Raw genomic sequence first — 115,343 nt, forward strand, 5'->3', positions numbered from 1 at the left:
CCCGCACTCAACGCGAGCAGGGAGGTAAGACGTGATCGGTCTGGACGACTTGCGAGAACCGCTTGACCTGGCGATCCACAGCTCGGCGGGACGGCTGTGGCCGGGCGCGGGGGTGGAGATGGGCGAGCTGGCCCCGAGCGTGACGAGTTACGTGCGGCCCGTCCGGGTGACGGGGTTGGCGCCGATGTACGCGAAGGTGTCGGTGCTGGGTTCGTCCCTCGTGTCGGTGCTGCGGGGCGTGCATGGCGACGCGGTGCGGGTGGCGGCCGCTCTCCCGGTGTATCTGGCGGAAGCGGACTGTCTGGTGGCGCGGGAGGCGGCCCAGTTGCGGGCGCTGGCGCGTGTCGGCGTGCCGGTGTGCGAGGTCGCGGGCCAGGCGGGCGGCGTCCTGTTCACTCGCGCGGTCGACGGCCCTACCCTGGCCGACCTGGTCGAGGTGTCCCCGGACGCGGCGGGGGATCGCCTGCTGGCCGTGACGGCCGAGCTGTCCAGGCTTCCCCGCGTGGCCTCCGCGCTGGGGCCGGTGGCGATCCCGGAGCGGGACATCGTCGCGATCTTCGCGCGGAAGTTCGATCGGGGCGGGGCGCGGGAGTATCTGGCGGCGACCGGGCACGGGGCGGTGCTGGAGCCGGTAGTGGCGCAACTCGTCGCCCTGCGCGGGGTCCTGTACGAGGAGCCTCGGGTGCTGCAGTACGGCGACCTCAAGCCGGAGCACGTGTTCTTCCCGCACGGTTTCGCCGCGCGGCCGGTGTTCGTCGACCCGGGAGTGATGGCGGCGCACCCGTGGAGCGACCTCGCGCGGCTGACCTCGCGGATCGGTCTCCTGGCGATGGCCGGACGGGCGCCGGCCCGGGTGCGGGGTGTGATGGTGGACGAGCTCGTCGCGCACCTGCACAGCTTCGGGCCCAGCGACAGCGACGGGGTGCGGGACCTGGTGCTGCTGTGGCTGATGGACACGGTCAACATCCTCACCACCTACTGCACCGCCCCCGAGGGCCTGCCCGTCGGGCGGCACGCCGTCGAGGTGCGCGCGGCCGCGGAGGTGGTGTGCGGCTTCCTGGCCGAGGCGACCGCTGAGCTGCCGGTGCGGCAGCAGTCACGCGTCCTGTTCGCGCGGGTGGTCGCGGCGCTTGCCGGGGCGGCGCGGTGACCGGGGCGCGGGTGGGCATCATCGGCGCGGGCGCCGTCGGGCAAACGGTCGCGGCGCTGCTGGCTGCCGCCGACTGGTGCGAGCGGTTGCAGATCGCTTCGGGATCGGCGGCATCGGCGGGGGCGCTCGTCGCGGACGTGGAGGACATGCTGTTCCAGACGGGCAACCCCACCCTGGTCCAGGCCGTGCCGGTCGAGGAGATGCGGGCGGCCGACGCCGTCGTGGTCTGCCCGCGCGCGCCGTTCGCGAACGGCGCGACGGTCGACGTGCGGATGGCGGGCATCCACGCGAACGCGCCGGTGATCGTCGCGCTGGGCCGCGCCCTGGCCGACTACAGCGGTGTCGTCGTCGTCGTGACGAATCCCGTCGATGTGATGGCGGCGCTGTTCGCGCGGGCGTCCGGCGCGCCGACCGTGTTCGGGGTCGGCGCGGCCACCGACACCGCGCGTTACCGTGGGGCGCTCGCGCGGCACCTGGGCGTGTCCGTGCCCGAGGTGAGCGGGCGTGTGATCGGTGAGCACGGGGACGGCGCCGTGGTCTGCGCCCACGCCACCCGCGTCCGCGGGCAGCCGGTGCAGGTGCCGGTCGAGGAGATCCGGGCCGAGTTGCGCGCGCGGCCGGGCCGGATCAGCGCCGGGATCGGCCGGACCCGCATCGGCCCCGCCGGAGCCGTCCTGCTGGCCCTGCGCGCCGCGCTCGGCCTCCACGACACCGTCATCGAGCTGTCGGTGCCCGCCGAAGGGGTCGGCGTGCCCGTCAAGTTCAGCGGCGGCGTCCCGACCGTCCTCCCGGTGGATCTCGCGCCGGAAGAAATACGCGCGCTCGCCATCTCGCGGGCGCGCCAGCGCCGCCTCGTCGGCGAACTGTCCCATCTCCTGGAAGGAACCCCATGACCCACACCGCCCACATCAGCGCCGCCGGGTACAGCGTCACGGTCTCCGCCACGACCTCGGCCGTCACGCAGTGGTGCCTGCGGTACTTCGGCGACTGGTGGACGGCGACCTCCGGCGCCCACACCATCGAACGGCTGATCAACGCGAACGTGAACGCCTCCCTCGCCCAGGGCGCGGTCGACTACGTCCAGGCCATCGCGACGGACGAGGTGGAGTACGCCGCCGCGCCGATGGTCTACGCCCGCGACCCCGAAGGCGTGGTACACGCGGCCCAGGGCGGCACCGCCTACCGGTACGTGCCGGCCAGCGGCGGCCTGCGACTCATCGGCGCGGACGCCGTCGAGGTCGCGACGGCCACCGCGCGGCTCGCGCGCGAGATGCTGCGCGGGCGACTCGTGGACGACGGGTGGCTGATCCTGCACGCCTCGGCCGCGGTCGGCCCCGGCGGGCAGACCGTGCTGGCGCTCGGCGACAAAGGCGCCGGGAAGACCACGACCGCGCTCCTGCTCGCCTCCCTGCCCGGATGGTCGCTCCTGGCGAACGACCGCGTGTTCGTCCGCCTCGACGGCGAAGGGGGGGTGGACGTGCTGCCGTGGCCGTCAGCGGCCGCGATCGGGTTCGGGCTCCTGGAGGCGTGCGGCTGGTACGAACCGGTCCGCGCGAGGCTGCGGGACGGCCTGGAGATGCACCCGACACAGAAGCGGCAGGTGACCGACGCGCTCCTGGCCGGGGACCGGACGCCCCTGCGCAAGCCCAACGGGCACGAGCTCAAGCCGCAGTTCTGGCCCGACCAGCTCCGCGACTGGCTCGGCCTGCCACTGGCCCGCCACGGCACCGCCACCCACGTCCTGTTCCCCCAGATCCAGCCGGACGCCTCCCCCGGCGGGCTCAGCGCCCCCCGCGACATCACCGCGGCGGACATGTTCACACCCGCCCAGGACGACCGCTACCCCGACATCTTCGGGATCGCCCCGGTCACCCCCGATCCCACCGACGCCGTGCTGGCGCACCTCAAGAAACTGCCCCGCTTCGGAGTCCTACTCGAGCGCGAGGTGGACGCCAACCGGGCGTTCCTGTCGCACCTGACCCTCTGACGGCACGCCCCTTCGACCGGCGCGGCGGCCCGCTCCATCGGGCCGCCGCGCCACCCCGAAGATCAGGGCGGACCGTGCGGTGACGGTGCTGCGGGTGGTCACGGCGGGGGATCCGGTGTTCACCCGCCCGGTCGGGCCTGAGGCGGTGCAGGGCGTCCAGGTCGGCGCACCACGGCCCAGGTCGTCACGCGTCCCGGAGCCGGTCGAGGGCGGCGCGGCGGAGCGCGGGCCTGTCCACGCCGCCCGTCGCGGTGCGCGGCAGCTCGGCGACCCGCCAGACGGTGCGCGGCGCCTGGAAGGCCGCCAGGCGGGCGGCGGCGCGGGCGACGAGCCGGTCCACCGGGCCGCCGCCGACGACGAACGCCGCCGGGACCGCGCCGAGCCGCTCGTGCGGGATGCCGACGACGGCCGCCTCAGCCGCGCCCGCGACGGCGGTGAGGACGTGCTCTACCTCCGCCGGGTAGACGTTGAGGCCGCCGACGACGATGACGTCCGCGAGCCGGTCCACAACGCGGAGCCTTCCGGCGGCGTCCAGTTCGCCGACGTCGCCGGTGCGCAGCCAGCCGCCGGTGAACGCGGCGGCCGTCGCTTCCGGATCGTCGAGGTAGCCCGCCATCACGCCGGGGCCGCGCAGCAGGACCTCACCGGGGCCGTCGGGCGCGTCCACCCTTACCGCGACGCCCGGCAGGGGCCGTCCCGACGTCTCGGCGGCGGCCGAGGGGGGATCGTCCGAGCGGGTCATCGTGCAGACGCCGCCCGCCTCCGTCAGGCCGTAGGCGGTGAGGACGTGGCGGACGCCGAGCCTGTCGCGCAGCGCCGTCACGAGGTCGCGCGGCACCACGGCCGCGCCGGTCACCGCGACCCGGACGGTGCCGCGCGGCATCGCGGGCTCGGCGAGCAGCGCCCGGAACAGCGCGGGCGGCCCGTGCAGCACGGTCGCGCTCCGGGCCGCGACGGCGGCGGCCAGCGCCGCCGGATCGGGCGACGGCACCGGCAGCACCGTCGCGCCCGCCACCGCGCTCGCGAGCAGGCCGCTCTTGTGCCCGCCCAGGTGCGCGAAGGGCGCGACGACCGGGTACACGTCACCGGCGCGCAGTCCCGTGACGCGCACCCACGAGCGGGTCGTCGCGACCAGGCCGCCGTGCCGGAGCAGCGCCCCCTTGGGACGTCCGGTGGTGCCGGAGGTGAACTGGACGTGGCTGACGTCGTCGGGGCCGAGCGCCGCCAGCCTGCGTGTCACCTCGGTGTCGCCGCGCGCGCCCTCGGCCAGCTCCACGGGCGTGACGACCGTCGGGGCGCCTGCCCCGGCGGGGCGCTCGGGCCCCCGCGTCACCTCGGCGTGGCCGTCGGCGACGAGGGCGGCGGCCTCGGCCGCGCGGGCGGCGAGCGGGGCGCCGTCAGGGGCCGTGCCCCCGGCGACGAGGACGCGGGTGTGGGAGCGCAGGAGGAGGTCCGCGGCTTCGGTGGGACGGTAGCCGGTGTGCAGGGGAACGATCCGCGCGCCCGCGCAGAGGGCGCCGTAGGCGGCGACGGCCCAGTCGGCGCCGTTCGGCAGCCAGACGCCGACGCTCTCGCCCGGCGCGACGCCCAGCGCGACGAGCCGCGCGGCCGCCGTCAGCGCCGCCTCCCACAGCTCCGGATAGGTGAGCCGCACGCCGTCGCCGCGCAGCGCCGGACGCGTCGGATGCTCCCGCGCCGTCCGCTCCAGAACACCGGGGAGCGTGTCGCTATGCGCGCGGGTACCTGTCACAGCCGCACCCTAACCCGCCCCCGCACCCCCACGCGGACACTTGATCGTGCTGTGCCAAGCGCCCGGCCCCCCGGGCCAAATCCAACACAGCCCGGGGGGTCGGGCGCTCCCGGGGTTGCCCCGTAGGCCCCCAAGGCCGGAGGGGCAGCGCCGGGCCCGCAAAGCGCCCGGCCCCCTGGGCCAATCAAACACAGTGGCGTACGGTGGCGCGGGGAGGACCGAGGGCGGTTCGGCGCGCCCCGTTGTGCCGTCGCAGGGAGGACGAGGACATCGTGAGCGAGCTGCTGGGTGTGGGCGATGACGGGGCCGTGAGGGTGTTGACCTTTCGGCGTCCCGAGGTGCGGAACGCGTTCAACGAGGAGTTGTACCGGGCGTTGGCGGCCGCGCTCGACGCGGCGGCGGCCGATCCGTCCGTCAGTGTTGTGGTGGTGACCGGTGAGGGCACCGTGTTCAGTGCGGGCACCGACCTGAACGAGATGGCCGAGATCGCGCGGGCGCACGCGGCGGGCGAGACGACCGAGGAGACCGGCAAGGGCTTCCCGCTCCTCATGGACGCGCTCGTCGCGTTCCCCAAGCCGCTGCTCGCCGCGGTGAACGGGAGCGGCGTCGGGCTCGGCCTGACCATGCTGGCGCACTGTGACCTCGTGCTCGTCGCCGAGGGCGCGAAGCTGCGCGCGCCGTTCACCACGATGGGCGTCGCGCCGGAGGCGGCGAGCAGCTACCTGCTGCCGCTGCGGCTCGGCCCGCAACTCGCCAACCTCGTGCTGCTCGCGGGTCATCCGCTGACCGCCGGGCAGGCCGTCGCGCACGGGCTCGCGCTGCGGGCCTGCCCGGCCGAGACGGTGCTCGCCGAGACGCTGGAGCTGGCGCGGGAGCTGGCCGCCAAGCCGCTCGCCTCGCTCGTCGCGACGAAACGGCTCGTCACCGAGCCGCACCGCGCGGCGGTGCTGCGGGCCCGCGCGGGCGAGGACGCCGCCTTCGCCGAACTCCTGTCCGGGTTCGGCGCCTCGTGACCGGGCCCATCACCTTCCGGCGGGTCCGGGAGGACGACTTCCCGCTGCTCGGCACGTGGCTCGCGCACCACCACGTCGCGCGCTGGTGGAACCACGAGACGTCGCCGGAGGCCGTCGCGCGGGACTTCGGCCCGACCGCGCGCGGCGAGGAGCCCTCCGAGGACTTCCTCGCGCTGCGCGACGGGCTGCCGTTCGGGCTCGTCCAGCGGTGCCGGGTCGCGGACTACCCGGAGGAGCTCGCGCCGCTCGCCGAACTCGTGGACGTGCCGGACGGGGCGGCGCAGCTCGACTACTTCGTCGGCGCGCCCGACGACACCGGGCGCGGCCTGGGCACCGCGATGATCGCGGCGGCGGTGGCGCGGGTGTGGCGGGACCTGCCGGACGCGCCGTGCGTCATCGTCTCGGTGGTGGCGGCGAACCGGCCGTCGTGGCGGGCGCTGGAGCGCGCCGGGTTCCACCGGATCGGCGCCGGGGACCTGGAGCCCGACAACCCGGTGGACCAGCCGCTCCACTACGTCTACCGGCTCGACCGGCCCTGACGGCGAGGGTTCCTCAGCCCGCGCCCGCGAGGCCGAACCCATACCGGGTGTCACCGGATGAACACGTTATGCCGGACAGCATCAAGATCGAGTGCTATATACATTATTAAGTTTTCAACGAACGATGCAGGCCCTTCCGCGCGGGGCCCGTCACCCCAACCCCCCGTGGAGACACAGCATGACATCGGACACCTACCGAGCGTTGCCACTTCTCATCGACGGGTCACTGTCGTACGCCGCCGAGGGCGGCGTCTTCGAGAACATCGACCCCGCGACCGAGGAGGTCCTCGGCACAACGGCCGACGCCGGGCCCCGCGACATGGACCGCGCGATCGCCGCCGCCCGCCGCGCCTTCGACGAGACGCCCTGGCCGACCGACCTCGCCTTCCGCGTGCACTGCCTGCGCCAGCTCCGCGCGGGCCTGGAGCGGCACGCCGACGAGCTGCGCCGCACCATCGTCGCCGAGGCGGGCAGCCCGGTGACGCTCACCCACGGCCCGCAGCTCGACGCGCCCGTCGCCGGGCTCGGCTGGTGCGCCGACCTCGCCGAGTCCTACGCCTGGGAGACCGACCTGGGCGTCGCCGCCCCGCTCGGCGTCCCCACCCGGCGTGTCCTGCGGCGCGAGCCCTACGGGGTGGTCGGCGCGATCACCCCGTGGAACTTCCCCATGCAGATCACCCTGGCCAAGGTCGGGCCCGCGCTCGCGGCGGGCAACACCGTGGTGCTCAAGCCCGCCCCCGACACCCCGTGGACGGCGGCGATCCTCGGCCGGATCGCGGCGGAGGAGACCGACCTGCCGCCCGGCGTCCTCAACGTCGTCGTCGGCTCCGCGCACGGGCTCGGCGCGCAGCTCGCCGCCGACCCGCGGGTGGACCTCGTGTCGTTCACCGGCTCGACCGCGACGGGCCGGGCCGTCATGCGGTCGGGCGCCGACACCCTCAAGAAGGTGTTCCTGGAGCTCGGCGGCAAGTCGGCGCTGCTCGCCCTGGACGACGCCGACCTGGCCACCGTCGTCGGGAACGCCGCCTTCCAGATCACCACGCACGCCGGGCAGGGCTGCTCGCTGCTCACCCGGCTCGTGCTGCCGCGCGCCCGCTACGACGAGGGCGTCGAGCTGCTCGTGGAGACGCTGCGGAACTGGCCGTACGGCGACCCGGCCGACCCCGGCACGCTCATGGGGCCGCTCATCAGCGAGCGGCAGCGGCGGCGCGTCCTCGGGTACGTCGCGCGGGGTCTCGCGGAGGGCGCGACGGTGGCGCTCGGCGGCGGGATCCCCGCGCACCTGCCGCGCGGCTACTTCGTCGAGCCGACCGTGCTCACCGGCGTCACGCCGGCGGCGACCGTGGCGCGGGAGGAGATCTTCGGGCCCGTCCTCACGGTGCTCGCGCACGACGGCGACGACGACGCCGTCCGGATCGCCAACGACTCCGTCTACGGGCTGTCCGGGATGGTGGTGAGCGCGTCGGAGGAGCGGGCGCGGGCCGTCGCCGAGCGGGTCAGGACCGGCACCATCTCCATCAACGGCGGCCTCTACTACGGCGCCGACGTGCCGTTCGGCGGGTACCGGCAGAGCGGCGTCGGCAGGGAGAGCGGCAGGGCCGGGTTCGAGGAGTACCTGGAGATCAAGGCGATGGCGTACGCGCACTGACCCGTCCGGGGGCGGGTCCGCGCGCGGGCCCGCCCCCTCTCTGACGGTCGCCGCGCTTCAGTGCCGTGGTGAGAACACTGTTCTCTCCAGGCGAACGTGAGAGTCTTTCCATGAACCGTTGGGTGACACGTTTCACAGAAGCAGGCGTCTCATCTGAGTGCACTAGGGTTCTCGCATGGCGCAGAAGACGGACCCGCCCGTGGACAACCCGAGCGAAGAGCCCGCCTGGAAGCGGCGCGCCGTCGAGCGCTCGACCAGGGCCGTCAAGCTGCGCGCCGAGCAGCGGGTGGAGGGCTTCCTCGACGCCGCACGGGCCATCATCCTCGAGAAGGGCACGACGGACCTCACGGTGCAGGAGGTCGTGGACCGTTCCCGGCAGTCACTGCGCAGCTTCTACCAGCACTTCGACGGCAAGCACGAACTGCTGCTCGCCCTGTTCGAGGACGCGCTGCGCCGCACCGCCGAGCAGATCCGCGCCGCCGCGTCCGGCGAACCCGACCCGCTCGGCAGGCTGAAGGTCGCGGTGGTGCTGCTGTTCGAGCTGTGCCGCCCCGACCCGGCGGCACGCCGTCCCCTGTTCACCGACCTCGCGCCACAGTTGATCATCTCGCACCCCGCCGAGGTGAGGATCGCGCACGCGCCTCTGTTCGTCCTGTTCACCGAACTCCTGGCCGCGGCGGCCGAGCGCGGCGCGCTGCGCACCGCCACGACGCCCCGCCGCGCGGCGTCGCTGACCGTCCAGACCGTCATGTTCACCGCCCAGTCCTCCGGCCGCGACGAGGCACACCCCCTCACCGCCGAGGAGGTCTGGGACTTCTGCGCCGGGGGCCTCGTCGGGCGGTAAGACCGGAAGGCCCCGGCCGCTTCACCCCCGCTCGGGCGTGAGGAGCTTGGCGAGGAGCCCGGTGAGCTGGGCGCGCTCGGCCGGGGTGAGGACGCCGAACGCGTCGTCGAGGAGGGCGGGCACCGCGGTCTCGGCGGTGGCGAGGCGGTGGCGTCCCGCGTCGGTGAGGGTGACGGCGTAGGAGCGGCGGTCGTGCGGGTTGCGGTCGCGGCGGACGAGGCCCGCGCGCTCCAGGTCGTCGCAGACGCCGACCATGACGCTGCGGTCGATGCGCAGTTCCGCGCTCAGCGTCTGCTGCGAGCAGGAGCCGACCGCGGCGAGCATCTTCAGCACGAGGTGCTGGCCGACGCCGAGCCCCTGCGCGGCGGCGCTCGCCTCGGCCGCGCGCGCGACGAGCGCCGACGCCCGGCACAGCGCGATATCAGGACGCTCCGCCACAAGCCGGGGGAAGTACGTCGGCTTGGCGGCGGCCCGGTCGGCGGTCGGCATCGCTCTCCTCCGGATAGGTCGGCCCCCACCCTACCAACGCGATCTGCCCACCGATTGTTTGACGACAGATGATTATCCAGTCTACGGTTGCCACACAGATCATCTGTTGAAAGATGAATCAGCGCCCCGAACCCCGCGACGCCACACCGCGCCGCCCTCGCCGCCATCCGCCCAGGAGACACCCGTGACCCTCGACCTCACCCCCGACGAGCTGCTCTCCACCACCCGCGCGGTGCGCAAGCGGCTCGACCTGACCAGGCCCGTCCCGCGTGAGCTGATCGCCGAGTGCGTGGACCTCGCCGCGCAGGCGCCGACCGGACGTAACCGGCAGCGCTGGCACTTCCTCGTCGTCACCGACGAGGCCCGGCGCCGCAAGGTCGCCGACCTCTTCCGGCGCGCCCTCACCTCGGGCGGCGGCGCACCCCTGAACGAACGCGACCTTCGGCGCATGTACACCCATCCCGGCTCGATGGAGCGCATCTCCGAGGGCGTCGAGCACCTGTACGCGAACATCCACCGGGTCCCGGCGTTCGTCATCCCCGCCGTCGAGGGGCGCACCGACGGCGCGTCCGTGCTCGACCAGTCGATGACGTGGGGGTCGATCCTGCCCGCCGTGTGGAGCTTCATGCTCGCCGCCCGCGCCCGCGGCCTCGGCACCGTCTGGACGACCGCCCAGGCCCCCTACGAGCGGGAACTCGCGAAACTGCTGGGCGTCCCACACCGCGACGTGATGCTCGCCGCCTTCCTGCCCCTCGCGTACACGATCGGCACCGACTTCAAGCCCGCCCGCCGCATCCCCCGCGACCAGATCCTCCACTGGGACACCTGGTAACCCCACGGCTTGTGTTCGAAGTCGGCCTAGCGGCGCTCGACAGCGGCGGCTAGAGCGTCGCGGTACTCCTGCGTCCACTCGGCGGCCCGCTGGTCCGGCGGGAGTGTCTCCAGCCCACGCGACAGGTGCTCGTCCGCTGCGGCATGTTCGTCGAGCGCGAGCAGGGCGAGGCCGATGTTCAGGTTGTGGAAATCCGGGGTGAGCCAGTAAGCGGTGTCGGGCGGCAGCTCGCGGGTCGCCTCTCCGGTGAGAGCGATGCCCTCGTTGAGGAGGCGACGTGCGGCGGTGGCGTCGCCGAGTAGCGCGTATCCCTGCGCGGCCTGGACGGCGTCACCGAGCCTCTGCGCGGGATGGGCACCGGGGGTGTGGTAGGCAGTCAAGAAATGCCGCGTGACACCGCGCGGGTTGCCCTGCCGCCTGGCGAGGTAGCCCTTGAAGTTCGCGGCCTGCGCCGCGAGCACGCCACTACCGGCCTCGTCGGCCAGGCATTCGGCCTCAGTGAGCCGATGCGTCGCGCGGCGGGCGTCCCCCATCTCGGCGTGAAGCCACCCTTCGAACTGGACGTACTCAGCGACGACGGGGGCCAGCACTGCCCGGACAGTGCCGCGCGCTTCGCGTAGCAGCGTCTCGGCGGTGGCGGCCTGTACGCGTGCCGCGGGCAGGATGGCGGCGGGCCCCAAGGTGTCATCAAGGCGGCGTTGCGCGGCGAGTATCTGGGCGAAGGATTCCACGACGGCGGTGTCTACGCGTGCGGGCTTGGCGACCGCGAGGGTGAGGCGTTCGCGCTGGTCGCCGTCGAGTTCGACGGGTGGGTCGGCGAACGCGCGTCTGAGTAGCCCGGTGTAGAGGCGGCCGGGGACGTGGGTGCCCGTCTCCCACTGTTTGATCATCTGGACGAGGGATGTCATCTCGGGGAGGGCTTCGGTGGCGACGGCGCGCAGCCGTCGGGCGAGGTCGGGGCGGGACCAGTCCCGACCTTCACGTCGGGCACGGAGACGCGCGCCGAAGGGCTTTTCGGTCATCGGCGCACACCCTTCGCCTGTCCGGGGTAGGGGCCTACCCCGCTCCTGCCCTCAGTCTCCCCTGCCCTGGGCGGTTCCGCTCGCGTTTCACTGGCAGCGACGAATCCGTTACCACAGGAGGGCGTGATGGTGTACGCGCAGACGGAGCGGGAGGCCGCCGAGCTGGCGGAACTGCGGGAGGAGTACCCCGCGTGGAACGTGTGGCGGGCGTCGGGTGGGGCGTGGATGGCGTCCCGCCGCGCGGACCTGAACCTGCGTCAGACGCGGGCGGGGTGCTCGCCGACGTTGATGGAGGACACGCGCCGTCGGCTGCGCCGTCAGTTGGAGGCGGAGTCGACGGCGGATCGGCACACGGCGGACGGCTACCTGTGCAGCGTGGACGCGGCGTGGTGGCACCTGCTGGACGGGCGGGCGTGCTGCGCGGCGACCGGCGGGGCGGTGGAGGCGGTGGAGCGGCTGTGACGGACCTGATCGTGGCCGGGATCATCGGTGTGCTGCTGTGGGTGCTGGCCGTGGTCGCCCTGGTCGTGTGGGCTAGGGCGGGCCGGTGAGGCGCGGCGTGGCTCGTGCGGAATCGTGTGTCTTTCGGGGGGTTCGCGGTTAGGGTCGGGGCGTGACGACGCGGAACTCGCACTGCTCCTTCTGTGGATCGCGCTTTGGTGAGGGGGCGGCCTGGCCCCGGACGTGCGGCGCCTGCGGCAACACGAGCTACCTGAACCCGGTGCCCGTCGCGGTCCTGCTGGTGCCGGTGGACGGCGGTCTGCTGACCGTGCGCCGGGCGGTGCCGCCACGCGTCGGGGTGCTCGCGCTGCCCGGTGGTTTCATCGACCACGGTGAGTCCTGGCAGGAGGCGGCTAGCCGGGAGCTGCTGGAGGAGGCGGGTGTCACCGTCGATCCCGCGACCATCGGCCTCTTCGCCGCGCACAGCGCTCCGGACGGCACCCTCCTGGTGTTCGGCGCCGCCCCCGACCTCGCCTCGTCCGACCTGCCGCCGTTCACGCCCACCGCCGAGGCCAGCGAACGCGTCGTGATCACCGGCCCGCGCGACCTCGCCTTTCCCCTGCACACGCGGGCCGCCCAGCAGTTCTTCCTGCGCCGCCGCTGACCCGTCAGAAGGCGTGCGGGCCGAAGCGGCCCCAGGCGACGAAGACGGAGGCGATGAGGAGAAGCGCGTTGACGGGGAGCGGCTGGGTCTCCTTGCGGCGGACGTGGATCACGAGGGCGCCGACCATGGTGACGGCGAGCCCGGCGGCGGCCAGCGGGACGAGGATCGTCGCGACGTCCACGAGCGCGGGCAGGATCAGGCCGACCGCGCCGAGCACCTCGACGACGCCGATCGCGGTGACCGACCAGGCGGGCCAGTCCTCGACCCAGGCGAGGCCCGACGCGGCAAGCTTCTCCTTCGGCTGGACCGCCTTCATCAGGCCCGCCGCGGCGAACAGGGCGGCGAGGATCCCGGCGACGATCCACAGGGCGACGTTCATGGGGGTTCCGATCCGAGGGGGAAAGTTGAAGCTTCAAGCTATTCCCCCCGCGCTTGAAGCGTCAAGCTTCCCGGTCGACCCCCGGCCGCTCCGCCGGACGGGCCTCGCGGCGGGCCGAGCGGCGGGAGACCCAGACGCCCGCCAGGCACAGCGTGCCGCCGACGAGGGCGGCGGCCGTGGGCAGCTCGTCAAGGAGGACCCAGGACATGAGGACAACGAGGGCGGGCACCGCGTACGTCGTCGCGCCCATCCGGCCCGCCGTCGTCCGGGCCAGCGCGTAGGCCCACGTGGTGAACGCCAACGCCGTGGGGAAGACACCCAGGTAGACCATGTTCAGGGTCGCCGACGTGGGCGCGTCAGCCGCCTCCCGGACCAGGACGCCCGCGAAGGGCAGGCAGAGGACGGCGCCCACGAGGCAGCCGAAGAACGTCACCTGAAGCGCCGTCGCGTGCTTCAGCGCGGGCTTCTGGATGACGACGCCCGCCGCGTAGGTGAGCGCCGCGACGAGGCAGAGCACCACGCCGAGCGGTGACGCGTCGCCGTCGCCCTGGACGGCGAGGCCGACGACCACGGCGCCCGCGAAGGAGACGCCGAGCCCGAGGAACAGCGAGCGCGGCAGCCCCTCGCCGAGGAAGCGCCCGCCGAGCAGCGCGATGAGGATCGGCCCGATGTTCACCAGCATCGCCGCCGTGCCCGCGTCCACCTCGCGCTCGCCCCAGTTCAGCGCGACGGTGTAGAGCCCGAACCACAGCGCCCCCGACCACAGGATGCCCGGCCACGCGGCGCGGCCCGGCAGCTTCGCGCCGCTCGCCGCCCACAGCGCGCCGAGGACGAGCGCGCCCGTCGCCAGCCTGCCGAGCGCCAGCGCGCCCGGCGAGTAGTGCTCCCCCGCGCTCCTGATCGAGACGAAGGCCGAGGCCCAGAAGAAGACGGTGACCCCCGCCGCGGCCAACGCCGCCCGGTTCCCGCCGCGTACCATGTCCACCCGTTCGTTCATGATCAGAGACCCTAGGTCCGGCTTATGACGGCGACCACCGAAATATCACGGCGCCCCCTCCGTCACAGCACGCCGAAACCCCGCCCGCCCACGCCCGTCCTGACACACCTTCGGAGCCCGGAACCTGCCGCACCGCCCTATCGGTACCGCCGCGCGGCTATTTTCCGCCCGCCGGATTTTGGCACCTCTCGAACCGTAATCCCCACCTAGGGTGCTCGGCGCATACAAAAGGTGATCGGGCACATACGGCAGGTGAGGAAAGGTGTTCCATCTGACGGGACGGGGAGGGGGCGGAGTGCGGCGGGAGGCGGGTAGGTTGCGGCTCATGCACGCCAGGACGCGGGGGGAGCTCGGCCAGGGGGCGCGGATCGCCGCGATCCTCACCGCGTTCGGGGACCGGGACGAGCTGATCGGCCCGTCGGAGCTGGCGCGGCGCACCGGCCTGGCCCGCTCGACCGCGCACCGGCTCGCGCACGACCTCGCCGACGCCGGGCTGCTGGAGCGGGTGAACGGACGGATGCGGCCCGGACCGCTGCTGCTCACCCTCGCCCGGCGTGTCGTGGTGCCGCAGGCGCTGCGCGACGCGGCGGCCCCGCTCATGGCCGACCTGCGCGAGGCGGTCGGGCTCGGTGTCGCCCTCGCCGTGCTGGACGGCGCCGACGTCGTCTGTGTGGAGAGCCTCCAGGTCGCGGGCGCCCCGGCCACGCCGCGCCGGGGCGACCGGCGGCCCGCGCTCGACACCGCAGCGGGCCGCGCCATCCTCGCGTTCTCGCCGCGCGAGCGGGCCGCCGCCGCGCTCGCCGCCGGAGTCCCCGGCGGGCTGCCGCGCCCGATGCTCGCCCGCCACCTGGACCGGGTCCGCAAGGACGGCGTCGCCTACGACGTGCGCGAGCCGGGGCGCGGCACCGTCCGGGTCGCCGCGCCCGTGCTCGGCCCCGACGGCCGTGCCGTCGCCGCCCTGTCCGTCCCGTGCCGGGGCGGCCGCGACCGCGCCGAACGCGCCGCCTCCGCCGTCCGCGCCACCTCCCTCACCCTCTCCCGGGTCCTCCGCCCCGCCTGACCGGGCGGGGAGTACGGTTTGCGGGGAAAGGGGTGGGAAGCGTGCGGCAGGAGACGGTGGCGGGCGTGGTGTTCCGGGAGGCCGGGGCCACGGACGTGACGGCGGTGGTGGCGCTGGTGGAGTCGGCCTACCGGGGCGAGAGCAGCCGGGCCGGGTGGACGACCGAGGCGGATCTCCTGGACGGGCGGCGCACCGACGAGTCGGCCGTCGCGGAACTGGTCGGCGGCGGGCCGGACCACCGGGTGCTGCTCGCCGAGAGCGACGGTGACCTCGTCGCCTGCTGCCATCTGGAACGCAGGGGGCACGGCGCCTACTTCGGCATGTTCGCGGTGCGGCCCACCCTCCAGGGCGGCGGCCTGGGACGCCTCATGCTCGCCGAGGCCGAACGCGTCGCCCACACCGCGTGGCACGCCCGCGAGCTGCGCATGACCGTCATCTCCGTCCGCGCCGAACTCCTCGCCTGGTACCAACGCCGTGGCTACCACCCCACCGGCGAAACCCTCCCCTTCCCGCACAACGAAGAACGCTTCGGCCTCCCCCGCCGCCCCGACCTCACCTTCACCGTCCTCACCAAACCCCTCCCCTAGCCAACGGCCAGCCCACCGACCGACCACCGGCCACAGTGTGACATTCGCCTCCGACAGAACTCGCGATGTCCGGAGGAAGGGGCTTGAGGTGAAGTGCGTCCTGTCCTGGAACGTCGACGGCCCCGGGCTCCGTGCCCGCGACGTCCGCTGACCTCCGGCGGTTCCCTTGGCGCGCGGCGCGCTCGGTCGTCCTGGGGAACCAGGGTCCCCGTGCTCCGGGAGGCGCCGTCTCCCGGAGCACGGGGACGTTCAGGCGTCGGCGCGGGTGAGCGCCGGGATCGCCGCGAAGAGCTCCCGTGAGTACGGGTGGCTCGGTGCGGCGAGCAGGCTCGTCGCCTCGCCGGTCTCGACGACCTCGCCGTCCTTCATCACCGCGACCCTGTCGCTGATGTGGTGGATGACGCCGAGGTCGTGCGAGATGAACAGCAGGGACAGCGCGAGCGCCGACCGCAGCTCGGTGAGCAGGTCGAGGATCTGCGCCTGCACCGACGCGTCCAGGGCCGAGACGGGCTCGTCGCAGACGAGCAGCTCGGGTTCGGGCGCGAGGGCGCGGGCGATCGCGATCCGCTGCCGCTGCCCGCCCGACAGCTCGGCCGGACGCCGTCCCGCGACGGACGCGGGCAGCTCCACCCGTTCCAACAGTTCCAACGCGCGGGCCCGGCGTTCCCGGCGCGGCACCCCGGCGAACGCCAGCGCCTCGCCCAGCAGCGTCCCGGTGTCGTGCCGGGGGTCGAACGAGCCGAGCGGGTCCTGGACGATCGTCTGGATGCGGCGGCGCAGCGGCCTGCGGCGCCGCTCCGGCAGCGCGCTCCACGGCTCCCCCGCGAACGTCACCGACCCGGAGTCGGGCTTGGCCAGCCCGAGCACGATCCGCGCGACCGTGGTCTTGCCCGAGCCGGACTCACCGACGATCCCGAGCGCCTCCCCCCGGTCCACCCGCAGCGAGACCCCCCGGACGACCTCCCGGCCGCCGTATCGCTTGGTGACGTCGGTGACGGTCAACAGCGTGTCCCCGATCCCGGACAGCGACACCCCGTGCCCCACGGCCCGGGGGTCGGGCGCTCCCGGGGTCGTCCCGTAGGCCCCCCGGGCCGGAGGGACGGCGCCGGGCTCGTCAAGCGCCCGGCCCCCGGGCCCAATGAACACGCCCTCGGGCCCAATGAACACAGCGCGTGCGACTGGGCCGGATTCCGGGTGGTGGCAGCGGAGTGGGGCGGGGGGTGGCGGGGTGTCCCGGCAGACGTCGTCGGCGTGCGCGCAGCGTTCGGCGAACGGGCAGCCGTCGGGGCCGGCGGGCGGGCCGCTGTGCCGGACGGGCGCGAGCCGGGTGCCGCGCGCGGCGGCGGACGGGACGGCGGCGGCGAGCGCCCGCGTGTAGGGGTGCCGTGGCCCGTCGAGGACCTCGCGGGTCGGGCCCTCCTCCACGAGCAGGCCGCCGTACATGACGGCGACGCGGTCGGCGAGCCGGGACACGACGGCGAGGTCGTGGCTGATGAGGAGCAGCGCCGTCCCCTCCGCCTTGAGCCGGTCGAGGAGTTCAAGGATGCGGGCCTGGACGGTGACGTCGAGGGCGGTGGTGGGCTCGTCGGCGATGAGCAGCTCGGGCCGTCCGGCGAGGGCGGAGGCGATGAGCGCGCGCTGGCGCAGCCCGCCGGAAAGCTGGTGCGGGTACTGCCCGGCCCGCACCTCGGGCTCGGGCACGCCCACCCGCGTCAGCAGCTCGACGACCTCGTCGTGGACGGCGGCGCGCGGCACGTCCCGGTGGACGCGCAGCGCCTCGGTGATCTCCGCGCCCACGGTGCGCAGCGGGTCGAGCGAGACGAGCGCGTCCTGGAGGACGAGCCCGATCCTGCCGCCCCGGATCCGCCGCCATCCGCGTTCGTCCAGGCCGGTCAGGTCGGTGCCGTCGAAGTCCAGCGTGGTCGCCTTCACCGAGGCGCGGTCGCCCGCGAGGCCGACGAGGGACCGCGCGGTGACGCTCTTGCCGGACCCGGACTCCCCCACGATGGCCAGGCACTCGCCCCGGTCGAGGGTGAAGGACGCGCCTCGGACGGCCTGGACGCCGGGGAAGGCGACGGTCAGCCCTTCGACGGTCAGCAGCGGGCTCATCCTGCGGTCCTCCGGGTGAAGCGTGCCTGCGCGGCCCGTCCCGCGACGGTGACGGCGACGACGGTCAGGGTGATGGCGGCGCCGGGGAAGACCCCGAGCCACCAGGCGGTCTGGAGCAGGCCGCGCCCCTCGGAGAGCATCACGCCCCACTCGGGTGTGGGCGGCCGGGCGCCGAACCCGAGGAAGCTCAGCGCGGACACCGAGATGAGCGACATGCCGAACCCGGTGGAGGCGAGCACGAGCAGCGGCCCGAGCGCGTTCGGCAGCACGTGCCGGAACGCTCGTGTGAAGGGCCCCTGGCCGAGCGTTACGGCGGTCTCGACATAGCCGGAGTTGCGCACGACGAGCGCCTCGGCCCGGACGAGCCTGGCGTAGCCGGGCAGGAACGCGAGCGCGATCGCGACCATGACGTTGAGCTGGCCGGAGCCGAGAATGGCGAGCGCGAGCAGCGCGAGCAGCAGTTGCGGCAGCGCGAGCACGATGTCGTTGATGCCCATGAGGACCCGGTCGGCGGTCCTGCCGAGCAGCGCGGAGGCGAGCCCGTACAGCGCGCCCGCGACGACGGCGAAGGCGATCGAGCCGAGCCCGACGAGCAGCGACGGCCGGGCCCCGTGCACGACCCTGGCGAACTGGTCGCGGCCGAGCTGGTCGGTGCCGAACCAGTGGCCGGGTCCGGGGCCGCGCAGCGCGGTCGCGGCGTCGATCTCGATGGGCGACTTGCCGGTGAACAGGCCGGGGAACGCGGCGGCGAGGACGAGCAGCACGAGCACCGTCCAGGCCAGCGCGACCGAGGGACGGGGCAGGGCGCGGGGCCGCAGGACTGGGAGACGTTTCACGTGCGCACCCTCGGATCGACGAGCAGTTGGAAGGCGTCGATCAGCGCCGAGATCACCACGAAGGTGAGGGCGGAGACCAGGACGATGCCGATGAGGACGGGCATGTCCTTGTTGGTCGCCGACTGGAGGGCGAGGGCACCGAGGCCGGGCCGACCGAACACCGCCTCGACGATGACGGCGCCGCCCAGCAGCGTCCCGGCGAGCCAGCCGCTGAGGGTGGCCAGCGGCACCGCGGCGTGCCGGAGCGCGTGCCGCACCCGGACCTGGCGGCGGCTGAGGCCGCGGGCCCGCGCGGTGACGGCGAACGGCTGGGCCAGCGCGGCCTCCAGCCCCTCCCGGAGCACCTGGGCGAGCACGCCGATGATCGGCAGCGCGAGGGTGAGCGCGGGCAGCACGAGCGCGGAGGGGCCGCCCACCCCGACGACCGGGAAGATCGGAAGCTGGAAGGAGAACGCCGTCAGCAGCAGGATGCCGAGCCAGTGCGGCGGCAGCGACACCGCGACGAGTTCCCAGGACGTCACGAAGCCGCGGAGCCTGCCCTCACGGCCCGCGGTGAGCACCGCGGACACGATCGCCAGGACGATCGCGATGACGACGGCGGCGAGCGCCAGTTCGACGGTCGGGCCGAGCGCCTCGCCGATGACCGCCGCGACCGACTTCTGGAGCTGGTAGGACTCGCCCATGTCGCCCTGCGCGAGCCGGCCGAGGTAGGCGAGGTAACGCTCGAACAGCGGCTTGTCCAGGCCGTTGTCCGCGGCGATCTGGTCGCGGATCGACTGGGGTGCCGTGGTGAACGGGCCCAGCATGATCGTGACGGGGTCGCCCGGGATGAGGGCGAGCGCGAAGAACGCCAGCGTGGCCGCGCCCCACAGGACCGCGACCGCGCCGGCGGCCCGCGCCGCCACCGCGCGCAGGGCGCGGTGGCGGGCGGGCCTGGTGTTGATCTTCATCACTTGGCGAGCCAGGCACCCTGGAAGACGGGCCAGGCGTTGCCGTCGTAGGCGAGGCCGTTGACGGCCTTGGCGCGGCCGGTCACCGCGGTCGGCGTGTAGATCGGCACCACGATGGCGAGGTCGATCGCCCGCTGCTGGGCCTTGCCGTACACGTCGTTGCGGACGGCCTCGTCCAGCGTGGAGCGGCCGGTGTTGGTCCACTCGGTGAGCTGCGGGTCGTTGAGGAACGTCGCGTTCTGGCCGCCCTTGCGGGGGTCGCTCGCGCCGTTCAGCAGCAGCCACAGCACGTCGGGTTCGGCCCGGCCCCAGCTGTAGTCGGCGATGTCGGCCTTGCCGCCGTAGACGTTGGCGATGTAGGTGCCGATGTCGTCCTGCGGGCGGTCGGCCTCGATGCCGATCTTCTTCAGGTCGGCCTGGAAGCCCTGGCCGAGGATGTCGCGCTTGTCGCGGACGAACTGGGCGGGCAGCAGCGGCCAGTTGACGGTGAGGCGCTTGCCGTCCTTGGTGCGGTAGCCCTCGCCGTCGCGGCTGGTCCAGCCCGCCTCGTCGAGCAGCTTGTTCGCGGCGGCCTCGTCGTACGGCCAGGTGTTCTCCAGCGCCTTGTTGTAGCCGGCGGTGCTGGGCGAAAGCAGCGTCCAGGCCCGCTTGTACTGGCCGAAGTACAGGTTCTTCACACCGGCGTCGATGTTGATGCCGATCTGGATGGCCTTGCGGACCTTCTCGTCGTTCAGCGGCGCCTTGGACGTGTTGAGGAACAGCGAGAAGTTGCTCCCCGGGCTGTCCTTGGCGTCCAGCGTGAGCGAGGCGTTGCCGCTGATGGTCTGCGCGTCCTGCGGCGGGACGGCCGCGGCGACCTGGATCTGGCCGCTGGTGAGCGAGCCGACGCGGACCGACGCCTCGGGCAGGAAGCGGATGGTCAGCTTGTCCAGGTAGGCGGCGCCGGAGTTGGCGGCGTCCTTGGGGGCCCAGGCGTAGTCGGGGTTCTTGGTGAACTCCGCGCTCTGGCCCTTGGTGTAGCCGCTGAAGACGAACGGGCCGGTGCTGACGCCGGTGGCGCCGCCCGCGGCGAGCTTGTCGCCGTTCTCCTTGATCGTCTTGGGCGAGTAGAAGCCCAGGTAAGCGGTGCTCGCGGCCTGGAGGAAGGGCGCGAAGGACTCCTTGAACGTCACCTTGGCGGTGTGCGCGTCGACGACCTCGGTGCCCGCGTAGGGGCCGAGCAGCGTGGCGGCGAGCTGCGACTTGGTGGCGGGGTCCGCGATCCGGTCGAAGTTGACCTTGACGGCCTCGGCGTCGAACGGGGTGCCGTCGGTGAACTTCACGTCCTTGCGGAGCTTGAACGTGTAGCTCTTCAGGTCGTCGGCCACCTCCCAGGACTCGGCGAGCCACGGGTGGAACTTGCCTTCGCCGTCCTGGTGGACCAGGGAGTCGAAGAGGTTCCGGAGGATGGTGCCGGTGATGTCCTGCTGGCTGACGTGGACGTCGAAGGAGACCGGCTCGGTGTCGACGGCGAAGACGACCTCGCCGCCCTGGACGGGCGTGCCGCCGGAGGGGCCCGCGGCCGGGTCGTCACCCGACGAGCAGCCGCCGAGCAGGAGGGCGGCGACGAGCACGGCTGCCGTCGCGACGGGTCTGGAGAAGATCATTGCTGTTGAGCTCCGGGGATGCGGCAAGGGGCCGGAACCCGAGTTCCGGCCCCTTCCTATAGGAAAAGAAGGGATTAGGGTGAAGCTAGCCCGCCGCCTTCGGCGCGGGCCAGGGGTGCGAACCCCTAGCGACCCTTATCCGTGCGCCTGCCGGTGCGCGGGCGCGGTCACAGCTCGGCCCGCGCGTCGGCGCGGCCCTCGTGCACGGGCAGCCAAGGCGTGATGTAGCCCTCGGGCAGCGGCACGAGCGGCTCGCCCAGGGGGTACCTGGGCACCGCCGTCCGGTGCTCGATGCGCCAGCCGCGCGCGGTGAGCACCAGCACGTCCAGGAAGTCGCCGTTGTGCACGGCGCCGTCCGGGAGCAGCGCGATGTAGCGGCTGCGCGCGCGGACCCGTCCGGGGCCGTCCGGCAGCAGCACGGTGTCGAGCGTGTGGTGGTCGGGCGCGTGCCCGCGCAGCGACTGCGCGAACGCCGCGATGGCCTGGATGCCGACGACCGAGCGGCCCGTGCGGCGCAGCTCGATCACCGCGTCCGGGGTGAACACCAGCGGCAGGTCCACCACGTCGGCGTTGTCGAAGGCGTGCGTGAACAGCGCGAGGACCTGGGTGATCTCCAGCCGGTCCGCGTAGCGGAGGGCCGTCACCCGAGGCCGCCGAGCTGCTGGAGGATGCCGAGGCGATCCGGCAGCACGGCGTAGCGGACGATCTTGCCGTCGCGGAAGGTGAGGGTGCTGACGCTGTACCCGCTGAACGGCTTTCCGGTCGGCGGCAGCCCGAACAGCTCGCCGGTGTGGGTGCCCTCGATCCGCCAGAACGCGACGACCCTGTCGCCGTCGGCCACCGCGTCGGTGACGGTTGCCGTCACCTTCCCGGCCGACCCGGCGATCCACGCGAGGTGCCCGCGGAAGTCCTCGATGCCGTTCACGCCCGCGGTCGTCTCGTCCACCGCGTCGGGCGCGACGAACTCCTCCAGCAGGTCGGGATTGGGGCCGGTGACCAGTTCGGCGTAGAACCTGCGGGTCAGCTCCTTGTTGCGCTCGGCCGTCGCCAGCACCGCCTCGGCGTCGGTGCCGTCGTGCTTCGCCTGCGTGCTCATGTGTGCTCCTTCTCGGATGGGGTGGGGGTCTCTAGTGGGGGGCGTCGCCGGGGAACGCGGGCGGCAGCAGTATCCCGCCGTTGGCGCTCAGGCCGCCGTCCACGGGCAGTGTCACGCCGGTGATGTAGGAGGCGGCGGGCGAGGTGAGGAAGAAGGCTGCCTCCGCCTGCTCGCGCGGCTCCGCCCAGCGCTGGAGCGGGATCCGCCGGGTGACGGCCGGGCCCAGCTCGGGGTGGGCGATGACGCCCTGGGTCAGCGCGGTCGCGGTCCCGCCGGGCGCGATCGCGTTGATCCTGATGTTCTCCACCGCGTAGTCGATCGCGAGGCCCCGCACCAGGTTGACGACGCCCGCCTTCGCCGCGTTGTAGGCCCAGGTGCCCGGATCGCCCGCCAGGCCCGACACCGACGACGTCGCGACGACGGCGCCGCCGCCCGCCGCGCGGAACGCCGGGAGCGCCGCCTTGACGCCCAGGACGACGCCGCGCAGGTTGACCGCGACGATCCGGTCGAACCTGTCGATCGCGCCGGGCGACTCCAGCGGCCCCGCCCCGCCGAACCCGGCGTTCAGCACGACCGCGTCCAGACGGCCGAACCGCTCCAGGGCGACCGAGACGAACTCCTCGTTCGTCTTCTCCTCCGCGACGTCGCCGCGCAGCGCGACGACGTTGCCGATCTTCTCCAGTTCGGCGAGCCCGCCGGGGTTGACGTCCACCGCGACGACGCCGTATCCGCGTTCGGCGTACAGGCGGACGGCGGCGAGGCCGATCCCGGAGCCCGCTCCGGTCACGACCGCCACTGCGCTCACGCTCATGTGTTCCTCCTCGTGTCGGGACGGACCGGCCCCCGGACGGAGCCGGTCCCTCAGGTCAGTGCCGGATCACGGCCGGACCCCGGTGAGGGCGCCGAGCCACTCCCGGACGGCCTCCACCGTGGTCTCCGCGTGATCCTCCAGGACGGTGAAGTGGTCGCCCGGCACGTCGCGCGTGTCGTGCGGCAGCGGCCAGAACGCGCGCCAGTCGTGCGGGCCGTCCACGATGGTGTGGGCGAGCGGCTCGGCGGCGCGGATCAGCAGCGTGGGCGCGGCGACGGGCTGCGGGTCCCAGGCGGCGAGCACCCGGCCGTAGGCGCCCATGGTGGTGAGGCTCGCGTCGCTCCACACCATGTCGTAGCGCTCGATCCGCTCGATCATGCCGGTGAGCATCGCGGCCAGCCACCAGTCCTCGAAGCCGGGCCGCAGCGGGCTGTCGATCGGGTAGGTGTCGATGAGCGCGAGGCCGCTCGGCCCGTGCCCGCGCCGCGCCAGCTCCTCGGCGACCGAGTGCGCGATGCAGCCGCCCATGGAGCGGCCCAGGATCGCGTAGGGGCGGCCCTCGACCAGTTTCGCGACGGTGTCGGCCTGCATCGTGATGTAGGTCCGCTCGCTGTCGGGCAGCGCGTCGGTCTCGGCGTAGCCGGGCGACGGGATGACGAACACGTCGCGTTCGCCGCGCATCGCGTGCCCGAACCTGGCGTACTCGTGCGGTCCGGAGATCGCCGAGACGGCCGGGAACAGGACGAGCGCGATCTCCTCGGGGCCTTCGGCGAGCGTCAGCGCGGGCTTGGCGTGGTCGGCGCGCTCGTCGAGGGTGAAGGACGACCGCAGGTGCGAGGCGACGCCGATGAGCTGGGCGGCCGCCGGGAACTCGCCCTGTGCGGCGAGCCTCCGGTACAGCGTGGACAGCGGGCCGTACCCGTCGCCGTCGGCCGTCGTGGCGGGCCCGTCGTGGGCGGGCGCGTCGTCGGGGTCGCCGAGCAGGGTGAGCAGGTGCGCGGCGAGCGAGCGGGCGTCGGGGTGGTCGAACGTGACGGTGGCGGCCAGCCGCAGCCCGCTGAGCGCGCCGAGCCGGTTGCGCAGCTCGACCGACGCCAGGGAGTCGAGGCCGACCTCCTGGAACGGCCGGTCCGGGTCGATCCGGTCCGGTGTGGTGCCGAGCACCGAGGCGGCCTCCGCTCGGAGGATCTCCAGCAGGGCGTCCTGCCTGCCGTCCTCCGGCACGGACGCGAGGCGCCGCGCGAGGGACGGGCCGCCCGCCGCGCCCGAGGCCGTCCGGCGGACGGCGGGCACGAGGGCGCGCAGGATCGCGGGCAGGTCCTCGCCCCGCGCGCGCAGCGCGGCCGGGTCGAGCGGCGCGGGCGCCAGCAGCGGACGGCCGAGGCCGAGCGCCGCGTCGAGCAGGGCGAGTCCCGCGTCGGTCTCCAGGGGGCGGATGCCGGAGCGGGCGGCGCGGCTGCGGTCCACGTCGGTGAGGTGCGCGGTGACGCCGGACGGCTCCGACCACATGCCCCAGGCGAGCGACGTGCCGGGCAGGCCGCGCACGGACCGGTGCGCGGCGAGCGCGTCCAGGAAGGCGTTCGCGGCGGCGTAGGAGCCCTGTCCGGGGCCGCCGATGAGGCCCGCGACGGACGAGTACAGCACGAACGCGTCCAGGTCGAGGCCCTCGGTCAGCTCGTGCAGGAACCACGCGCCCTGTGCCTTGGCCGCGAGGACGTTCTCCAGCCGTTCGGCGGTGAGCGTCTCCACGAGGCCGTCGTCGACGACCCCGGCGGTGTGCACGACGGCGGTCAGCGGGTGCGCGTCGGGGATGGCGCCCAGGACGGCGGCGAGAGCCTCGCGGTCGGCGACGTCCACGGCGAGGACCCGCACGCTCGCGTCGGGGCCCGCCTGCTCGACGAGCTCGTCCACGAGGGCCTTCGCGCCGGGGGCGTCGGGGCCGCCGCGGCTGAGCAGCAGCAGGTGCCGGACGCCGTGCCGGGTCACCAGGTGCCGGGCCAGCGCCGCGCCCAGGACACCGGTGCCGCCGGTGATGAGCACGGTGCCTTCGGGGTTCCAGGTGTGGGCCTGCTCGTCGTCCTCCGGCGGCGCGGCCCGGACGAGGCGGGGCGCGAGGACCCGTCCGTCGCGGACGGCGAGCTGCGGTTCGCCGTAGCCGAACGGGTCGGCGGGGGCGCGCTCGCCCTCGGCGACGTCCACCAGCACGATCCGGCCGGGGTGTTCGGCCTGCGCGGCGCGGACCAGGCCCCAGACGGGCGCGGCCACCACAACCGGGCAGTCGGACTCGGCGGCGGCCACCGCGTCACGGGTGAGCACCAGGATCGGACGGTCTCCGGCGAGGGCGCCTTGCAGCGCCGCCAGCGCGGCCGTGGCGTCGGCCGCCTCGATGACCTCGGGGTCGACGCCGGAGCGGCCCGCGACGGCCTCGGCCCAGCGGACCTCGTACAGGTCGGCGGGCCCGGCCGCGCGGAGCTGCCGGGCGGAGACCAGCCGGGCGCGCAGCGCGCCGACCGTCACCACCGGCGCGCCGGACTCGTCGGACGCCTCAAGGCCCAGCTCGTCGTCACTGCGCAGGGTGAGCTTCACCCGCAGGACGGACGCGCCCGAGGCGTGCAGCTTCACGCCCGCGTAGGCGAACGGGAGCCGGTTGCTTCCCTCGGGGCTGGTGGACAGGCCGTGGTGGGCGGCGATGTGCAGGGCGGCGTCCAGGAGCGCCGGGTGGAGGCCGAACTCCTCGGGCCCCGTCCCCTCGGGCAGCGCCACTTCGGCGTAGAACCCTTCGGGAGACCGCCACGCGGCGCGCAGGCCACGGAAGGCCGGGCCGTAGTAGAGGCCCGCGTCCGACAGCTCGGGGTAGACCTCCGCGATGTCGATCGGCTCGGCGCCCGGCGGCGGCCATGCCGTCTCGGCGGGGACGTCGGCGGCGGGCGTGTCGGGCGCGAGGACGCCGATGGCGTGCCGGGTCCACGGGCCGGTGTCGCCCTCGGCCCTGGAGTGCACGGTGACCTGGCGGGTGCCGTCGGCGGCGGGCTCGCCCACCGCCACCTGGAGGGCGACGCCGCCCTTGGCGGGCACCAGGAGCGGCGCCTCGATGACGAGTTCGGCCAGCACCGGCAGGCCCGTCTCGTCGCCCGCCCGGACGGCCAGCTCGACCAGCGACGTGCCGGGCGCGATGACCGTGCCCAGGACGACGTGGTCGGCGAGCCACGGGTGGGTGCGCAGCGACAGCCGTCCGGTGAGGACGGTGCCGGGCGCGTCCGCGAGGGTGAGCGAGGCGCCCAGCAGCGGGTGTTCCGGACGGCCCAGCCCGAGCCCGGCCGCGTCGGCGGCCTTGCGCGGCTCCAGCCAGAACCTGTCGCGCTGGAACGGGTACGTCGGCAGCGGCACCCGCGCCGCGCCGGGGAAGAACGGCTTCCAGTCGATCTCGCGGCCGCTCGCGTGCGCGGCGCCCAGCCCGAGCAGGGCGGTGACGGCCTCGGGACGGCCCGGACGGAGCGCGGGCACCGCCGTGACGGGGCCGGTGAGGTTGCGGGCCGCGAGGGCGCTCAGCACCGCGTCGGGGCCCAGCTCGACGAAGGTCGAGACGCCCTCGGCGGCGAGCCGGTTCAGCCCGTCGGCGAACCGCACGGCCTCCCGCACGTGCCGCACCCAGTACTCCGGCTCGGGGGCCTCGGTCAGCGGCTCGCCGGTCAGGTTCGACAGCACCGGGATCGTCGGCTTGCGGTGCTCGATGGCCGCCGCGACCTCGCGGAACTCCGCGAGCATGCCGTCCATGTGCGCGGAGTGGAACGCGTGCGAGACCCGCAGGTCGCGGGTGCGGCGGCCGAGCCCGGCGAAGTGCGCGGCGATCTTGCCGACGGCCTCCGGGTCGCCCGACACCACGACCGACGACGGCCCGTTGACGGCGGCGAGGTCGGCGCCCTCCCCGAGGAACGGCGCCACCTCCTCCTCGGTCGCCTCCACGGCGGCCATGACGCCGCCGCCCGGCAGCGCCTGCATGAGCCGGGCGCGGGCCGCGACGAGCGCGGCGGCGTCCGGCAGGCTCCAGATCCCCGCGACGTGCGCGGCGGCCAGCTCGCCGATGGAGTGCCCGGCGACGAAGTCGGGCCGCACCCCCCACGACTCGTACAGGCGGTAGAGCGCCACCTCGACGGCGAACAGGCCGGTCTGCGTGTACAGCGTCCGGTCGAGTTCGGGGCCGCCGTCCAGGATCGCGTCCGCGACGGACAGCTCGGCGTGCCCGGCGAGCTGCCGGTCGAGCTCGAACACGACGGCGCGGAACGCCTCGGCGAACACCGGCTCGTGCTCCAGCAGTTCGGCGCCCATCCGCTCGCGCTGGCTGCCCTGGCCGGTGAACAGGAACGCGAGCCGGCCGGGCCTGCCCGTCACCACGTCCGGCGACGGCTCGCCGCGCTCCAGCGCGGTCAGGGCGCGGCTGAGCCCGTCCGCGTCCTCGACGACGGCGACGGCGCGGTACGGGTGCGCCGTCCGCGTGGTGGCGAGGGAGTACCCGAGGTCGGCGATCGGCTGGCCGTCCGGGATCCGCGCGGCGTGCGCGCGCACCGCCTCCCACGACCGTCCGGAGAGCAGCACCGGCCACGGCCCCCGGGCGCCCGCGCCGGTCGTCGGCTGGGCGGAGACACCGGGGTCGGTGCCCGCGCCGGCACCGGCCCCGGTCGCGGTGGGGGCGGGCTGCTCGGCGGAGGGCTGCTCGATGATGACGTGGGCGTTGGTGCCGGACACGCCGAAGGCGGAGATGCCGAAGCGGCGCGGACGGCCCGTCTCCGGCCACGGGCGGGGCTCGGTGAGCAGCTCGACCGAGCCCGCCGTCCAGTCCACGAGCGGCGTGGGCTCGGTGACGTGCAGGGTCGCCGGGAGGTGGTCGTTGCGGAGCGCCTGGACCATCTTGATGATCCCGGCCGCGCCCGCCGCCGCCTGGGTGTGCCCGATGTTGGACTTGAGGGAGCCGAGCAGAAGCGGACGTTCCCGGCCGCGCCCGTAGGCGGCGATCAGCGCGGACGCCTCGATCGGGTCGCCCAGTGACGTGCCGGTGCCGTGCGCCTCGACCACGTCGACGTCGCCCGGCTGGAGGCCCGCCGCCGTCAGCGCGTCCCTGATGACGCGGCGCTGGGCCGGGCCGCTGGGCGCGCTCAGGCCGTTGGACGCGCCGTCCTGGTTGACCGCGCTGCCCCGCACCACGGCGAGGACCTCGTGGCCGTTGCGCCGGGCGTCCGAGAGCCGTTCCACCACGAGCACGGCGACGCCCTCGGCCCAGCCGGTGCCGTCGGCGGTCGCGTCGAACGCCTTGCACCTGCCGTCCGGGGACAGGCCGCGCTGCCGGGAGAACTCCACGAACCCGAACGGCGACGCCATGATCGACGCGCCGCCGACGAGCGCCAGGTCGGCGTCCCCGGCGCGCAGCGTGCGGGCCGCCAGGTGCAGCGCGACGAGCGACGACGAGCACGCGGTGTCCACGGTGACGGCGGGGCCCTCAAGCCCGAGGGTGTAGGCGATCCGGCCGGACGCGACGCTGCGCAGCGTGCCCGTCCCGATGTAGCCCTCCAGCTCCTCGGGGAAGTCGTCGGGCGCGTAGTCCTCGCCCGCGATGCCCGCGAAGACGGCGGTGCGGCTTCCGCGCAGCGCGGCGGGGTCGAGGCCCGCCCGCTCCAGCGCCTCCCAGGACACCTCAAGCAGGAGGCGCTGTTGGGGGTCGATCGCCAGTGCCTCGCGGGGCGAGATGCCGAAGAACTCGGCGTCGAACCCGGCGACGTCGTCGATGAAGCCGCCGTGCCGGGTGTAGGAGGTGCCGGGCCGGTCGGGGTCGGGGTCGTAGAGCGCGTCGAGGTCCCAGCCCCGGTCGGCCGGGAACGGGCCGACCGCGTCGCGGCCCTCGCTGACGAGGGTCCACAGCTCGTCGGGGGAGGTGACGCCGCCGGGCAGGCGGCACGCCGTCCCGATGATCGCGATCGGCTCGTCCAGTTGCCGCTTGAGCCGCTGGACGTCGGCGAGGGCGCGCTTCAGGTAGTCGCGGAGTTTGTCGTCGGTGGCCATCGCGTTCCTCACAGGTTGTCCATGAGCTCGAAGAGCTCCTCGTCGGTGGCCGAGTCCAGGTCCAGGTCGCCGTCGTCGCCGCCGGTGCGGCGGAGCCCGTCGAGCAGGGCGCGGAGCCGGGCGACGGCGTCAGCGCGGGTCGGGTCCGCGGCGTCCAGCGCCCCGAACGCCTCCTCCAGGTAGGTCACCGAGGCGTCGAGCGACGGGAAGCGGACGGGCCCGCCGTCGCGTCCGTCGAGTTCGGCCCTCAGGTAGGCGGTGATGTCGCGCGGCGTCGGGTGGTCGAACACCAGCGTGGTCGGGAGCCGCAGGCCGGTCGCGGCGCCGAGCCGGTTGCGCAGGTCCACCGCGGCGAGCGAGTCGAGGCCGACGTCGCGGTAGGCGCGGCCGTCCTCGACCTCGGCGGGCCCGGCGAGGCCCAGCACGGCGGCGGACTCGGCCCGCACCAGGCGGGTGATCGCCTCGTCCAGCTCCGCTCCGGACAGCCCGTCGAAGGCGTTCGGCGAGGTCTGCGGGGCGGGCTCGGAGGGCAGGTCGGCCCTGACGGTGCCGCCGCCTCCGGTGTGGTCCTGCTCCAGCCAGTAGCGCGCGCGCTGGAAGGCGTAGGTGGGCAGCGGGAGGTCACGGCCGCCGGGCAGGGCGGGCAGCCAGTCCACCGGGACGCCCCGCACGTACAGTTCGGCGGCCGAGCGCAGGAACCTGGGCAGGCCGCCTTCGCCGCGCCGCAGGGTGCCCGCCGCGACGGCCTCGGGACGGCCCGCCGCCTCCAGCGTCTCCTGGAGCGCGGAGACGGTGACGGGGTGCGGGCTGATCTCGACGAAGACGTCGTGTCCGGCCGCCGCGAGCGCCTCCACCGCGTCCTTGAAGCGGACCTCGGAGCGGAGGTTGCGGAACCAGTAGGCGGCGTCCAGGCCGGTGGTGTCGAGCCAGTCGGCGGTGACGGTGGACAGCAGCGGCACCGTCGCCGGGCGCGGCCTGACGTCGGCGAGGGCGGCGAGCACGTCTGCCTCGATCGGCGCGACGTGCGGCGAGTGCGAGGCGTAGTCCACGTCGATGAGCCGGGCCCGGCGGCCCGCCGCGACGGCGTCGGCGACCACGGCCTCCAGGTCCGCCCGGTTCCCCGCGAGGACCGTCGCGCGCGGCGCGTTGACGGCGGCGACGGACACGTCACGGCCCTCAAGCCAGGCGGCGACCTCGTCGCGGCTCGCCTCGACGGCGGCCATCCCGCCCGTCCCGGCCAACGCCCGCAAAGCCCGGCTGCGCAGCGCGACGACCCGCGCCCCGTCCTCCAGGGTGAGCGCGCCCGCGACGACGGCAGCGGCGATCTCGCCCTGGCTGTGCCCGACGACGGCCGCCGGGACGACGCCGTGGGCGCGCCACACCTCGGCGAGGGCGACGTTCACCGCCCACAGCGTCGGCTGGACCACGTCCACCCGGTCCAGGTCGCCGCCGCCGCGCAGCACCTCGACGAGGTCCCAGTCGATGTGCGGGGCGAGCGCGCGGGCCGCCTCGGCGATCCGCGCCGCGAACACCGGGGAGGCGTCCAGCAGCGCGGCGCCCATGCCTACCCACTGCGGGCCCTGGCCGGGGAAGACGAACACGGTGCGGCCGGTGAGGTCGGCGCGGCCCCGCACGACGTGCTCGGAGTTCTCGCCACGGGCGAGCGCGGCGAGCGCCTCCCGGTGCTCGGCGAGCACCACGGCGCGCTCGGTGAACGCGGCGCGGCCGCGCACGAGCGACGCGCCGACGTCCACGGCCCTCGCCTCGTGGTCGATCTCGGCGAGCCGTCCGGCCTGGGCGGCGAGCGCGCCCGGCGTGCGGGCGGACACCGGCCACGGCGCGTCCGGGGCGTCCGGGCCCTGGGCGGGCTCGGGCCGCGCGGGCGGCTGCTCCAGGATGACGTGCGCGTTGGTGCCGGAGACGCCGAACGCGGAGACGGCGGCGCGGCGCGGCCGTCCCGTCTCCGGCCACGGCGTCGCCTCGGTGAGCAGCTCGACCGCGCCCTCGGACCAGTCGACCTGGCTGGTCGGCTTGTCCACGTGCAGCGTCCTGGGCAGCACCCCGTGCCGCAGCGCGTTGACGATCTTGATGACGCCCGCCGCGCCCGCCGCCGCCTGGGTGTGCCCGACGTTCGACTTCAGGGACCCGAGGTAGAGGGGCCGGTCGCGGTCGGCGCCGTAGGTGGCGAGCAGCGCCTGGGCCTCGATGGGGTCGCCCAGGCGGGTGCCGGTGCCGTGGCCCTCGACCGCGTCCACGTCGGCCGGGCCGAGCCCGGCGGCGGCCAGCGCGCGGCGGATGACCCGCTGCTGCGCGGGCCCGTTGGGCGCGGTGAGGCCGTTGGACGCGCCGTCCTGGTTCACCGCCGTGCCGCGCACGACGGCGAGGACGGGGTGGCCGTTGCGGACCGCGTCGGAGAGCCGCTCCACCAGGAGGACGGCGACGCCCTCGGCCCAGCCGGTGCCGTCGGCCGCGTCCGCGTACGCCTTGCACCTGCCGTCCGGGGAAAGGCCGCGCTGGCGGGAGAACTCCACAAAGACGGCGGGCGAGGACATGATCGCGACACCGCCCGCGAGCGCCAGGTCGGACTCGCCCGACCGCAGCGACTGCGCGGCGAGGTGCAGCGCCACGAGCGAGGAGGAGCACGCGGTGTCCACGGTGACGGCCGGGCCCTCGAACCCGAACGAGTAGGAGATCCGGCCGGACGCGACGCTACCGGCCGACCCGTTGGCGAGGTATCCCTCAAGCGCGGCGGGCGCCTCACCGATCCGGGGCGTGTAGTCGTGGTACATCACGCCCGCGAAGACGCCGGTGCGGCTTCCGCGCAGCCCGGTCGGGTCGATACCGGCCCGCTCGAACGCCTCCCAGGACGTCTCCAGGAGGAGGCGCTGTTGGGGGTCGGTGGCCAGTGCCTCGCGCGGGGAGATCCCGAAGAAGGGGGCGTCGAACTCGCCAGCCTCGTGCAGGAAGCCGCCGTGCCGGACGGTGGACTTGCCGGGGACGTCGGGGTCCGGGTCGTACAGGCCCTCCAGGTCCCAGCCACGGTTCTCGGGGAACCCGGTGACGGCGTCCCTGCCCTCCGCCACGAGCTCCCAGAGCTCCTCGGGGGAGGTGACGCCGCCGGGCAGGCGGCAGGCCATCCCGATGATGGCGATGGGCTCGTCCGGGTCTGCCTTGCGTACCTCTTCTTCGGCCGGGCCGCTCCGCTCGTCCAGGGCGGCGGCGAGGGAGGCCGGGGTCGGGTGGTCGAAGGTGAGGGTGGCCGGGAGCCTGCGGCCCAGCGCCGCCGACAGCCGGTCGCGCAGCTCCACCGAGGTGAGGGAGTCGAGCCCGAGGTCGGTGAAGGCGCGGTCGGCGGGGACGGTGCCGGACGGGTCGCCCAGCACGCCCGCGACCTGGGCGCGGACGAGGTCCAGCAGCGCCTCGCCGGTCACGGCGGCCGCCGTCTCGGGCCGCACGGCGCGGCGGCGGGGCCTGGCCAGGCCGCGCAGCAGCGGCGGCGGGTCCTCCGCGCCCAGGTCGAGCAGCGCGGGCACGAGGGCCGCAGCGCCGTCGAGCCGTGCCGCGTCGAGCAGCCCGAGGCCCTCGGCGACGGGCAGCGGCCGGACGCCGCGCCGGGCCGCGCGGGCCAGGTCGGCGCCGGTGAGGTGCGCGGTGATGCCGCTGTCGCCCTCCCACAGGCCCCACGCGAGGGACTGGGCGGGCAGGCCGCCCGCGACCCGGAGCGCGGCGAGCGCGTCCAGGAAGCCGTTCGCGGCCGCGTAGCCGCCCTGGCCCGCGCTGCCGAAGACACCGGCGATGGACGAGAACAGGACAAAGGCGGCGAGATCGTGGCCGCGCGTCAGCTCGTGCAGGTGCCAGGCGGCGTCGGCCTTCGGACCGAGCACACCGGAGACCCGCTCGGGCGTCAGCGCGGACAGCACGCCGTCGTCCACGGCTCCGGCCAGGTGGTAGACGGCGGTGAGGCTGCGGCCGTCCAGGAGGGCGGCCAGGGCGGCGCGGTCGGCGGCGTCCACCGCGACCACCTCGGCCTCGGCGCCCAGCGCGGCGAGCTCCGCGACCAGCCCGGCCGCGCCGGGCGCGGCCGGGCCGCGCCGCCCGGCCAGCAGCAGCCGCCGGACGCCGTGCTCGGCGACCAGGTGCCTCGCCACGGCGGCGCCGAGCCCGCCGGTGCCGCCCGTGACGAGAACGGTGCCCTCGGGGTCGAGCGGGCGCGGCGGCTCGGGCGGCGGCGCGGACGCCCGGACCAGGCGCGGCGCGAGCGGCCCTTCCGGCGACGCGACGAGCTGGGACTCGCCCGCCGAGAACGCGCGGAGCAGGTCCTCGGTGAGCTCGGGCGCGGCGGCCAGCAGGAAGCGGCCCGGCCGCTCGGTCTGGGCGGTGCGCACGAGGCCCCAGACCGCGCCCGCCGCCGGGTGCTCGCGCGGGTCGTCGGTGAGGACGGCGAGCGGGGGGCCGTCCTCGGGGTGCGCGTTCAGCGCGGTCAGCACGGACGCGGTGAGCGCGTGCGCCGCCTCGATCTGCCCGGCGCCGTCCGGGACGAACGCCGGGAGGGTGAGCACGTCCGGGAGCGGCTGGTCGGCGGGCGCCACGGGCGTCCAGGCCACCCGGTACAGGCTGCGCGGCGCGGAGCCGAGCCCGCCCAGCGGGATGGGCCGCGCGCGCAGGGATTCGACCGTAAGGACGGGCTCCCCGGACGCGTCGGAGGCGTGCACCGAGAAGGCGTGCTCGCCCTGCGGCGCCAGCCTGACCCGCAGGTCGGCCGCGCCGGAGGCGTGCAGGCGGATGCCCTCCCACGCGTACGGGAGGAGGGTGTGGCCGTCGGGGACGTCTGCGGCGTGCGCGGCCGGGTGCAGGGCCGCGTCCAGCAGCGCCGGGTGCAGCCCGAACCGTCCGGCGGTGTCCCGTTCGGCCTCGGCGAGCGAGATCTCGGCGACGAGCGCCTCGCCGTCCCGCCAGACGCCGGTGACGCCCTGGAACGCGGGCCCGTAGTCGAGGCCGCGCCGCGCCAGGGTGTCGTAGACGTCGGCGGGGAGTGCCGCGGGGTCCGCCCCGTCCGGAGAGGCGGGCCCCGCGGCGGGGTGCGCGCCGGCGGCGGCCGGGCGCTGGTCTTCGGGGCCGAGCCTGCCGTGCGCGTGCCTGGTCCACGCGTCGGCCACCCTGGCGTGCACGGTGAGGGCGCGGCCGCCGCGCGCGTCCGGCTCGGCGAGCACCACCCGCAGGTCGGCGGCGGTGCCCTGGGGGAGCACGAGCGGCGTCTCCACCACGAGTTCCTCGACGACCGGCGCGCCCGCCGCCTCGCCCGCGCGCAGCGCGAACTCGACGAAGGCGGTGCCGGGCACCACGACCGAGCCCTGGACGACGTGGTCGGCGAGCCACGGGTGGGTGGCGGTGGAGATCCGGCCGGTGAGGACGGCGCCGTCCTGGCCCGGCAGGTCGCCGGAGGCGGGCAGCAGCGGGTGCCCGGTCGGCTCCAGGCCGAACGCGGTGGCGTCGCCCGCGGCCTCGGCCTCCAGCCAGAAGCGGCGGCGCTGGAACGGGTAGACGGGCAGGTCCACCTTGCGCGCGCCGGGGAACAGGCTCGTCCAGGCGACGGCGTGGCCGCGCGCGTGCGCGTTGCCGAGCGCCAGGAGCGCGGTCTCCTCCTCGGCGCGGTCCTTGCGCAGCGCGGCGACGGCGGTGGCGCCGTCCACGGCACGGGCGGCGAGCGCGGTGAGCACGCCGTCTGGGCCGAGTTCCACAAAGGTGGTGGCGCCCGCGTCGGCGAGGTGGCCGAGCACGTCGTGGAAGCGGACCACGTCGCGGACCTGCCGCACCCAGTAGGCCGGGTCGGTGAGCGCGTCGGCCTCCCGGCCCGTCACGCCGGACACGACCGGGATCGTCGGGTGCGCGTAGGACAGGCTCTCGGCGACGGCGCGGAACTCGGCGAGCATCGGGTCGAGGAGCGGCGAGTGGAAGGCGTGCGAGACACGCAGCCGCCGGGTGCGGGCACCCTGCGCGGCGATCCTCTCGGCGACCTCAAGGACGGGTTCTTCGACACCCGAAAGCACGACCGACCGCTCCGCGTTGACGGCGGCGATCGCGATCTCGGCGTCACGTCCGGCGATCAGGGGCAGCACCTCGGCCTCGGTCGCCTCCACGGCGACCATGGCGCCGCCGCGCGGCAGCGCCTGCATGAGCCGGGCGCGGGCGGCGACGAGCCGGGCCGCGTCGGGCAGCGTCCAGACCCCGGCGACGTACGCGGCCGACAGCTCACCGATGGAGTGCCCGGCCAGGTGGTCGGCCCGGACGCCCCACGACTCGAACAGGCGGAACAGCGCGGTCTCGACGGCGAACAGCGCGGTCTGCGCGTAGAGGGTCTCGTCGAGCTCCTCGCCGCCCTCGAACAGGACGTCCTTGACGGACCGCGCGGCGTGCCCGGCCAGCTCCGCGTCGAGCGCGGTGACGGCCGCGTCGAACGCCTCCGCGAAGACCGGGAACCGCCCGTACAGCTCCTTTCCGGCCCCGGCGCGCTGGCTGCCCTGCCCGGTGAACAGGAACGCCAGCCCGCCCGCCTCGGCCCTGCCCCGCACGACCTCGGGCACCGCCTCGCCCGCGGCGAGCGCGGCCAGGGCCGCGCCGATCCGCTCGGGCGGCGCGACGACGACGGCCCGCTCCGGCAGCGCCGCGCGGGTCGTCGCCAGGGAGAACCCGACATCGGCGGCCTGGGCGGCGTCCAGCCCGTCGGCGAGGCCGCGCAGCCGTCCGGCGGCGGCCTCCAGGGCGGCTTCCGACCGCCCGGAGAGCACCCAGGCGACCGGCCTCTCGGCGTCGGCCCGGACGGGCTCGGCGGTGACGGCCACCGGCGCGCCGTCCTCGGCGGGCCGCGCGGGTTCGGGGGCCTGCTCGAGGATGACGTGCGCGTTGGTGCCCGAGACGCCGAACGCGGAGACGGCGGCGCGGCCCGGCGCGCCGGTCTCCGGCCAGGTGACGGCCTCGGTGAGCAGCCGCAGCGACGTCGTGGACCAGTCGATGTGCCGGGTCGGCTCGGTGACGTGCAGGGTCGCGGGCAGGCTCCGATGCCGGAGCGCGCCCACGAGCTTGAGGATCCCGGCGAGGCCCGCCGCCGCCTGGGTGTGGCCGATGTTCGACTTGACCGAGCCGAGCCACAGCGGCCGGTCCCGGTCGCGGGTGTAGGCGGCGATGAGCGCCTCGGCCTCGATCGGGTCGCCGAGCGCGGTGCCGGTGCCGTGCGCCTCGATCGCGTCGATGTCGGCGGGGGTGAGGCGGGCGTCGGCGAGCGCGTCACGGATGACCCGGCGCTGCGCGGGCCCGTTCGGCGCGGTCAGCCCGTTGGACGCGCCGTCCTGGTTGATCGCGGTGCCGCGCACGACGGCGAGGACGTGGTGGCCGTTCTTCACGGCGTCCGAGAGCCGCTCGACGAGCACGACGGCGACGCCCTCGGCCCAGCCGGTGCCGTCGGCGCCCTCGGCGAACGCCTTGCACCTGCCGTCGGAGGACAGGCCGCGCTGGCGGGAGAACTCCACGAAGTTGACGGGCGAGCTCATCACGGTCGAGCCGCTCACCAGCGCCAGGTCCGACTCCCCGGCGCGCAGCGAGCGGACCGCCAGGTGCAGCGCCACGAGCGACGACGAGCAGGCGGTGTCCACGGTGACGGCAGGGCCCTCGAACCCGTACCAGTAGGAGAGCCGTCCGGAGGTGACGCTGGCGGCGTTGCCGAGCGCGACGTGCCCCTCGACGGCCTGAGGCACGACCGGGAGACGGGCCGCGTAGTCCTGTCCGTTCACACCGGCGAAGACACCGGTCCGGCTTCCGCGCAGCCCGGTGACGTCGATACCGGCCCGCTCGAACGCCTCCCAGGAGACCTCAAGCAGAAGCCGCTGCTGCGGGTCGGTCGCCAGCGCCTCACGCGGCGAGATCCCGAAGAACTCGGCGTCGAACGAGGCGATGTCCGGAAGGAACGCGCCGTGCCGGGTGGTCGAGGTGCCCGAGTGCGCGGGGTCGGGGTGGAACAGGGAGTCGAGGTCCCACCCCCGGTCCTCGGGGAAGCCGCCGACGGCGTCGCGCCCCTCGGCGACCAGCCGCCACAGCTCCTCGGGTGAGTCGGCCCCGCCGGGGAACCGGCAGGACGCCCCGACGATCGCGATCGGCTCGTGCCGCTCCTCGTCGACCGCCTTCAACCGCTGCCGCGTTTCGAACAGCTCGGCGCTCACGCGCTTCAACAGTGTCCTGATCTGATCGCTCATGTCATTCGATCCCGAGGGTTGATCCGATGAACTCGACGAGTTCGTCGTCGGTGGCGTCGGCGAGGCGGGCGGCTACGCCCGTGGGTTCGGCCTGCCCGGCGAGGGCGCGCAGGCGGGGGGCGGCGGCCGCCCTGACGTCCTCGCCCGCGCGCTCCAGGAGTGCTTCCAGTGCCTCGATCCCGGCGAGCAGTTCTACGTCCGGGTCGGGGGCCAGCAGGCCGGCGAGGTGGAGGGCGAGCGCCTCCGGGGTGGGATGGTCGAACACGAGGGAGGCGGGCAGGGTCAGGCCCGTCTCGGCGGCGAGCCGGGCGCGCAGCCGGACGGCGGCGAGGGAGTCGAAGCCCTGCTCCTTGAAGGGCGCGTCGGGGGCCACCGAGGCGGCGCCCTTGCGGCCCTGGACCTCGGCGACGAGCGTCCGGACGAGGTCCAGGAGGATCCGGCGCGGGTCGGCGCCCGGCCTGGCCAGCGCGGCGGTGAGGTCGGCGCCGGGCGCCGCCGCCGTCCCGGCCTGCGGCGCGGCGCGCAGCTCGGCGGCGAGCGGCAGGCCGGGCGCGAGCGCGTCCCAGTCGGCCTCGGCCACCACGGTGTGCGCGGCGGTGACCGTCCCGAGGTACTCGATCGCCTCCTCGGGCGGCAGCGCCCTGACGCCGTGCAGGGCGAGCGCCTGCGCGGCGGCCCCGTCGGCGAGGCCCGCGCCGTCCCAGTGGCCCCAGCCGATCGCGACGGCGGGCAGGCCGAGCGCGCGGCGGTGCTGGGCGAGCGCGTCGAGGAACGCGTTGCCGGGCGCGTAGTTGCCCTGCCCGGCGACGCCGGTGACACCCGCGAGCGACGAGAACAGGACAAAAGCGTCCAGATCGTCGGTCAGCTCGTGCAGGTGCCAGGCGGCGTCGGCCTTGGCGGCGAGGGCGCGGGCGGCGCGCTCCGGGGTGAGGTCGGTGATGAGCCCGTCGTCCAGGGCGGCGGCGGTGTGCACCACGGCGTTGACGGGGTGCGCGGCGAGCAGCGCGGCGACGGCGGCCCGGTCGGCGACGTCCACGGCGGCGAACACCGCTTCGGCGCCCTCGGCCGTGATTTGCGCGGCGAGGTCGGCCGCGCCGGGCGCGCCCTCCCCGCTGCGGCTGGCCAGCACGATCTTGGCCGCGCCGTTGCGCGCCGCCCACACCGCCGCCCTGGCGCCGAGCGCGCCGGTGCCGCCGGTGACGAGCACGGTGCCGCGCGGCGTCCAGCCGGTGCCCGTCTCGGGCGCGGCGGGCACGAGCCTGCGGGTGAACACGCCGCCCGTCCGGACGGCGAGTTCCTTCTCCTCCCCCGCGCCGGTGAGGGCGCGGGCGACGACGTCCCAGTCGGGGTCGCCGGGCACGTCGAGGACGCCGCCCCAGCGGCCCGGCTGCTCCGCGACGGCGACCGAGCCGAGCCCCCAGGTGAGCGCCTGGCCGGGGCCCGGCACCTCCTCGCCCGCGCCGACCGCGACCGCGCCGGACGTCACCGACCACAGCGGCAGGTCCACCCGCTGGAACAGTTCGAGGTTCGCCAGGTAGCCCTCGCGTCCGCCCAGCGGCAGCAGCGAGAGCACCCGCTCGGCGACGGGCGCGTCCTCGGACGACTGGCGCTGGGCGGGCACGGACGTCGCGGCGAGCAGCGCGGTGGCCTCGGCGGTGTCGCGGGCCGAGACGACGCGGGCGCCGGTGCGCTCCAGGGCGGCGCGCAGGGCGTCGGCCCACAGGTGGCCGCCCGTGACGAGCAGCCAGGACGCGGCCGGGGCCGGGGACGGGTCGACGGGCCGCCAGGTCAGGCGGAAGCGGCGCGTGTCCGGCGCGGCCGGGGCGAACGCCGGGGACGGGTCGAGCCAGAAGCGTTCGCGCTGGAACGGGTAGGTCGGGAGGTCGACGGGCGCGGCGTCCGGGAGGAGCGCGCGCCAGTCCACGTCGGCGCCGTGCAGGTGGGCGCGGGCGACGACGGCGGCGAGCGTCTCCGGCTCGGGCGTGTCGCGGCGCAGCGCCGCCTCGGCCGACCCGCCCTCGACGGCCTCGGCCGCGAGCGCCGTCAGCACCGGGTCGGGGCCGAGTTCGAGGAACGTGGTCGCGCCCGCCGCCGCGAGGGCGCGCAGCCCGTCGTGGAAGCGGACGGTGCCGCGCACGTGCCGCGCCCAGACGGCCGGGTCGTCGTAGGAGGTGACGAGTTCGCCCGTCAGGTTCGACACGACGGGGAAGGTGGGGCGCGCGGCGGGCACGGCCGCCGCGATCGCGGTGAACTCGGCGAGCATGCCGTCCATGTGCGGCGAGTGGAACGCGTGCGAGACGCGCAGCCGCTTGACCCGCCGCCCGGTCGCCTCCAGCGTCGCCGCGACCGCCTCGGCCTCCTCGACGTCGCCGGAGACGACGACGGCGGTGGGCCCGTTCACGGCGGCGAGCGCGACGCCGGGGGTGAGCAGCGGCGTCACCTCGTCCTCGGCCGCCTCGACGGCGATCATCGCGCCGCCGCCGGGCAGCGCCTGCATCAGCCGGGCCCGCGCCGCGACGATCCTGGCCGCGTCGTCCAGGCTCCACACGCCCGCGACGTGCGCCGCCGACAGCTCGCCGATCGAGTGCCCGGCCACAAAGTCGGGACGAATCCCCCACGACTCAAGCAGCCGGAACAACGCCGTCTCCAGCGCGAAAAGCCCCGTCTGCGCATAAAGCGTGCGGTCCAACTCCGGGCCGCCCTCCAGCCACACGTCGCCGACAGACCGCTCCGTGTGACCGGCCAACTCCCGGTCGAGTGCGGCGACGGCGGCGTCGAAGGCTTCGGCGAAGACCGGGAAGCGCGCGTGCAGTTCCTTCCCGGCCCCGGCCCGCTGACTGCCCTGCCCGGTGAACAGCAACGCGAGCCCGCCCCCGGCCTTGCCGCGCAGTACCCGCCCGGAGCTCCCGCCCTCGGCGAGCGCCCCGAGCCCTTCGACCAGCTCGGCGGCGTCCCACCCGACCACGGCGGCCCGCTCGTCGAGCCGGGCCCGCCCGGTCGCCAACGTCAACGCCACGTCGCGCGGCGCCAACCCGCCCACGGCCTCCTTCAGCCGCCGAGCCTGCTCCGCGAGCGCCCTCTCGTCCTTGGCCGAAACCGCCCAGACCACAGGCAGCCCGGCACCGGACGCGCCGTCCACGCCGCGCGCGGCGGCGTCGACGGGCTCCCCTCCCGAAGGGGCGCCGTCCACCGCACCGTGAGTTCCCGTTCCGGGCGCCTCAGTGCTGGATCGAGTGGAATCGTCGATCTCCGTGCCACTTGACGGCGTTTCCGTGGGCTTCGACGCGGAGCGGCCGGTGTTCGCGCTGGTCGTGCCTGATGCCGGTGCAGCGGCGGGTGTGGCCGTTGTGGAGGTTGTGGGCGTTCCCGTGCCGGAGAGCCGGACGGGTGCCGGTGCGTCCGCAGGCGTGCCCGATGTGGTGGGTTCGGGGGTGGGGGGTTGTTCGATGATGATGTGGGCGTTGGTGCCGGAGACGCCGAAGGAGGAGACGGCGGCGCGGCGGGGGGTGTCGGTGGCGGGCCAGGGGACGGGCTCGGTCAGCAGGGTGAGCGGGCCCGAGGACCAGTCGACGTGCGGCGTGGGGGCGTCCACGTGGAGGGTGCGCGGGAGGAGCTCGTGGCGGAGCGCCTCCACGATCTTGATGATGCCGCCCACACCGGCGGCGGCCTGGGTGTGGCCGATGTTCGACTTCAGGGAGCCCAGGTAGAGGGGCCGGTCGCGGTCGCGGCCGTAGGCGGCGTTGAGGGCGCCCGCCTCGATGGGGTCGCCCAGGGCGGTGCCGGTGCCGTGCGCCTCGATCACGTCGACGTCGCCGGGCTCCAGCCCGCCGGAGGCCAGCGCCGCGCGGATCACGTCGCGCTGGGACGGGCCGTGCGGCGCGGTCAGGCGGCTGCTGCGCCCGTCCTGGTTGACGGCCGAGCCACGGATCACCGCGAGGACCCGGTGGCCGAGCCGCTCGGCGTCCGAGAGCCGCTCCAGCAGGAGCAGGCCCGCGCCCTCGCCCCACGCGGTGCCGTCGGCGGCGGCCGCGAACGGCTTGCACCGCCCGTCCGGGGCCAGGCCGCGCTGGCGGGAGAACTCGATGAACATGCCGGGCGACGACAGCACCGTCGCGCCGCCCGCAAGCGCCGCGTCGCACTCGCCCGCGCGCAGCGCCCGCACCGCGAGGTGGATCGCGACGAGCGAGGAGGAGCAGGCGGTGTCGATGGTGACGGCGGGCCCGGTCAGCCCGAGCGTGAACGCGATACGGCCGGACGCGACGCTGGTCGTGGTGCCGGTGAGCACGTACCCGTCAGTGCCCTGCGCGGGCGGGTGGTGCAGGCTCGGCCCGTACTCCTGGGCGATGACGCCGGTGAACACACCCGTCCGGCTGCCGCGCAGCGAGGCCGGGTCGATGCGGGCGTGCTCGACGGCCTCCCACGCCGTCTCCAGCAGGAGGCGCTGCTGCGGGTCGGCGGCGAGCGCCTCGCGCGGCGAGATCCCGAAGAAGTCGGCGTCGAACCCGGCCGGGTCGTGCAGGAAGCCGCCCTCGCGGACGTAGCTGGTGCCGGAGTGGTCGGGGTCGGGGTGGTAGAGCCGGTCGAGGTCCCAGCCACGGTCGGCGGGCAGCGGCCCGATGACGTCGCGCTCCTCAGCGACGAGCCGCCACAGGTCGGCGGCGTCGCGGACCCCGCCCGGGTAGCGGCACCCGATCCCGACGATCGCGACGGGCTCGGCGGCGGCCTTGGCGGTCTCCTCGACGGCGGCGAGCCTGCGGCGGGTCCGCTGCAGCTCGACGGTGACCCGCCGGAGGTAGTCCCGCAGCTTGTCTTCCTCGGTCATCGTGTCCTTCCTCTCTTGCCGGCTCACGACAGCCGCAGTTCTTCGTCGATCAGGCGGAGCAGCTCGTCGCCGGTGGCCGCGGCGAGGTCGGCGGCGAGGTCCGCGTCGGCCTCCACGTCCGCGTCCAGCGCCGCGTCGAGTTCGTCGGCGGCCTCCTCGGCGTTCGCGGGGGCGAGGAGTTCCAGCAGGTGCGCGGCTGCCTCGGCGGGCGTCGGGTTGTCGAAGGTGAAGGTGGCCGAGAGCCGCAGTCCGACGGCGGCGCCGAGCCGGTTGCGCAGCTCGACCGAGGCGAGCGAGTCGAACCCGGACTCCTGGAACCCGTGTTCCGGCCGGATCGCCTCGGCGCCCGCGTGCCCGAGGACGGCGGCGGCCGTCTCCCGCACGAGGTGCAGCAGGCGGCGGCGCCGCTCGGGCTCGGGCAGGTCGGCGAGCCCGTCCAGGACGCCCGCGCCGGACGCGGCGGGCGCGGCGCCGGGCTTGACGAGCCCGCGCAGCACCGGCGGCACGGGGTCGCCGAGCCCGTCGAGGTCGAGGCTGGTCGGGACGAGCGCCGCGTCGGGCGATTCCAGGATCCGGTCGAGCAGGGCGAGCGCGCGGGTGGTGGGCAGCCCGCCGAGCCCGCGCCGCGCCATCCGGCGGACCTGGGCGTCGGTGAGCGTCCCGGTCATCGTGCTGTCGGCCTCCCAGCGGCCCCACGCGGCGGCCGCGGCGGGCAGGCCGCGGTGCGCCCGGTGCGCGGCGAGCGCGTCCAGGACGGTGTTGGCGGCGGCGTACCCGGCCTGTCCGGGGTTGCCGAGCACACCGACGGCCGAGGAGAACAGCACGAACTCGGCGACGTCGTGCCGTTCGGCCGCCTGGTGCAGCCGCCACGCCGCGTCGGTCTTGGCGCGGAGCACGTCGTGGACCTGTCCGGGCGCGAGGTCGGCGAACAGCGCGTCGTCCAGGACGCCCGCCGCGTGCACCACCGAGGTGATGGCGCGGCCGGTGAACAGGTCGCGGACGGCGTCGGGCGAGGCGACGTCGGCGGCGGCGATCTCGACCCGCGCGCCGAGCGCCTCCAGGTCGGCGCGGAGCGCGTCCGCGCCGGGCGCGGCCGGGCCGCGCCGGGAGACGAGCAGCAGGTCGCGGCGGCCGTGCCTGCGCACCAGGTGCTTGGCGACGAGGCCGCCGAGCGTGCCGGTGCCGCCGGTGACGAGCACGGTGCCGTCCGGGTCGGGGCGGCGCGGGAGCGTCGCGACGAGCTTGCCGGTGTGCCGGGCCTGGGAGAGGCGGCGCAGCGCGGCGGGGGTCCTGCGCACGTCCCACGACTCGACGGGCGGCGGCGCGAGCGAACCGTCCTCGAACAGGGCGAACAGGTCGGCGAAGAGCACCGCGATCCGGTCGGGGTCGACGTCGAACAGGTCGAAGGCCCGGTAGACCGGGGTCACGTCGGCGGGGTCGCGCAGGTCGGTCTTGCCCATCTCGACGAACCTGCCCTCGGGGCCGAGCAGGGCGAGCGAGGCGTCAGTGAACTCGTGCGCGAGCGCGTTGAGGACGACGTCCACGTGCCCGAACCGGTCGGCGAACTCCAGGTCGCGGGAGGAGCCGACGTGCTCGGCGTCCAGCCCGGCCTCGAACAGCAGCGCCTGCTTGGCGGGGCTCGCGGTGGCGAACACCTCGGCGCCCAGGTGGCGGCCCAGTTGGACGGCCGCGCCGCCGACGCCGCCGGTCGCCGCGTGGATGAGGACCCGTTCCCCCGCCTTCAGCTCACCGAGGTCCACGAGGCCGTGGTAGGCGGTGAGGAACGCGACGGGCGCGGCCGCCGCCTCGGCGAACGTCCAGCCGCCCGGGATCGGCGCGAGGAGCCGCCGGTCGGTGACGGCGACCGGGCCGAGCTGGCCCTGGAGCAGGCCCATGACCCGGTCGCCCGGCTGGAGGCCGGTGACGTCGGGCCCGGTCTCCAGGACGATGCCCGCGCCCTCCGCGCCGATCCTGGCCTCGCCGGGGTACATGCCGAGCCCGATGAGCACGTCGCGGAAGTTCAGACCGGCGGCGCGGACCTCGACTCGCACCTCGGTGCCGGTGAGCGGGCGGGCCGCCTCGGGCGCGGGCACCGCGGTGAGCGCGTCCAGGCTGCCGGGCGCGGACACGTCCAGCCGCCACGGGCCCTCGGGCAGCACGAGCGCGTCGCGGGCGGGCCTGGCCAGGCGCGGGACGAGGAGTTCGCCGCGCCGCAGCGCCAGTTGCTCCTCGCCGGTGCGGACGGCCTCAGCGGCCTCGGCCGGGTCGATCGGGCCCGGCCCGAGGTCGAGCAGGGTGATCCGGCCCGGGTGTTCGGCCTGCGCGGTGCGGACGAGGCCCCAGATCCCGGCCTCGGCCAGGTCGGGCACGTCCTCGCCGTGCCGGGTGGCGACCGCGCCGCGGGTGACGACGGCGAGCCGTCCGGTGCCGCGCGCCAGCCACTCCTGCACGAGGCCGAGCGTCTGCACGGTGGCGGTGTGCGCGCCCTCGGGCAGCGACCGGGCCGTCCGGGGGTCGGTGAGGACGGCCCAGTCGTCGTGCAGCGCCCCGTCCCACAGGACGGTCCAGGGGCCCTGGACGGCGGCCGCGTCGCGGTCGGCGGGCAGCCAGTCGAGCCGGTAGGGCCGTTCGGCGCCCGCCGCCTCCCGGAACGCGAGTTCCGCGACGGTGACGACGGCGGTGCCCTCGTCGTCCACGGCCTCGACCCGGACGGCGCCGTCCCGCACGGTGGTGATCCGTGCCCGCAGCACGGCGGCGCCCTCCCGGTGCACGGTGAGCCCGGACCAGGCGAACGGGATCCGCACGCCGGGCCCGTCGAGGACCTCGCCGACGACGGCGTGCAGCACGGCGTCCAGCAGGGCCGGGTGGTAGGCGAAGCCCTCGCCGTCTCCGGCGGGCCCGGCCTCGGCGTACACCGTCTCGCCGTCGCGCCAGACGCCGCGCAGCAGCCGGAAGCCGGGCCCGTACTCGTACCCGCGCTCGCCGAGCCGCCGGTACAGCGCGCCCAGCTCCACCGCCTTGCCGCGCGGCGGCCACACCGAGGCCCAGGACGCGGGCTCGGCCCGCTCCCCCGCCGCCGGGGCGAGGGCGCCGGACGCGTGCCGGAGCCAGGGCCCGGAGGCGGTGCGGGAGTTGACGGTGACGGCGCGGAGCCCGTCGGGTCCCGGCGCTCCGGCGGCGACCTGGAGCGTCACCGGGGTGTCCTCGCCGAGGATCAGGGGCTGTTCGAGGGTGAGGTCGCTGAGCGTGCCGCCTGGGTGGGCGGCCAGTTCGGCGAGCGCCGTGCCGGGGAGCAGGACGTCACCGAGGATGCGGTGGTCGGCCAGCCACGGGTCGTCGGCGAGCGAGACCCGGCCGGAGTGGACGGTGCCGCCGTCGGCGAGGTCGAGCGCGGCGCCGAGCAGCCGGTGCCGGGAGCCCGGTGTGGCGGGCGCGGCGGTCAGCCAGTAGCGCTCGCGCTGGAACGGGTAGGTCGGCAGGTCGGCGCGCGGTCCCCGCCCGTGCGCGGCGGCCCAGTCCACCTCGACGCCCACGACGTGCAGCTCGGCCAGCGCGGCCGCCCACGACTCGGGCTCGGGCCGGTCCTTGCGCAGCGCGGGCACGATCACGGGGACGTCGGTGCTCTCGCGGGCGAGGGCGGTGAGCGTCGCGTCGGGGCCGAGTTCCAGGAGCGCGGTGACGCCCAGCTCGCGGGCGGCCCGGACGCCGTCGTGGAAGCGCACCGCGTCGCGGATGTGCCGGACCCAGTAGTCCGGGTCGGTGAGGCCGGTCGCGATGCGGCCGCTCACGTTCGAGACGATCGGGACGCGCGGCTCACGGAACGTCAGCCCCTCGGCGACCTTCCGGAACTCGGCGAGCGCCGGTTCGGTCCGCGCCGAGTGGAACGCATGGCTGACCCGGAGCGGACGGGCGCGGCGGCCCGTCTCCTTCCAGCGCCGGGCCAACGCCGCGACGGCCTCCGCGTCGCCCGACACCACGACGGACTCGGGCCCGTTGACGGCCGCGAGGTCCACGCCGTCGCCGAGCAGCGGCGCGATCTCCTCCTCGGTGGCCTGGAGCGCCGCCATCGCGCCGCCCGCGGGCAGCCGCTGCAGCAGCCGACCACGGGCGGCGACCAGGGCGGCGGCGTCGTCGAGGCCCAGCACCCCCGCGACGTGCGCCGCGGCCAGTTCGCCCACGGAGTGGCCGAGCAGCACGGCGGGCCGCAGCCCGGCGGACTCGGCCAGCCGGAACAGCGCCACCTCGATCGCGAACAGCGCGGGCTGGGTGTAGGCGGTCTGCTCCAGCAGCTCTTCGGGACCGAAGAAGACGACCTCGCGCAGCGGCCTTTCCAGCAGCGGCTCGAACTTGGCGAACAGCTCGTCGAGCGCGTCGCGGAACACCGGGGACACCTCGTAGAGGCCGCGCCCCATCCCGACCCGCTGGCTGCCCTGGCCGCTGAACAGGAACGCCGTCCCACCCTGCCGGACGGCGGTGCCCGTCAGCAGGCCCGGGTGGGTGCCACCGGAGGCGAGCGCGTCAAGCGCGCGCACGGCGGCGTCCGGCTCGGAGACGACGACGGCGCGCTCCTCGAAGGAGGTGCGGGTCGCGGCCAGGGCACGGGCGACGGCGGCCGGGTCGGCCCCGCCCGCCAGCACGTCCCTGAGCGAGGCGGCCTGCGCGCGCAGAGCCGGTTCGGTGCGGGCCGACAAGGTGAGCGCGGGAAGCGCGGGCGCAGAGGCGGGTGCCTCCTCGTCCACCGGAGGCGGCTCCTCGATGACGAGGTGCGCGTTCGTCCCGCTGATCCCGAACGAGGAGATCGCGGCGCGGCGCGGCCTGCCCGTCTCCGGCCAGGGGCGCGGCCCGGTCAGCAGCTCCAGTTCGCCGCCCGACCAGTCGACGTGCGGGGACGGCGCGTCCACGTGCAGGGTCGCGGGCAGCTCGCCCGCGCGCAGCGCCTCGGTCATCGCGATGAGTCCGGTGATGCCCGCCGCCGCCTGGGTGTGCCCAAGGACGGACTTCACCGAGCCGACGAGCAGCGGCCGGTCCCTGCCGGTCCCGTAGGCGGCCTGGAGGGCGCCCGCCTCGATCGGGTCGCCGAGCCGGGTGCCGGTGCCGTGCGCCTCGACCGCGTCCACGTCGGCGGGGGTCAGCCCGGCCGAACGCAGCGCCGCCCTGATCACCCGCTCCTGGGACGGCCCGTGCGGGGCCGTCAGCCCGTTGGACGCGCCGTCCTGGTTGACGGCCGAGCCGCGCAGCACGGCGAGGATCTTCCGGCCCGCACGGCGCGCGTCGGACAGCCGGGCGAGCAGGACCAGGCCCGCGCCCTCGGACCACGCGGTGCCGTCGGCTGCCGCCGCGAACGGCTTGCACCTGCCGTCGGGGGCGAGGCCGCCCTGGCGGGAGAACTCGGTGAACATGCCGGGCGTCGCCATGACCGTCACACCGCCCGCCACCGCCAGGTCGCACTCGCCCGACCGCAGCGACTGCGCGGCGAGGTGCAGGGCGACGAGGGAAGAGGAGCACGCCGTGTCGACGGTGAGGGCGGGCCCGACAAGGCCGAGCGTGTAAGCGAGACGGCCGGACGCGACGCTGGGGGCGCTGCCGGTGAGGGCGTGCCCGTCGAAGCCGCGCGGTGTCTCGTGCAGGCGGGTGCCGTACTCCTGGGCCATCGCGCCGACGAACACGCCGGTGCGGCTGCCGCGCAGCCCGGACGGGTCGATGCCCGCCCGCTCGAACAGCTCCCAGCCCGTCTCCAGGAGGAGGCGCTGCTGGGGGTCCATCACGGACGCCTCGCGCGGCGAGATGCCGAAGAAGGAGGCGTCGAACCTGTCGGCGTCGTAGAGGAAGCCGCCGTGCTTGGCGTAGGTCGTGCCGGGGCGGAACTCGCTCTGCGGGGCGTAGAGGGCGTCCAGGTCCCAGCCACGGTTCTCCGGGAACGTGCCGATGGCGTCGCGGCCGTCGCGCAGCAGCGCCCACAGCTCCTCGGGGCTGTGCGCGCCGCCCGGCCAGCGGCCGCCCGCCGCGATGATCGCGATCGGTTCGTCGGACGGGCCCGTCGTGGTCTCCTCCGCGACCGGCCCGCCGGTCAGGAACGCGGCGACGGCGCGCGGCGTCGGGTGGTCGAAGGTGAGGGTGCTCGGGAGGCCGACGCCGGTGGCCTCGGCGAGCCGGTCCCGGAACTCCACCGACCCGGCCGAGTCGAACCCGAGGTCACGGAACGCGGCGTCCGCGTCCACCGCGTCCGGGCCGTCGTGGCCGAGCACGGCGGCGGCGCTGGCGAGCACGGCCCGCAGCGCCTCGTCCAGCCCGAGGGCGTCGGCGGCGTCCGCCTCGTCCTCGGGACCGTCGAACGCGCCGACGGCGAAGCCGGAGCCGTCACGCGCGGAGGCAGGGGCCTCAGACGCTACGGGGGCGGCGGCGGCGGAGGTCTCGCCGGGCAGGGGGGCGCCGGGGATCCAGTAGGAGCGGCGCTGGAAGGGGTAGGTGGGCAGGTCCGTCAGGGCGCCGCCGAGCGAGTCCGGCCAGTGCACGGGCGCGCCCGCCGTCTGGGCGCGGCCCAGCGACAGGAGGAACTGCCGGAAACCGGGGCGGTCGCGGTGGAGCGTGCCGAAGGCGGCGCCGCCGGAGTCGCGGAGGATGTCGTCGGCGGCGGCGGTGAGCAGCGGGTGCGGGCTGGCCTCCACGAACAGGCCGTGCCCGGCGCCGACGGCGGCCCTGACCGTCGTCTCGAACACGACGGTCTCGCGCAGGTTCCGGTACCAGTAGGCGGCGTCCAGCCCTGCGGTGTCGAAGGGCGTGCCGGTGAGCGTCGAGTAGAACACCGCGCTCGACGGACGTGAGGCGACACCCGCGAGGTCGGCGATGAGCCGCTCCCGGACGGGTTCGACGAGGGACGAGTGCGACGCGTAGTCCACCGGCAGCCGCCGCACCCGGACGCCGTCGCCGCGCAGCCGGTCCAGCAGCGCTTCCAGCGCGGCGACCTCGCCGGAGACGACGGTCGCGGCGGGCCCGTTGACGACGGCGATGTCCAGGCCGTCGCCGAGCAGCGGCGCGACGCGGGCGGCGGGCAGCTCGACGGCCGCCATCCCGCCCGTGCCGGACAGGTCGGCGAGCGCCCTGCTGCGCAGCGCGACGACCTTGGCGGCGTCCGCCAGGCTGAGCGCCCCGGCGACGTGCGCGGCGGCGATCTCGCCTTGGGAGTGCCCGATGACGGCGTCCGGCTCGACCCCGTGCTCGCGCCACAGCGCGGCCAGCGCGACCATCACCGCGAACAGGGCGGGCTGCACCACGTCGACCCGCTCCAACGCGGCCGGGTCGGCGAGCGCCTCGTGCAACCGCCAGTCGGTGTGCGGGGCGAGCGCGTCGGCCGCCGCGTCGAGGGCGGCGGCGAACACCGGGGACTCCTCGGCGAGCGCCAGGCCCATGCCGGGGAACTGGGCGCCCTGGCCGGGGAAAACGAACACGGTGCGGCCCCGGTCGCGGGCGGCGCCGCGCACCAGGTGCGGCGCCTGCCCGCCCTCGGCGAGCGTGCGCAGCCCGGCGAGCAGCTCGTCCCGGTCGCCCGCGACGACCGCGCGCTGCGGAAGGTGCGCGCGGGTCGTCGCGAGCGACCTGCCGACGTCCGCCGCCGTGGGGCCGTCCGGGCCGGCGACGGCCGCGGCGATCCGGGCCGCGTGCGCGGCGAGCCCCGCCGTGTCCTTGCCGGTGACCAGCCAGGACACGACGGGGGTGCCCGACCGCGCGGAGGAGGACGCGGGGTCGGGCGGTCCGGCGACGACGATGTGGCAGTTGGTGCCGCCCATGCCGAACGAGCTGACGCCCGCGACGGGCGGGCGCGCCGCCTCGGGCCACGGCCCGGTCTCGGTCTGGACGGCGAGGCCCAGCGCGTCCAGCGGGATCGAGGCGGGCGCCTCGGTGTGGTTGAGGCTGGCGGGCAGCGCACCGTGCTCGATCGAGAGGACGACCTTGAGGAGCCCGGCGATGCCCGCCGCGCCCTCCAGGTGCCCGATGTTGGTCTTGACCGAGCCGACCCGCAGCGGCGTCGTCCGGCCCGCACCGAGCGCGGCGCCGAGCGCGGCCGCCTCGATGGGGTCGCCGACGCGGGTGCCGGTGCCGTGCAGCTCGACGTACTGGACGTCGTCGCGGCCCAGGCCCGCTTCGGCGAGGGCGCGGCGGACGACGTCCTCCTGGGCGGCGGCGCTCGGCACGGTGAGTCCGTCGGTCGCGCCGTCGTTGCCGGTGGCGGCGCCGAGAATGACCGCGTGCACGTGGTCGCCGTCGGCGAGCGCGTCGTCGAGGCGCTTCAGGACGAGGACGCCGCCGCCCTCGCCGCGCACGTAGCCGTTGGCCTTGACGTCGAAGGTGTGGCACCTGCCGTCCGGGGAGAGCCCGCCGAACCGGGCGGAGGCCAGGTCGGAGTCGGGCCCGAGGATGAGGTTGACGCCGCCCGCGAGCGCCAGCTCGGTCTCGCCCCGGCGCAGGCTCTCCACCGCGAGCTGGACGGCGACGAGCCCGGACGACTGGCCGGAGTCCACGGTCAGGCTGGGGCCGCGCAGGCCGAGCGCGTGCGAGACGCGGTTGGCGATGAGGCCCCGGTTGAGGCCGGGCATCGTGTGCCGGGTGACGGCGGAGCCGTCCGTCCGGGCCAGCAGCGCCGCGTAGTCGCCGGCGATCGCGCCGACAAAAACGCCGATCGCCCGGTCGGCGAGCCGGGCGGGCGAGAAGCGGGCCCGTTCCAGGGCCTCCCAGGCGAGCTCCAGGACGAGCCGCTGCTGCGGATCGACGGCGGACGCCTCGCGGGGCGAGATCCCGAAGAAGCCCGGATCAAAGAGGTCCGTCCCCTCCAGGTAACCGCCGCGTACGCCCGACCTTTCGGTGAGCGCCTCCGCGCCGGCTTCGAGCAGTCGCCAGAACGACGCCGGGTCGGGCGCTCCGGGCAGTCGGCACGACAGTCCGACAACGGCGATGGGAAGGGCAGCGGCCATGACGTCCCCCTGGGGAAGACCGATCTCGTTACATGATCGATTCTGTCTTCGCCCAGGGGGGACTCACCAGATCCACAACCCCCTAGGAACCCCTATCGGGCCTATCGGGGTACCGTCTCCAGGAATTCCGGAAGCTGGTTCCGGCGGGTCGCGCCGAGTTTCCGGTAAATACGGGTCAGATGCTGTTCCACGGTACTCACCGTGATGTAGAGCCGGGATGAGATCTGCCGGTTCGACAGGCCGCGCGCCGCGAGTTCGGCCACCTTGTACTCGGCGTCGCTGAGCAGGGCGCGCGCGGGTGGGGTGGGTGGGGCGGCGGTGGTCTCGCGCCCGGTGTGATCGACTTCACGCGGGTCGCCGGTCTCGCGCAGCACCGCCGACGCCTCCTCCAGCAGCCGGTTCCGTTGTTCGGCCGGGCCGGAGAGGGCGAGCAGCCGCAGCGCGAGACCGCGGGTGCGGCTCGGCGCGGAACCGACGAGTTCAAGGTGTTCGCGGGCCAGGGCGGCCGCCTCGGCCGGGCGGCCGAGCGCCAGGAGCGCCTCGCCCGCGCCGATCCGCCAGGCGACGAGACCGGGCAGGTCGATATTCCAGCGGCGCATCAGGGCACCGCATTCCCGATAGTCAGCGAGCGCTTGTTCGACATTTCCCGAGGTTCTTCGGAATTCCGCGCGGGCGGCCCGGTAATGGAGCCCGGCGGGGGTCTGGAAGACGGCTTCGGGAATGGGCACGGCCAGATATCTGATCACGCACTCGGTCATTCCGAGCGCGGTTTTCGCGGCGATCATCGTGCCGAGCGGGATGCCGATGGCGACACCCCAGTCCTGCCACGGGATGTGCGACAGCGCCGTCCTGACGCACTCGGCGGCGGCGGCCGGGTCGCCCTGCCGGAGCAGGGTCTCACCGCGCACCGCGGCGAACAGCCCGAGCCACACCGGGTCGCAGTGCGCCGTGGTCTGTTCCAGCAGCGGCTGCGACCAGCGGGCCGCGAGGTCGGCCCGGTCGGCGTACACGAGGGCGGCGAGCGCCGCCGTGAGCGACTCCAGCGCGTCGCCCTCCATCGGGCAGGTGCCGAGCACCTCCTCGGCGCCGCGCACGGCGGGGCCGCGCGCGCCGGTCGCCAGGAGGTCGCGCAGCACGTCGAATCCGCGGCGGCCACCCCGTGCGACGGGTGGACCGGTCCGCTCCGGGTACCAGACGGCGACCCAGTCGCGCAGCGCGCCGCCGGGGTCGCGTCCGGCACGTTCCAGCAGTTCCAACGTCCTTACCGCCTCGTCCGGTCGCCCGGTCCTGACGAGGTCCATCATCGTCGACTCCGCGATCCTGTCCGCGACCGGAGCCGCGAACGCAGTTCCCACAACCACAGTCCGTCCTCACCGTTGCTTGTGACGCGCACGCCACCTGGCCTTCACCCGGGGCACCCCGCATCAGTGAGGGTTGCCGGCCAGCAAGCCGGGGCTTAACGCTGGCACTCCTTGCCGACCCCTCCAGAATACACACTAATTAAGTAGGAAATACATGAATTTGGACACGTAAGCGGCACTCGTTGACGAGATGGGCATCACACAGCGGCGCCCGAACCGCTCCGGCCGATGCCGGAGACGGGGGCGCACCGCCGGACGGGCGGCCGCGGGTCAGACGGAGACGGTCTCCGGCCTGACGGCGACCGGCTCCGCGCCGCGCGGGTGGCTGCCGGAGTCGAGCGGCACCACACGGGACGCCGCCTCACGGACGAGCCCCGGATCGTGCGAGAGGACGACGTGCGCGACGTCGTCCTCGGCGCGCAGCGCGGCGACGAGGTCGAGGACACGGGTGCGGGCGGGGCCGTCCAGCCCGGTGAGCGGCTCGTCCCACAGCAGCACCCGCGGCGCGGTGGCCAGCGCCTCGGCGACCGCGACGAGCCGCAACTCGCCGCCCGACAGCCCGGCCACCTCGCGGTGCAGCAGCGCGGTGCGCAGGCCGACCCGGCGCAGCAGCGCGGCGACCCGGTCGGTCCGGCCCGCCGACGGCACACCGCCGACCCGCAGCGCCGCGTCAAGGACGGTGCCGACGGTCGCGCGGCGGCCGTGCGCGGCGAGCAGCCCGGCCGGATCCTGCGGCACGACCCGCAGCTCGCGCCTGACCCGCCGCCGCTCCGCCCGGGACAGCAGCGGCCACGGCCGTCCCGCGACGAGCACCGCGCCGCCGTCCGGCATCAGCGTCCCGGCCAGCAGCCGGGCCAACGTCGTCTTGCCCGCGCCGGAACCGCCGAGCACGCCGAGCGCCTCGCCCGCGCGCACCTGGAACGACACGTCCCGCACGGCGGGCGTCCCGTCGAAGCCCTTGCCGAGCTCCCGCGCCTCCAGCACGACCCGTCCCGTCTCGGGCGCCCGCGCCGGCACCTGCCGGGTGACCGGTCCGGCCAGCAGCCGCCGCGTCCTGGGGTGCAGCGGCGCGGCCAGCACGCCCGCCGCAGGCCCCTGCTCGATCGGCTCGCCCTCGTGCAGCACCACCACCCGGTCCGCCAACTCGGCCACCGCCGCCAGGTCGTGCGACGCGAGCACCACGACCGCCCCGGCCGCCTTCCGCTCCGCCAGCGCCCGCACCACCGCGGCCCGGTCCCGCCCGTCGAGCCCGGCCGTCGGCTCGTCCACCACGATCACCCGCGCCCCGCTTCCGAGCACCTCCCGCAGCGCCGCCCGCCGTCGCAGCCCGAACCCGCCGGGCGCCTCGGCCACCTCACCCTCCCGCGCGAACGTCCCGTCCGCGTTCAGGACCCGCGCCGACACCTCTGGAGCGAGCGCCCCGTCCGGGGACGTGCGGCGGGCGGAGGGAGGGGGCAGATAGGCGACGGCCAGAGGCAGCGGCGTCGTATCGGCGTGCAGGAGGCGGGCGGAGACCCTGGCGTCGGGCGTGTGGCGGCCGGCGAGGGCGCGCAGCAGCGCGGTCTTGCCGGACGCGGACGGGCCGACGATCGCGAGGCACTCGCCCGGATCGAGGGTGAAGGAGACGCCGCGGACGGCGCGGAGCGTGCCGAAGGTGACGCGCAGGTCGGCTACTTCGAGGGGCACCGTCCGGGCTCCGTTTCGCTAGCGGGCGGAAGTGGCGGCGGGGAACTCCGCGTGCAGGTCGGCGGTCAGGGACGCGACCTCGGCGCGCAGCCGGTCCGGGTCGGTCGGCTCGGCGTGGTCGGCGAAGGCCGTCGCCAGGTCCAGGGTCAGGAGGGTCGAGTGGTTGCTGACGATCCGGCGGGTCTCGGTGTCCCACAGGACGGGCACCGAGTAGTGCCCGGCGTAGCCCGGCTCCGTCGCGTCGTAAGCCTCGCTCAGGTAGCGGAAGCCGTTCACCGGGTCGGCGCCGCGCCGCTCGCGGAACGCCCAGCCCAGGCCGTCGCGCTCGTCGTCGACGTAGGACAGGCCGACGACGTCGCGCAGCCCGGCCAGGTCGAGGACGGCGACGGCACGCCCGGCGAACGGGCAGGTCCACGACGCGTACAGGTGGTACCGGCCCGACACGGCCGGGAACTCCGGCGAGCCGATCCGGCCCTGGAACGGGTAGACGGGACGGCCCGCCGCACGGGCCGCCTCGGCCCGTCCGGGGCCGTAGGAACCGTGCGCGGCGACGTCAACCGGCGGTGCGTAGGACATGGGTGCCTCCCTGCCCGGTGCCGTGCCACTCCCCCGCGAGGAGTTCGAACGAGCGGACCCGGGCCGCGTGGTCGTGAACGATGGTGGTGACGAGCAGTTCGTCGGCGCCCGTCACCCGCCGCAGGGTGCGCAGGCGCTCGGCGACGGTGGCGGGCGAGCCCACGAACTGGGTGGCGACCCGGTCGGCGACCAGGTCGCGGTCGGCGTCGCTCCAGACGTGCGCGGCGGCCTCCTCCTCGGTCGGGAAGGGGATCGCGCCGCCCTTGCTGCGGATGCTGCGCACCCACAGCCCGTACGGGGCGGCGAGACGGCGCGCGGTCGCGTCGTCGTCGGCCACCACGACGTCGGCCGAGACCACGACGTACGGTTCTGCCAGCGCCTCCGACGGCTTGAAAGCGGCACGGTACGCCTCGACGGCCTCCAGCACGTGGTAGGGCGCGACGTGGTAGTTGGCCGCGAAAGGCAGCCCCCGTTCCCCCGCGACCCTGGCGCTCTCCCCGCCGCTGCTCCCGAGCAGCCACAGCTGGAGGTCGGCGCCCTCGCCGGGGAACGCGTGCGCCTCGAGCCCGTCCGGCGTCCGGTACGTCCCGGCCAGCAGCGCGGTGATGTCGTCCAGCGTCTCCACAAAGCCCGGCGTCTCCGCGCCCGGCTGCTGGAGCAGGCCGAGCAGCCGCAGGAAGTCCGAACCCGCGAAGACCGACAGGTCGAACGGGCGCGGGATGAGCAGCCCGTCCACGACCCGCTCCTCCGCGCGCGGCGGCGGGGGCGCGCTCCGCAGCCCGTTGAGCTCGGCGCGGCGCTGCCCCGACCTGCCGATGCCCAGGTCGATGCGGCCCGGATGCAGCGCGTCGAGGGTGCCGAACTGCTCGACGACGGCGAGCGGCGTCCAGTGCCCGACCTGGACGGCGCCCGAACCGACCCTGATCCGGCGGGTCGCGGCGGCGACCGCGCCGATGAGCACCTGCGGCGCCGACGACGCGACGCCCGGCGCCATGTGGTGTTCGGCGAGCCAGTACCGGTGGTAGCCCAGCTCGTCGGCGCGGCGCGCGAGATCGAGGGTGTTGCGGACCGCCTCGGCTACGGTCCCGCCCGACGGGATCGGCGTGAGGTCGAGGATGGACAGGGGAACGGTCATGTCCGCCTTCCGTGGTCGGTGTCGTCGGGCCGGGTCATCGCGCGGCGGCGTACCGGTTGGCCGGACGGGGCAGGCCGAGCCGCTCCCGCAGGACGGTCTCGGCGTAGGCGCCGCGGAACGCGCCGCGCGCCTGGAGTTCGGGCACGAGATCGCGGGTGATCGCGGTGAGGTCGCGGGGCAGCGCGCCGGGCCGCAGCCGGAACCCGTCGAGGCCGCGCCCGTGCCAGTCGAGCAGCAGGTCGGCGAGGTCGGCGGCGCTTCCGGTGAACACGAGCGCGTCGGACGTGTAGGGGGTGCCGTCCAGCTCGTCCAGTTGGGCGAGCCTCTCGCTTCCGGACGGGCCGTCCTGGTCGCCGGGGTCGAGGAAGACCACAAGGTCGGCGAAGACCTTGAGCGGGGCGCCCTGTCTGCCGGTCCTGCCTTCGGCGGCGCGGACCTCGGCGAGGATCGACGTCACCTGCTCCGGCGTGTGCGGGGTGAGGTAGACGACGTCGGCGGAGCGCGCGGCGAACTCGTAAGGCACCGTGTCGTGGGCGAGCGACGTGATCAGCGGCTGGCCCTGTGGCGGGCGCGGGGTGATCGACGGCCCCCGGACGCTGAAGCGCGGCCCCTCGAAGTCGATGTAGTGGAGCCGCTCCCGGTCGACGTACCTTCCGGTCGCCGCGTCCCGGATGATCGCGTCGTCCTCCCAGCTGTCCCACAGCCGCCGGACGACCTCCACGGCGTCCGCCGCCTCGTTGAAGAGCTCGGCCACAACGTCCGCGTGGCGTCCGGTGCGGAAGTCGTCCACGGAGATCTCGGGCAGGGTGCGACGGCCGAAGTGGGCCGCGTCGGAGGCCCGGCCCGACACCTGCGGCCGCCAGCCCGCCCGGCCCAGCGTCGTGTGGTCGAGCGAGGCGATCCCGACGGCCACGTGGAACGGCTCGGTGTGCGTGGTGCTCGTCGTCGGGACGAGGCCGATGTGCGAGGTCACCGCCGACAGCCGGGCCGCGACCAGCACCGCGTCGAGCCTGCCGCGCACCTGGTCGGTGCGGCCGTCCGGGCCGTCCCAGCGGGAGGACTGGACGGCGAACGCGTCCTCGAACGTCAGGAAGTCCAGGAGGCCGCGCTCGGCCTCCGCCGCGAGATCCGCCCAGTAGGCGGCGCGGAACAGCTCGGCGGGCCGGGACAGCGGGTCGCGCCAGGCGGCGGGATGCCATCCGGCGCCGTCCAGCGCGACGGCCAGGTGCACGGTCATGCCTTCTCCCCTCCGGTGCGCGGCTCACGCAGGCCCAGGTGCTCGCGGAGCGTCGCGCCGGTGTACTCGGCGCGCAGGCTGCCGCGCTCGCGCAGCAGCGGGACGACCCTGTCGACGAACTCGTCGAGGCCGGTCGGGGTCAGGTGCGGGACCAGGATGAACCCGTCCGACGCCTCACCCTGGACGTAGCCGTCCATCTGCCCGGCGACGGCCTCGGGCGTCCCGACGAACGTCTGGCGGCCCGTCGCCTCGATGACGAGTTCGCGGATCGTCAGGCCGCGGGTGTCGGCGAGTTCGCGCCACCGCCGGGCGATCGCGACCCGGTCGCCGCGGAACTGGGCGCGGCCCTTGGAGACGCCCTCGCCCGCGTCGGGTTCGAGGTCGGGGAGCGGGCCGTCGGGGTCGTAGCCGGAGAAGTCGCGGCCCCAGATGCCCTCGATGTAGGCGAGCGCCGTCGGGGCGCTGACCTGGGCGCGGCGGATCGCGGCGGCGCGCTCGGCGGCCTCGTCCTCGGTGTCGCCGAGCACGACGGTGACGGCGGGCAGGATCTTCAGGTCGTCCGGCCGCCGCCCGTACCTGGCGAGGCGCGACTTGACGTCCTTGAAGAACGCGCGGGCCTCCTCCGGGACGCTGTGGCGGCTGAAGATGACGTCGGCGTCGGAGGCGGCGAACTCGCGGCCCTCCTCGGAGTCGCCCGCCTGGATGATGACCGGATGGCCCTGCGGCGGGCGGGGCGTGTTGAAGATCCCGGAGATGTCGAAATGCTGGCCTTGGTGGCGGAACGCCCCCTGGTCGGGGGTGACGAACTCGCCGGACTCCCGGTCGGCGCGGAGCGCGTCGGCGTCCCAGGAGTCCCACAGCTCCCGGACGGTCTGGAGCGCCTCGCGGGCGCGGGTGTACCGGTCGGACTGCGGGAGGTAGCCGCCGCGCCTGAAGTTCTCGCCGGTGAACGCGTCCCAGCTCGTCACGACGTTCCAGGCGGCGCGGCCGTCGCTCAGGTGGTCGAGGGTGGCGAGGCGGCGGGCCAGCTCGTACGGCTCGTTGAACGTCGAGTTGACGGTGGCGGCCAGGCCCAGGCGGCTGGTGGCCCCGGCGAGGGCGGCCAGCACCGTCAGGGACTCGGGCCTGCCCATCACGTCGAGGTCGTGGATCCTGCCCTTCATCTCGCGCAGGCGCAGGCCCTCGGCGAGGAAGAAGAAGTCGAAGCCGCCGCGCTCGGCCGTCTTCGCGAGGTGGACGAACGAGGCGAAGTCGATCTGACTGCCCGCGTCCGGATCGGACCAGACCGTTGTGTTGTTCACCCCGGGGAAGTGCGCCGCAAGATGCATCCTTCGCCCCATTGGCGCCCCTCCCCGAGACTTTCCCCATGACCTACTTAAACAGTAGGAAAAATAGGTCAATCCGTCAACGGCTGGCGATCATCAAATCCAGCGGGAGGAGGACTCCTCGCCCAGACCCCACGAACGGATCCGGCGCGGACGGATCCGGATGACCTCGCCGCTCAGGAACCCCGCGACCCCGGTGACGGCCTCGGCGCGGCCCCTGATCTCGATGCCCCGGACCGTCCACGGGTCCAGCGCGGCGATGTCGTCCACCACGAAGGACACCTCGGGATGCTTCTGGACATTGGCGAACTTGCGGCTCGCGCCCATGTTCCAGCCGCCGATGTCGATCCAGCCGTGCTCGGCGTCGACGGTGAAGCCGACCGGGTTGTTCTGCAGGGTCCCGTCCGGGGCGAGGGTGGCCAGGCGCCCGAGACGCTGGTCCTCGAGGTAGCGGAGTTCCGCTGGCGTGAACGTCATACCGCCGATCGTCGGACATCAAGTGCGGTTGAGGTCAAGCCGGTCACCAGGTGTCGACGCCCCTGCTCCGGGCCGGGTTCGTCCAGCCGTCGCGCCGCTCGGGGGTCGTCAGCAGGGCCGAGAGGGCGGCGCGGGTGTCGGCCGGGTCGATGACCTCGTCGATCTCCAGGTGGGCCGCGGTGTTGAGGGCGCTGCCCTGGGCGTAGGCGAACGCGACCATCTCCTCGAACGCGCGGCGGCGCTCGTCCGGGTCGGTGATGGCGGCGAGCGCGTCCCGGGCCGCCAGACGGACCGCGCCCTCCAGGTTCATGCCGCCGAACTCACCGGTCGGCCAGGCCAGCGTCGCGGCGGTGTTGTGGAAGTGCCCGGCCGCCATCGCCAGCGCGCCCAGCCCGTACGCCTTGCGCAGCACGACCATCGCGACCGGCACCGTCAGATGGCCGCCGACCACGAACAGCCGCGGGAAGTGCCGTACCGTCGCGGTGCGCTCGGCGTCCGGGCCGACCATGAACCCCGGCGTGTCGCACAGCGAGACGACGGGCAGCCCGAACGCGTCGCAGAGGTTGAGGAACCGGGCGAGCTTGTCGGCGCCGTCCGCGTCGATCGCGCCGCCGAGCACCGCCGGATCGTTCGCGATGAGGCCGACCGGGCGGCCCTCAATCCTGGCGAGCGCGGTGATCGCGCAGCGCCCGAACGCGGCGCGCAGCTCCAGCACCGCATCCGTGTCGCACAGCGTGGTGATGACGGCGCGCACGTCGTAGACGCGCTTGCGGTCCTCGGGCACAAGATGCCGGAGGAGGCGCTGGTCGGCCGCCTCGAACGCCTCGACGGGCCCCTGGAAGTACCCGAGGTACCGCTGGGCGACGGCGACGGCCTCCGCCTCGTCGGCGACCGCCACGTCCACAACGCCGTTGCGGGTCTGCACCTCGATCGGGCCGACCTCCTCGGGGGTGAACACGCCGAGACCGCCGCCCTCGATCATCGCGGGGCCGCCCATGCCGATCGTGCTGTCGCGCGTCGCGATGACCACGTCGCAGGTGCCGAGCAGTGCCGCGTTGCCCGCGAAGCAGCGGCCCGCGGCGATGCCGATCGTCGGGACGACGCCGCTGAGCGCGCCCATCGCAGTAAACGTCGGATAGTGCAGGCCCGCGACCATCGGCGCGTCGGTGTCGCCGGGGCGTCCGCCGCCGCCCTCCGCGAACAGGACGACGGGGTGGCGGCGGGTGTGGGCGAGTTCCAGAATCCGGTCCATCTTCTGGTGGCCGAAGTAGCCCTGCGTCCCGGCCAGGACCGTGTAGTCGTAGGCGAGGACCGCGCAGGTCGAGCGCTCGGGTGGGAACAGCTCGGCGTTGACGCGGCCCAGGCCGGTGATGATCCCGTCGGCCGGGGTTCTGGCCTTGAGCTCCTCTTCCGTGCGTCGTGCGCGTTGCGCCGCGACGGCGAGGCCGCCGTACTCGACCAGCAGGCCCGCGCCGTCGGTGAGGTCGGCGATGTTCTCGCGCGCCGTCCGCAGGCCCAGCCGGTGCCGCTTCGCGACGGCCTCGGGCCGCGCCTCGTCCGTGAGGAGGTGCCGCCGCTCGAACAGCCCCGCGAGGTCCATCCTGACAGCGTCAAGATCTAGGGTGACGGGCCCGCTCTCGGCCGTCTCCCCCGATCCGTCCGGCACGACGACGGCGAGCGTCTCGCCTTCCGCGACCACGTCACCGACCCGCACCCGCACCGCCGCCACCGCTCCCCCGCACGGCGCCGTCACCGGATACTGCATCTTCATCGCCTCGACCACCACAAGCACGTCCCCGCCCTTCACCTCCGCGCCCACGCCACCCTGCACGGCCGTCACCACCCCGTGCACCGGAGCCAGCAGCCCCCGCCCCTCAGCCAGCCCGCCCTCGTCACTCCCCGGGGGTCGCACGTCCGTCCCTGCCGCGAGCCGATCGTCCGTCTCCAACGGCTCTGTGCCCCGCGCGTCCGTCTCGGGCAGGCGGGCGAGGGTGGGAAGGGTGCGGTCGAGCCATGCCGTGTCGACTCGGGAGGCGGCGAAGTCGGGGTGGTCGAGTATCGCGGTGTGGAGCGGAAGGGTCGTCGGGACTCCCTCGATGACGGTTTCGGCGACGGCCCGGCGGGCCAGGCGGAGCGCGGCGGGAAAGCCCGACGGGTCGTGCACGATGAGCTTCGCGAGCAGCGAGTCATAGCGCGGGTTGACGTCGAGGCCCGGATACGCGGCCGCCTCGACCCGGACACCGGCGCCCGAGGGCGGCTCAAAGCGCGCCAACGTGCCCGCCGAGGGCGTGACGGTGCCGTCCGGCCGCACCGTCTCGGCGTTCACCCGGAGCTGGATCGCACAGCCGCGCGGCCTGGGCACGTCGGCCAGACCCGCTTCGGCGAGCGTCGCCCCGCCCGCGAGCCGGAACTGGGCGGCGACAAGATCCAGCCCGAGAACCTGTTCCGTGACCGTGTGCTCGACCTGGAGACGCGGGTTCACCTCAAGGAAGAAGAACCTGCCGTCCGGCAACGCGAGGAACTCCACAGTGGCCAGCCCACACAGCTTCGCCTCAGAAGCAAGCCGCACCGCAGCGTCCAGCAACTCCCTGCGCTCAGCCTCCGGCAGCACCGCACTAGGCGCGATCTCGATGAGCTTCTGATGCCGCCGCTGCACACTGCACTCGCGATCCCACAGATGGACGGCCGCCCCCGTCCCATCCCCCGCGACCTGCGCCTCCACATGCCGAGCCCCCTCAAGCAGCACCTCCACATACAACTCCCCCGACCCGAACGCCGCCCGAGCCTCGACCTCCGCCGCCGCGAACGCCCCCGCGATCTCATCCCGCCCCCGCACCACCCGCACCCCCCGCCCACCCCCTCCCGCAACCGCCTTGACCATCACCGCCCCGTCCCCCGCGAACGCGTCCCAGAACCCCAACACCCCCGCCAGATCCGTAGCCCCCTCAGTCCCCGGCAACAACGGCAACCCCGCCTTACGCGCCGCCTCCCGCGCTTTCCCCTTATCCCCGAACAACGCAAGCGTCTCCGGCGAAGGCCCCACAAACACCAGCCCAGCCTCCCGACAAGCCCGAGCAAACTCCGCACTCTCCGCCAAAAACCCATAACCCGGATGCACCGCATCCACCCCGGCCCGCACCGCCGCCCGCACCACCCCCACCACATCCAAGTACGCCGCGACCCCCTCCCCCTCCAACACCACAACCTCCCCCATCCACCGCACATGCCCACCCCCCACCTCATCCAAGGCCCGAACCCCCACCACCTCCAACCCCAACCCCACCGCCGCCCTCCCCACCCGCAACGCCACTTCCCCCCGATTAACCACCAAAACCCTCCCAAAACCCCCCACAACCCCACCCCTCCCCCTAGCTCCCACCCAACCCCCCCATCCTCCCCACCCCGCCCCTCCCCCACCACCCCCACCCCCCAACCCAGTGCCCCCGCCCACCCCCACCCCACCCACCCAGTGCCCACCACCAAAGACACCCACCCACCACCAACAACCAGCAGTGAGCACGGCGACTCGAAGCATCCCAGGTCCAGCACACCCCCACCACATCGCCCCCCGCTCCCACGCCCCCCTCAATAACCACAGCCCCCTCCCGAAGTAGATGCCCCAACCCCCCGACCCGTGCTCCCCTCCACTCCCCCCACCCCACACACCAAGCCCACACACCAACCGTCACCCTCCCTGCCCCACCGCCCACCCCCAGCCCCCACCCTCGCCCCGGCCGGTCCGACTCCCCTCCCCCCTGCCCCCTCACCAACGCGAATCCGGCCGATGCGCACCCCCAGACAAACCTGGCCAAGCGGTACCCAGCCAAGCCGACCCAAACCGACCGGACCCAACAGCGCCGCTCCTAGCTGAGCGGTGCCCAACCCATCGGGCCCAGCCAAGCGAGTCCTCACTGAACGGGCCCCAGAGCGAGCCGTGGCTGAGCGAGGCCCAACCCAGCAGGGCCAACCGAGCATCCTGGTCCGAAGCGAAGGACTCCTCCCCCTAACAAGCACGCCACGTGCCGTCCCGCACCGGACGCCTGAGCGCACGGCAACGTCCGCCGCGCAGGCAGCAGCCCCCGGGCACCCACCAGGCACACCGAGCCTCGACCTAGTGGTCGCCCAGATGACCGAGGGGTGGCGGGAACTCCGCCGCGCGCACAGTCGCCAAGGACGCCTACCGGTACACCCTCCAACTGCTCCGGGTGGCGGGAACTCAACCGCGCGCACAGTCGCGCCAGCGGGGGGCGGACCCACGTCCTGGCGAGCACAGCGCGCGCTGTCCCCCGGCGAACGCCTGCGTGCAGCGGTCACGCGCGCAGCGCGTGCAAGGGCCACGGGCACGGGCACGGGCTAGGCGAGCGAACCGTGGCCTTGTGGTCGCCCACTTGGCCGAGAGGTGGTGGGGTAGCCGAGGCTCGGCGGTGCGCGCAGTCGCATTGGCGGGGTGCGCTCCGACGTTCTGGTGGGCGTGTCGCGTGTTGTCCTGCGGCGGGTGGTGGGGGGATGGGTGTTTGGTGGTTAGGGGATGGGTGTGGGGTCGGGGCTAAGGGTGTTGGGGGGTTGGGTGGGGAGCGGAGGGTGGCGGTTAGGGCGGTGGTGAGGAAGGTGATGAGGGCCAGGGGGAAGAGGTAGTAGGTGGGGGTGGGGCGGGGGGCGGTGGTGAGTTGGGGGGTTACCTTTTGGTGGGGGTCGGTGCGGAGGGGGAGTTCGGTGCCCGGGGGGTGGCGGCGGGTGTCGCCTACGGTGCCGTTGATCGGGGTGCCGTCTCGGGTGGTGAGGGTGTAGCGGTAGTAGCAGCCCGCGCCACTCTGTTCGCAGGCGGAGGTGGCCACGACGCCTGTGGTGGTGTCGCCGAAGAGGGTGAGGTAGGCGTCCTTGGGGAGGACGCAGCCGCAGATGAAGACGGTGGCGGCGAACAGGAGACTCGTCCAGGCGGGCCACCAGGCTAGGTGGCCGTCGACGCGCCGGTTCGCGGCGCGGGCCAGGAGGAACGGGGAGGCCAGGGCGGCCAGGCCGAGCGGGACGCCGAGCAGCCAGGCGACCAGGCCGGGGGCGACGGCGATCGCCACACCCTCGGCGAGCGACACCGCGGCGAGGCCGCCGGTGATCAGCACGGCCCGCACCCAGCGGCGGGCCGGGACGAGGCGGCGCAGGCCCGCTCCGAGTGGTCGGCCACGCCGGGCGGCGAGTTCGCCCAGCACCGTGGTGAGCGCGACGAGCGCCGTCCAGGCGGCGAACACAGCGAGCGCCGCCGTCTCCAGGGAGCCGTCCTCGACCTCCGCCACCAGGCGCGGGGCCAGGACCCCGAGCGGATCGACCACGACCCGCAGCGGCGTGCCCGGGGCGAGCCCCTCGACGGCGCCCTCCAACTCCCCCTCGATCCGCTTGCCGTCCGGGCCCGCCAGCCGGTAGACGTCATAGCCGCCGTGCCGGGTCCTGACGTGCTCCACAGACGTGATGACGGCGGCCGTCTCGGTGCCCGACGCGCGTAGATAGGAGTTCGCGGGCACACCGACCACAAGCAGGCCGAGCAGCGGCAGACCCGCCACGACGGCGGCGGTGAGGGCGGCCCAGGCGGGACCCCAGCGCAGCAGCAGCCAGCCCGCGCCGAGCAGGCATCCGGCGGCCGGTAGGGCCGTCGTGGCGCCAAGGAATCCGCCGACCCCGGCGGCCCAGCCCAGCAGTAGCCAGACGATCGCCGTGCCGAGGACGAGCGCGCCCGTCCGCAGCGCCACGCGGCCCCATCCGGCTCCGCCGCCCATGCCCGTTCCTCCCCCGTAGCCCGTCGCCGATGTCGGACGCGCCGGAGACGCCAGCGGTTCGCGGAGATCATCAGCTTCGGATGGCATATGCCGGGATATGGGCGATTTCTTGGGTCCGGTGGGGCCCGTGATGACGGCGCCGGGGGTAGGTGCGCAGAAGACGGCCTTGATCGGGGGTAGGGCATGGCGAGCGCTGGGGGCGGCGTCCAGGCGGCGCTGAAGATCGACTGGGCGGAGATGCCCACCTACAACACGATCATGGCGGTGGCCGCCGGAGCGGGACTGCTGCTCGTCGTCGGGCTGTGGCGGCGGCTCGGACAGCCCGGCCGGGAGCTGCACCCCGAGGGCTGGGCGCTGGCCTTCGGCGTGCTCGGCCTGATCCTCACCCTCACCGGCCTGCACATGACGCTGACCTGGCCGCTGGCCGCCGGGGGCTTCCCGTTCGACAACATCATCTTCGGCGAGCCCGCGCTCGCGTTCGGGGTGCTGCTGCTCGGCGCGGCGGCCTTCCTGTGGCGGCGCGGCCGGGTGCTTGAGGAGCACCCCGATCGGGACCGCTATCTGGCGGGCGTCGCGGGGCCGGTGTCGGTCTTTGTGCTCGGCATGGGCCTGGCCTGCTTCGGGATCGCCGCCGCGGGCGTCTGGTACCGGCTCTTCGCCGCGCCCAAGGAGGAGCCCATCTCGGGCCTGCTCGCCGACCACCCCATGGTCGAGGCCACCTTCGTCTCTCTGCTCTATCTCCTCGTCGGCATCGGCGCCGTGCTGCTCCCGTTCGCGTTGCGGACCTCCCGCCGGGCCGTGGCCGGGATCGCGATGGTCTGCTGGGCCGTCGCCGGAGTGCTGTTCCTGCTCTTCGGCGCCCTCAACTACTTCACCCACATCGGCCTGATCATCAACACGATGTGACGCGGCGCCGGTGGCGGCCGACGGCAGAGGCCGCTGAACGGGGCCTATTCTGGGCGAATGTCGCTTGAGGAGATCATCGCCGTGCGGGTACGCGAGTACCGGCTGAGCCGACGGGTCTCGCTGGCGGGGCTCGCCGAGCAGACCGGGATGTCCAAGGCGATGCTCTCCAAGATCGAGAACGCGCAGACGTCGTGCAGCCTCTCCACCCTGGCCCGGCTCGCGGACGCGCTCGAGGTGCCCGTCACCGCGCTGTTCCGGGGGATCGAGGCCGAGCGGGAGGCGGTTTTTGTGCCCGCGGGGCACGGGGCGCGGATCGTCAGGCGCGGCAGCAACGTGGGGCACCTGTACGAGCAGCTGGGTTCGCTGCGCGGGGAGCACAAGCGGATCGAGCCGCTGCTGGTGACGCTCACCGAGGCGAGCGAGGTGTTCCCGCTCTTCCAGCACGCGGGCACCGAGTTCCTCTACATGCTCGACGGGGTCATGACGTACGGGCACGGCACCGCCCGGTACGAGATGCACCCGGGTGACGCGCTCCAGTTCGACGGCGAGGGCCCGCACGGCCCGGTCGAGCTGAAGGAGCTGCCCATCCGGTTCCTGTCGGTCACGGCCTACGGGGCGCTGCCGCACACGCCCTGACCGGGCGCCCCTTCAGGGGACGGGTTCGACCGGGCCGAACAGAACGGCGCCCGCGCCGGCGGGGTCGTCGGTCGCCCAGAAGTCGTACCAGAGGCCGGTGAAGCGCGGCCGGGTCAGGAATCCGTCGCCGTCGCCGTCCAGCAGGGCGAAGACCGCGTCGGCGTGCTCGGACCGCTCCGTCCACGCCCAGATCATCTTCTGGTACTCCAGCCGGGAGATCCGGCCGTCGCCGTCCTCGTCGACGGCGTCGAACATCGCCTCGGCCGTCTCGTACACCGCGCCGGGCGCCGCGGGCAGCTCGCGCGCCACCGCGAAGACCTCGTCCAGTGTCAGCCGCCCGTCCGCGTCGGTGTCCGCCGCCGCGCGGAGCGTCTCCCACCACCCCATCATGACCCGCCGCAACCTCTCCTCGTCGGCGGCGGGCCTGATCGCCACCCACCGCTCCGTGAGCCGCTCGAAGTCCGCCTTCGTGAGCAGCCCGTCGCCGTCACCGTCCATGGCGTCGAACACCCGCCGTATCTTCGCCCGCTGAAAATGCGCCATGCCCCAGATCGTGTCCCCACCGAACCCACCGACACCATCACCCCCAGGTGCCCACCCCGCTCTCCCTCCCGCCACCCATCACTCACCCCGAGCAACGATTCAACTACCCTCCGCCGGGAACCCCCAACACACCCCCACAATCCCCACCCAACCCCACCAAACAACCCCAAGCACCGTGCCCGACCCGCTCGGTCGGACCGCCGTGATCGGGTCGGGAGGCGGTTGCGCTCCGGACGGATCAGGGTGTTGGCGGCGCGCTCTCTGAGGTCGGCGTTGCGGGCTCGGGGGAAGGAGGTGCGGAGGACTGTTCGGTTGGGAGGGTGTAGATGTGGGTCGGGGTTGCGATCGTGGTGACGGCCTCGGCGAGGAGGGTGCTGACCTGTTGGTTGTTGTGGGGGATGTCGGTGGTGGCGAGGACGACCAGGGTCGCGTCCTGCTCCGGGAGGTGGACGGCGACGGTCTGGTAGCCGGGGAGGGAGCCGTTGTGGCCGATCCAGCCGTTGACGTCGAAGATCCCTAGCCCGTAGCTGAGACCCTGCACGCCGGTCGGGCCGGGAGCCAGCCGCTGTGCCTGTGTCTCGGGCTTGAGGAGTGTCCCTTCGGCCAGGGACCGCGTCCATACCCTGAGGTCCTCCAGGGTGGAGATCATGGCGCCCGCCGACCAGGCCCATGACGGGTTCCAGGCGGTGGCGTCGACGATCCGGCCCGTGTCGTCGGAGGAGCCGTCGTCCTGCATCGTGTACCCGTGCGCGTGGGGTTCGGGGAGGGCGGCGTCCGCAGGCAGTGACGTGTTCTTGAGTCCCTCCGGTTCGATCACCTCCGCCGCCAGGTAGTCGGCGAGCCTCTGGCCGGTCACCTTCTCCACGGCGAGGCCGAGCAGGATGATGTTGGTGTTGCTGTACTGGAACCGCTCGCCGGGCGCGAAGACGGCGGGGTGCGCGAAGCCGTAGGAGAGCAGCCGACGCGGCGTCCATTCGGCCTCGGGGTCGGCCATCATCGCGGTGAGCCAGTTCTCGTCGTCGGTGTAGTTGAACAGGCCGCTGCGCATGCCCGCGAGCTGCCTGACGGTGATGGATTTCCCGTTCGGCACCCCGTCCACGTAGTCGGAGATGGGGGCGTCCAGGCCGATCCGTCCCTCGTCGACGAGTTTGAGCACGGCCGTCACCGTGAACGTCTTGGTGACACTGCCGATGCGCATGAACATCTCGGGCAGCATGGGCGCGTTGTCGGCCTTGTCCGCCACCCCGAAGGCGCGGATGTAAGGCGCGCTGCCCTCCTTCCAGAGGCCGACCATGACGCCCGGCACCGAAGCCTCGCCCATCACCTCGGTGACGGCGTGGTCGATCCGTCCCGCCACCGCGGCGTCGACCTGCCCGGCCGTCGGCGACGCCGTGACGGGCACCCGCCGCGCGTCCGTGGCGTCACCGCACCCCTGGACGGCCAGGAGCAGCACCAGCCCCGCCGCCATCCCGCGCCTTCCCCACACGAGCGCCATCGCGCCCCTCCCCTCGGATTCGCGACAACGTCAGGACGGGACGAGAAGCACCTCGTCGTGGAAGCACCAGGCCCATCGCTCGCCGGGCTGCGCGGACCGCACGAGGGGGTGCCCGTGCGCGGTGAAGTGCGCCCGCGCGTGCCCCATCGGCGACGTGTCACAGCACCCGACATATCCGCACACGAGGCATTCGCGCAGGTGCACCCAGCGGGTTCCGGCCCGCGCGCACCCGTCGCAGCCGCGCGCCTCGGCGGGCGGCCCGGCCGCCGCGTGCGCCACGTGTGCGCACAACCGCTCGGTCGGCGCGCACCGCGCGTCCGCCGCCACCTTCCACCGCATCATGCGTACCCCCAGGGTCGGGCCGTCCTAGCGCGCGTCTCATCCCCGGCCGCCCCGGACGCCACCCACCAACGGTCGTGATCTTGGTCTGCGGCCGACCGTCCCCGACCCGCACCGTGACCGGGAGGCGACAGGTTTGGTGAAGTCGGGAGGCTGCGCGGGCGGGGGTGATTATGATCTGGGGTGGCCGCATTTCAAGGGGAGATGGATGGCTTATCCCTATATTCCCGCTCGTAAGCACGGCGGCACGCAGCGTTCGATTCACCGGATCGTCATCCACGCGACGGTGAGCCCGTGCGTGCGGGGCGGAGCCCGCAACGTCGCCAGGTACTTCCAGTCCTCGGGCGCCGGAGGCAGCGCCCACTACGTGGTGGACCCCGGCGAGATCGTGCAGTGCGTGCGGGACAACGTCGTCGCCTACCACGCGCCGCCCAACACCGGCTCACTCGGCATCGAGCTGTGCGACCCGCAGGCGGGCTCGCCCCGACGCTGGTCGGACGCCGACCACGAGGCGATGCTGCGCAGGGCGGCGGTGCTGGTCCGACAGCTCGCGCGCACCTACGACGTGCCGCTGCGCCGCGTGTCGGCGGCCGAGCTGCGCAGGGGCGCCAAGGGCATCTGCTCGCACGTGGCGGTCAGCGACGCGTTCGGACAGTCCGACCACGGCGACCCGGAGGTCGCGGGACCGTTCCCGTGGGCGCGTTTTCTCAAGCTCATCACGGAGGAGGACGACATGCCGTCGCCCAAGGAGATCTACGAAGCCGTCTGGCAGCGGGACGCCATGCCCGCCCCGACCGCCGACCCGGGCAATCCCACGTGGATGCCGTCGTCGGTCCTCACCGACGTGAACAAGAAGGTGCGCGCGCTCCAGACCGAGGTGTCGAGCCTCAAGTCACAGCTCGCCACCACCAACGCCAAGCTCGACCAGGTGCTCAACCTCCTGCGCTCCTCCTGACGCGGCCCCGGGCGCGGCCCGCCACAAGGCCGCGCCCAGGACGTGTCAGACGCCACCGTAGGGCCAGCCCACCGGGCAGCCCTCGCGCTCCCACGCCATCCCGGCCAGCGCCTCCAGCACGAGCGCCATGTCGGTGCCGCCGTCGAGCCTCCGCCAGCCCTCGAACGCCGCCCGCCCGGCTTGCCGCCGCGTGGGCCCGCCAGCAGGGGCGACAAGCGCGATCACCTCCTCGCCCCGGTCAAGGCCGCCGCCGACAAGCCTGGCGAACTCCAGCGCACCCCGCGCCTGCAGCCGGATCGCCTCCACGCGCGACCACAACGCGTCGGCGAGGTGGACGAGACGTTCCGGAGCGAGGTCGGGACGGCCGGTCGTGGCCAGGTCGGTGCCTTCGCTGTGGTCGACGGCGCGTGGCCTCCTTCGGATCATTCCGTATAAGGCTCGCAACGGATAGTACGCCTCGCTACCATTGGTTACCGGTCAATACCAGAAAGCAGCCTTATGTCAGACTCTCCGCATGGCTCGCGGCCCGTCCCTCGCCGGGCGGCGCTCGATGGGCCAGGGGGCGGTGCTCCGCCGCTGCCGGAGCGCTGCGGGAACGTCAGGGTGCACGCGCGCTGCCTGCCCGCCGAGGGCGCCCCGGCGGGCGGCGACTTCTACGACGTGGCGGAGACCCCGTTCGGCGTCCGCGCGGTCATCGGCGACGTGACGGGCCACGGCCGTCCGGTCGCGGGGCTCGCGGGCGAGGTCAGGGACGCGTTCGGCGCGCTGGCGGCGCACGAGCCGCTGCTGGAGGGCGTCGCGCTCCGGCTCGACGGGTTCGTCGCGCGGCGCTGCGGTACGGCCTGTGAGTGCTTTGTGTCGGCGGCGCTGGTGCAGTGGGGCGCGGCGGGCGGGCAGGCGCTGGTGTGCGGGCATCCGGCGCCGCTGCTGCTGGCGGGCGACGGGGTGCGCGAGGTCCCGGTGCTGGACGGCGCGCTCCCGCTCGGGCTCGGGCAGTTGGAGCCGGGCGTCCACCGGCCCGTCGCCTTCGCCCTGGCGGCCGGGGAGTCCCTCCTGCTGTACACGGACGGCGCCATCGAGGCACGTGACGCGTCGGGCGTCATCTATCCGTTCGTCTCACGGGTCGCCGAGCTGGTGTCAGAGCAGCCGTCCTCCCTTCTCGCGGTCCTGGAGGCGGAGCTGCTCGCGCACGCGGGCGGCACCGCCAAGGACGACATCGCGTTCCTCCACCTACAGGCGGAGCCTTCGCCCGTCCCCACGTCCGTCCCGGCCATGCGCGGGCGGGCCCGGTAGGCGACGGCCCGCCCTGCGGTCAAGATCCGTGCCGGTGCGGGCCAAGATTCCGCGGCGTTTCGCCTTCGCCCTTCCCACCTGGGCATCTCCCGCCTGACGTGGGAGGGCGGAAGCGATGGGCATGGGGACGACGGGCGGGGACCGCGGGTCGCCGGGGCTGATGCTGGGCCTGGCGACGCTCGGGTTCGCGTTGAACTTCTGGGCGTGGTCGCTGCTGAGCCCGCTCGGGCCGATGTTCAAGGACGAGCTGCGGCTGAGCCCGTTCCAGCAGTCGCTGCTGGTGGCGGTGCCTGTCATCGTCGGTTCGCTCGGCCGGATCCCGGTGGGCCTGCTCACCGACAGGTACGGCGGCCGCGTCATGTTCACCGCCGTGTCGGCGCTGACCGTGGTGCCCGTGCTGTTCCTCGCGTGGCTGGGCGACACCTCGCTCGCGGCGCTGCTGGTCGGCGGGTTCTTCCTCGGGATCGGCGGGACGGCGTTCGCGGTCGGCGTCCCGTTCGTCAACGCCTGGTATCCGCCGGAGCGGCGCGGGACGGCGATCGGCGTCTTCGGCATGGGCATGGGCGGCACCGCGATCAGCGCGTTCACCACGGTCCGGATGGCCGACGCGTGGGGCCTGCCGGTGCCGTTCCTGGTGACGGCGGTGGTGCTGGCGGTGTTCGCGGTGGCGGCGTGGCTGCTGATGCGGGACTCGCCCGAGCGGCCGACGCCGTCGGGGTCGGCGCTCGGCGGGCTGAAGGACACGTGCCGCCTCACCGTCACCTGGGAGGCGTCGGCGCTGTACGCGGTGGCGTTCGGCGGCTATGTGGCCTTCTCCGTTTATCTGCCGACGTATCTGGAGAACGCCTACCGGCTGACGCCCACCGACGCGTCGAACCGGATGGCGGGGTTCGTGATCCTCGCGGTGGTCATGCGGCCGGTCGGCGGCTGGCTGTCGGACCGGATCGGCGCGGTGCGGGTGCTCGCCGTCGCGATGGCCGCGGTGACGGTCGGCGCGGCCGTGCAGGCGTTCACGCCGCCGCTGATGCCGGTCGGCACCGTCGCGTTCCTGCTCATGGCGGCGGCGCTGGGCGCGGGCAGCGGCGCGGTGTTCGCGCTGGTGGCGCTGCTGGCCCCGGCGGGCAAGGTCGGCGGGGTCACGGGCGTGGTCGGCGCGGCGGGCGGTCTGGGCGGGTTCATCCCGCCGCTCATCATGGGCGCCGTCTACGGCGCCACGGGCGGGTACGGCATCGGCCTCGCGCTGCTCGCGGTGGTCGCCGCCGCGGCCGCCGCGTTCACCGCGACGTGGGTGCGCAGGGCCGTCGCGCGGCGGACGGGGGTGTCCGGTGGCCGGTGACGGCGAGGCCGGGCTGGACGGCCCGCTGACGGACGTGCTGGTCCGTTCCCGGAGGTTCTTCACCAAGGGCGAGGTCTCCAAGGACCTGCGGGTGCTGCGTAAGCGGGGCGGCCGTGACGCCGACGTCTTCTACCGCGACAGGTGGTCCTACGACAAGATCGTCCGTTCGACGCACGGCGTGAACTGCACGGGCTCGTGCTCGTGGAAGGTGTACGTCAAGGACGGGATCATCACCTGGGAGACCCAGGAGACGGACTACCCCACGACGGGCGCGGACCGTCCCGAGTACGAGCCGCGCGGGTGCCCTCGGGGTGCCGCCTTCTCCTGGTACACCTATTCGCCCACCCGGGTGCGCTACCCCTACGTGCGGGGCCTCCTGCTGGAGATGTACCGGGAGGCCAAGAGCAGGACGGGCGACCCGGTGACGGCCTGGGCCTCGATCGTCTCCGATCCGGAGGCGTCACGGCGGTACAAGGAGGCGCGCGGTAGGGGCGGTCTCGTCCGGGCGACATGGGAGGAGGCCGTGGAGATCGTCGCCGCCGCGCACGTCCACACGGTCAAGGAGTTCGGCCCGGACCGGATCGCGGGGTTCTCGCCCATTCCGGCGATGTCGATCGTCTCGCACGCGTCGGGGGCACGGTTCGTGTCGCTCATCGGCGGCACGATGCTGTCGTTCTACGACTGGTACGCCGACCTTCCGGTGGCCTCGCCGCAGGTGTTCGGCGACCAGACGGACGTGCCGGAGTCGGGCGACTGGTGGGACGCGGCCTACCTCATCATGTGGGGTTCGAACGTCCCTGTGACGCGCACCCCCGACGCGCACTGGATGGCCGAGGCCCGCTACCGGGGCCAGAAGGTCGTCGCCGTCTCGCCCGATTACGCCGACAACGTGAAGTTCGCCGACGAGTGGCTCGCGGTGCGGCCCGGCACGGACGGCGCGCTCGGCATGGCGATGGGCCATGTGGTGCTGCGCGAGTTCTTCGTGGAACGCCAGGTGCCGTACTTCACCGACTATGTCAGGCAGTACACCGATCTTCCCTTCCTGATCCGGCTGGAGCCGGACGGGTCGGGCGCGTACCGTCCCGGCAAGTTCCTCACCGCCGCCGACCTTCCCGGCGCGCTGGCGACCGCCGAGAACGCGGCGTTCAAGACCGTCGTCCTGGACGAGGTGACGGGCGCGCCGCTGGTCCCGAACGGCTCGCTGGGGTTCCGGTTCGGCAAGGAGGGCGAGGGTCATTGGAACCTCGACCTGGGCGGCGCACGGCCCGCGCTCAGCCTCTTCGGCGAGCAGGCCGAGGGCGCGGAGGTGCTGCTCGACAGGTTCGACGCGCAGGGCACGCTGCGCAGGGGCGTCCCGGCCAGGGAGGTCGCGGGGCACCTGGTCACCACGGTGTTCGACCTTCTGCTCGCCCAGTACGGGGTCGGCAGGGAGGGGCTTCCAGGGGTCTGGCCGCAGGGCTACGAGGACGCTTCCGAGCCGTACACCCCGGCCTGGCAGGAGGCGATCACGGGCGTCCCCGCCGTCGCGGCGGCGCGGATCGCCAGGGAGTTCGCGCGGAACGCCGAGGAGTCGCGCGGCAGGTCCATGATCATCATGGGCGCGGGGGCGAACCACTGGTTCCACTCCGACACCATCTACCGCACGTTCCTCGCGCTCACCACGCTCACCGGCTGCCAGGGCGTGAACGGGGGCGGCTGGGCGCACTACGTCGGGCAAGAGAAGTGCCGTCCTATCACCGGGTGGGCGCAGATCGCGAACGGGCTCGACTGGTCGCGGCCCGCCCGGCAGATGGTGCAGACCGCCTACTGGTACCTCAACGCCGACCAGTTCCGCTACGACGCGTTCGGCGCGGACACGCTCTCCGGCGCCCGTCCCGGCGGGTCGCTCGCCGGACGCACCACCGCCGACGTCATCGCGCTGTCGGCACGGCTCGGCTGGATGCCGTCTTATCCGACGTTCAACCGCAATCCGCTCGATCTCGCCGACGAGGTGCGCAACTCGGGCAGGCGCGTAGGCGAGTACGTCGTGGACGAACTGAAGGCCGGACGGCTGGAGTTCGCCTGCCAGGACCCGGACGCGCCCGAGAACTTCCCGCGCGTGCTGTCGATCTGGCGGGCCAACCTCTTCGGCTCATCCGGCAAGGGCAACGAGTACTTCCTGCGGCACCTCCTGGGCGCCCGGGACTCCCTGCGTGCCGAGGAGGCGCCACCCGAGGCCCGGCCCAAGGACGTCGTGTGGCGGGAGGAGGCCCCGGTCGGCAAGCTCGACCTGCTCCTCAGCCTCGACTTCCGGATGACGTCCACGACACTGCTGTCCGACGTCGTCCTGCCCGCCGCGACCTGGTACGAGAAGCACGACCTGAACACGACGGACATGCACCCGTTCGTCCACTCCTTCAACCCGGCGATCGCGCCGCCCTGGCAGACCCGCACGGACTGGGACGCGTTCCAGACCATCGCCCGCGAGTTCAGCAGGCTCGCGGAGGGCCACCTGGGGCTCCGAGAGGACGTCGTGGCCGTTCCCCTGCTCCATGACACCCCGGACGCGATGGCGACCCCCCACGGCGTCGTGAGGGACTGGGCGGCCGGGGAGTGCGAGCCGGAGCCGGGCAAGACGATGCCGAAACTCGTCGTGGTCGAGCGCGACTACGGGGCCGTCGGCGCGAAGATGGCGGCGCTCGGGCCACTCGTGGCGGAACTCGGCGCGGCCACCAAGGGCGTGACGTTCAGGCCGGATCACGAGATCGAGTACCTGCGCGGCAGGAACGGGACGGTCAGGGGCGGCCCCGCCGACGGACGGCCCTCGCTGCGCCGCGAGGTGCACGCCTGCGAGGCGGTGCTGGCGCTGTCCGGCACAACGAACGGGCGGCTCGCCGTCCAGGGGTTCCGGGAGCTGGAGAAGCGCACGGGGATGCCGCTGGCGGACCTGGCGGCCGAGCGGGAAGGCGACCGGATCACCTTCGCCGACACCCAGGCCAGGCCCACCCAGGTGATCACCTCGCCGGAGTGGTCCGGCTCGGAGACGGGCGGCCGCAGGTACTCGCCGTTCACCGTGAACGTCGAGCGGCTCAAGCCCTGGCACACCCTCACCGGCCGCCAGCACCTGTACCTCGACCACGACTGGCTCGCCGAGCTGGGCGAGCAACTGCCCGTCTTCCGGCCGCCCCTGGACGTCGCGAGCCTGCGCGGCGAGCCGGGCCTCGGGTCGGTCGGCGAACTCGGCGTGACGGTCCGGTACCTGACGCCGCACAACAAGTGGTCGATCCACTCCGAGTACCAGGACAACCTGCTCATGCTGTCGCTCTCACGCGGCGGCCCCACGATCTGGATGAGCCCGCAGGACGCCGCGAAGGTCGGCGTGCACGACAACGACTGGATCGAGGCGGTCAACGCCAACGGCGTGGTCGTCGCCAGGGCCGTCGTCTCGCACCGGATGCCGGAGGGCACCGTCTACATGCACCACGCGCAGGACAAGCTGATCGACGTGCCGCTCGCCGAGACGTCGGGGAGGCGCGGCGGGGTGCACAACTCACTGACCCGCATCCTCATCAAGCCCACCCACCTGGTGGGCGGCTACGCGCAACTGGCGTTCGCGTTCAACTACCTCGGCCCCACCGGCAACCAGCGGGACGAGATCACCACCATCCGCCGCAGGAGCCAGGAGGTCGAGTACTGATGCGCGTGATGGCCCAGATGGCGATGGTGATGAACCTCGACAAGTGCATCGGATGCCACACCTGTTCCGTCACCTGTAAACAGACGTGGACGAACCGGACGGGCGTCGAGTACGTCTGGTTCAACAACGTCGAGACAAGGCCGGGGCTCGGCTATCCGCGCACCTACGAGGACCAGGAGAAGTGGCGCGGTGGCTGGCGGCTCAACAAGCGCGGCAGGCTGACGCTGACAGCGGGCGGCAGGGTCAGGAAGCTGCTCAGCATCTTCGCCAACCCCGTGATGCCGCGCCTTGAGGACTACTACGAGCCCTGGACCTACGACTACGCGACGCTCACCACCGCGCCGCTCCAGGAGCACCCGCCCGTCGCGCGGCCCAAGTCGCTCATCACCGGCGAGGACACCAGGATCACCTGGTCCGCGAACTGGGACGACGACCTGGGCGGCGCGCTGGAGCACGCGCGCGGCGACGTGGTGCTGGCGAAGGTCTCCGAGCAGGTCAGGTTCGAGTTCGAGAAGACCTTCATGTTCTACCTGCCGCGGATCTGCGAGCACTGCCTCAACCCCAGCTGCGCCGCCTCCTGCCCGTCCGGGGCGATCTACAAGCGCACCGAGGACGGCATCGTGCTCGTCGACCAGGACAAGTGCCGTGGCTGGCGGATGTGCGTCACGGGCTGCCCGTACAAGAAGATCTACTTCAACCACCGGACGGGCAAGGCCGAGAAGTGCACGTTCTGCTATCCGCGCGTGGAGGTGGGCCTGCCTACGGTCTGCTCGGAGACGTGCGTGGGCAGGCTGCGGTACATCGGGCTCGTCCTCTACGACGCGGACAAAGTCCTGGAGGCGGCGTGCACGCCTGACGACACCGGCCTGTACGAGGCGCAGCGGAAGGTCTTCCTTGACCCGCACGACCCCGGCGTCCAGCGGGCGGCCGAGGAGGCGGGCATCCCGCACGACTGGATCGAGGCGGCGGGCCGCTCCCCCGTCTACGCGCTCATCAGCACCTACAAGGTCGCGCTCCCGCTGCACCCGGAGTACCGCACCCTGCCGATGGTCTGGTACATCCCGCCTCTGTCGCCGGTGGTGGACGTCGTCCGGGACACCGGGCACGACGCCGAGGACACCGGGAACCTCTTCGCCGCCCTGGACGCGCTGCGCATCCCGATCGGGTACCTCGCGGAGCTGTTCACCGCGGGCGACCCCGAGCCCGTCGAGGCGTCCCTGCGGAAGCTGGCGGCGATGCGCGCCTACATGCGCGACATCAACCTGGGCCGGGAGCCCAATGAGCGGATCCCGCAGCGGGTGGGCATGTCCGGCGAGTCGATGTACGAGATGTACCGGCTGCTGGCGCTCGCCAAGTACGACGAGCGGTACGTCATCCCGGCGGCGCACGCCGAGCAGGCACAGCGCCTTGAGGAGTCCGTGACGGAGTGCTCCCTGGACTACGAGGGCGGGCCCGGCATGGGCGGCTCGGGGCCGTTCGGGGAGACGTCCGGGCAGCCCGTGCCGGTCGCGGTGGAGAACTTCCACGTGCTCCGGGAGCGGCAGACCAGCGACACCGCGGCCGGACGGCTCGACCGGGGCGCGCGGGTCAACCTGCTCAACTGGGACGGCAACGGCAGGCCGGACGGGCTGTTCCCGCCGCGCGGAGGTGACGACGCGTGAGGGGCCGCCGCCGGACGCCCGCCGAGCCCGCCGCCGTCTGGCAGACCGCCTCGGTCCTGCTGCGCTACCCCGACGACGCGCTCTATTCGTTCACCCCGGAGCTGCGTGAGGTGGCCGCGCGCCTTCCGGACGCCTCGGGCCGCCCGTTCACGCGGTTCCTCGACCACCTGGCCGCGACGCCGTCCGCCGAGCTGGCCGCCGCCTACGTGGAGACGTTCGACCACCGCAAGCGCGGGTGCCTGTACCTCACGTACTACGCCTACGGCGACACCCGCAAGCGCGGGATGGCGCTGCTGAGGTTCCAGCACGCCTACCGGATCGCCGGGTTCGTCTTCAGCGCGGAGGAGATCGCGGACTTCCTCCCGGCCGTCCTGGAGTTCGCCGCCCTCGACCGGGCCGGGCGCACCCTGCTTCTGGAGCAGCGGGCGGGGCTGGAACTGCTGCGCGGGTACCTCGCCGAGACGGCCTCGCCCTGGGCGGACGTCCTGGACGGCGTGCACGCGGCGCTGCCTCCGCTCACCGAACGGGCCCGTGAGGCCGCCCTCAGGCTCGCCGCGTCGGGCCCGCCGGAGGAGGAGGTCGGGCTCCCGGGATACGGGCCCGAGGCCGCCGCCCTCGCGGCACCGTCTTCAACCAGGGGAGCCAGCCTGTGACCGTCCTGCTGTGGGTCGTCCTGCCTTACGTCGCCATCCTTGTGTTCGTCCTCGGGCACGTGTGGCGCTACCGGTACGACAAGTTCGGGTGGACGACCCGCTCCTCGGAGCTGTACGAGCGGCGGCTCCTGCGGCTGGGCAGCCCCCTGTTCCACTTCGGCATCCTGTTCGTGCTGCTCGGACACGTCGGCGGCCTCCTCATCCCGGAGGCGTGGACGGACGCGGCCGGGCTCAGCGAGACGGCCTACCACTGGATCGCCGTGGTGCTCGGCACGATCGCCGGGGTGCTGACGATCAGTGGGATGGCGATCCTCATCTACCGGCGCCGGACGGTCGGCCCTGTGTTCATCGCCACGACCCGCAACGACAAGCTCATGTACCTCGTCCTCGCGGTGACGATCCTGTTGGGCCTCGGAGCGACGTTCCTGGCCAACGTGGCCGCCGGGGGCTACGACTACCGGCACACCGTCTCGCCGTGGTTCAGGTCGGTGTTCCTGCTACGGCCCGACGCCCAGCTCATGGCGCACGTGCCCGTCCTCTACCAGGCGCACGCGCTGAGCGCGATGACGCTGTTCGTCATCTGGCCGTTCACGCGGCTCGTGCACGTGCTCACCGCGCCGGTCGGCTACCTGACCCGGCCTTACATCGTCTACCGGTCGCGCACCCCTCGTCCGGCCCGGAGGGGATGGGCCTCCTGACGCCCCCGGAGACATTCCCGTCAGTCCCGGTGGGGTAAAGTCGGCGATGATTTGAGTACGTCGGTCTCATATCCCCCGGCGGAAGGTGACGGACATGACCATCGTCGAGACGGAACGCTCCCCCCGCACGCTGCGCTTCGAGGGCGCCTCGGGCAACACCGTCGTGGGCGACCTGTGGGGGCCGGAGCGGGGCGGCGTGCTGACGCTGCTGCTGCACGGCGGCGGGCAGACCCGCCACTCCTGGCGGCGCGCGGGCGCGGCGCTGGCCGAGGGCGGCGGGCGCGCGCTCGCCCTGGACGCCCGCGGCCACGGCGACAGCGACTGGATCCCCGACGGCGACTACCGCGCCTCCGCCCAGGCGGCGGACGTGCTGCGGGTGCTGGAGCAACTCGGCGAGCCGGTGGTGCTCGTCGGCGCTTCCATGGGCGGGTTGACGGGCCTGGCCGTCGCCGCCGAGGCGGGGCCGGAGCGCGCCTCCGGGCTCGTCCTCGTGGACATCGTGCCGGGCTTCGACGTGTCGGGCGGCGCGCGCGTCCAGGGGTTCATGCAGAGCCACCGGGACGGCTTCGCGAGCCTGGAGGAGGCCGCCGACGCCGTCTCGGCCTACCTGCCGCACCAGGAGCGGCCCAAGAGCCCCAACGGGCTGCGGCGCAACCTCCGCCAGCGCGAGGACGGCCGCTGGTACTGGCACTGGGACCCGGCGTTCCTCACCCCGCGCGTGGCCGACGAAGGCGAGTGGCGCAGGCACGTCGAGGGCCTGGAACGCGCCGCGCGCGACCTCTCGGTGCCGCTCGCCGTCATCAGGGGCGCGCTGTCGGACGTCGTGGGGGCGGCGGAGGTGGCCGCCTTCCTGGAGATCGCCCCGCGCACCCGGGTGGTGGAGCTGCGCGACGCGGGGCACACCGCCGCCGGATCGGACAACTACGCCTTCACCCGGGCGGTCGTGGACCTGGTGCGCGATATGTCCGGCTGAGACACTGGCGCCATGGCCGACGAGAAGAACCGGTTCGCGCGTCTCCCCGAGCGCGTCCGCCCCGAGGACATGGTCGCCGCCCAGCCCGTCCTGGAGCACGGTGAGCCGCTGCCCGACCAGAAGGAGATCGACCGAGAGTGGGTCGTCCGCTGGTACGGCTGACCCGAGTGCGGCCGAGGGTGTGACGCACCCGGCACGACCTGGGACATCAGCCCCGGCCCGGAAATAGTCATCAACTGATACTATTTACCTCGATTCGTCTGCTTTTTCGTGATCGGGGTTCGGTGGGCGCAGGGAACGGGGGGCTCACCAGAGATGGCGCCACCTGGCTGGTGTACTTGCAGGTCGGCGTCTACGCCACGATGATCTACGGCCTGAGCGCGGCGCTGCCGCTGCTGCGGGCCGACCAGGGCACGTCACAGACCGTCGCCGGGCTGCACGGCACGGCCCTCGCGCTGGGCACGGTGCTCTGCGGGGCCGCGCTCGGTGGGCTGACCCGCCGCTTCGGGCGGCGGCGCGTCGTCTGGTGGGGGCTCGCGGTGATGAACGCGGCGGTCCTGGCGATCGCGGCGCTGCCGCTGCTGCCCGTGACGCTCGCCGGGTACTGCCTCGCCAACTTCGCCGGATGCCTCGTCCTGTACGGCGGCATGGCGGCGCTCAGCGACCACCACGGCGCCGCGCGCGGCCCGGCGGCCATCAGCGAGGCCAACGCCGTCGCGGTGACCATCGGGATCGGCGCGACGTTCGTGCTCAGCCTGCTCGCCCAGTCCGCCCTCGGGTGGCGGGCCGGGCTGCTGGTGCCGCCGCTGGTCAGCCTCGTGCTCGCCGCCGCGCTCGGCCGCCTGTGGGTGCGCGAGCGCCCGCCCACGGCCGTCTCCGACAGGGCGGGCGGGCCGCTCGGCGCAAGGTTCCGGATCATGGGCGTGGTGCTGCTCTGCGTCGCCGCCGTCGAGTTCTCCTTCGCCCTGTGGGGCGCCGAACTGTTCGCCGCGCGGACCGGCCTGACCGTCGAGGCCGCCGCGACCGGGCTGACCGCCTTCACCGCCGGCCTGGCCGCCGGACGGTTCGCCGGGGCCAGGCTCGCGCTCCGCTTCGCGCCCGCGCCACTGCTCGTCGGGGCGCTCGCGGTCACCGGGGCCGGATGGCTCGTCTTCTGGCTGGCGACCGACCCGCTGCTCGGGTACGTCGGCCTGGCGCTGTCCGGGCTCGGCGTGTCGCTGCACTTCCCGATGTGCGTGGCGATGCTCGTCGCCGCCGCGCCCGGCCGCACCGACCTCGCCAACGCGCGCGCCTCGGTCTTCGCCGGGCTGGGCGTCGGCCTCGGCCCGTTCCTCCTCGGCGCGCTCGCCGACGGCTTCGGCCCCCACCTCGCCTTCCTCGTCGTCCCCGCCCTCCTCGCCTTCGCGATCACCGGCGTCCTCTGGCAGCGCGGCCTGCCCTCCCCCGACCCCGTCAAGACCCCCGTCCCCGCCGCCTGACCCCTGGAGCGACACAGCGCCGGGCGGGTCAGGGGGTGAGGGCTCGGCGGGCGTAGGCGCGGACGTCGGCGTCGGGGTCGGAGACGGCGGCGGTGAGGGCCGCCGTGCGGGCCGGGGTGTCGGGGTGGGCGGTGAGGGCGATGACGGCGGCCTTGCGGACGTCCAGGTGCGGGTCGCGCAGGGCGGCGGCGAGTGCCGTCGTGTGGGCGGGGGCGGCGGACAGGGCGGTGGCGGCGCCCGCGCGGACCTCCCAGGACGGGTCGGACAGGGCGGGAACCGCGAGATCAGGAGCGCCGTCGAGGGCGGCGAAGCCCTTCAGGGCGGCGGCGCGGACGAGCGGGTCGGCGTCGGCGGCCAGCGCGGCGAGCGCGGGCGCGCCCTCCACGGCCGCCAGATGGCCGAGGCCGCCCGCGAGCGTGATCCTGACCTCACGGGCCGGGTCGGCGGCCGCGCGGGCCGCTCCGGCCGCGTCGTCCAGCGAGACGAGCCCGCGCACCGCCTGGACGCGCACCCGCTGGTCGCCGTCCTCCAGCGCCGCCGCGAACAGCGCGGCGTCGCCGAGCCGGAGCGCGCGCAGCACATCGACGCAGGCGGCGCGCACGACCGGGTCGCCGTAGGGGGCGCGCAGCGCGGCGGCCAGCTCCGGCGTCGGCGGGATCACCTCGACCAGCTCGCGCAGCGCGGTGGCGGCGGCGTGCCGCACCGAGGCGTGCCGGTCGCCGAGCGCCCCGGCGAGGACGGGCGCGAACCCCTCCGGCACCGTCTCGGTGAGCGTCGCGACGGCGGCCCGCCGCACCTTCGGGTCGCCGTCCGCCAGGTAGGGCGCGAACGCGGCGACGCCCGGAGACGTCTCGGCGAGGGCGAGCAGTTCAAGGATGCGCGGCGAGCGGGCCGCCGCGGGGGCGCCCCCTCCGGCGCGCACCTGCCCGGACGGCTGGAAGGTGGCGGGGGCGAACCGCGTCAGCACCTCGCGGTCCCTTCCCTCGGGCACCTTGAAGTCGTCCACCTCGACGCTGTAGGGGTGCACCGGCACCTTGACGAACTCCATCTCCCCCTCGGCCGTCCGCCTGACGTTGAGGTGCGCGAACCAGGAGGCGTCGTCGCGCTCGGGCAGGTCGGCCCGGTCGTGGTAGAGGCCCCACCGGCTCTCCTCCCGGACGAGCGAGGCCCGCGTCGCCAGCTCCGCGCAGTCCCGGATGAACGTGACCTCCACGCACCGCATGAGCTCGTGCGGGGTGGCGCCGCCCATCGCGGCGATCTCCGCCGACATCCGGGTGAACGCCTCGACCGCCAGCGCCAGCTTCGTCCCGGTCTTGGGCGGCGCGACGTAGTCGTTGACGAACCTGCGGAGCTTGTACTCGACCTGCTGCTGTGGCGGCCCGTCCGGGTTGCGCAGCGGCCGGTAGACGAGCTCGTGCGCGGCGGCGATCTGCGCCTCGTCGGGCTCGCCGTGCCGGAAGGAGGAGGCGGCGTCCGTCCCGGCCAGGTCGCCGAAGACGAACGCGCCGATCATGTAGTTGTGCGGGACGCACGCGAGGTCGCCCGCCGCGTACAGGCCGGGCACCGTGGTGCGGGCGTGCTCGTCCACCCAGACCCCCGACGCGGAGTGGCCGCCGCACAGGCCGATCTCGGAGATGTGCATCTCGATGTCGTGGGTGCGGTAGTCGTGGCCGCGTCCGGCGTGGAAGGTGCCGCGTGTGGGGCGCTCCGTGGTGTGCAGGATGCCTTCGAGCTGCGTGAGCGTCTCGTCAGGCAGGTGGGTGGTCTTCAGGTAGATCGGGCCGCGCGCGGAGTCGATCTCCCTCTTCACCTCCGCCATCATCTGGCCCGACCAGTAGTCGCAGTCCACGAACCGCTCGCCGCGCGCGTTCACCTGGTAGCCGCCGAACGGGTTCGCCACGTACGCGCAGGCCGGGCCGTTGTAGTCCTTGATGAGCGGGTTGATCTGGAAGCATTCGAGGCCGCTCAGTTCGGCGCCCGCGTGGTAGGCCATCGCGTACCCGTCACCCGCGTTGGCGGGGTTCTCGTACGTGCCGTACAGGTAGCCGGAGGCGGGCAGCCCCAGGCGTCCGCACGGGCCCGTCGCGAGGACGACGGCCCCCGCGCGCACCACGACGAACTCGCCTGTGCGGGTGTTGAACCCGGCCGCCCCGACGGCCCTGCCTTCGGCGGTGAGGACGCGCACCGGCATGACCCGGTTCTCGATCCTGATCCGCTCCCGCATCTCCCGCCTGCGCAGCACCCGGTAGAGGACCTTCTTGACGTCCTTGCCCTCCGGCATCGGTAGGACGTACGACCCTGAGCGGTGCACCCTGCGGACCGCGTACTCGCCGTGCTCGTCCTTCTCGAACTTGACGCCGTAGCCCTCCAGCCGCTTCACCATCGGGTAGCCGCGCGTCGCGGTCTGCCGGACGGTCCGCTGGTCCACGATGCCGTCGTTGGCCCTGGTGATCTCCGCGACGTAGTCCTCGGGCGTGGCCATGCCGGGGATGACGGCGTTGTTGACGCCGTCCATGCCCATCGCGAGCGCGCCGGAGTGCCTTACGTGCGCCTTCTCCAGCAGCAGCACACGGGCGCCGTGCTCGGCCGCCGAGATCGCCGCCATGGTGCCTGCGGTGCCGCCGCCGACGACGAGCACGTCGCACTCCAGCTCGGTGCGGTCGGCGAGCGCGGGGATGTCCATCAGGTGGTCTCCAGGGTGGGGGCGCCGAGCGCGGCGAGGACACGCGCGCGGAGCGGGGCATCGACGTTGGTGCGGGGCCGCGGCACCTCGACGAGGTCGGCGAGGCCGCCGCCGCCCAGCACGGCGACCCGGTCGCCGAGCAGCAGCGCCTCGTCCACGTCGTGGGTGACGAGGACGACCGTGGTGCTCGCCGACCACACCTCGGCCAGGAGCCGCTGCATCTCGGCCCTGGTCTGCGCGTCCAGGGCGCCGAAGGGCTCGTCCATGAGGACGGCGCGGGGCCGCCCGGCGAGGGTGCGGGCGAGCTGGACGCGCTGGCGCTGGCCGCCGGACAGGTCGCGCGGCAGCCGCCCTTCCAGCCCGGCCAGGCCGACCCGGGCGAGCCAGGCGTCGGCGCGGGCGGCCCGCTGGGCGCGCGGCACGCCGCGGATCGCCAGCGGCAGCGCGACGTTGCGGCGCGCCGTCCGCCACGGCAGCAGCGCGTCGTCCTGGAACATGAGCGCGCGGTCGGCGGAGGTGCCCCTGACGGGGACGCCGTCAGCGAGGATGCGGCCTTCGCCGACCGTCAGCAGCCCGGCGAGAGCGCGCAGGAGCGTGGACTTGCCGCAGCCGGACGGGCCCGCGACCGCGAGGATCTCCCCCGCGGCGACGTCCAGGGTGAGGTCGCGGAGGACGGCCCTGGCCCCGTACCTCAGGGTGATGTCCTCCAGGCGGAAGGAAAGGCCGGTCATCGTCGTGCCTCCGCGGGGAGCCAGCGGGTGGCGCGGCGGCCCAGCACCTCGACGGTGGCCGAGGTGAGGAAGCCGAGCAGCCCGATCGTGATGATCCCGACGATGACGCCCGGATAGTCCACGACGGTGTAGGCCGACCAGGTCCGGTAGCCGACGCCGAACTGACCGGAGATCATCTCGGCGGAGATGAGGCAGATCCAGGCGACGCCCATGCCCACCGACAGCCCGCCGAACACGCCGGGCAGGATGCCGGGCAGCAGCACGCTGCGCAGCACCCGCACCCGGCCGCCGCCGAGGGTGCGGACGGCCTCCTCCCAGGCGGTCGGCAGGGCGCGGACGGCGTGCCGGGTCGAGACCATGATCGGGAAGAACGCGGCGGCGAACGTGATGAACACGATGCCCTGCTCGTTCGCCGGGAACAGCAGGATCGCGATGGGCACGAGCGCGATCGCGGGGATCGGCCGGGCCAGCTCGACCAGCGGCAGCACGAGGTCCCCCGCGCGGCGTGAGCGGGCCACCAGGGCGCCCAGGAGGCCGCCGAGCACCGCGGCGAGCGCGAAGCCCGTCAGGATGCGCACGAGGCTCTGGGCGAGGTCCTGGTAGTAGACGGGCGTGGCGAGCTGCCGGGCGAACTCGGCGAGCACCTCGGCCGGTCCCGGGAACCTGTCGAACCGCAGGAGGAACACGACGTCGTTGGCGGTCAGCACGTGCCACAGGCCGAGGAAGGCGAGCGGGGAGACGGCGCGCAGCAGGATCCTCATGCGTCCCGCACCGCCTCCTCGTAGGTGACCTCGCGGGCGCCCGGATGGTCGGCGCGGTGGGCGTCGGCGTTCTCCAGGGTGGCGAAGGGCAGGAGGGCGTCACCGTCGCGGAGCCACACGCTGTGGTCGGCGAACCAGCGGGTGCCGGTCAGCGCGTCAGGGACGTAGGCGGCGCGGATCTTCTGGCCCCTGCCCTGGGCGTCGCGGACGAACCGCAGGAGGGCGACCGGGTCGGCGACGGCGTGGGTGGCGTCCTCGCCTTCCAGCCAGACCTCTCCGGCCTTGGCGGGGTCGCCGGGAAGGGCCGCGCCGTTGGCGGTCTTGGCCGTGTCGGCCGCGTAGGCGGGGCCGTAGGCGTCGCGCACGTAGGAGTCGTTGAAGAAGGCGCCGATGTCCAGGGGCTGTTCGAGGACGCCGATGGACTTGAGGAAGGGGACGTCCTGCTCGAGCGCCGTCCGTTGGGCGGGCTTCAGGGTGACGTCGAAGGTGGCGATGCCGTTGGGGCCGTTGTAGAGGTAGACCGTCTCAGGCGAGAGGCCGGTCTCCTTGGCCACCGAGTGGGCCGCCTTCAGAGGGTTCTCGTGCAGGTAGGACGTCGCCTGGATCTGTGCCTTCAGGAACGCCCTGAGCACGTCGCCGCTCTCCTCGGCGAACTCCTGCCGGACGACGACGCCGTGGAACGTCGGGACGTCCAGGGCGCCGCCGTCGTAGAGCAGCCGCGCCTGCCCGGCCTGCACGAGCTGGCCCGGCCAGGCGACGAACTGGGCGAGCGCCGCCGCGCCGCCGGACTGGAGCGAGGAAGCGCCCACCGACGGCTGCTGGTTCTCGGTCTTGACGTCCTTGGCCGGGTCGAGCCCGAGCCGGTCGAGCGCCTGCACGAGGGTGCCGTGCCCGGCCGACCCGACGCTCGCCGACACCGTCTTGCCCTTGAGGTCGCGCAGCGTGCGGTCCTTGGACGCGGTGGAGACGACGACGCCGTTGAGCGCGCCGCGCAGGTTGTAGCCGGTGATCGACACCAGCTCGGTGCGCGCGTCTCCGCCCTGGGCCTGGGCGCGCGAACCGTTGATCAACAGCGGGTAGTCGCCCATCGAGCCGATGTCGATCTTCCCGGCGAGCATCTCGGCGGTGATCGGCGCGCCCGACTCGTAGTCCTGCCAGACGACGCGGTACTTCTCGCCCAGGTTCTTCTCGAAGTAGCCGAGCGAGCGCAGCAGGGTCCCCGCCGTCACCGTGTTGATCGTCTTGGACTGGTAGCCGACGACGACCTCGATCCTGCCGTCGTCGGCGGCGTTGCCCGCGACCGTGCAGGCGGCGAGAGCGGGGGCGAGGAGGGCGGCGAGCAGAAGGTTCTTGTTCAAGGGGGCGGCCTTATCGCAGGAGGTAGGGGATGTCGACGGTGACGGCGCCCGTGGGGCAGCGGTCGGCGCACGGGCCGCAGTACCAGCACTCGTCCACGTACATGTGGGCCTTGCCGGTCTCGGGGTCGAGCGCGAGGGAGTCCAGGGGGCAGACGTCGATGCAGAGGGTGCAGCCTTCGATGCAGAGGGCGGCGTCGATGGTCACCGGCACGTCGGCGCGGTGGGGGACGAGGGGCATCACAGGCTCCGGTGCAGGGTGCCGCGCATGGTCAGCCTGTCGCCCCGGAAGCGGATGTACTCCAGGTCGACGGGCCTGCCGTCGGCGAGATGGGTGAGCCGCTCGGCCAGGAGGAGCGCGGCGCCGCGCGGCGCCTCCAGGACGGCGGCGGAGTGCGGGTCGGCGTTGACGGCCTCGACGGTGAGGTCGGCGCGGCCGAGCGGCCCGGACAGCCGCTCGATGAGCACAAAGATGTCCTCGTGTTCGAGGTCCTCGGCCAGGAGCGCCTCGCCCAGTTCGGGCTCCAGGTACGTCTGGTCGAGGCTGAGCGGCACGTCGGCGAGTCGGCGCAGCCGCTCGACGTAGACGACCGGGGAGCCGTCCGGGAGGCCCAGCCGGGCGCTGATCGCGCGGGGCGGCGTGATGAGGCCGCCCGCGCGCAGCTCGTTGACGATCGATCCGTGCTCGCGCAGCGTCTCGTTCAGCCCGAGCAGCCGGTGCAGCCCGTGCGGGACCTTGACGGCGGTGACGAGCGTGCCGACGCCCGGCAGCCGCTCCACGAGCCCCTCGGCGCGCAGGAGGTCCAGGGCGTCTCTGACGGCGTTGCGGGTCGTGCCGAACTCGGCGACGATCCGCTCCTCCTTGGGCAGCACCCCGCTCTCGAAGGCGCCCCGCTGGATCTGGCACCGCAGTAGATCGGCCACCTGCCGGGCCCGATCCGCCCGCAGCCGCCTCGCGTCATTGAACTCAACCGCGCTGGTCACACCCAAAAACTAGCAATCCGATAGGGAAACTCAGATAACAGCGGTGTCACGCCACCCCGACCCCCGCCCGACCCTGCGCGGACACCCAAAACTCGTGTACTTCCGCCACCCCCGCACCCCTTGCCCGACCCCCTCGCGGCACCGTCCAGCGGGCGGGCGGGTTCGCCGAGCCGACCGACAGAATTCCGATCTTGCGGGAGGACTCGGGCCGCCGGGAACCGGAGGTTTACGGCGCGGCGGCGTGCCCGGCTCGGGTTCCGGGCGGGCGCGGTCGATGATCTGCTGTGCACCGGGGTTGGGCCCGGTTGGGTAAGGCGCGGGTCAGGGCGGCTTTCACCGTGTGCCCTGCCGGGGAACCTCCTTCGGGAGGAGTCAGGACAGGACCGGAGGAGGCGGCTGATGACGACGTCCGAGAAGGCCCGGCCCCGGGCGGCCCAGGTCGGCCGCTTCGGTTCGGCGGACCTGCTCGGCACGCTCGGCATCGCGTCCGTCGTCGCCGTCCTGTGGATGTGGACCCGCTACCACGGCCCGCAGAGCCTGACGTCCTGGGGCACCGCGCTGGGGTCGATGGCGCAGCTCGCCGGGCTGGTGGCGGCCGACCTCATGGTGCTCCAGGTGTTCCTGCTGGCGCGGGTCCCGTGGATCGAGCGGGCGTTCGGGCACGACAGGCTGATCCGCGGGCACCGCTGGATCGGGTTCACCGCGTTCTGGATGGTGCTCGCGCACCTGGCGCTGGCGACGGCGCACCGGTTCCGCCCCGGCGTGCCGGGCGCCGGGGAGCGCCTGTGGGACCTGTACGTGCAGCGGCACTGGATGCTGTTCGCGACGGCCGGGACGGCGCTCCTCGTCGTGGTCGTGCTGGCGTCGCTGCGGCCGGTGCGGCGGCGCCTGCGGTACGAGACGTGGCACCTGCTGCACCTGTACGCCTACCTGGGGATCGCGCTGAGCTTCCCGCACATGGTCGCGCACGGCGCCGACTTCCACACGCCGCTGGCGCGCGTGTACTGGTGGGCGCTGTTCGGCTCGGCCCTGGCGGTGGCGGTGGTGTTCCGGATCGGGGTGCCGCTGTGGCGGTCGGTCTACCACCGGCTCCGGGTCACGGACGTGCGGATCGAGGCGCCCGGCGTCGTCTCGGTGACGATGACGGGCCGCCACCTCCACCGGATGCGGATCCGCTCGGGCCAGTACTTCATCTGGCGGTTCCTCGACGGCCCCGGATGGAGCCGGGGCAACCCCTACACCCTGTCGGCGGCGCCCAACCCGGACACGATGCGGATCACCGTCAAGGCGGCGGGAGACGGGTCGTCCAGGGCGGCGTGCCTGGCGCCGGGCATCAGGGTGCTCATCGAAGGCCCCTACGGGTCGCTGACGGCCGCGCGCCGCAAGCACGACAGGATCCTCATGATGGCCGCGGGCATCGGGGTGACGCCGATGCGGGCGCTGCTGGAGGACACCCCGTTCGAGCCGGGTGAGACGACGTTCATCTACCGGTACTCCCACCACGAGCACGCGGTCTTCGCCGACGAGATCCGGGAGATCGCCGACCGGCGCGGCGTCGTCCTGCACTTCCTGCCGGGACGGCGGCGCTCGGGCCTGTCGTGGCTGCCCGCCGGGTCGGGGCACCGGGACGACGCCGATGCGCTGCGGGAGCTCGTCCCGGACATCGCCCAGCGGGACGTGTTCGCGTGCGGGCCGTCCGCGTGGCTGGTGGCGGTGCGGCGCGCGGTGGCGCGGGCGGGGGTGCACCGCGACCACCTGCACACCGAGGAATTCGCCTGGTGACCGGAAGGGACGGCGTCGATGAACCGCGTCACGCTCTGGATCTGCGCGACCCTCGCGGCGCTCGCCCTGCTGTGGGCCTACCAGATGAACATGGCCGAGCCCGGCAAACCCAGCGATCCCCATCAGTTCAGCCACACGACGGCGCCACGGATAGGCGATCCGACGCGCCGTTAGCCCTGCGCCGCGCTCGCCGCCGCGTGGCAGGCCCCGTACCCGTCGGCGCGCGCCACGATCCGTCCCTCCCGCACCAGGACGGCCGCCTCCGTGGCGTCGCCGACGCCGCCCAGGCCCGCCGCCTCGGCGACGGCCCCCGAGGGGTCGTGCACGACCCTCAGTCGCGGCAGGGCGTACTCGGGGAAGGCGGCGCGCAGGCATCCGACGGTCTCGGCGAGCGTCAGCCGGGCGAGCGGCCCGTACTCGCCGGGGTCGGCGCAGACGAGCGCGACGGTGACGGCGCCGGGCTCGGGCAGCGCCCGTACCGCCTCCTCCACCACGCCGAGACGGCGTAGGCCCAGGATCGCGACGACGCCGTCGTCCGAGAGGTCGACAGGAACGCCGCGTACGAGGTCGATCCCTGAGGGCGGAGCCCATACCTCGTCGGTGGGCCGTGCCTTGCCGACGTACGGAAGGTAGGGCGGATCCCATCTGTCGTCGCCCGGCTGCCCGGCCAGGACGGCGCACGCCCGGACGACGTCGAACGGCTCGCCGAATCCGGGCGCGGCGGCGGCGAGGGTGTCGGCGCCGCGCAGCAGCGTCAGCGCGAGTTCGGCCTCCCTGACGCGCCTGCCCCGGAACGTCCTGCCGGGTTCGGTCCGCTCCAGGGCGAGGCCGAGCAGCAGCGCGTCGAGCGCCATGAGCCCCGCGTAGACGCGCCGGGCGCCCTCGTCCACCAGGATCTCGGGCAGGGCCTCGGCGCCGAGCCTGGACGCCGTGCCGGGGCCGTCCAGCGCGAGCGGCAGCCGCTCCATCCGGGCGCGGGCGAAGGCGGCGAGCGCGGCGGCCGGGTCGGCGCCGCCCTCCGCCGCGCCGGGGCGCGAAAGCGCCGCCTCGGCTTCGGCGGCCAGCACCTCGAAGTACAGGGCGCGCTTGCCGGGGAAGCCGGAGTAGACGGCGCCCCGGGTGAGCCCCGCCCGCACGGCGATCCCATCGACGGTCGTACCCCGGTACCCCTCGGTGAGGAACTCCTCGCGTGCCGCCGCGAGCACCCGCCTACGGGTCTCGGCCTGGCGTTCGCCCCTGCTCGTCCCGTCCGTCACGCGCCTTCTCCCTCCGACGGCCGGGCCCGCCAGAACGGCGATGCCCTCACCAGATGATGACGTCATCTGGTGAGGGCATCCTACGGGTCAGGCGGTCGCGGCCGCCGCCGCGCGGCCCGCCTGGCGGCCGGAGAACAGGCAGCCGCCCAGGAAGGTGCCCTCCAGTGACCGGTAGCCGTGCACCCCGCCTCCGCCGAACCCGGCGACCTCGCCCGCCGCGTACAGGCCGGGCACGGGCGTCCCGGCGGCTGACAGGACGCGTCCCGACAGGTCGGTCTGGAGCCCGCCGAGCGTCTTGCGGGTGAGGATGTTGAGGCGCACCGCGATGAGCGGGCCCTTTTTGGCGTCGAGGAGCTTGTGCACGCCGGCGGTCCGGCTGAGCTGGTCGCCGGGGTAGCGCAGCGCGTTGCGGATGCCCATGACCTGGACGTCCTTGGTGTAGGCGTTGTCCACCTCGCGGTCGCGCGCCTCGATCTGGCGGCGCAGGTCGGCGAGTTTGATGAGGTTCGTCCCGGTGAGCCGGTTCATCCCCGCGACGAGTTCCTCCAGCGTGTCGGCGACGACGAAGTCCGCGCCGTGCCGCATGAAGTTCTTGATCGGCTCGGGGGTCTGCCAGGCCCGCGAGAGCGTCAGCGGGATGTTCTTGTTCGTCAGGTCCGGGTTCTGCTCCGAGCCGGACAGCGCGAACTCCTTGCCGATGATCTCCTCGGTCAGGACGAACCAGGAGTAGTCATACCCGGTCCCCAGAATCCGCTTGAGCGTGGAGATGGTGTCGTAGCCGGGCAGGTCGGGCGCGCCGAACCGGCGGCCCTCGGCGTCGAACCACAGCGACGACGGCCCCGGCAGGATCCGGATCCCGTGGTTCGCCCAGACCGGGTTCCAGTTCCGCAGGCCCTCGGTGTAGTGCCACATCCGGTCCCGGTTGACGACCCTGCCGCCCGCCGCCTCGGTGATGCCGAGCATCCTGCCGTCCACGTGCGCCGGAACGCCCGCCACCATGCGCGCGGGCGGGGCGCCGAGCCAGTCGGGCCAGTTCCGCCGGACCAGGTCGAGGTTCCCGCCGATGCCGCCCGAGGTGACGATGACGACGGGCGCGCGCAGCTCGAAGTCCCCGACGACGGTCCGGGAGCTGGCCACGCCGCGCGGCGCGGCGCTCGGCTCCAGGACCGATCCGCGCACCCCGTCGACCGCGCCGCCGGTGACCGTCAGTTCGTCCACGCGGTGCCGGAACCGGAGCGTCACCCTGCCCTTGGCGACGGCCGCGCGCACCCGCTTCTCGAACGGCTCGACGACGGCGGGGCCCGTCCCCCACGTCACGTGGAAGCGCGGCACGGAGTTGCCGTGGCCGTCGGCGAGGCCGCCGCCGCGCTCGGCCCAGCCGACGAGCGGGAACCAGCGCACGCCCATCCTGTGCAGCCACGACCGCTTCTCGCCCGCCGCGAAGTCGAGGTACGCCTCGGCCCAGCGGTAGCCCCAGTAGTCCTCGCCCGCCGGGTCGTCCACGCCCCGGTCGAAGGCGGCGGCGCCGAGCCAGTCCTGGCGGGCGAGGTCCAGCGAGTCCTTGACGCCCATGAGGCGCTGTTCGTCGGAGTTGACGAAGAACAGGCCGCCGAAGGACCAGAACGCCTGGCCGCCGATGTTGCTTTCGGGTTCCTGGTCGAGGAGGATCACCCGGCGTCCCGCGTCGGCGAGTTCGGCGGTGGCGACGAGCCCCGCGAGCCCCGCGCCGACGACGATGACGTCGGCGTCCGCGGCCCCGCCCGGCGCGCCCGCCGCACGCGCGTTGGACGCGGAGGCCAGCGCCGCGGTGGTGGCCGCGACCGCGCCGCCCGCGAGCGCCTGCCGCCGGGAGAGGGAGACCTCGGAGTCCATGGGAGCCCTTTCGTCGGGTGTGCCGGGGCTCACAGCGAACCAAGGCAACCAAGCGCTCGCTAGTGCGGAGGGGACAACAAACCGATAACAGCGCGGACTCGGGCGAACCCATGAAAGAAAATGGTTATCGAACCCGCTGTCCGACCGTGGCCGACCAGAGAGACGACACAGTGACCGCAGCCGAGCACACCCAGGACCACGCACCGCCGCGCCGACGTGACGACACCCCCGGCGCGTCCGCCCTCTACCTGCTGGTCTCGATCGTCGCGCTGCTCGTCCTCGCGCGTATCCACCTCGCCCCGCACGTCACCCACGCGGGCCTCCAGGCGTGGTCGACCATCTTCGTCGCCATCTGCGTGCAGGCCCTCCCGTTCCTCGTCTTCGGCGTGCTGCTGTCGGCCGCGATAGCCACGTTCGTCCCCGCCGAGACCTGGACGCGGCTCCTCCCCCGCCGCGCGGCCGCCGCCGTGCCCGTCGCGGGGGCGGCGGGCGCGGTGCTGCCGGGCTGTGAGTGCGCGTCGGTGCCCGTCGCGGGCAGCCTCATGGCACGCGGCGTCGCACCCGCCGCCGCGCTGACGTTCCTGCTCGCCGCCCCCGCGATCAACCCGATCGTGCTCGTGGCGACGGCGGTGGCCTTCCCCCGGCAGCCCGAGATGGTCGCCGCGCGGTTCGGCGCGTCCCTCGCCGTCGCGGTGCTCGTCGGCTGGATCTGGGCGTGGTTCGGCAAGGGCGCCTGGATCCGGATCCCTGAGCGGCCCGACCATGACGGAAGCAAGTGGGAGGCGTTCCGGCAGGCGATGCGGCACGACCTGATGCACGCGGGCGGGTTCCTCGTCGTCGGCGGGGCCGCCGCCGCGACGATCAACACCGTGGTGCCGCCGTCGTGGCTGACCGGGCTCGGCGGGATCGGCTGGGCGTCGGTGCTGACGCTGGCGTTCCTCGCCGTCCTGATGTCGCTGTGCTCGGAGGCCGACGCGTTCGTCGCGGCGAGCCTCACCGCGTTCTCCCCGACGGCCAAGCTCACGTTCCTCGTCGTCGGGCCGATGGTCGACCTCAAGCTCATCGCGATGCAGACCGGCATCTTCGGCCGCGCCTTCGTGATGCGCTTCGTCCCGCTCACCTTCGTCCTCGCCGTCGCGGTGAGCGCGCTCGTCGGAGGGCTGTTCCTGTGACCCGGGCCACCCAGAACGTCGTCATGGTCCTGCTCGGCGGGGCCGTCCTGTGGATCACCCTCGTCACCGGCGAGGCGATCAACTACGTGAAGCCGGGCTTCCGGCCGCTGCTCGTCGCGGCCGGTGTCGTCCTCGTGGTGCTGGGCGCGGTCGGGGTGCGCCGGGAGTGGCACGACGACCGGGGCGGCACGGAGGCGGGGCACGCAGGGCACCACCACGGGCACGGCGGCCCGAGGGTGGCGTGGCTGCTGTGCCTGCCGGTCTTCGCGCTCTTCGCCCTCGCCCCGCCCGAACTCGGCGTCTACACCGCCGAGCGGTCCGACCCGCGCATCGCGACCGTGCCGCCGCCGCTGGACGACTCCTACGCGCTGCCCGAAGGCGGGCCCGACCCGCTGCCCATGTCCATCCCCGAGTTCATGGGACGGTCCTTCGAGGCGCAGATCGGCGGCCAGGCCACCCTCACCGGACGGCGCCTGGAGCTGACCGGCTTCGTCACGACGGGCGAGGACGGCCGCTGGTACCTCAACCGCCTCCAGCTCAACTGCTGCGCCGCCGACGCGAGCACCCTGCGCGTCACCGTCTTCGGCGTGCCCAAGCCGCCCAAGGGCCAGTGGGTGGACGTCGTGGGCGTCTGGCGGCCCGCGGGCACCCCGGACGGCACCGGCGTCTACGAGTTCCAGGCGGAGTCGGCCACCAAGACCGGCAAACCCGACAACCCGTACGCCTGAGTCACCTCCGCGCACCCGTCTGTGATGATGGAAGGGTGCCGGAAGGGGACAGCGTATGGCGGGCCGCGAGGACGCTGCGCGCGGTGCTCGCCGGAAGGGAACTGCTGGAAGCCGACCTGCGGGTACCGCGGCTGGCCACGGCCGACCTGTCCGGCCGCGTCGTCCGCGACGTCGTGCCGCGCGGCAAGCACCTGCTCGTCCTCATGGACGGCCTGGTGCTGCACAGCCATCTGCTCATGGACGGCTCCTGGCGCGTCTACCGGCCGGGCCAGCGCTGGACGGGCGGTCCCGGCCACCAGATCCGCGCCGTGCTGCGGACGGAGGCGGGCACGGCGGTCGGGTACCGGGTGCACGAGCTGCGGCTGGTCCGCGACGCCGCCGAGGTCGTCGGGCACCTGGGGCCCGACCTGCTCGGGCCCGACTGGGACGCCGACGCGGCGGTCCGCAACCTCACGGCCGACCCGTCGCGGCCGATCGGCGAGGCGCTGCTGGACCAGCGGAATCTGGCGGGGATAGGCAACATCTACAAGGCGGAGGTCCTGTTCGCCGGGCGGACCCACCCCGACACCCCCGCCGGACGGGCCGACCTGCCCGCCTTGGTGGACCTGGCGCACCGGCTGCTCACCGCCAACCGGGACCGGCCGCGCCGGATCACCACGGGCTCGCCGCGCGACCCCCTCGCCGTCTACGGGCGGGCGCGGCGGCCGTGCCTACGCTGCGGGACGCCGATCCGCGCGGCGGGCCGGGACGACCGGATCACCTACTGGTGTCCGGCGTGCCAGCCGCCGCCTTGACGGACCCGGCGAAGCGGCGCGCGAACGCGAGGTACTGCGGGGTGGTGCCGTCCGGGTCCCAGACGGCCATGGTGACGCGGGCGAACGCGCCGGAGAACGGGCCGTCGAGCAGGTCCGCCCAGATCCCGGCGACCTCCTCGGGGTCGTTGCGGAACACGCCGCAGCCCCACGCGCCCAGCACGAGCGAGGTGTGCCCGTACCCGGCGGCCAGCGCCAGCACCTTGGCGGCGCGGGCCCGCAGCACGTCCGACACGTCGGCGCCGGGGCCGAGGACGCCCCGGTTGGGCGCGGGCGAGGTCAGGAACGCCACGTCGTACGGCTCGGGCAGCAGCGCGCCGGACTCGGCGCGGAACACCGGGACGCCGGGCGAGTAGATCATCCGGTCGGAGTAGCGGGCGTCGCGGGCGGCCCGGTGCGTGTTGTAGAAGTCGGCCTGGAAGCGGCGCAGCGTCGGGTAGAGCGCCGAGGCGCGGGCCAGCGCCTCCTCCTGGGCGTGCGCGCCGCGTAGGAATCCGCCTCCAGGGTTCTTGGCTGACGCGAAGTTCAGGGCGGCGACGCCGGGGCCGAGCCTGCGCGCGGCCTCCAGGGTGGTCTCGCGGGTCACCTCGACGGCGGTGGTGTGCTCTCCGGTGCGCGGCTCCGGGAACTCGTCCGGCTGGTGCAGGCGGGCGGCGGCGACGGCGCGCGCCACGTCCAGCGGGACGGTCGCGCCGTCCACCTCGTAGCGGCCCGCCTCCAGGATCGCGACGGTCTGCTCGGCGATGGCCTTCCGATTCAATCTCATAGTGAGAACATCTCATCGACGCCCGTCCGGGGCAAGCGGTTTTCCCACGCGCTCGGGGCCTCCCGCCGGACGGCGGGAGGCCCACGCGCGCACCGCCGTCAGGCCCGGCGCTTGCGCACCCCGTTGAACTCGAAGTCGTAGATCGTGTCGTTGATCCGCAGGCCGTCCACCGCGCCGACGAACGCGTTGTCGCGGCCCTTCTGGAACTGGACGCTGTAGGTGATCACCGCGTTGGGCAGCGCCGCCTTCAGCTCCGCGAACGTGCACGGGTCGGTCGGTTCGCAGTTGATGGCCGGACCCGTCGGGCCCGTCGCGAACCAGGCGCTGCCGTCCGCCGCCGCGTCATAGCGCTGCCAGACGTTGAGCGCCGGGGTGTCGGGCGCGGACGGGCTCGTGGAGTCCTGCGGCAGGTAGCCGATCGTGGAGTAGTCCACCCCCGTCGTGAGGTTCGGGTCGATCTCGAAGGAGATGCCCGGAAGGGCGGCGCCCGTGGTGTCCATGCCCGTGAAGATGGAGTACTGGAGGGTCCGGATCGAACTGAGCCGGACGCCCGCGTACTCCTTCTCGTTGCCGAACGCCACCTTCTCCGCCGTCAGCACGTCGCCGGGGACCTGCGGGCCCGCCACGATGATGCCGAGGCTGCCCCTGCCGTAGGGCGGGTCCTGCCGTGCCGCGTTCTGCGTGGGACTCGTCCGCCCCCACGGGCCGAACCGCAGGTCGGCGGTCGGCGAGCCGAGCGTGTTGCGCCCGATCACCCCCCACCTGTCGGTGTAGACCCAGTTTCCCTTGTCCGCGTCGCCCTCGGCCGCCACGGCGGCGGTGCCCGGCGCCGCCAACCCGGCCAGAACGGCCACGGTCGCGATCCATGCCAGCCGTCTTCTCACCCTCAACAAAACCCCCCTCGACCGGCCCGCGGGCCGTCTTCACCAGGACTCCGGTCGGTCCGGGCGGTTCATCCCCCCGCCGTTCGCGCGGCAAATCCGCGGCAGGCCATTTGGCCAATTCTTTAGTTGACATTTCGCCCACGGTCCGAACAATCGCCCGGCCCGCGGGTATGCAGTGTCTTCGAACGGGCCGAAGATCAGCACGACCGACGGGGGCACCGAGGCAGATGCACGCCATTCCCGCGCCGAACCGGCGCACCACGCTCTCCGCCTGCCTGCTGGCCGCGCTCGGCCCGCTGGCGGCCCGCCCGGCGGCCGCCGTCCAGCCGCCCGCGCCCGAGGGGCCGCACGTCGCGCTGAGCCCCGCCGAGGCGTGGCGGCGGCTGCGCAAAGGCAACGAGTACTGGGTGGGCGACCGGATGCGCCACCCCGACCAGAGCAGCAGGCACCGGCACGACCTGGAACGGGCCCAGCACCCCTTCGCCGTCGTGGTGACGTGCATCGACTCACGGCTGTCCCCCGAGCTCGTCTTCGACCAGGGCATCGGCGACCTCTTTGTCGTCCGCACCGGCGCGCACACCGTGGACGGCCTGGTCAGCGGATCCATCGAGTACGGGCCGCTGCAGGACGGCACACCACTGATCGTCGTCCTCGGGCACCAGCGGTGCGGCGCGATCCTCGCCGCCGTCCAGGCGCTCGACGCGGGCCGCAGGGCGCCGGGCCACCTCGCCGACGTGGTGGAGGCGCTGCGGCCCGCCGTCACCGCGGCGCGCCGGACGGGCGGCGACCTCGTGGAGGCGGCGGTCCGGCACCAGATCACCCGCACCGTGCGCTCCCTGGACCGCAACCCGGCGCTCAGGCCCCGGATCGACGCGGGCGGGCTCGGCCTCGTCGGCGCCTACTACGAGTTGGGCACGGGCCGCCTCAACGTCCTGCACACGCGCGGCTTCCAGCCCTGACGGTAAGGCGGCGACGGTCAGGGGAGGGTGACGACGGCGCGGCCCTGGAGGGTGCCGTCATGGAGCGCCTTGTAGGCGGCGTCCACCTCGCTGAACGGATAGAGGGTGACGTCGTTGCGGATGTCCCCCGAGGCGGCCAGGGCGAGGACGTCACGGAGGTCCGCCTGGGACGAGCCCTGGAACGTGAACACCTCCGCGTCGTTGGGGAGTGTGCCGAACCAGGGGCCGTCCAGGCCGCCGCCGCCCGCGCCGACCAGGCCGAAGGAGCCGCCGGGCGCGAGCGAGGCGAGGCCGGTGCGCAGCGTCGCGGTCGCGCCCACGAAGTCGAGGACGGCGTCGGCGCCGTGGCCGCCGTCGGTGAGGGCGCGGATCGCGAGGGGCACGTTCTCGGCGTCGCCGGGCAGCGTCTCGTGCGCGCCCAGTTCGGCGGCGCGGGCGAGCTGCGCCGGGTCGGTGTCCACCGCGACGACCCGGGCGTCGGTGAGCCGCCGCAGGAACTGGACCGCGAACCCGCCGAGGCCGCCCACCCCGATGACGACGGCGGTGCCTCCGGCGGGGACGCGCGGAAGCACCCGGCGCACCCCGTGGAAGGACGTGGCGCCCGCGTCGGTGAAGACGCCCGCCGTCACCGGGTCCAGGGCCGGGTCCAGGGGGACGAGGAACCTGGCGTCGTCCACGAGGACGTATTCGGCGAGCCCGCCATCGCGCCCGTAACCACGGCCGTAGGGGCGTTCGGGGCACACGCTGTCGAGGCCGCGCTCGCAGAACCGGCAGACGCCGCAGGAGGCGGGCGAGACCAGGGCGACCGGGTCGCCTTCGGCGTAGCCGCTGACGTCGCTTCCCGTCGCGGCGACGTACCCCGCCGTCTCGTGTCCGAGGGTGAACGGGACCTGCCAGCCGAGCAGCTCGCCGATCTCGCCGGGCAGCTCGATCATGGTGAGGTCGGAGTGGCACAGCCCGCACCCCGCGACCTTCACCAGGACCTCGGACGGGCCGGGTTCGGGCACCGGGACCTCGACCGTCGTGGGCCGCTCCGTCCACGCGCCGATCCGGTAGGCGGCCATCGTCTGTGCCATGGTGTTCCCTCCCGTGCCGATCTTCTCCAGGAGGTCATATCAGTCGCATGCCCAGGTACCTCAACAACGACCCCGGCGGCGTGGGCCGCCACCGGCTGTTCGGAGCTGGCCGAAAGCCCAGAAACTCTCCTAGAGTGACTGATCCTGTGAATTCTGCAACATTGGCTGCTCGAAGTGATTTAATCATCACTCATCGTTGCCGATCGGTACATGTCCGGTCGGTCTCCCCCCGAGGACCGCGCGGACCGACAGGGTCGGCCCCGGGGCGGCGGACGGCGCTTCGGAGCGCGCCGCGCCGTCGCGGGCGCGCGGTCGCGAACACGCCAGGAGTTGACTCATGCAGGTTTCCAGGTTCCTGCGCGCGCTGATGCTGGGCGTCGTGCCCGCGCTCGCGCTGGCGCTGCCGGGCTCGGCGCTGAAGGACCGAACCACCCCCGCACCGGCCGACAAGCACAGAGTGCCCGCGCCGCTCGGCACCCCCCACCACGTCGGCTTCGCCGTCGCCGACGCCGCCGCCGCCGTCAAGCGGCTGCGGGCGGGCACCGGCAACCGGTTCACGCCGGTGCGCGTGTCCCGGCCCGTCGTCACCGTGCCGGGGGCGGGAACGGGACGGGTCGAGATCCGCAGGGCGCGGTCGCTGCGCGGCGCCCCGCACATCGAGCTCATCGAGTCCGCGGCGCCGGGCCCATGGCGGGCTGCCGCCGACCGGGCACGGCCGTTCCTGTCCTACACCGTCCGCGACGTGGACCAGGCGGGCGGACGGCTTACGTACGCGGGCCTCCGCAAGGTCGCCTCCAGCGACGCGTTCTCCTTCTGGGAGGGCGTCGGCGGCGTCCTCGTCCAGCTCATCGAGGACGGCGCCGCGCCATGGGGCGACGACGGCCGTCCGTCCGGGCTCGACCTCGGCCGCGTCCGCAACCTCTCGATCCTCCCGTGCGCCCCCCGCGCGGTGAAGGACCAGCTGACGGCCCTGTCCGGGATCACCTGGACCCCTGCCGTCTCCTACGACATGCCGTGGACGCTCGGCGACGGCACGACCGTCACCGTGCACGAGACCGTCCAGCTCGGCACCGCGCTCGACCCGTACGTCAGCATCGTGACCCAGGCCCCGGCGCTGCCCGGAAACGCCTGCTCCGACGGCCGGACCCCGTTCTATCCGGTGTTCCTCACCGCCGACGTCACCGCCGCGTCGGCGCAGCTCCGGAAGGCGGGCTTCACCCGGCTCGCCGCGTCGTACCCGCTCGTCGGGCTCTACCGCGCGGTCGGCATCTCCGTCGAGGTGGCGCACGTCAGCTTCCTCCCGGCCTAGCGCGCACACGGCTCCGGCGCCCCCGTGACGTCAAGGGGGCGTCGGAGCCCATCACCTCACGCCGAGACGGTCGAGACGTCCTTCTTCCCCTTCTGGTCCTTGCGCACCCCGAGGGCGACCGCGATGACGGAAGCCCCGATCAGCGTGATCAGGCCGTTGACGACGAACGCGGTGTGCAGGCCGGTCAGCATCGACGCGGACGCCGTCGCGATGGCCGACATGATCGGGATGCCCGCCGTCAGCGAGACCTGCTGGGTCATGGTGGCCAGGCCCGTCGCGAGGCCCTGGTCGCTGTCGGGCACACCGGAGGTCGCGGTGCCGAAGAACGCGACGATGCCGAGCGCGTGTCCGAACGCGCCGAGCGTGGCGAACACGAGGGTGAGCACGAGCCCCGTCGTCCGTGTGTCGCCGAGTGTGACGAGGGCGAGCGCGAACGCCCCCTGGAGGGCGAGGCCGGTGACGAGCCCGCCGGTCAGCCCCACCCGGGCGATGAGCCGTGGCGCGACGATCCCGCCCAGGAACGCGCCGGCGCCGGTGACGCCGAAGACCAGTCCGGTCGCGAACGCCGACAGGTCGAGCACCTCCTGGAGGTAGATCGTCAGCAGGAAGATCACCGACGACTCCATCGCGAACACCAGGAGCCCTCCGGCGTTGCCCCACCGGACCGTGGGGCGGCCCAGCACGCGCGGCGAAGCCAGCGGCGCGGCCGCCCGCCGCTCGATCAGCGCGAAGGCGGCGAGCAGCACCACGCCGACGGCGATCGCCCACCGCTCGACCGTGATCCCGTAGATCAGGGCGAGGAGTCCGAGGCTGACGGTGAGCGCGCCCGGCACGTCCAGGCGGGGCCGCTGCGGGTCGCGGCTCTCCGGCAGCAGCAGCGGGCCGAGCACCAGCACCGCGACGGCGATCGGCACGTTCACCAGGAACGCCCAGCGCCAGCTCAGCGCGTCGGTGAGGATCCCGCCGAACAGCGCGCCCGCGGTGAACCCGGCCGACATCAGCGCCCCGTTGAGGCCGAGCGCCCGGTTCCGCAGCGGCCCCTCCGGGAACGTCACCATGAGCAGCGCGAGCGCGGCGGGCGTCGCGACGGCGGCGGAGACGCCCTGCACGACACGTCCGGCCAGCAGCGTCCCGGGGTTCTGCGCGAACCCGCCGATCAGCGACCCGACGGCGAGCAGCACCATGCCCGCGAGGAACACCCGGCGGCGGCCCAGCAGGTCGGCGACCCGGCCCGACAGCAGCGTCAGGCCGGCCGCGGGCAGCGCGAACGCCGTCGCGATCCACTGGAGGTCGTCGAGCCGGAACCCGAGCCCGGAACCGATGACGGGCATCGCCACGTTCAGGATCGAGAAGTCGATGGCGAGCATGAACTGCACGCCGAGCAGCACGATGAGCACGGTCCGTTGCCGTGTGGTCAGAGGAGTCACGCGGACCAGCCTGCGCGGGTCGCGCGCGCGTACCCAGAGCCCCGCGGGGCGCACCACACGGGTTCCTACCACCGCGAGGGTCAGGCTCGCGGCGCCGTCCGGGGGACACAATGGACGGCATGGAACAGCTCGGGGATTTCCTGAAGTCGCGGCGCGCCCGCATCACCCCGGAAGAGGCGGGTCTGGTCAACTACGGGGGCCGACGAAGGGTGCCCGGTTTGCGCCGTGAGGAGCTGGCGCAGCTCGCCGGGGTCAGCATCGCCTACCTGACCCGGCTGGAGCAGGGCCACTCGCAGAACGCGTCGGACGCGGTGCTCGACGCGCTGTCGTCGGCGCTGCGCCTGGACGAGGGCGAGCGCGACCACCTGTTCAACCTCGCCAAGGCCGGGCGTCGCCGCAAGCGCCGCCGCAAGTGCGAGCAGGCGTCCCCTATGGTGCGGCGGCTCATCGACGCGATGGCCGACATCCCCGTCGTCGTGCTGGGCGGCCGTACCGACGTGCTCGCGTGGAACACGCTCGGGCACGCGTTCTTCGCCGGGCACCTCGACCCGGAAAGCCCCTACCGGCCCGACGAGCGGCCGCACATGGCCCGGCTGATCTTCCTGGACCCGCACACCCGCGACCTGTACGCCGACGGCTGGGAGGGCAAGGCGCGCGAGTGCGTCCGGTCGCTGCGGTACGCGGCGGGCCGCGACGGCGACGACCCGGCGCTCGCGTCGCTCATCGGCGAGCTGTCGGTGCACAGCGCGGAGTTCACCCGGCTGTGGGCGGCCCACGAGGTCAGGGACTGCGGCGGGGTCGAGCGCGTCTACCGGCATCCGCTCGTCGGCGAGGTCACCCTGGCCCAGGAGGTCGCCGCGCTCGACACCGTCGCGGTGGAGCGGCTCGCGCTGTACCACGCGGAGCCCGGATCCCCCTCGGCGGCGGCGCTGAGCCTGCTCAGGCAGCTCGCCGAGGGCGGCGGCAGGGCCCGGGAAGGCGCCGGGCCCCACTCGCGTCAGCGCACGGTGTAGCTGGTAGGCAGCGAGGCGAAGCCCCGGTTGTTGGACGAGCCGACGCGCGCCGCGTTCGCGTCGTCGATCTCGTAGTCGGCGATCACCGAGCTGAGGGTCTGCAGCGCGATCCGCGTCTCCAGCCTGCCGAGGATCGAGCCCATGCAGTGGTGGCGGCCGTGGCCGAACGCCAGCGAGCCCGACGTGTCACGGCCCAGGACGAACGCGTCGGCGTCCTCGAAGACGGCGGGGTCGTGGTTGGCGGCGCCGACCATGAGCAGGATCCGGGACTCGGCGGGGATCGTCACCCCGCGCACCTCCACCTCGGTGGTGGTGGTGCGGGCGATGGTCTGCGACGGCGGGTCGTAGCGCAGCGCCTCCTCCACCCAGTCGTCGATCCGGCCGCCGAGCGCGAGCGCCTTCTGGTCGGGGTGCGACCAGGCGGCGTGCCAGGCGTTGCCGAGCAGCAGCATGGTCGTCTCGATGCCCGCGCCGACCAGGAGGATGAGGATGGAGACGACCTCCTCGGGGGTGAGCCTGTCGTCGCCCTCGGCCGCGTCGAGCAGGCCGGACAGCAGGTCGTCCTTGCGGATCTTGGCCCGGTCGATGGTCAGCTCGGTGTAGTAGCCGACGAGCGCGCCGACCGCCGCCATCGCGGACGGGGGCAGGTCGCGGACGGGCCCGCCGTCGGGCTCCCGGTACATGATGGCCATGCCGAGCTCGCGGATGCGGTCCCTGTCCTCCTCGGGGACGCCGACGAGCTCGGAGATGACGTCGGTGGGGAAGCCTCCGGCGAAGTGCATCAGGTCGAAGGTGTCGCCCGAAAGCAGCGGCTCAAGGTGGGCCCTGGCGATCTCGCGGAGGCGCGGTTCGAGCGCCTGCACGCGCTTGTTGGTGAACGCGCTCTGCACGAGGGACCGCAGGCGGGTGTGCCGGGGCGGGTCCATCGCGACGAACGAGAAGATCTGCTCGGCCTGCGGCCCCCAGAACGCGGGCTCCAGGCGCAGCCCGTTCTTGCTGGAGTACCGCTCGGAGTCCTTCAGCGCGGCGACGACGTCGGCGTGCAGGGACAGCGCGTAGAAGTCGTCCTCGTCGTTGCGGTAGACGGGCGCCTCCTCGCGCAGCCGCTTGTACACCGGGTACGGGTCGTTCTGGATGGCGAAGTCGAACGGGCTGTAGTGCAGGTCCATACGCGTGCCTTCTGGGACGAGGGGTGGTCGAATGCCGGGTGTCATGACGATCATGTACCAATCCACCGGAAATTACTGGAGAATGCCGTTCGTGGACTTCGATGAGGTGCCGCTGGGCATCGACGCGTCACGCGCGCACCCCGCGCGGCGCTACGACTACTGGCTGGGCGGCAAGGACAACTTCGTGGTGGACCGCGAGTCCGCGAAGATGATCGCCGGGTCGTTCCCCACCATCCGGATGTCGGCCATCGAGAACCGCAGGTATCTGCACCGGGTCGTCCGCTTCCTGGCGGGCGAGGCCGGGATCCGCCAGTTCCTCGATGTCGGCGCGGGCCTGCCGTCGGCGGGCAACGTGCACGAGATCGCCCAGGAGATCGCGCCGGAGAGCTGTGTCGTCTACGTGGACAACGACCCGATCGTGCTCGTGCACGCGCGGGCGCTGCTGCGGAGCACCCCCGAGGGCAGGACGGCCTACCTGCACGCGGACCTGCGCGACCCCGGCACGATCCTGTCGATGCCGGACCTCAAGCGGACCATCGACCTCGACAAGCCCGTCGCGCTGATGCTGCTGGCCGTCCTGCACTTCCTCGACGACGACGAGGAGGCGCACCGCGTCTTCCGGGTGCTGCGCGAGGCGCTCCCGTCCGGCAGTTACATCGCGCTCAGCCACGCCTCGACCGACGACCTCGCCCCCGACGTCGACCTCGCCGAGCGCGAGGAGCTGAACCGGCGCGCGGGCATCCCGTTCCGGCTGCGCCACTCCAGCGAGCTCGCCGAACTGTGCGCGGGCCTGGAACTGGTGGAACCGGGCGTCAGCGCGCTGTCGCTGTGGCGGCCGAACGTGCCGCCGGAGCAGCGGCCGCGGATCGAGAACGTCTGCATGCACGGGCTCGTCGCCCGCGTCCCCTGACCCCGGCCGTCACCAGGTGACGGGCAGCGCGCCGACGCCGTAGACGAACTGCTCGTGCCGGTAGTCCACGCCGTCCGGCGGGACGGCGAGGGCCAGGCGCGGCAGCCGTTCGAAGAGCCGGGGCAGCGCGACGTTCATCTCCAGCCGGGCCAGGGCCGCGCCGACGCACAGGTGCATGCCGTACCCGAACGCGACGTGGTGGCCCTGCGCGCGGCGCGCGTCGAACGCGTCGGGGTCGCCGGTGAAGTGCGCGGCGTCCCGGTTGGCGGCGGCCACCGAGACGATGACGCCCTCCCCCGCGCCGATCGTCACCTCACCGACGCGCACGGGTTCGCGCGCGACCCGCGCCAGGCCGAACTGGATGACCGACAGGTAGCGCAGGAGTTCCTCGGTGACGGCGGCCGCGGCGGCGGGCCCGTCGCGCAGCACGGCGAGCTGCTTCGGCGAGCGCAGCAGCGCGACGGTGCCGAGCGACAGCATGTTGGCCGTCGTCTCGTGCCCGGCGACGAGCAGCAGCCGCGCGACGAGCATCAGCTCCTCCTCGGTCAGCTCCCCCGCCCGGACGCGCGGGGCGAGCCTGCCGAGCAGGTCGTCGGAGGGCGCGGCGACCTTGGCGGCGACGAGGTCGCCCAGGTAGTCGCCGAGAAGCTGGATCGCGGCGACGGCGCGCACCGGGTCGGCGGTGTTGAGCAGCTCCACGCTGCACCGCTGGAAGAACGCGTGGTCGGCGTAGGGCACGCCGAGCAGCCTGCAGATCACCAGGGACGGCAGCGGGAGCGTGAAGTCGGCGACGAGGTCGGCGGGCGGGCCCTGCCCGATCATCCCGTCGAGCAGGCGGTCGGTGAGCGCGACGATGTCGGGCCGCAGCGCGTTGACCCGCCGCACGGTGAACTCGCCGTAGAGCATCCGCCGCATCCTGGCGTGCTCGGCGTCGTCCATCCTGAGGAAGGACAGGGCGCCCTTCACCGGGGGCACCGCAAGCAGCCTCGGGAAAGCCGGATGGGTGTCGTCGGAGCTGAACCTGCGGTCGGCCAGCACGGCGCGCGCGTCGGCGTGCCTGCACACCAGCCACGGGGTGGTGCCGTCGGCCATCCTGACGCGCAGCGGCGGGCCCTCCCGGAACCCGGCGAACTCCTCGGGCGGATCGAGCGGATCGGTGCGCAGCGTCGGCAGGGTCGGCATCTCGTCACGCGGGTCGCCCATCGGCACGTCCTCTCAGCCACCCCGAAGGTAAACCGGCCGCATCCGATCGACAAGACTCTCAAATCGGGAATCCCAAACCTCGATAACCGGAGGTGGCCAGACGACAGGGACCATCGCGATGCGGTATTTTTCCGGTCGATAAGACCGGAAAACTGGGAGGGCGCCGCGGTGGAGACCCACCTGCTCGGGTTCGCCGCCGGGGCGCTCATCTCCGTCGTCACCGCGCCGGTCGGGGTGTCGGGGGCGGTGTTCCTGCTGCCCGTCCAGCTCAGCGTGCTCAACGTGCCGAACCCGGCGGTCACGCCGACCAACCTGCTCTACAACGTGGTGTCCGGGCCCGGCGCGCTGCTGCGGTACCGCAGACGCGGCCAGCTCGGCGGGCCGTTGACGCGGCTGCTCGTCCTCGGGACGCTGCCGGGCGTCGTCGTCGGGGCGATCCTCCGGGTGTTCGCGGTGCCGGGGCCACAGGCGTTCCGCATCCTCGTGGGGGCGTTCCTCCTGCCACTGGGACTGTGGCTCTGCTACCAGACGCTCCGCCCCGCGCGTAAGGGAGGCGCTTCCGGGACGGCACGGGAACCGTCGCCCCGGACGATCACCGGCATGGCGATGGGCGTCGGGGTGATCGGCGGGATCTACGGGATCGGCGGCGGCTCCATCCTCGGGCCGATCCTCGCGGGCCGCGGCATCCCCATGACCAGGGTCGCGCCCGCCGCGCTCGCCTCCACCTTCGTCACGTCGATCGTCGGAGCGCTCACCTACCTTGTGCTGTCGTTCTTCACCTCCGGCGACATCGCGCCGCACTGGACGCTCGGCATCGCCTGCGGGCTCGGCGGGCTCGTCGGCGGCTACCTGGGCGCCCGGCTCCAGCCCCGCATGCCGGAGAAGGCGCTCCGGCTGCTGCTCGGTGTGCTCGCCTGCGCCCTCGCCGTCCTCTACCTGGTGCAGGGCCTGACCTGACGGCCCGCCCGCGCCCCTGACGCGCGCGGGCCCCGCCCCCCGGGGTCGGCTGAAAGGGGGGCGGGGCGGTTCCGGCGCGGGAGCGTCAGACCTCGACGTTCTCCTCGATGCGCTTGAGGTGGTGCCTGGCCAGCGCCAGGTTGGCCCGCCCCCGGTCCAGCGCCGCGTACATGAACAGGCCCTGCCCGCTGCGGCTCCGGAGCGGCCGGATGATGTGGTACTGCTTGTCCAGCGTGATCAGGATGTCCTCGATCGACTCCTTCAGGCCGAGCTGCTCGATCGTGCGCATCTTCGACCTGACGACCTCGGTGTTGCCCGCCGCCGCGATCTGCAGGTCGAGCGCCTTGGAGCTACCGAGCACGCCCAGCGCCATGCCGCTGCTGTAGTCGACGATCGCCGCGCCGAGGGCGCCATCGATCGACATCATCTCCTTGAGCGACTGGTCCAGGTTCGACACTGATGGTCCTTTCGACGGTGGTTTCCGGAACGATGGCGGCGATGGCCCGTGCGACGGGCCTGGCCTCCAGATGGAGCCGACCGAGGGTGACCTCGGGACCGGCCAGGATCGCCAGGGCCGCGCGCGGCCCCGCGGCGTAGATCGCGACGTGTCCGCCGCGGTTGCGGATGACGACCTCCTCGAAGTCGCCGTCCGCGGCGGTGCGGGCGACACGGTCGGACAGGGAGAGCTCGGTGGCGGCCATCGCCGCCATCCCCTCGGGTTCGAGGGAGTCGGGCAGGTCGCTGGCGACGAGGAACCCGTCGCAGGTCGCGACCAGGGAGCCGGTCATGTGCGGCACCCTCAGGCGAAGCGCGTGCAGTTCTCTCCAGATCCGGTCATCACTCATTCCAGCTCCCTCAGCGCGTCGTGCAGCCGCGCCAGCAGTTCGAGATCGGCATGTGCCCATTTCGCCGGGAACGCCCCGTCGCGGGGCTGGGACTCCCAGCGGGGCGCGCCCCCGATCCGGGGGGCGGGCGCCCCGTCTTCCGCTCGGGCTCCCCCGTCGTCGGATCCGGGCGGCCGGACCAGCGCCGAGGCGACCAGGCCCCGGACGGCGAGGACACACCCGAAGCGGGTCCGTCCGAGCTCCCGCGCGAGCCCGGACGGGGTCTTGCGCCCGTCGGCGTTCAGCAGGATCTCCGCCTGGAGACCCGTGAGGATCACCCGCTGGCGGGACACCCTGCGGAGCGGCCGGACGGGCTCGTCATCGGCCAGCGGCGACGGCCACGCCGCGTCCAGCAGGACCCGGCGCCGCCGGATCTCCACGCACAGCGTCACCGGATCCACGGCGAGGCACTCCGGCCAGTAGGGCGCCTTGCCGTCCTCGAAGCGCGGCTCGTGCCCCGAGCGGGCCAGGAAGAACGCGGCGTCGAAGAAGTGGATGAGGGCGTGCGCCTCGAACTCGGCGGCGCCGAGCCGGGCCGGGCTCGCGGGGCCATGCCCGGGGCCCTGGGCGCGCAGCAGCTCCCAGCCCTGCTCGGTCAGCCGCCCGGACGCCGTCAGCAGCTCGCGCAGGCTCGGCGTGTGCGCCGTCTCGGCGTGCACGACGGCGCCGTCGACGAGGTGGAACGCGCCGTCGTCGCCGAGCGAGAGGGTGCCGGTGGCACCCGCCTCCGCGAGGCTCTCCAGGCGCGCGCGGACCGTCCTCATCCGGCCGCCAGGTCGCGCAGCACGTCCCGCAGCCGGTGCCGGGCCAGCGCGACGTTGCCCCGGCTGCGGTCCAGCACCACGTGCAGGCACAGCCGGGCGTCGGTGGCGGTGGTGACGAGCGCCAGCAGGTGGTGGCCCGCCGCGCCCGTGACGGTGATCTCCTCGATCTCGTCGCCGGTGGCGGCCGCGGCGAACGCGGGCTCGGCCAGCACCATCCGGACCAGGTCGGCGGCGCCCGCCGCCCGCTCGGCCGCCTCGTCGGCGGTCATGCCCGCCGACGCGACCGCGAGGCCGGTGGCGGCGTCGAGGAGGGTCGCGGCGCGCACCCCGGGGATCGCCATGACGAGCGTCAGGCAGTCCTCCATCGCCGGCACCGCACCCCCCTTGGTGATCACCACCGAGAATTTCGGAAATCTCGGAGTGATCGGAGGCTATCGGCGCGGAACCGGCGAACTCCCGCCTTCACCGTCAACCGTTATGAGGTACCAACAAGTACATTTCTCCCGGTAGGGGCGGGTTCAAGGATCGTACGCCGGGGTGGAACGACCCTCATCCGATGAGGTCGATAAGGTCCGCCACCGAGTCGACGATCCGTGACGGACGGTAGGGGAACCGTTCCACCTCGTGCCGCCTGGTCACCCCGGTGAGCACGAGCACCGTCTCCAGGCCCGCCTCCATGCCCGCGACGACGTCGGTGTCCATCCGGTCGCCGATCATCGCGGTGGCCTCGCTGTGCCCGTCCACCTGGCGGATGGCGCTGCGCATCATCAGCGGGTTCGGCTTGCCGACGAAGTACGGCTCCACCCCCGTCGCCCTGGTGATCATCGCGGCGACGGCGCCGCACGCGGGCAGCGAGCCGTCCTGGGACGGGCCGATCGGGTCGGGGTTGGTCGCGATGAACCGGGCGCCCCGCTCGATCAGCCGCACCGCGCGGGTGATCTGGTCGAAGCTGTAGTTCCGTGTCTCGCCCAGCACCACGTACTCCGGGTCGAGGTCGGTGAGGATGTAGCCGACCTCGTGCAGCGCCGTGGTCAGCCCCGACTCGCCGATCACGTACGCGGTGCCGTGCGGCCGCTGGTCGGTGAGGAACTTGGCGGTGGCCAGCGCCGACGTCCAGATCATCTCCGGCTTGATGTCGAGCCCGGCGGCGGCCAGCCGGGCCGACAGGTCGCGCGGGGTGTAGATGGAGTTGTTGGTGAGGACCAGGAGGCGCTTGCCCGCCCCCAGGACCTTCGCGATGAAGGCGTCCGCCCCCGGCACGGGCTTCCCCTCGTGCACGAGGACCCCGTCCATGTCCGACAGCCAGCACTCGATGGGCTTACGCTCGCTCATGCCCGCATTCTCGCAGCTCACCGATCATGCCGACAATGCGCTAACCCCCGCCCGACCCCTCCCCCGCCCGCCGGACCGAACCGGGCAGCTCCCCCAGGCGACGCGGTCGGTGGGCCGCGTGCGTTTCAGGGAACGCCCAGAAGGCGCAGCCCCGCGGTAACACCCGCGGCGGCCAGCACCACGACGACAAAGGACGCCCTGCGCCAGGCGAGGACGGCCGCGACCGCGACGCCGGTGGGCCGCGCCCAGCCCGCGAAGTGCTGGCCCTCGGCAAGAGCCGAGGTGGCGGCCAACGCCACCAGCAGCACCACGGCGACGGCGGCCAGCGGAGCCCGCAGCCGCTCCAGGTCGAACCTGCGGGCGGCGAGCGGCCCCGCGAGGCGAAAGGCATAGGTACCCACGGCGAGCACAAGCACGGCGAGCAGCGGCATGACGGACTCCTTCAAGGCACACCGGACTGTGTCTGATCGGCCCTGGGCTGTGTTTGATCGGGCCCAGGGGCAGCCACTTCACGACCCCGACTCCGTCGGAAGCGCCCACCCCTGGGGCCGTCGTGGGCCAGGAGGGGCAGGGCGGCGGCGAGCGCGAGCAGTACCGGTACGCCGGGGGGCAGGAACGGGACGGCGGCGAGCGCCAGCAGGGTGCCCGCCAGGGCGGCGAGCCGGACCCGGCGTTCGGTGAGCGCGGGCATGATGAGGGCCAGCAGCACGGCGGGGAACGCGGCGTCGAGGCCGAGCGCGTTCACGTCCTCCAGCACGCTTCCGGCGTACGCGCCGACGAGGACCGACAGGTTCCAGACGACGAACAGGGCGATCCCGCACACCCAGTAGGCCAGGCGGCGCTGCCGGGCGTCCTCGTGCCGGAAGGTGAACGCGGCCGTCTCGTCGGTGAGGAGCTGGGCGCCCAGCAGCCGCCGCCACCACGGGCCCTCGTACACGTCGGCGACGGCGAGGCCGAACGGCAGCAGCCGCGCGTTGAGCACGAGGCCGGTGACCACCGCGGTGGCGGCGCCGCCCCCGGCGAGCACGATGCCCAGCGCGGCGAACTGGGCGCCCCCGGCGAACACCAGCACCGACATCACGACCGGCACCCAGAGCGGGATCCCGCCCGCGAGCGCGATCGCACCGAAGGACACCCCGACCAGGGCGTCGGCGACGCACACCAAGCCGATGTCGCGGAGCGTGCCGCGATCCATCGTCCGCCATATCGAACGCATGTCCACTAGAATGAACAACGCCGAGCCGTTCGTCAAATCGAACGGGAAGACCGCCACGGCGAACGCGCGCCGAGCGCGTCCCCGAGCGCCGGGCGACACCGAGGAGCCGACGATCAGCGAGCCAGCCGACATCATCACGACCATCGCCGCCTCGCTGCGCCGCGAGCGCGAACGCGCGGGCCTGTCCCTCGCCGAGCTCGCCCGGCGCGCCAGACTCGCCAAGTCCACGCTCTCCCAGCTGGAGTCGGGCGCCGGGAACCCGAGCGTGGAGACGCTGTGGGCGCTCAGCCTCGCGCTTGAGGTGCCGTTCAGCAGGCTGGTCGAACCGCCGCTGCCCGACGTCCACGTGATCCGCGCCGAGGAGGCCGCCTACACCAGGTCCGAGGAGGCGCCCTACCGCGTCGCCCTGCTGTCGCCCTGCCCGCCCGGCGCGCGGCGCGACGTGTACCGCGTGCTGGCCGAGCCCGGCGCGGCGCGGGTCACCACCACCCCGCACCAGGCGGGCGTGCGCGAACACGTCGTCCTCTGCACGGGCCGCGCGCTCGTCGGGCCGCTCGACGCGGCGGTCGAGCTGGGCCCCGGTGACTACGCGGCCTACCCCGGCGACATCCCGCACCTGTTCCGGGCGCTGGAGGCGGGCACGGCCGCGGTGATGGTCATCGAGCACCGCTGACGCCGGGTTTCAGCCCCGACGACGACAGGTAGGAAATCGACTACCGAGAGTCGTCACCGTCCGGTCCGCGCCCGGACGGACGCGCCGGACGTGCCGGAGGGGGCGCCGTGGAGGGCAACGAGATCCGCAGCCTGCTGCACCCGTTCCTGCTCCTGCTCATCTACGAGCGGCCCGGCCACGGCTACGAGCTGATCGAGCGGCTCTCCCGGCTCGGCGTGCCCGACGTCGAGCCCGGCCACGCCTACCGGCTGCTGCGCGGCATGGAGCGCACCAGGCTCCTCACCTCCAGCTGGGAGGCGTCCGACAACGGCCCCGCCCGCCGCCGCTACGAGCTCACCCCCGAGGGCCTCGCCGACCTCGAGTCCTGGATCCCGCGCCTCGCCGGATTCGGCCAGATCCTCGACTCCTGCCTGGCCCGCTGGTTCCGCGCCTCCGGCCTCACCGAACGGACCCGCTGACATGCCCGCCCCCACCCCGAAGGCCCAGCCGACACCCCCACCCGTCACTCACGGGCCCGGCCCCGGTGCGCCGCCCAACACGGTCAACACGATCAAGGACGAACGGGCACGCCTAGGGGCACCCGACACCGTCGAGGACGGGGTGGAGCGGGTCTGGGAGCTGGTCGGGGAGCGGGCGGAGGCGGGGCGGGCGCTGGGGCGGGACGCGGCGCGGCTGGCGCTGGTGTGCCGGGCGATGGCCGAGCGGTTCCGGCGCGGGGGCACGCTGCTGGCGTTCGGCGACGGGCTCGCGGCGGCGGACGCGGCGCACATCGCCGTCGAGTTCACCCATCCGGTGATCGTGGGGAAGCGGGCGCTGCCCGCGGTGTCGCTGCACGCGGACGCGTCGGTGCTGGGGGCCGCGGCGGCGCGCGGGCCGCACGAGGCGCTGGCCGCGCGGCTGCGGCCGCTGGTCGGGCGGCGGGACATCGCGCTCGGCCTCTCGCCGGACGGCGAGAGCCAGGCCGTCCTGCGCTGCCTCGCCGCCGCCCGGGACGCGGGCGCGCTGACCGTCGCCCTCGTCGGCGCCGAGGGCGGCGCCGCGGTCGAGGCGGCCGACCACGTGCTCACCGCGGCGTCCACCGACCCGCTCGTGGCCCGCGAGATCCACGTCACCGCCTATCACGTGCTCTGGGAGCTGGTGCACGTGTTCCTCGAAGGGCAGGACACCCCATGACCGACCCGGCCGCGCACTGCGCCGGCGAGACCTGCGTCACCTGCTCCGACACCGCCGTCGCGGTCCGCGTCCGTGAACTCCGCCCCGGCGGCCTCGCCCTCGTGGACACCGAGGCGGGCCCCGAGGAGATCAGCGTGGCCCTCGTCGACGCCCGCCCCGGCGACACCGTCCTCGTGCACGCCAAGGAGGCCATCGCCCTCCTCACCACCCCGCCGAACGAAAGCGAAGGGGGTGAGGCGCGATGAGCGGGGTCGAGGCGCTGTATCCGTTCCTGTACTCGGGGGCGAAAGGGGGTGATGAGGCGCTGGTGGCGGACGTCGAGCGGTCGACGGCGGAGAAGGCCGCCGAGGCGGCCGCGCTGCGGGCGTCGCTGGCGGAGCGGTTCGCTTCCGCGCTGGTGGGTTGTGCGGAGGCCGTCGCGGCAGCCCTGGAGGAGGGCGGGCGGCTGCTCGCGTTCGGGAACGGCGGGAGCGCCACGGACGCGCAGGCGTTCACCACGCTGCTCGCGGCTCCCCCGCCGCCGCTGCCCCCGCTGCCCGCGCTCGCGCTGGCGCAGGACACGGCGGCGCTGACGGCGCTCGCCAACGACGTCGGCTACGAGGTGGTGTTCGCCCGGCAGATCGCGGCGCTGGGCCGTCCCGGCGACGTGGCCGTGGCGTTCTCGACGAGCGGCGGGTCCGCGAACGTGCTGCGCGGCCTCACGGAGGCGGGCCGGCGCGGCCTGGTGACGGTCGGCTTCGCCGGGTACGACGGCGGCCCGATGGCCGCCCCCGGCGTCGTGGACCACCTGTTCGTCGTCCCGTCCTCCTCGGTCCACCGCGTCCAGGAGGCACAGACGACCCTGTACCACGTCCTGGGCACCCTCATCCGCGACCGCCTCGACGTCTCGGCCACGGCACCCGGAGACGACGTGCCGGACGGGGTCGGGACGGGTGGGCCGGAGGCCGCCGGGTGACGGGGGCGCGGGCCCGGGTGCGGATCCGGGTGGAGGGGATCGTGCAGGGCGTCGGGTTCCGGCCGTTCGTGCACGAACTCGCCGGACGGCATGGGATCGCCGGTTTTGTCGGCAACGACGCCGAAGGTGTGTTCGCCGAGGCGGAGGGCGAACCCGGCCCGCTCGACGCGTTCGTCGCCGACCTCAACCGGTGCGCGCCGCCCCTCGCCGTCGTCGAACGGGTCGTCGCGATCCCCGCCGAACCGGTCGGAACACTCGGGTTCGCCATCGTGCCGAGCACGTCGAGCACGCCGGGCAAGGCGAGGTCGGCCCTGGTGTCGCCCGACACCGCGACCTGCGCGGACTGCCTGCGCGAGATGGCCGATCCGGCCGACCGGCGGCACGGGTACCCGTTCACCAACTGCACCGCCTGCGGCCCCCGCTACACGATCACCACCGACGTTCCCTACGACCGCCCCAATACGACGATGCGGGACTTCGCCCTGTGCGCGGACTGCGCGCGTGAGTACGCGGACCCCGCCGACCGCCGCTTCCACGCGCAGCCCGTCTGCTGCCCCGCGTGCGGCCCCTCCCTCAGCTTCCTGGACGCCGAAGGCAAGCCCCTCGAAGGCGACCCCCTGGAGACGGCTGCCTCCTGGCTGCGCGCAGGCAGGATCCTCGCCATCAAGGGGCTCGGCGGCTATCACCTTGCGGTCCTCGCCTCGGACGGGCCCGCCGTGGCCCGTCTCCGGGAGCGCAAGCGGCGCGAGGAGAAGCCGTTCGCCGTCATGGCGCCGAGCCTGGCGGCGGCCCGGACGCTCGTGGAGATCGACGACGCCGCCGCTGCCGTGCTCACCGGCCCGCGCCGTCCCATCGTGCTGCTCCCCCGGCTGCCCGGCGCCGGGGTCGCGGAAGAGGTGGCGCCCGGAGCGCCGGAACTGGGCGTCCTGCTGCCCTACACGCCGCTGCACCATCTGCTGGCCGCGCGGGTGGCCGCGCCGTTCGTGCTGACCAGCGGCAACCTCTCCGACGAGCCGATCGAGCACAACGACGAGGCGGCGCTCGCCCGGCTGGGCCCGCTCGCCGACGCGCTCCTCACCCACGACCGCCCGATCCACGCGCGCGCCGACGACTCGGTGGTACGCCTCGTCAGAGGCCGGGAGGTGCCTTTGCGGCGCTCGCGCGGCAGCGCCCCCGCCCCGCTGACGACGCACCGTCCCTTCGCGCGGCCCGTCCTCGCGTGCGGGCCCGAGCTGAAGAACACCTTCTGCCTCGCGCGGGGCTCACGCGCGTTCGTCTCCCCACACGTCGGCGACCTGGAGAACCACGCGACGCTGACCGCCTACGCCCAGGGGATAGCGCGCTACAGGCGGCTGTTCGGGATCTCGCCGGAGGTCGTCGCGCACGACCTGCATCCGGAGT

Annotated in this window: 90 protein-coding genes and 1 riboswitch (1 of these 91 only partly in view); of the genes, 40 read left to right on the forward strand and 50 right to left on the reverse strand. The window is 74.0% G+C overall.

The features are described from left to right. Positions 1–31 precede the first annotated feature (31 nt). From LO762_RS11515 to LO762_RS11525, 3 genes are read left to right on the forward strand one after another with little or no spacing between them, the layout of a single operon-like run. The gene (locus tag LO762_RS11515; protein ID WP_230614590.1) at positions 32–1,150 is read left to right on the forward strand and encodes a phosphotransferase; all 1,119 of its coding nucleotides are present in this window, start codon (positions 32–34) and stop codon (positions 1,148–1,150) included. Continuing rightward, positions 1,147–2,043 carry a hypothetical protein gene (locus tag LO762_RS11520; protein WP_230614591.1) on the forward strand — a complete coding sequence of 299 codons (897 nt, stop codon included), beginning with the start codon at positions 1,147–1,149 and terminating at the stop codon, positions 2,041–2,043. Before LO762_RS11515 ends, LO762_RS11520 begins: the two co-directional genes overlap by 4 nt. Further along, on the forward strand, positions 2,040–3,137 hold the full coding sequence (locus LO762_RS11525; RefSeq protein ID WP_230614592.1) for a hypothetical protein: 1,098 nt from the start codon (positions 2,040–2,042) through the stop codon (positions 3,135–3,137). The genes LO762_RS11520 and LO762_RS11525 overlap by 4 nt, the downstream gene beginning before the upstream one ends. A 184-nt stretch (positions 3,138–3,321) precedes the next feature. On the opposite strand, the gene LO762_RS11530 is transcribed toward LO762_RS11525, so the two are convergent. Continuing rightward, positions 3,322–4,887, reverse strand: coding sequence for an AMP-binding protein (locus LO762_RS11530; RefSeq protein WP_230614593.1), 1,566 nt, complete (start codon positions 4,885–4,887; stop codon positions 3,322–3,324). Between the two features lie 272 nt (positions 4,888–5,159). Here LO762_RS11530 and LO762_RS11535 point away from each other — a divergent pair, with 272 nt between their 5' ends. The 4 genes from LO762_RS11535 to LO762_RS11550 all read left to right on the forward strand — a co-directional run bounded on the left by LO762_RS11535 (position 5,160) and on the right by LO762_RS11550 (position 8,931). Next, positions 5,160–5,900, forward strand: coding sequence for an enoyl-CoA hydratase/isomerase family protein (locus LO762_RS11535; RefSeq protein ID WP_230614594.1), 741 nt, complete (start codon positions 5,160–5,162; stop codon positions 5,898–5,900). Then, positions 5,897–6,439, forward strand: coding sequence for a GNAT family N-acetyltransferase (locus tag LO762_RS11540; protein WP_230614595.1), 543 nt, complete (start codon positions 5,897–5,899; stop codon positions 6,437–6,439). The genes LO762_RS11535 and LO762_RS11540 overlap by 4 nt, the downstream gene beginning before the upstream one ends. Positions 6,440–6,617: 178 nt before the next feature. After that, on the forward strand, positions 6,618–8,087 hold the full coding sequence (locus LO762_RS11545) for an aldehyde dehydrogenase (protein ID WP_230614596.1): 1,470 nt from the start codon (positions 6,618–6,620) through the stop codon (positions 8,085–8,087). A 175-nt stretch (positions 8,088–8,262) separates the two neighbouring features. Beyond that, positions 8,263–8,931, forward strand: a complete 669-nt coding sequence (locus tag LO762_RS11550; RefSeq protein ID WP_230614597.1) for a TetR/AcrR family transcriptional regulator — start codon at positions 8,263–8,265, stop codon at positions 8,929–8,931. 21 nt (positions 8,932–8,952) lie between these two features. Here LO762_RS11550 and LO762_RS11555 read toward each other — a convergent pair whose 3' ends face one another. Continuing rightward, the gene (locus LO762_RS11555) at positions 8,953–9,420 is read right to left on the reverse strand and encodes a MarR family winged helix-turn-helix transcriptional regulator (protein WP_230614598.1); all 468 of its coding nucleotides are present in this window, start codon (positions 9,418–9,420) and stop codon (positions 8,953–8,955) included. A 184-nt stretch (positions 9,421–9,604) separates the two neighbouring features. On the opposite strand from LO762_RS11555, the gene LO762_RS11560 reads away from it, so the two are divergent. Further along, entirely contained in the window at positions 9,605–10,252 is a 648-nt protein-coding gene (locus LO762_RS11560) for a nitroreductase family protein (protein ID WP_230614599.1), read from the forward strand. A 26-nt stretch (positions 10,253–10,278) separates the two neighbouring features. Here LO762_RS11560 and LO762_RS11565 read toward each other — a convergent pair whose 3' ends face one another. Beyond that, positions 10,279–11,274 (reverse strand): transcriptional regulator, encoded by a 996-nt coding sequence (locus tag LO762_RS11565; protein WP_230614600.1) that lies wholly within the window; start codon positions 11,272–11,274, stop codon positions 10,279–10,281. Between the two features lie 126 nt (positions 11,275–11,400). Here LO762_RS11565 and LO762_RS11570 point away from each other — a divergent pair, with 126 nt between their 5' ends. Together LO762_RS11570 and LO762_RS11575 are read left to right on the forward strand one after the other, a co-directional pair. Further along, entirely contained in the window at positions 11,401–11,736 is a 336-nt protein-coding gene (locus tag LO762_RS11570) for a hypothetical protein (protein ID WP_230614601.1), read from the forward strand. Between the two features lie 151 nt (positions 11,737–11,887). Then, the gene (locus tag LO762_RS11575; protein WP_230614602.1) at positions 11,888–12,379 is read left to right on the forward strand and encodes an NUDIX domain-containing protein; all 492 of its coding nucleotides are present in this window, start codon (positions 11,888–11,890) and stop codon (positions 12,377–12,379) included. 4 nt (positions 12,380–12,383) lie between these two features. Here the strand turns inward: LO762_RS11575 and LO762_RS11580 are convergent, their stop codons facing one another. After that, on the reverse strand, positions 12,384–12,758 hold the full coding sequence (locus LO762_RS11580; protein WP_230614603.1) for a DoxX family protein: 375 nt from the start codon (positions 12,756–12,758) through the stop codon (positions 12,384–12,386). A 61-nt stretch (positions 12,759–12,819) separates the two neighbouring features. Next, positions 12,820–13,755 (reverse strand): DMT family transporter, encoded by a 936-nt coding sequence (locus LO762_RS11585; protein ID WP_230614604.1) that lies wholly within the window; start codon positions 13,753–13,755, stop codon positions 12,820–12,822. A gap of 325 nt (positions 13,756–14,080) precedes the next feature. Here LO762_RS11585 and LO762_RS11590 point away from each other — a divergent pair, with 325 nt between their 5' ends. Together LO762_RS11590 and LO762_RS11595 are read left to right on the forward strand one after the other, a co-directional pair. Beyond that, on the forward strand, positions 14,081–14,815 hold the full coding sequence (locus LO762_RS11590; RefSeq protein WP_230614605.1) for an IclR family transcriptional regulator: 735 nt from the start codon (positions 14,081–14,083) through the stop codon (positions 14,813–14,815). Between the two features lie 41 nt (positions 14,816–14,856). Further along, positions 14,857–15,402 (forward strand): GNAT family N-acetyltransferase, encoded by a 546-nt coding sequence (locus tag LO762_RS11595; RefSeq protein WP_230614606.1) that lies wholly within the window; start codon positions 14,857–14,859, stop codon positions 15,400–15,402. Between the two features lie 249 nt (positions 15,403–15,651). Here LO762_RS11595 and LO762_RS11600 read toward each other — a convergent pair whose 3' ends face one another. The 20 genes from LO762_RS11600 to LO762_RS11710 form a co-directional block, all read right to left on the reverse strand. Next, positions 15,652–17,511 (reverse strand): ABC transporter ATP-binding protein, encoded by a 1,860-nt coding sequence (locus tag LO762_RS11600; RefSeq protein ID WP_230614607.1) that lies wholly within the window; start codon positions 17,509–17,511, stop codon positions 15,652–15,654. Continuing rightward, positions 17,508–18,347, reverse strand: coding sequence for an ABC transporter permease (locus tag LO762_RS11605; protein ID WP_230614608.1), 840 nt, complete (start codon positions 18,345–18,347; stop codon positions 17,508–17,510). The genes LO762_RS11600 and LO762_RS11605 overlap by 4 nt, the downstream gene beginning before the upstream one ends. Next, a complete protein-coding gene (locus LO762_RS11610) occupies positions 18,344–19,297 on the reverse strand; it encodes an ABC transporter permease (protein ID WP_230614972.1) in 954 nt (317 codons plus the stop codon). The genes LO762_RS11605 and LO762_RS11610 overlap by 4 nt, the downstream gene beginning before the upstream one ends. Next, the gene (locus LO762_RS11615) at positions 19,297–20,943 is read right to left on the reverse strand and encodes an ABC transporter substrate-binding protein (protein WP_230614609.1); all 1,647 of its coding nucleotides are present in this window, start codon (positions 20,941–20,943) and stop codon (positions 19,297–19,299) included. Before LO762_RS11615 ends, LO762_RS11610 begins: the two co-directional genes overlap by 1 nt. A gap of 167 nt (positions 20,944–21,110) precedes the next feature. Beyond that, positions 21,111–21,587 (reverse strand): nuclear transport factor 2 family protein, encoded by a 477-nt coding sequence (locus tag LO762_RS11620; RefSeq protein ID WP_230614610.1) that lies wholly within the window; start codon positions 21,585–21,587, stop codon positions 21,111–21,113. Beyond that, positions 21,584–22,039, reverse strand: coding sequence for an ester cyclase (locus tag LO762_RS11625; protein ID WP_230614611.1), 456 nt, complete (start codon positions 22,037–22,039; stop codon positions 21,584–21,586). Before LO762_RS11625 ends, LO762_RS11620 begins: the two co-directional genes overlap by 4 nt. 31 nt (positions 22,040–22,070) lie before the next feature. After that, positions 22,071–22,850 (reverse strand): SDR family NAD(P)-dependent oxidoreductase, encoded by a 780-nt coding sequence (locus LO762_RS11630; protein WP_230614612.1) that lies wholly within the window; start codon positions 22,848–22,850, stop codon positions 22,071–22,073. A 66-nt stretch (positions 22,851–22,916) separates the two neighbouring features. Further along, a complete protein-coding gene (locus LO762_RS11635; RefSeq protein WP_230614613.1) occupies positions 22,917–28,901 on the reverse strand; it encodes a type I polyketide synthase in 5,985 nt (1,994 codons plus the stop codon). 8 nt (positions 28,902–28,909) lie between these two features. After that, positions 28,910–37,144 carry a type I polyketide synthase gene (locus LO762_RS11640; RefSeq protein WP_230614614.1) on the reverse strand — a complete coding sequence of 2,745 codons (8,235 nt, stop codon included), beginning with the start codon at positions 37,142–37,144 and terminating at the stop codon, positions 28,910–28,912. Position 37,145: 1 nt separating this feature from the next. Continuing rightward, on the reverse strand, positions 37,146–41,966 hold the full coding sequence (locus LO762_RS11645; RefSeq protein WP_230614615.1) for a type I polyketide synthase: 4,821 nt from the start codon (positions 41,964–41,966) through the stop codon (positions 37,146–37,148). A gap of 23 nt (positions 41,967–41,989) precedes the next feature. After that, a complete protein-coding gene (locus LO762_RS11650; protein ID WP_304523639.1) occupies positions 41,990–50,932 on the reverse strand; it encodes a type I polyketide synthase in 8,943 nt (2,980 codons plus the stop codon). A gap of 101 nt (positions 50,933–51,033) precedes the next feature. After that, positions 51,034–52,287 carry a LuxR family transcriptional regulator gene (locus LO762_RS33460; protein WP_230614616.1) on the reverse strand — a complete coding sequence of 418 codons (1,254 nt, stop codon included), beginning with the start codon at positions 52,285–52,287 and terminating at the stop codon, positions 51,034–51,036. Positions 52,288–52,303: 16 nt separating this feature from the next. Then, positions 52,304–52,409: riboswitch (SAM riboswitch) on the reverse strand. 154 nt (positions 52,410–52,563) lie between these two features. Then, a complete protein-coding gene (locus LO762_RS11670; RefSeq protein WP_230614617.1) occupies positions 52,564–53,979 on the reverse strand; it encodes an ABC transporter ATP-binding protein in 1,416 nt (471 codons plus the stop codon). A gap of 18 nt (positions 53,980–53,997) precedes the next feature. Then, complete coding sequence (locus tag LO762_RS11675) at positions 53,998–54,555, reverse strand: hypothetical protein (protein WP_230614618.1); 558 nt, start codon at positions 54,553–54,555, stop codon at positions 53,998–54,000. Next, positions 54,533–55,690 (reverse strand): MsnO8 family LLM class oxidoreductase, encoded by a 1,158-nt coding sequence (locus LO762_RS11680; protein WP_230614619.1) that lies wholly within the window; start codon positions 55,688–55,690, stop codon positions 54,533–54,535. Before LO762_RS11680 ends, LO762_RS11675 begins: the two co-directional genes overlap by 23 nt. Before the next feature lie 34 nt (positions 55,691–55,724). Further along, positions 55,725–56,927: an LLM class flavin-dependent oxidoreductase gene (locus LO762_RS11685; protein ID WP_230614620.1), complete on the reverse strand. Its 1,203-nt coding sequence runs from the start codon at positions 56,925–56,927 to the stop codon at positions 55,725–55,727. Then, positions 56,924–58,255, reverse strand: a complete 1,332-nt coding sequence (locus LO762_RS11690; protein WP_230614621.1) for an NtaA/DmoA family FMN-dependent monooxygenase — start codon at positions 58,253–58,255, stop codon at positions 56,924–56,926. The genes LO762_RS11685 and LO762_RS11690 overlap by 4 nt, the downstream gene beginning before the upstream one ends. Before the next feature lie 93 nt (positions 58,256–58,348). Then, on the reverse strand, positions 58,349–58,729 hold the full coding sequence (locus LO762_RS11695) for a PPOX class F420-dependent oxidoreductase (protein WP_230614622.1): 381 nt from the start codon (positions 58,727–58,729) through the stop codon (positions 58,349–58,351). Between the two features lie 43 nt (positions 58,730–58,772). After that, positions 58,773–62,108 (reverse strand): carboxyl transferase domain-containing protein, encoded by a 3,336-nt coding sequence (locus LO762_RS11700; RefSeq protein WP_308103742.1) that lies wholly within the window; start codon positions 62,106–62,108, stop codon positions 58,773–58,775. A gap of 931 nt (positions 62,109–63,039) precedes the next feature. Further along, positions 63,040–64,494, reverse strand: coding sequence for a hypothetical protein (locus LO762_RS11710; protein WP_230614623.1), 1,455 nt, complete (start codon positions 64,492–64,494; stop codon positions 63,040–63,042). Between the two features lie 183 nt (positions 64,495–64,677). Here LO762_RS11710 and LO762_RS11715 point away from each other — a divergent pair, with 183 nt between their 5' ends. Both LO762_RS11715 and LO762_RS11720 read left to right on the forward strand, forming a co-directional pair. Further along, positions 64,678–65,400, forward strand: a complete 723-nt coding sequence (locus LO762_RS11715) for a DUF981 family protein (RefSeq protein ID WP_230614624.1) — start codon at positions 64,678–64,680, stop codon at positions 65,398–65,400. A gap of 57 nt (positions 65,401–65,457) precedes the next feature. Next, positions 65,458–66,036 carry an XRE family transcriptional regulator gene (locus LO762_RS11720; RefSeq protein ID WP_230614625.1) on the forward strand — a complete coding sequence of 193 codons (579 nt, stop codon included), beginning with the start codon at positions 65,458–65,460 and terminating at the stop codon, positions 66,034–66,036. Between the two features lie 12 nt (positions 66,037–66,048). Here the strand turns inward: LO762_RS11720 and LO762_RS11725 are convergent, their stop codons facing one another. The 3 genes from LO762_RS11725 to LO762_RS11735 form a co-directional block, all read right to left on the reverse strand. Continuing rightward, complete coding sequence (locus tag LO762_RS11725) at positions 66,049–66,579, reverse strand: EF-hand domain-containing protein (protein WP_230614626.1); 531 nt, start codon at positions 66,577–66,579, stop codon at positions 66,049–66,051. Between the two features lie 238 nt (positions 66,580–66,817). Beyond that, the gene (locus LO762_RS11730; RefSeq protein ID WP_230614627.1) at positions 66,818–68,074 is read right to left on the reverse strand and encodes a serine hydrolase; all 1,257 of its coding nucleotides are present in this window, start codon (positions 68,072–68,074) and stop codon (positions 66,818–66,820) included. Positions 68,075–68,104: 30 nt separating this feature from the next. After that, positions 68,105–68,416, reverse strand: coding sequence for a UBP-type zinc finger domain-containing protein (locus LO762_RS11735; RefSeq protein WP_230614628.1), 312 nt, complete (start codon positions 68,414–68,416; stop codon positions 68,105–68,107). A 205-nt stretch (positions 68,417–68,621) separates the two neighbouring features. On the opposite strand from LO762_RS11735, the gene LO762_RS11740 reads away from it, so the two are divergent. After that, positions 68,622–69,368 (forward strand): N-acetylmuramoyl-L-alanine amidase, encoded by a 747-nt coding sequence (locus LO762_RS11740; RefSeq protein WP_230614629.1) that lies wholly within the window; start codon positions 68,622–68,624, stop codon positions 69,366–69,368. A gap of 45 nt (positions 69,369–69,413) precedes the next feature. Here LO762_RS11740 and LO762_RS11745 read toward each other — a convergent pair whose 3' ends face one another. Beyond that, the gene (locus LO762_RS11745) at positions 69,414–69,794 is read right to left on the reverse strand and encodes a hypothetical protein (RefSeq protein ID WP_230614630.1); all 381 of its coding nucleotides are present in this window, start codon (positions 69,792–69,794) and stop codon (positions 69,414–69,416) included. A 177-nt stretch (positions 69,795–69,971) separates the two neighbouring features. Between LO762_RS11745 and LO762_RS11750 the strand changes: the two genes are divergently transcribed. The 9 genes from LO762_RS11750 (at position 69,972) to LO762_RS11790 (ending at position 81,136) form a co-directional block, all read left to right on the forward strand. Then, positions 69,972–70,661, forward strand: a complete 690-nt coding sequence (locus LO762_RS11750; RefSeq protein ID WP_230614631.1) for a PP2C family protein-serine/threonine phosphatase — start codon at positions 69,972–69,974, stop codon at positions 70,659–70,661. A gap of 115 nt (positions 70,662–70,776) precedes the next feature. Then, the gene (locus LO762_RS11755) at positions 70,777–71,997 is read left to right on the forward strand and encodes an MFS transporter (protein ID WP_230614632.1); all 1,221 of its coding nucleotides are present in this window, start codon (positions 70,777–70,779) and stop codon (positions 71,995–71,997) included. Further along, positions 71,987–75,673, forward strand: a complete 3,687-nt coding sequence (locus LO762_RS11760; RefSeq protein ID WP_230614633.1) for a nitrate reductase subunit alpha — start codon at positions 71,987–71,989, stop codon at positions 75,671–75,673. The genes LO762_RS11755 and LO762_RS11760 overlap by 11 nt, the downstream gene beginning before the upstream one ends. Beyond that, on the forward strand, positions 75,673–77,334 hold the full coding sequence (narH, locus tag LO762_RS11765) for a nitrate reductase subunit beta (RefSeq protein WP_230614634.1): 1,662 nt from the start codon (positions 75,673–75,675) through the stop codon (positions 77,332–77,334). The genes LO762_RS11760 and narH overlap by 1 nt, the downstream gene beginning before the upstream one ends. Then, positions 77,331–77,987, forward strand: a complete 657-nt coding sequence (gene narJ, locus LO762_RS11770; RefSeq protein ID WP_230614635.1) for a nitrate reductase molybdenum cofactor assembly chaperone — start codon at positions 77,331–77,333, stop codon at positions 77,985–77,987. Before narH ends, narJ begins: the two co-directional genes overlap by 4 nt. Beyond that, on the forward strand, positions 77,984–78,685 hold the full coding sequence (gene narI, locus LO762_RS11775) for a respiratory nitrate reductase subunit gamma (protein WP_230614636.1): 702 nt from the start codon (positions 77,984–77,986) through the stop codon (positions 78,683–78,685). The genes narJ and narI overlap by 4 nt, the downstream gene beginning before the upstream one ends. A gap of 94 nt (positions 78,686–78,779) precedes the next feature. Continuing rightward, positions 78,780–79,658, forward strand: a complete 879-nt coding sequence (locus LO762_RS11780) for an alpha/beta fold hydrolase (protein ID WP_230614637.1) — start codon at positions 78,780–78,782, stop codon at positions 79,656–79,658. Positions 79,659–79,670: 12 nt separating this feature from the next. Continuing rightward, positions 79,671–79,820 carry a hypothetical protein gene (locus tag LO762_RS11785; RefSeq protein WP_230614638.1) on the forward strand — a complete coding sequence of 50 codons (150 nt, stop codon included), beginning with the start codon at positions 79,671–79,673 and terminating at the stop codon, positions 79,818–79,820. A gap of 170 nt (positions 79,821–79,990) precedes the next feature. Next, positions 79,991–81,136, forward strand: a complete 1,146-nt coding sequence (locus tag LO762_RS11790; RefSeq protein ID WP_230614639.1) for a sugar MFS transporter — start codon at positions 79,991–79,993, stop codon at positions 81,134–81,136. A 28-nt stretch (positions 81,137–81,164) separates the two neighbouring features. Here LO762_RS11790 and LO762_RS11795 read toward each other — a convergent pair whose 3' ends face one another. Genes LO762_RS11795 through LO762_RS11820 form a run of 6 tightly spaced genes read right to left on the reverse strand, consistent with a single transcriptional unit; the run spans position 81,165 to position 87,650 of the window. Next, positions 81,165–83,819 (reverse strand): fumarate reductase/succinate dehydrogenase flavoprotein subunit, encoded by a 2,655-nt coding sequence (locus tag LO762_RS11795; protein WP_230614640.1) that lies wholly within the window; start codon positions 83,817–83,819, stop codon positions 81,165–81,167. Beyond that, positions 83,819–84,550, reverse strand: coding sequence for an ABC transporter ATP-binding protein (locus tag LO762_RS11800; RefSeq protein WP_230614641.1), 732 nt, complete (start codon positions 84,548–84,550; stop codon positions 83,819–83,821). The genes LO762_RS11795 and LO762_RS11800 overlap by 1 nt, the downstream gene beginning before the upstream one ends. Beyond that, the gene (locus LO762_RS11805) at positions 84,547–85,311 is read right to left on the reverse strand and encodes an ABC transporter permease (RefSeq protein WP_230614642.1); all 765 of its coding nucleotides are present in this window, start codon (positions 85,309–85,311) and stop codon (positions 84,547–84,549) included. The genes LO762_RS11800 and LO762_RS11805 overlap by 4 nt, the downstream gene beginning before the upstream one ends. Then, positions 85,308–86,669, reverse strand: coding sequence for an ABC transporter substrate-binding protein (locus LO762_RS11810; protein WP_230614643.1), 1,362 nt, complete (start codon positions 86,667–86,669; stop codon positions 85,308–85,310). The genes LO762_RS11805 and LO762_RS11810 overlap by 4 nt, the downstream gene beginning before the upstream one ends. Before the next feature lie 10 nt (positions 86,670–86,679). After that, positions 86,680–86,907, reverse strand: a complete 228-nt coding sequence (locus LO762_RS11815; protein WP_230614644.1) for a ferredoxin family protein — start codon at positions 86,905–86,907, stop codon at positions 86,680–86,682. Further along, positions 86,907–87,650: a GntR family transcriptional regulator gene (locus LO762_RS11820; RefSeq protein ID WP_230614645.1), complete on the reverse strand. Its 744-nt coding sequence runs from the start codon at positions 87,648–87,650 to the stop codon at positions 86,907–86,909. Before LO762_RS11820 ends, LO762_RS11815 begins: the two co-directional genes overlap by 1 nt. Positions 87,651–88,049: 399 nt before the next feature. On the opposite strand from LO762_RS11820, the gene LO762_RS11825 reads away from it, so the two are divergent. Both LO762_RS11825 and LO762_RS11830 read left to right on the forward strand, forming a co-directional pair. Then, positions 88,050–89,432: a ferric reductase-like transmembrane domain-containing protein gene (locus tag LO762_RS11825; RefSeq protein WP_230614646.1), complete on the forward strand. Its 1,383-nt coding sequence runs from the start codon at positions 88,050–88,052 to the stop codon at positions 89,430–89,432. Positions 89,433–89,450: 18 nt separating this feature from the next. After that, the gene (locus tag LO762_RS11830; RefSeq protein WP_230614647.1) at positions 89,451–89,606 is read left to right on the forward strand and encodes a hypothetical protein; all 156 of its coding nucleotides are present in this window, start codon (positions 89,451–89,453) and stop codon (positions 89,604–89,606) included. Here LO762_RS11830 and LO762_RS11835 read toward each other — a convergent pair. Continuing rightward, on the reverse strand, positions 89,603–90,688 hold the full coding sequence (locus LO762_RS11835) for a TetR/AcrR family transcriptional regulator (protein WP_230614648.1): 1,086 nt from the start codon (positions 90,686–90,688) through the stop codon (positions 89,603–89,605). The two genes, LO762_RS11830 and LO762_RS11835, sit on opposite strands and share 4 nt — an antisense overlap. Positions 90,689–90,775: 87 nt before the next feature. After that, a complete protein-coding gene (locus tag LO762_RS11840) occupies positions 90,776–92,560 on the reverse strand; it encodes an FAD-binding dehydrogenase (protein ID WP_230614649.1) in 1,785 nt (594 codons plus the stop codon). A 110-nt stretch (positions 92,561–92,670) separates the two neighbouring features. Between LO762_RS11840 and LO762_RS11845 the strand changes: the two genes are divergently transcribed. The 3 genes from LO762_RS11845 to LO762_RS11855 are packed head-to-tail and all read left to right on the forward strand — an operon-like array spanning position 92,671 to position 95,254. Beyond that, positions 92,671–93,732, forward strand: a complete 1,062-nt coding sequence (locus LO762_RS11845) for a permease (protein ID WP_374201549.1) — start codon at positions 92,671–92,673, stop codon at positions 93,730–93,732. Further along, a complete protein-coding gene (locus LO762_RS11850; protein ID WP_230614650.1) occupies positions 93,729–94,460 on the forward strand; it encodes a TIGR03943 family protein in 732 nt (243 codons plus the stop codon). Before LO762_RS11845 ends, LO762_RS11850 begins: the two co-directional genes overlap by 4 nt. A 35-nt stretch (positions 94,461–94,495) precedes the next feature. Then, positions 94,496–95,254, forward strand: a complete 759-nt coding sequence (locus LO762_RS11855; RefSeq protein ID WP_230614651.1) for an Fpg/Nei family DNA glycosylase — start codon at positions 94,496–94,498, stop codon at positions 95,252–95,254. On the opposite strand, the gene LO762_RS11860 is transcribed toward LO762_RS11855, so the two are convergent. Further along, positions 95,217–96,038 (reverse strand): TIGR02452 family protein, encoded by an 822-nt coding sequence (locus LO762_RS11860; RefSeq protein WP_230614652.1) that lies wholly within the window; start codon positions 96,036–96,038, stop codon positions 95,217–95,219. The two genes, LO762_RS11855 and LO762_RS11860, sit on opposite strands and share 38 nt — an antisense overlap. Before the next feature lie 98 nt (positions 96,039–96,136). Further along, positions 96,137–96,892 carry a hypothetical protein gene (locus LO762_RS11865; protein ID WP_230614653.1) on the reverse strand — a complete coding sequence of 252 codons (756 nt, stop codon included), beginning with the start codon at positions 96,890–96,892 and terminating at the stop codon, positions 96,137–96,139. A 257-nt stretch (positions 96,893–97,149) separates the two neighbouring features. On the opposite strand from LO762_RS11865, the gene LO762_RS11870 reads away from it, so the two are divergent. Then, a complete protein-coding gene (locus LO762_RS11870) occupies positions 97,150–97,881 on the forward strand; it encodes a carbonic anhydrase (RefSeq protein WP_230614654.1) in 732 nt (243 codons plus the stop codon). Positions 97,882–97,898: 17 nt separating this feature from the next. Here the strand turns inward: LO762_RS11870 and LO762_RS11875 are convergent, their stop codons facing one another. Then, positions 97,899–98,957, reverse strand: coding sequence for an alcohol dehydrogenase catalytic domain-containing protein (locus LO762_RS11875; RefSeq protein WP_230614655.1), 1,059 nt, complete (start codon positions 98,955–98,957; stop codon positions 97,899–97,901). A gap of 337 nt (positions 98,958–99,294) precedes the next feature. Here LO762_RS11875 and LO762_RS11880 point away from each other — a divergent pair, with 337 nt between their 5' ends. Next, the gene (locus LO762_RS11880) at positions 99,295–100,266 is read left to right on the forward strand and encodes a VOC family protein (RefSeq protein WP_230614656.1); all 972 of its coding nucleotides are present in this window, start codon (positions 99,295–99,297) and stop codon (positions 100,264–100,266) included. A gap of 56 nt (positions 100,267–100,322) precedes the next feature. On the opposite strand, the gene LO762_RS11885 is transcribed toward LO762_RS11880, so the two are convergent. After that, positions 100,323–101,693, reverse strand: a complete 1,371-nt coding sequence (locus LO762_RS11885; protein ID WP_230614657.1) for an MFS transporter — start codon at positions 101,691–101,693, stop codon at positions 100,323–100,325. 119 nt (positions 101,694–101,812) lie between these two features. On the opposite strand from LO762_RS11885, the gene LO762_RS11890 reads away from it, so the two are divergent. Then, entirely contained in the window at positions 101,813–102,706 is an 894-nt protein-coding gene (locus LO762_RS11890) for a helix-turn-helix transcriptional regulator (RefSeq protein WP_230614658.1), read from the forward strand. On the opposite strand, the gene LO762_RS11895 is transcribed toward LO762_RS11890, so the two are convergent. Then, positions 102,691–103,875 (reverse strand): cytochrome P450, encoded by a 1,185-nt coding sequence (locus tag LO762_RS11895; RefSeq protein ID WP_230614659.1) that lies wholly within the window; start codon positions 103,873–103,875, stop codon positions 102,691–102,693. The two genes, LO762_RS11890 and LO762_RS11895, sit on opposite strands and share 16 nt — an antisense overlap. Positions 103,876–103,957: 82 nt before the next feature. Between LO762_RS11895 and LO762_RS11900 the strand changes: the two genes are divergently transcribed. Next, complete coding sequence (locus LO762_RS11900; protein WP_230614660.1) at positions 103,958–104,785, forward strand: SAM-dependent methyltransferase; 828 nt, start codon at positions 103,958–103,960, stop codon at positions 104,783–104,785. 9 nt (positions 104,786–104,794) lie between these two features. Here LO762_RS11900 and LO762_RS11905 read toward each other — a convergent pair whose 3' ends face one another. Next, a complete protein-coding gene (locus tag LO762_RS11905; RefSeq protein WP_230614661.1) occupies positions 104,795–105,988 on the reverse strand; it encodes a cytochrome P450 in 1,194 nt (397 codons plus the stop codon). A 168-nt stretch (positions 105,989–106,156) separates the two neighbouring features. Here LO762_RS11905 and LO762_RS11910 point away from each other — a divergent pair, with 168 nt between their 5' ends. Next, a complete protein-coding gene (locus LO762_RS11910; protein WP_230614662.1) occupies positions 106,157–106,945 on the forward strand; it encodes a sulfite exporter TauE/SafE family protein in 789 nt (262 codons plus the stop codon). 85 nt (positions 106,946–107,030) lie between these two features. On the opposite strand, the gene LO762_RS11915 is transcribed toward LO762_RS11910, so the two are convergent. The 7 genes from LO762_RS11915 to LO762_RS11945 all read right to left on the reverse strand — a co-directional run bounded on the left by LO762_RS11915 (position 107,031) and on the right by LO762_RS11945 (position 111,141). Beyond that, a complete protein-coding gene (locus LO762_RS11915; RefSeq protein WP_255685613.1) occupies positions 107,031–107,372 on the reverse strand; it encodes a hypothetical protein in 342 nt (113 codons plus the stop codon). Next, positions 107,296–107,790: a roadblock/LC7 domain-containing protein gene (locus tag LO762_RS11920; protein WP_230614664.1), complete on the reverse strand. Its 495-nt coding sequence runs from the start codon at positions 107,788–107,790 to the stop codon at positions 107,296–107,298. Before LO762_RS11920 ends, LO762_RS11915 begins: the two co-directional genes overlap by 77 nt. Then, positions 107,787–108,593 carry a hypothetical protein gene (locus LO762_RS11925; protein WP_230614665.1) on the reverse strand — a complete coding sequence of 269 codons (807 nt, stop codon included), beginning with the start codon at positions 108,591–108,593 and terminating at the stop codon, positions 107,787–107,789. Before LO762_RS11925 ends, LO762_RS11920 begins: the two co-directional genes overlap by 4 nt. Further along, positions 108,590–108,988 carry a hypothetical protein gene (locus tag LO762_RS11930; protein ID WP_230614666.1) on the reverse strand — a complete coding sequence of 133 codons (399 nt, stop codon included), beginning with the start codon at positions 108,986–108,988 and terminating at the stop codon, positions 108,590–108,592. The genes LO762_RS11925 and LO762_RS11930 overlap by 4 nt, the downstream gene beginning before the upstream one ends. Positions 108,989–109,142: 154 nt before the next feature. Continuing rightward, complete coding sequence (locus LO762_RS11935) at positions 109,143–109,925, reverse strand: HAD-IIA family hydrolase (RefSeq protein WP_230614667.1); 783 nt, start codon at positions 109,923–109,925, stop codon at positions 109,143–109,145. 125 nt (positions 109,926–110,050) lie between these two features. Next, positions 110,051–110,356 (reverse strand): AzlD domain-containing protein, encoded by a 306-nt coding sequence (locus LO762_RS11940; RefSeq protein ID WP_230614668.1) that lies wholly within the window; start codon positions 110,354–110,356, stop codon positions 110,051–110,053. 11 nt (positions 110,357–110,367) lie between these two features. After that, on the reverse strand, positions 110,368–111,141 hold the full coding sequence (locus LO762_RS11945; RefSeq protein ID WP_230614669.1) for an AzlC family ABC transporter permease: 774 nt from the start codon (positions 111,139–111,141) through the stop codon (positions 110,368–110,370). Here LO762_RS11945 and LO762_RS11950 point away from each other — a divergent pair. The 6 genes from LO762_RS11950 to hypF all read left to right on the forward strand — a co-directional run. Continuing rightward, positions 111,140–111,814: a helix-turn-helix domain-containing protein gene (locus LO762_RS11950; protein ID WP_230614670.1), complete on the forward strand. Its 675-nt coding sequence runs from the start codon at positions 111,140–111,142 to the stop codon at positions 111,812–111,814. The two genes, LO762_RS11945 and LO762_RS11950, sit on opposite strands and share 2 nt — an antisense overlap. 107 nt (positions 111,815–111,921) lie before the next feature. Further along, positions 111,922–112,272, forward strand: coding sequence for a helix-turn-helix transcriptional regulator (locus LO762_RS11955; RefSeq protein WP_230614671.1), 351 nt, complete (start codon positions 111,922–111,924; stop codon positions 112,270–112,272). 1 nt (position 112,273) lies between these two features. After that, positions 112,274–112,987 carry an SIS domain-containing protein gene (locus tag LO762_RS11960; RefSeq protein WP_230614672.1) on the forward strand — a complete coding sequence of 238 codons (714 nt, stop codon included), beginning with the start codon at positions 112,274–112,276 and terminating at the stop codon, positions 112,985–112,987. After that, complete coding sequence (locus tag LO762_RS11965; RefSeq protein ID WP_230614673.1) at positions 112,984–113,232, forward strand: HypC/HybG/HupF family hydrogenase formation chaperone; 249 nt, start codon at positions 112,984–112,986, stop codon at positions 113,230–113,232. Before LO762_RS11960 ends, LO762_RS11965 begins: the two co-directional genes overlap by 4 nt. Further along, positions 113,229–113,942 (forward strand): SIS domain-containing protein, encoded by a 714-nt coding sequence (locus LO762_RS11970; RefSeq protein ID WP_230614674.1) that lies wholly within the window; start codon positions 113,229–113,231, stop codon positions 113,940–113,942. Before LO762_RS11965 ends, LO762_RS11970 begins: the two co-directional genes overlap by 4 nt. Then, positions 113,939–115,343 carry the 5' portion of a carbamoyltransferase HypF gene (gene hypF, locus LO762_RS11975; protein ID WP_230614675.1) on the forward strand. Its footprint extends 878 nt past the window's final position, so only the first 1,405 of its 2,283 coding nucleotides appear in the window; its start codon is at positions 113,939–113,941; the stop codon falls past the right edge of the window. The genes LO762_RS11970 and hypF overlap by 4 nt, the downstream gene beginning before the upstream one ends.

It is taken from the genome of Actinocorallia sp. API 0066 (genome assembly GCF_020991275.1).
In the GTDB taxonomy this organism is placed as follows: Bacteria; Actinomycetota; Actinomycetes; order Streptosporangiales; family Streptosporangiaceae; genus Actinocorallia.

Coding starts and splice junctions, on each gene's coding strand:
- LO762_RS11525 (WP_230614592.1), top strand. CDS start 2,040: ATGACCCACACCGCCCACATCAGCGCCGCCGGGTACAGCGTCACGGTC.
- LO762_RS11545 (WP_230614596.1), top strand. CDS start 6,618: ATGACATCGGACACCTACCGAGCGTTGCCACTTCTCATCGACGGGTCA.
- LO762_RS11550 (WP_230614597.1), top strand. CDS start 8,263: ATGGCGCAGAAGACGGACCCGCCCGTGGACAACCCGAGCGAAGAGCCC.
- LO762_RS11555 (WP_230614598.1), bottom strand. CDS start 9,420: ATGCCGACCGCCGACCGGGCCGCCGCCAAGCCGACGTACTTCCCCCGG.
- LO762_RS11565 (WP_230614600.1), bottom strand. CDS start 11,274: ATGACCGAAAAGCCCTTCGGCGCGCGTCTCCGTGCCCGACGTGAAGGT.
- LO762_RS11570 (WP_230614601.1), top strand. CDS start 11,401: ATGGTGTACGCGCAGACGGAGCGGGAGGCCGCCGAGCTGGCGGAACTG.
- LO762_RS11580 (WP_230614603.1), bottom strand. CDS start 12,758: ATGAACGTCGCCCTGTGGATCGTCGCCGGGATCCTCGCCGCCCTGTTC.
- LO762_RS11585 (WP_230614604.1), bottom strand. CDS start 13,755: ATGAACGAACGGGTGGACATGGTACGCGGCGGGAACCGGGCGGCGTTG.
- LO762_RS11590 (WP_230614605.1), top strand. CDS start 14,081: ATGCACGCCAGGACGCGGGGGGAGCTCGGCCAGGGGGCGCGGATCGCC.
- LO762_RS11600 (WP_230614607.1), bottom strand. CDS start 17,511: ATGAGCCCGCTGCTGACCGTCGAAGGGCTGACCGTCGCCTTCCCCGGC.
- LO762_RS11610 (WP_230614972.1), bottom strand. CDS start 19,297: ATGAAGATCAACACCAGGCCCGCCCGCCACCGCGCCCTGCGCGCGGTG.
- LO762_RS11615 (WP_230614609.1), bottom strand. CDS start 20,943: ATGATCTTCTCCAGACCCGTCGCGACGGCAGCCGTGCTCGTCGCCGCC.
- LO762_RS11625 (WP_230614611.1), bottom strand. CDS start 22,039: ATGAGCACGCAGGCGAAGCACGACGGCACCGACGCCGAGGCGGTGCTG.
- LO762_RS11630 (WP_230614612.1), bottom strand. CDS start 22,850: ATGAGCGTGAGCGCAGTGGCGGTCGTGACCGGAGCGGGCTCCGGGATC.
- LO762_RS11635 (WP_230614613.1), bottom strand. CDS start 28,901: ATGGCCACCGACGACAAACTCCGCGACTACCTGAAGCGCGCCCTCGCC.
- LO762_RS11640 (WP_230614614.1), bottom strand. CDS start 37,144: ATGAGCGATCAGATCAGGACACTGTTGAAGCGCGTGAGCGCCGAGCTG.
- LO762_RS11645 (WP_230614615.1), bottom strand. CDS start 41,966: ATGACCGAGGAAGACAAGCTGCGGGACTACCTCCGGCGGGTCACCGTC.
- LO762_RS11650 (WP_304523639.1), bottom strand. CDS start 50,932: ATGGCCGCTGCCCTTCCCATCGCCGTTGTCGGACTGTCGTGCCGACTG.
- LO762_RS11675 (WP_230614618.1), bottom strand. CDS start 54,555: ATGTCCTACGCACCGCCGGTTGACGTCGCCGCGCACGGTTCCTACGGC.
- LO762_RS11680 (WP_230614619.1), bottom strand. CDS start 55,690: ATGACCGTTCCCCTGTCCATCCTCGACCTCACGCCGATCCCGTCGGGC.
- LO762_RS11685 (WP_230614620.1), bottom strand. CDS start 56,927: ATGACCGTGCACCTGGCCGTCGCGCTGGACGGCGCCGGATGGCATCCC.
- LO762_RS11690 (WP_230614621.1), bottom strand. CDS start 58,255: ATGCATCTTGCGGCGCACTTCCCCGGGGTGAACAACACAACGGTCTGG.
- LO762_RS11695 (WP_230614622.1), bottom strand. CDS start 58,729: ATGACGTTCACGCCAGCGGAACTCCGCTACCTCGAGGACCAGCGTCTC.
- LO762_RS11710 (WP_230614623.1), bottom strand. CDS start 64,494: ATGGGCGGCGGAGCCGGATGGGGCCGCGTGGCGCTGCGGACGGGCGCG.
- LO762_RS11715 (WP_230614624.1), top strand. CDS start 64,678: ATGGCGAGCGCTGGGGGCGGCGTCCAGGCGGCGCTGAAGATCGACTGG.
- LO762_RS11720 (WP_230614625.1), top strand. CDS start 65,458: ATGTCGCTTGAGGAGATCATCGCCGTGCGGGTACGCGAGTACCGGCTG.
- LO762_RS11725 (WP_230614626.1), bottom strand. CDS start 66,579: ATGGCGCATTTTCAGCGGGCGAAGATACGGCGGGTGTTCGACGCCATG.
- LO762_RS11730 (WP_230614627.1), bottom strand. CDS start 68,074: ATGGCGCTCGTGTGGGGAAGGCGCGGGATGGCGGCGGGGCTGGTGCTG.
- LO762_RS11735 (WP_230614628.1), bottom strand. CDS start 68,416: ATGATGCGGTGGAAGGTGGCGGCGGACGCGCGGTGCGCGCCGACCGAG.
- LO762_RS11740 (WP_230614629.1), top strand. CDS start 68,622: ATGGCTTATCCCTATATTCCCGCTCGTAAGCACGGCGGCACGCAGCGT.
- LO762_RS11745 (WP_230614630.1), bottom strand. CDS start 69,794: ATGATCCGAAGGAGGCCACGCGCCGTCGACCACAGCGAAGGCACCGAC.
- LO762_RS11755 (WP_230614632.1), top strand. CDS start 70,777: ATGGGCATGGGGACGACGGGCGGGGACCGCGGGTCGCCGGGGCTGATG.
- narH (WP_230614634.1), top strand. CDS start 75,673: ATGCGCGTGATGGCCCAGATGGCGATGGTGATGAACCTCGACAAGTGC.
- LO762_RS11780 (WP_230614637.1), top strand. CDS start 78,780: ATGACCATCGTCGAGACGGAACGCTCCCCCCGCACGCTGCGCTTCGAG.
- LO762_RS11785 (WP_230614638.1), top strand. CDS start 79,671: ATGGCCGACGAGAAGAACCGGTTCGCGCGTCTCCCCGAGCGCGTCCGC.
- LO762_RS11795 (WP_230614640.1), bottom strand. CDS start 83,819: ATGGACATCCCCGCGCTCGCCGACCGCACCGAGCTGGAGTGCGACGTG.
- LO762_RS11800 (WP_230614641.1), bottom strand. CDS start 84,550: ATGACCGGCCTTTCCTTCCGCCTGGAGGACATCACCCTGAGGTACGGG.
- LO762_RS11805 (WP_230614642.1), bottom strand. CDS start 85,311: ATGAGGATCCTGCTGCGCGCCGTCTCCCCGCTCGCCTTCCTCGGCCTG.
- LO762_RS11815 (WP_230614644.1), bottom strand. CDS start 86,907: ATGCCCCTCGTCCCCCACCGCGCCGACGTGCCGGTGACCATCGACGCC.
- LO762_RS11825 (WP_230614646.1), top strand. CDS start 88,050: ATGACGACGTCCGAGAAGGCCCGGCCCCGGGCGGCCCAGGTCGGCCGC.
- LO762_RS11830 (WP_230614647.1), top strand. CDS start 89,451: ATGAACCGCGTCACGCTCTGGATCTGCGCGACCCTCGCGGCGCTCGCC.
- LO762_RS11840 (WP_230614649.1), bottom strand. CDS start 92,560: ATGGACTCCGAGGTCTCCCTCTCCCGGCGGCAGGCGCTCGCGGGCGGC.
- LO762_RS11845 (WP_374201549.1), top strand. CDS start 92,671: ATGAAAGAAAATGGTTATCGAACCCGCTGTCCGACCGTGGCCGACCAG.
- LO762_RS11860 (WP_230614652.1), bottom strand. CDS start 96,038: ATGAGATTGAATCGGAAGGCCATCGCCGAGCAGACCGTCGCGATCCTG.
- LO762_RS11870 (WP_230614654.1), top strand. CDS start 97,150: ATGCACGCCATTCCCGCGCCGAACCGGCGCACCACGCTCTCCGCCTGC.
- LO762_RS11875 (WP_230614655.1), bottom strand. CDS start 98,957: ATGGCACAGACGATGGCCGCCTACCGGATCGGCGCGTGGACGGAGCGG.
- LO762_RS11880 (WP_230614656.1), top strand. CDS start 99,295: ATGCAGGTTTCCAGGTTCCTGCGCGCGCTGATGCTGGGCGTCGTGCCC.
- LO762_RS11890 (WP_230614658.1), top strand. CDS start 101,813: ATGGAACAGCTCGGGGATTTCCTGAAGTCGCGGCGCGCCCGCATCACC.
- LO762_RS11895 (WP_230614659.1), bottom strand. CDS start 103,875: ATGGACCTGCACTACAGCCCGTTCGACTTCGCCATCCAGAACGACCCG.
- LO762_RS11900 (WP_230614660.1), top strand. CDS start 103,958: ATGCCGTTCGTGGACTTCGATGAGGTGCCGCTGGGCATCGACGCGTCA.
- LO762_RS11905 (WP_230614661.1), bottom strand. CDS start 105,988: ATGGGCGACCCGCGTGACGAGATGCCGACCCTGCCGACGCTGCGCACC.
- LO762_RS11915 (WP_255685613.1), bottom strand. CDS start 107,372: ATGATGTCGATCGATGGCGCCCTCGGCGCGGCGATCGTCGACTACAGC.
- LO762_RS11920 (WP_230614664.1), bottom strand. CDS start 107,790: ATGAGTGATGACCGGATCTGGAGAGAACTGCACGCGCTTCGCCTGAGG.
- LO762_RS11925 (WP_230614665.1), bottom strand. CDS start 108,593: ATGAGGACGGTCCGCGCGCGCCTGGAGAGCCTCGCGGAGGCGGGTGCC.
- LO762_RS11935 (WP_230614667.1), bottom strand. CDS start 109,925: ATGAGCGAGCGTAAGCCCATCGAGTGCTGGCTGTCGGACATGGACGGG.
- LO762_RS11940 (WP_230614668.1), bottom strand. CDS start 110,356: ATGCCGCTGCTCGCCGTGCTTGTGCTCGCCGTGGGTACCTATGCCTTT.
- LO762_RS11950 (WP_230614670.1), top strand. CDS start 111,140: ATGTCCACTAGAATGAACAACGCCGAGCCGTTCGTCAAATCGAACGGG.
- LO762_RS11945 (WP_230614669.1), bottom strand. CDS start 111,141: ATGCGTTCGATATGGCGGACGATGGATCGCGGCACGCTCCGCGACATC.
- LO762_RS11960 (WP_230614672.1), top strand. CDS start 112,274: ATGCCCGCCCCCACCCCGAAGGCCCAGCCGACACCCCCACCCGTCACT.
- LO762_RS11965 (WP_230614673.1), top strand. CDS start 112,984: ATGACCGACCCGGCCGCGCACTGCGCCGGCGAGACCTGCGTCACCTGC.
- LO762_RS11970 (WP_230614674.1), top strand. CDS start 113,229: ATGAGCGGGGTCGAGGCGCTGTATCCGTTCCTGTACTCGGGGGCGAAA.